Raw genomic sequence first — 115,343 nt, 5'->3', positions numbered from 1 at the left:
AACTGAACCAACAGATAAATCAAGATGACCTGCCACTAAAATCATAGTCATTCCGATTGCTAAAACGCCCACTGTAGAGCTTTGTAAAAATAAATTTGATAAATTTCTTGGTGAAAGAAAAAGAGAGCCGGTTAAAAATGTAAATACCAACCATATTACAAATAAAGCAATTAACATTGTATATTGGCGAATATTTTTCTTAAACGAAAATAATATGATTTCCCAAAATTCTGATTTTTTTAAATCTGAATTTAAATTTTCTACTGAACTTTGTTTTAGCAAATTCATAAAATCAAATTTTCTCCTTTTAAATATCCAGTTGCATATTGCATTATTTTTTCTTGCGACGCATTTTTGTAAAGTATTTCACCTGCAATACTTCCTTCATGCATTATTAATATACGATCACTCACCCCCAATACTTCTTGTAATTCAGATGAAATCATTAAAACACAGACTCCTTTTTCAACTAATTCATTCATGATTTTATATATTTCAAACTTTGCCCCCACATCAATTCCACGGGTTGGTTCATCTAAAATTAAAACTTTTGGATGAGTCATTAGCCACTTTGAAAGAACTACTTTTTGTTGATTTCCACCACTTAAATTTCCAGTTTTCTCTTCTATTGATTTGGCTTTTATCCTAAGTTCATTAACATATTTATAACTCGCAGAAATCTCTTTATTCTCATTTACAATTCCAAAATTTGAGATTTTTTCTATACTTGAAAGAGTCGTGTTTTCTTTGATATCCATTCCGAGTATAAGTCCATACCTTTTACGATCCTCAGAAACCAAGGCAATTCCTTCCTGAATTGCATCTTTTTCTGAAACAATTTGAAGTTTCTTACCGTTTAAATAAATCTCTCCATTTGTTACTTTACCCCAAGCTCCAAATAAACTCATTACAAGTTCTGTTCTTCCAGCCCCCATTAATCCTGCAATTCCTAAAATTTCTCCTTGATGCAAAACAAAATTTACATTATTTACAACTTTTTGGCCTGTATTAGGGTTTTCTACAGTCCAATTTTTAACTACGAAAATTGGACTACCTAATTTCTTTTCAATTCTAGGATATATTTGAGTCAGCTCTCTTCCAACCATTTTAGCTATTAACTTATCTTCATTAATTTCAATTGTTTTATTAGTCACTACTGTTTTGCCATCGCGCAATATTGTCACACGATCTGAAATTTTAAAAACCTCCTTTAATCTGTGGGAAATATAAATACATGTTTTTCCTTTATTTCTAAGTTCTTTAATTATTTCTAAAAGATTATCTGCTTCTTTTTCAGTTAAAGCAGCCGTTGGTTCATCTAAAATTAAAATATTCGCATTCTTTGCGATTGCTTTTGCAATTTCAACCAACTGCTGCTCACCAATTCCTAATTGTGAAACTTTATCAGTTGGATTTATTTTTAAATTAACTTCCTCTAATATTTTTTTTGCTTGGCAATATGATTTTTCCCAATCAATGAATATATTTTTTGTATATTCATGCCCTAAAAAAATATTTTCGCAAACAGTCATTTCCTTAACAAGCGCTAACTCTTGATAGATAATTGAAATACCAGCATTCTCGCTATCCCGAGTTCCTTTAAATGATTGTAACACTCCATCAACAAATAATTCTCCTTCAAAACTACCCGAAGGATATAATCCGCTCACTATTTTCATAAGTGTTGATTTACCTGCTCCATTTTCTCCACATAGAGCATGTATCTCCCCTTTTTTAACCGAAAAATTCACCGACGAAAGCGCTTGCACTACACCAAATTTTTTCCCAATATTTTTCATTTCAAGTGCAGAACAAATCAAAAAATCCTCCTTAAAATAAATTCAATAAAAAACTGAATTATTTTTACTTTGCTTTAAACTTATAAACATCTTCTTTTTTAAAAAATCCAGATTCAATAAATTCTTTATCAATATTGTACTTATCAACAATAATTGGTTCCATAAAAATTGAAGGAACATTTTTCTTACCATTTGCAGAATAAAATTTCGTTTTAATAGGTTTATTTTCGGCAATATCTTTTGCAGTTTGAATAACAAGCTCTGACAATTTATTTTGATCTTTATAAATTGTCATTGACTGCGTTCCTGCAATAATTCTTTGTGCTGCAGTTAATTCGGAATCTTGACCTGTTACATAAACTTTCCCGGCTAGTTTTTGCGAAGCCAAGGCTTGGATAATTCCCCCCGCAGTATTATCATTTGGTGCAAGAACGGCATTTATATTATTTTTATTCGCCGTCAATGAGTTTTCCATCAGACGCTGAGCAACACTGGGCTGCCAGTCTTGTATGTTTTGTTCCATAACTATTTTTACATCACCTTTTTTAACAAGAGGTTCTATATGTTTCATTGCAGCTTCATGTAATATTTTAGAATTATTATCTGTTGGAGCTCCTAAAAAGACAACATAATTTCCTTTTGGAACATTTTTTGCGAGATATTGCCCTTGCAACTCGCCAATTTTAGAATTGTCAAATGAAATATAGAGGTCAAGATCTGAATTTAAAATCAGTCTATCAAGAGATATAACTTTTATTCCCGCCTTATGCGCTTTATCAATGAGTGTTCCTGCGGCTGCAGCATCTTGAGGAGCAATGATTAGAACATTCACTTTTTGTGAAAGTAAGTTTTCAACTTGAGCCGCTTGGACAGAGGCATCTTGGTCAGAAACTTGCATTAATATTTTTACCCCAAGTTTTTTTGCTGCCGTTTCTAAACCCTGTTTATAGCGTACCCACGCAACATCTCTTTGGGTCGGTAAAGATATTCCAACACGAATTTCATTACCAAATGCATTTATTGATAATAATGAAGAAAAAGCAATTCCCATAGATGAAAAACGAACAAATAACCTACGCGTCATGCTGCTCATAAAAACTCCTTTAATTTAGATCTATTACACATTGAGACCTCATAATAATTACAGAATAAATATAAAAAGTCAAAATACTAAAAATAGATTGGAAATAAATTAAATTAAAATTTATTAATTATTGTTTTTTTTATAAAATATTCTCATTTTTTATATTTAAATTATTATAATTTATTTTTATTTATTTAAACAATATAAAAATTAATTAAATTTTATATTTATAAAAATAATATAATTTAGATAAACACAAGCGAACGTGCCGCTATCGATAACTATTCTTTATCATAGAGCAACAAAAATTATTATAACTATAAGCAGTTTATACGAAGTTAAGAAGCGTTTAAAAGAGGAGGAAATACAACTTTTTTGTTCAATTAATAAATAAAAAAGTGACGTTCAATTATGAATATTGTACGACACCTTTAACAATTATTTAATTAAAATTACCTAGTGATTGACTCACCCTTTGTTTTAAGAGCAAAGAACGCTATATAAACATAGCAGATTAAAGGAACAATATAACTTATACTTAAATTTGAAATATCTGCAATATATCCTTGAATTAAGGGAATAACGGCACCCCCAACAATTGCCATACAGATTATTCCAGAGCCTTTTTCTACATGAACACCAAGCTTTTCGGTACTTAATACAAATATTGTTGGGAACATAATTGAGTTAAAAAGCCCAACAGCTACAATACAAACCAATGCAAAATATCCTGTTCCCATAATAGTTAGAGCAACGAGAGTACAAGCAATAATTGCATGAATAAATAAAACTTTACTAGGCTGAATTTTAGTTGTTATATAAGAACCTATAAAACGTCCAACCATTGCGCCGCCCCAATATGCAGATAAAAACTTTCCTGCCTCACTAAATGGAATGTTTCCAATTGTTGGTTCTGCAATAAAGTTAATCATGAGACTCCCAATTGCCACTTCAGCACCAACATAAGCAAAAATTCCTATTGTACCCATGACCAGTGTTGGGTGATCAAATAATTTAAACTTTTTACTGATTGTATTGGTTTTTTGAACTACGATTTTGTTATTTGGAAACTTAAAGAAACACAAAGCAAGAGCAATTAAAATCACAAAACAAGTCAAACCAATATAAGGTAACTGAACGGAACTTGCTTGTGTTGCACGATAGATTGCAAGATCTGTAGTAGAAAGTGCAACAATTTCATCTGCTGTTTTAACTGCAACCGAAAGAATAAGAGCCGAACCAATTAAGGGCGCAATCGTCGTGCCCAAAGAATTTAGTCCTTGTGCAAAAATAAGACGACTTGATGCACGTGCTTTTGAACCAATAATTGTTAAATAAGGATTTGCTGCAACCTGAATTATAGTTACACCACTTGCTAAAATAAATAATCCAGAAAGGAAAACATAATATATTGCTATTTTTGCCGCAAGGACAAAAGAAAAGCAGCCAAGAGCTGTTAAAATGAGACCAATTAAAAAACTACTTTTGTAACCAAACTTAGTAATGAGTTTACTTGCTGGCCATGAAACAATAAAATAAGCGGCAAAAAATGTGGTTTGTACAAGCATTGTCTGTGCATAAGTTAAAGTAAATAGTTCTTTCAAATGAGGAATAAGAACATCGTTAAGACATGTAATAAAACCAAAAAGAAAAAATAAAGTTGAAACAACACCTATTGCTGCATTACTTTTTTCTGTTTGGTTTGTAATTATTTGGGGATCATTTTGTTGAGGATTCTGAGCAACTGTAACCATTTTAGCCTCTAATATTGGAAATGGAAAAGAGTCCTTAGATAATGAGTTGAACTCATTTCTTCTAAAAGGAAAAGCTTCATACAAGTAAGTATTGGAATTCTTAATTAATGTGAAGCAGCTCTGTGTGTTTTTTACATCTAAGGGATAAAATCACATAGGTTTGGCTATATGGACAAGCATTTATGAGGTTTTGGTACATCAAAACACGATCAAAAAAACATCAAAACAATTGTATTTATGACATTTGCTTTCCAACAGCCGCTTGCGCTGCAGCAAGCATAGCAATTGGAATTCGGAACGGAGAACAACTTACATAATTTAAACCAAGACTATTGCAAAATTGAACACTTGATGGCTCACCGCCATGTTCTCCACAAATTCCAAGTTTAATGTTTGGATTTTCTTGTCGTCCCAATTCACATGCATATTTTATCAAGCGTCCAACACCATCTTGATCAATCACCGCAAAAGGATCTTCTTCAAGAATACTCTCTTGTTTATAGACTCTTAAAAAAGGAGCAGAATCATCGCGGCTAAAACCATAAGTTGTTTGTGTTAAATCGTTTGTACCAAAACTAAAAAAATCGGCATGACGCGAAATTTTATCTGCTGTCAATGCAGCTCTAGGTACTTCTATCATAGTCCCAAATGGAAAGTGAGGTGCAATTTTCACAAGACGTTCTCTTAACCATTTTAATTCAGATTCTATGCCAACAAGTGGTATCATAATCTCTGGATAAACTTTTTTTCCTTGCGCTTTACATATTTCAGTGGCCTCAAGAATTGCTCTGACTTGCATTTCATAAATTTCAGGATGAGAGATGCCCAATCGGCATCCTCTATGTCCAAGCATTGGATTTGCTTCATGCAATGATCTAACCCGCTGCCCAAGGTCATCCAACGAAAGCCCTAGTTGTGCTGCTAAAATCATCATATCTTTATCAGTATGAGGTAAAAACTCATGCAAAGGTGGATCAAGCAGACGAATAGTCACTTCAAACCCTTCCATAGCACTTAAAATACCTACAAAATCATCACGTTGAAAAGGTAGTAATTTATCAAGTGCTAATTTTCGTTCTATATTATTCTTTGAAAGAATCATTTGGCGCACAACAGGAAGTCTATTTTCTTCAAAAAACATATGCTCTGTTCTACACAATCCAATTCCTTCAGCTCCAAAACTTCGAGCATACTGAGCATCTCTTGGAGTATCTGCATTGGCACGAACTTTCATTGTCCTTATTTCTCTTGCCCATTCCATAAAAGTAGTAAAATCACCACTGAGTTCTGCATTTTTTGTTTCTACTTTTCCAATCATAACTTCGCCCGTTGTTCCGTCTAATGTAAGCCAATCGCCTTCTAAAATTTCAATCCCTGCAACCTTCATAGATTTTAGTGTTTGAGAAATATTTAAAGAAGAACACCCAGCAATACAACATTTACCCATTTGCCGAGCAACTACAGCAGCATGCGATGTCATTCCTCCACGCGCTGTGAGAAAACCTTGCGAAGAATACATTCCACCAATATCTTCAGGTGAAGTTTCATCTCTGACGAGAATGACAAGCTCACCACGAGCAGCCCAACTTTCCGCTTCGAGGGCCGTAAATACAACTCTTCCAGACACAGCTCCCGGAGATGCAGGCAGTCCCTTTGCTATAATTTGTTTATGTGCTCTCGGATCAAGAGTAGGATGAAGCAATTTATCAAGATCTTGTGCATTTACTCTTAATATAGCTTCCTCTTTTGTAAGAAGACCTTCTTTAGTAAAATCAATTGCTATTTTTAAAGCCGCCTGCGTCGTCCTTTTTGCATTGCGAGTCTGCAAAATATACAATTTACTTTCCTGAATGGTAAACTCAATATCTTGAACATCTTGATAATGTCTTTCAAGTTTACTTCTAACACTTTCAAGCTGAACAAAAACTTCTGGCATTTCTTTTTCTAATAAATACAGTGATTTTGGAGTTCGAAGACCTGCAACAACATCTTCACCTTGAGCATTTATTAAGAACTCACCATAAAAAATATTTTCGCCAGTGGAAGGATCACGTGTAAAACACACTCCCGTCCCAGAGGTTTCTCCCATATTGCCATAAACCATTGAACAGATATTTACAGCCGTCCCCCAATCATTTGAGATTGAGTGAATTTCACGATATTTTTTTGCTCGAGGACAATTCCAACTTTTAAAAACGGCTCCAATTGCGTTCCAGAGCTGCTCATAAGGGTCTTCGGGAAAGGATTCCATAATGTGTTTTTGATATATTGATTTAAAAAGAACAATTAATTCTTTAAGATCTGAGGCTGTGAGTTCTGTATCTTCTTTGTAGCCACACTGTTTTTTGTATGATTCAAGCTCATCTTCCATATAATGAGTTTCTAAGTCTTTAACAACACTTGAGTACATTTGAATAAAACGTCTATAAGAGTCATATGCAAAACGAGGGTTCTCTGTCTTTTTTGAAAGGGCTTCCACAGTTATTTCGTTCAAACCCAAATTAAGAACAGTATCCATCATACCAGGCATTGAAACCCGGGCGCCTGAACGCACGCTTACGAGAAGAGGATTTAGAGAATCAGCAAACTTGGCTCCCATGGCTTCTTCTGTTTTTTTTAAAGCAGATTCAACTTGTAAAATAAGCTCCTTAGAAAAGGAGCTTCCTTCTTTTATATAATCCAAACAGACTCGAGTCGAAATCGTAAAGCCTGCGGGAACTGGTAAACCGAGAGCTGTCATTTCAGCTAAATTCGCACCTTTACCACCCAATTCCGATTTCATAGAAGCATTTCCATCAGCGTAACCAGAACCAAAAAAATATACAAAACTCATACACTCTCCTCGTAACTCAGAATTTGAGAAGTTATTAGCGATTCTCTCTAAGTAGCAATACCTGATATACATATAAATGTAAAATGACAATTATATGTAGCTGTCTGTAAAGTTATTCATCAAAACTCTGAATTTCACTGACCAAACTTTTGATAGTATATTTTTATCAATAATTTCAATAACTTTATTAACATAACCTAAGCGCATGACTTTTGCTATTGGTTATATCCAAAAATTTCAAAGAATTTGCCCAAAAAGAAAGCTTATACTTGTAAGTTGCTTTATTTTCAATTAGCACTTTTTATGGGCAACAGATGTTCATTCTTTTTACATGATTGTTCTTCTTTTTCCCTTATCCTTTGTTTTTATACAAAAAAACTATTAGAGTGCGAGGCACAATAATTGCTTAGCAAAATAGGAACGTTTTTTAAATGAGGTATCTCCAATGGGTGATGTAATTGACTTCTTCTCCAGAAAAATAATCAAAGATAACGGTAGTATAGCTGTAGCTAAAAGTGACAAAGAGCATGTTTCTAAATCTGACTTTGCCAAAGAAGCAATACGTAATAAGGCAAACCAAGAAAGATTGCGTAAAGAGCGCGAACAAGCAAATAAAAATGTTATAAAAAGTTATAGAATTAAATAATTAAACCGCTAGACATAAAGGTATTTTAAGTTTTCTTACAATAACTTTTATCTCTAGCTGTTCAATATTTTTGAAAGCTCAAATTCTTATCATGAAAAACAATCAAATCATTACAAATAATATATATAATCTAAATGATTTTAGAATGAAAAAGCTCGAAATTAAAAATAAAGAAATATTTGCTTTAAAAGATGAAAATATCTGTGAACAAAGCTTATTAAATATTAAAATTAAAAATATCAAACAAAGTGTTCAAAGAATAAACAATCTTATTTCTCAAATTAAAGAAATTTCAGACAAACCACAAAAATAGTCCTCTCCAACAGTTGTCATTCTAAGAATTTATTGTAAAAAAGACATCGACCGAAGTTTTTACAATTGCTTTTTTACATAATGAGGACTGTCCTATGAGCTCAATTCCATTTTATGCCAAAAAATTTGTATCTGGAATAAATATTGAAGAAGCTTTTGCTACTGTTGAGCGGCTTAATGAGAAAAATATTTGCGTAACTTTAGACCTTCTTGGCGAAAATATTACTGAGCAAAAACAAGCTATAAAATTTGTAGAAGAATATGATATTCTTTTAAAAAAAATTTCTGAAAAAAAATTAAATTGTTATGTTTCAATTAAACTCACAATGCTTGGACTCGATATTGATTTTGACTTTTGTTACAATAACCTTTCTCAAATAATGCGAGTTGCTGATCATTACGAAATTCGGGTTGCCCTTGATATGGAAGGCACACAATATACTGAACGTACAATTGCAATTTACGAAAGAGCCGCTAAAGAATTCAAATATATTGAAATTGTTTTACAAGCTTATTTATTAAGAACTGAAGCTGACATAGAGCGCGTCTTAACTGCCAATGGAAGGGTAAGGCTTTGCAAAGGAGCCTATAAAGAGCCCGCCGAACTAGCACTTAAAAAAATGCCAATTATAGTTGAAAATTATAAAAAACTTATACAGAAATTACTAACCCAAGGGCAAAGGGTCTGTATTGCATCTCATGATGATGACATTATTGAGTTTTGCATGGACTTCATTGAAAAAAATCACATTCCTAATGAAAAATACGAATTTCAAATGCTATATGGAATGCGTGAAAAAACATGGTCACGAATTAGAGAAAAAGGTCACAATATGACTGTGTATGTTCCTTATGGGGTGCAATGGCAGGCTTATTATGCACGACGACTTTCAGAACGAAAAGAAAATGTATTTTTTGTTCTGAAAAATCTATTTAAATCTTAGAAAATATAATTTAAATATTTGCACCTTTTTATCTCATTATTATATTTAATTGTTTTTGCAGAGCAAATATCTTGACCAATAAATCATACTAGTATATTAGTACATATGATTTTCTCTTTCTTCCGCTTAGAGAAAAATAATACAAATAAATTAATCTCTTAAATTGATTAGCACAAATCAAGAGATTACAATTTCATTACATATAGGAGCGAACTGTGTTACCTAAAAGAAATGTTGGATTGATTGGAGTCACCTTAGCTTCCGTGGGAAGTATGGTTGGCTCTGGATGGCTTTTTGGGCCTATGTATGCAGCACAAATGGCTGGACCTGCATCCATCACATCCTGGCTTTTAGGTGGATTTTGTTTTGTTTTTATTGTTCTTACATTTGCAGAACTATCATCTATGTTTCCTATAATGGGAGGCCTTACAAGCTATCCCTTTTTCACACATGGTAAATTTTCGGGTATTTTAACAGGATGGATTTATTTTCTTTGCTTTGTAACAATTTCACCAATAGAATCCTTAGCTGTTATTCAATATGCAAGCAATTATTTTCCTGAACTTGTAATTCGCACAAATGGAAAACCCGAATTATCGACCATAGGTTATTTTTCTTCGGTAATTGTATTATTTATTATTGTATTTATAAATCGATTTAGTGTTAAATTTTTAACTCGAACAAATTCTTTAGCAACAGTCTGGAAATTATTTGTTCCTTTAGCTATTGCAATGGCTTTTATCTTCAGCACAAGTAGCGAATTTTCAAATATTAATCATTTTCATGGTTTTGCACCTAATGGCATGCAAGGTATATTTGCAAGTTTGTCAATTGGAGGGATTATTTTTGCGTTTGGCGGCTTTCAGTCTGGTATTATTTTAGCTGGAGAAACTAAAAATCCTCAAAGAAATATTCCTTTAGCTGCTTTGCTTTCAATTTTTATTGTAACTTTATTATATGTTATTATTCAATTTGCATTTATTGTTGCCATTCCATCTGAATATTTATCCGAAGGCTGGAGTAAATTAAGCTTCACTGGTGACATGGGACCTTTTGCAGGACTTGCTCTTGCTGGTGGCTTTACACTTCTTTGTAGTTTACTTTATATCGATGCTGTTGTTTCTCCATTTGGTTCTGGACTCATGATGACTTCTACAACTTCCCGTGTTCTACACACACTAGGAAGTATTGGAGCTGCTCCAAAATCAATGACAAAGTTAAACAAGAATGGCTCGCCTGAAACTTCTTTATGGGTTTGTTTCTTTGTTGGTCTTATACTTATTTTTCCATTTCCTGGCTGGAAAGAAATGGTTACATTTTTAACATCTTCTTTCGTTTTAACGTTATCAGTGACTCCTATTGCACTTATGGTTTTAAGAGATAAATACCCTAATGCAAAAAGACCATTTAAACTTCCATTTTATCACGTTATGTCGCTTATAGCCTTTTGTATTTGCGGCCTCATGATGCACTGGATTGGCTATATTGTTCTACTTAAACTTTCAACAATTATAACTTTATTCGCCATTGTATTTTCTTTACTGAAATACAAAGAAGGTAAAAAGTCATTTAATAAATATAACTTTAAGTCTTCGTTGTGGATGATTATTTATATTATTGGCTTTACAATTATTAATTATTTTTCTGGTTTTGGCAGTGGAATTCAAAAATTTTCTACGCTCGAAGGAAACTTAGTTGCAGTTCTCTTTAGTATAATAATATTTTATTTTGCTTGTTATAATTCTTTAAGTAAAGAAAAAGTACTAGAAAATATTAAAGAATTTAATTTGAAATAAAATAAATCAGCTCAGATGCCAGCCATTTGTGTGCATTTTTTTGATATCTGAGCTGCATTTCTATTTGAGGTGCAGCAATAAAAAAATGTCCTATTTTTTCTTTTGTCAGCACCTGTAAAGCTCTTTGTACTCTTCCTTGCGATGGAAATGGTATACGAGCTTTATCAAATGCACTGCGCATATCTTTTGTTTCTTCGAGTGCTGCATGCATAAAGCAAACTTGTTTTATAAAATAAACCAATGCCATAAAAACACTCGCAGCCTCTTCACCACAAGATTCACATTGTGAGAGTCTAAGTTCAATTAAATGTCTATCACCACGTGACAATGCATCGGCCACATGAAATCCATTTACTTCAGGATTTCCAGCTAATGCAGCATTGAAATTTAAGCCTGCATTTTCCATACGTGCAAAATGCATATCACAAGAGACAAGATCTCCAGAGTAACACTCGAGTGCATAACAACAGAGCTCAGCTATTTCAGTTCTACTTTTTTTTGCAAGGGAAGAATAACGTAACAAAAGTATTTCTACACAACGAAACAAATCTGTTTCATTAGGCTCATAGCATAAATAAACTGATCCCAAACTTTTAAAATCAGTTTCTTTTAATATATTACGATAGGATGTGGGAGCAAAAAAATACGCCGAGGTTTCTAACGGTGTCGGAATTCTATTTAATAATTCTTTTTCTTCATTCCACTGCTTTGCTGTTAATTTTTCAGGCATTTCAACAATGCTTTTTTGTGGGGCAGAAAATAAACTTCCAGTGGCAATATATTCAATGAACTCAATAATTGCGTTTTTTCCAATAAAGCGCTGTGGGCTATTGCCAACTTCTAAGTGAACTTTATTTTCAATAATTCTTTTAAAAATTGGATTTTCAGCAAGTACAAATTTGATCTCAGCCGACTTTTCAGTTGCAAAAAGCAATGAAATAAGTTTTGAAGCGTCAATACGTTGCATACATACCTTTAAATTCGTGTTGATAATGCAAAATCAAATCATTTTGCTGCACACGCGACAATAATTTGTAGATGAAACAATGTGAAGTATTTTTTTAATAATTTTTACCGTATACTTGATCACGAAGTACAAATTCGTTAAACCACAATTGGTTTTTTACTTTATGACCTATTATCCATCACAGGTGAACCATGGAACATTCGGTTGAACTAAAAGGACGCGATCCCGTCGACAGTCGTCCTCTCCTTGTTACAGGAAAAGATGCATCTTTTCATACGGTAACACAATCTGTTGCCACTCTCGCAGGCCGCAAAGCGGGTCCAGGTTGGTATATAGTTTTTGGACTTTCAGGACTGGGAGTTGGACTTCTTCTTATATCCCTTGCATATCTTTTCTGGGAAGGGATTGGTGTTTGGGGGAACAATAACCGAGTCGATTGGGCATGGGATATCACAAACTTTGTGTTTTGGATTGAAATTGCACATGCTGGTACTCTTATTGCTGCAATTTTACTACTTTTTAGACAAAAATGGCGCACCTCTATCAATCGAATTGCTGAAGGTATGACAATCTTTGCTGTAATGGCGGCTGCTATTTTCCCAGCAGTTCATATTGGACGGCCTTGGTTTGCATATTGGCTCTTTCCTCTTCCTAACCAAATGGAAATGTGGACAAACTTTAAAAGCCCTCTCGAATGGGACGTTTTTGCAGTGAACACCTATCTCAGCATTGGTGTCATTTTTTGGTATGTTGGAATGATCCCTGATTTAGGCACATTGCGTGACCAAGCCAAATCAAAAATAGGACGTCTTGCATATGGTTTTTTTGCTCTTGGCTGGCGCGGTTCTGCGCGTCAATGGGTAAATTATGAAAGAGCTTGTATATTGCTTGCTGGTATTGCAACTCCAGCCGTCTTTTCAACAGCTGGAATTGTATCTTTAGACTTTGCGACTTCAATTTTACCTGGTTGGCATGCAACAATATTTCCACCCTATTTCATTGCAGGTGCAATTTTTTCTGGCTTTTGCTTATGCTTAAATTTATTAATTATGGTCCGTTCAATCTTTAATTTTAAAGATCTCGTAACAGATAGACATATCGACATATGCGCAAAATTTATATTATTCACAAGTATTATTATGGGTTATGTTTATGTCATCGAATTCTTCACCATTTTTTACAGCGGAAATCCTTACGAAAAGTTTTGGAATTGGAACCGAATCAACGGTCCATATGGCTGGGCGTACTGGGCAATGGTCATTCTCAATATTGCAATTCCACAAACCTTCTGGTTTAAAAAATGGAGAAGCAATGTTATTTGGCTATTTGTAGCAGCAATTCTTATAAATATTGGAATGTGGCTTGAGCGTTTTGTTCTTATAGTAACAACATTAAGTAGAACATTTTTGCCATCATCTTGGGGCTATTTCATTCCATCATTTTGGGATATCTCTTTATTTATTGGTTCAATAGCATTGTTCTTCCATCTATTTTGCCTTTTTGTCCGTTTCCTTCCAATGGTAAATATGGCAGAAGTTAAAGCCGTCATGCCTCAAGCAGATCCTCACCTTAAGCCAGATTTAAATTCTATTCATAAATAAAAAAAATTAGATTGGTAAGCTATTATATTTTACAAATTTATTATATTTTTATAATTTATCAATTCTGACTTCTTAAATCGGATTCTTACGAAAGGTAATTTATGATAAAATTAATAAAAATCACAATACTTATAGCTCCAATATTGTTTGTTGCGAATTCTTTTTCACAAGAAATAAGTATTAATGAAAGGAATCGAATAGAACAGGAATGCCATGCAAGTAATCAAAGAAATATGGAAATTCTACGAACTTATGAGGTTAGAACAGTGACTTCAGAAGTCCTTCTTCAAAAATGTATAAATAATAGAATTGAAATATCAATCTTTAATAGTTACAATACTATAGAAAACACTCAAGATCTTTATAACTACACAGTTTCTGCATTAGAAAATAAATTAGATGAACTAAAAAGCATAAATACTCCTGAGTCAATAAGAGAATATAATTGTTTTTATAAGCAAAAGTTTGGAATTAATTTTGCAACCATTGCAAATGAAAGTTTTTTAAGAAGAGCTTTAATTACTGCAAATAATTTTTTAAGAAATAATTGTACCAAATAATGACACGCTCTTATTGTACACCCATGTTCCGATAAGTGCGTGCCGTTATATGCTATACTGTTCTTTATCTTAGAAAAGAAATTTTAAAATCAATCTAATTCAAGTCCATCAATACTGATTGGTTTCTGCCATGGTTGTACTTCAAAATTATCAATTTCATTTATATATTTTATAACTGTATTGCTACAGCCTTGACTATCACCTGAGTCATGAATTGGAGGATATTCACCTCCTGATTTGTTTATAGAAAGAATATGTTTTTGAAAATTGGCATCTTTACTAACTTTAAAGGATCCGGTGACAGTTCCTGATGTTTGCCAATCAGATGAATTATTACATATGAAACCAAATATATTATAATAACATTTTTCTCTAACTGTGCAGTAGTATGGTATTCTAAAAGATCCTTGTCCTTCATTTCCTCCAGTAAAATTTGTAGTAATAAATTTTTTATCAATATTTATTAGATAATCATTATAAGTATAAAGATTATTTTCTACCTTAATAAAGTCTCCAGCTCCTTCAATGGAGTCTAAGCTCTCTTTTTTTGAATCTCTAACATCATACCATTTTCCTCCTTCAAAAGCTTGTCCTATTTTATCTTTAAAGGGAGATATATATTTGTTTTCATTAGCATATACCAGATTTAAGTAGGAACAAAAAAACACTGTTGATAAAATATAAGATAATTTTAATATTTTCATAATAACTCCTTATTTTACTATATTAGCAAAAAAATTTGCAGAGGATTTGTGCTGTTATACTAGAATAACAGAGTAATTTATGTATTTTTTTAAAACATATATGTCAATTCTATTGGGGTGCATTCTCAAATTTTTCCATAAATGGTGAAACATCCCATGTAAATCATTCAGGCAAAATTATTTTTACTTTTTAATTATTACTGCACGATCTAAAATTAAATTTTCTGCATTGTTTCTTTCGATAAGTTGATTTGCAACTTTACTGTCGTGAGCTTGTCCTGCGCTTAAAATAAAATCAATAGGATTTCCATGAGAATCTGTAACCATATTTATTTTAGATATGGTAATTCAAGTTTTGCGAGAAACTGACAAAAAATCAAGTCTTCTTCAGTATTTGAGAACACACCATAATATTTTAAAACTTAAAAAGCATTATTTCTTCAATGTCATGATTCAGTGAACACCCGACTCAATCCAAGTTTAACTTTGCTATAATTTAAACACACTGTGATTGGGGAGTCATCCATGGAAAATGAACAAGTCGAAAAAAAAGATGCTATTCGCATTCTATTAGTCGATGAAAAAAGAGAATCAAGATCTTTCTTTTCTGGATTTCTAAAAGCAAGTCCTCTATTTACAGCAACAACTGCCGCAAACACTTTAATTGCTTTTGAAATTTTAGAAGCCGAATCTCATGAAATTCATTTTATTCTTTTTGATTGGAAAATGAAAGAAGTTCCTGGTAATATATTTGCACAGCAAGTCAGACAAAACCCAAGTTTTGATCACATAGATTTTATAGTTTATTCACAAATATTAACTGATGATGATAATTTTCTAATTGCAGAGCTTGATATATATCATACATTTCCAAAAATAATTAATGGAAAATCTTTCATGCTAAAAATGGAAGAAATCAGAAATAGCTATATTTCATTATCTGCTGTTCATAAAAAACTAAAGAATTTAGAGCACGCAATTCATACTGAAAACTTAGCATTGTGTAATGAAATAATGCAAGATGCTCAAGTGGCTGAAGAAATTAATACAAATCCTCGCTTTTTTTATTTGGGTGGGGAAATTCATATGTTAAAAAATCAGTATGGAGAAGCCATTGATTTTTTTCAGAGTCACATAAAAGATGATTCAAAAAACAATGCAATGTTAACCTTAAAAGCTATGAGCTCACTGGGAAAAGCTCTCTGCTTTGCGGGTCGTTTTGAAGAAGCTCTTATGATTTTTGAACGCCTTGAAGCCAAAAGCTCAAAAAACCTCTCTCACAAATGCATGGCAGGAGAAGCTCTTTTGGGGCTTAATAAAAATTATATGGCTGAAGAAAAGTTTCATGAAGTAATAGAATTACACCCCAAAGACACAGATGCTTTGATGGGACTTGGTAAAGTAAATTCAGTAGCAGGAAAACACGAAGTTGCGAAATCCTTTTTTGATAAAATTCAAGGTGATTTTGAAAGCAAACATTTAGCAAGTTTTTACAATAACAAAGGTGTTTCTTTAGTAAAACAACATAAATATGATGAAGCAATTTCATTTTATAAAAATGCTATGCAATATTTTCAAAAATATAGAGGACATATTAATTTTAATCTCGGACTTGCCTATTTTAAAAAAGGTGAAATTAAAGATGCAAGTAACTACTTTCAAGAAGCACTTGCATCGGATGAATTTGACTTAATTCCTGAAAAAAAATTACTTTTAGAGTTGCAAGCGAAAGGTGTGGCAAAATTTGAAGAGGAATATAGTTCAAAGCTCGAGAAAAAAAAGAAAGAATAATTTTATTCTTATTTCATAAAATAAATTTTTCTATTTAAAATAAAATATATATTTATATATACTCAATGCAACATATGAAGATTATACATTTGAGAAATCTTTTTAATGACTGCTTGTCCACGCACAGTATTTCCAGCTTTATCCAAGCGAGGAGAAAACACAGCTATTGCATACTTGTGTGGAAAAACAGCTAATAGACCTCCAGCTACACCGCTCTTAGTGGGCAAACCCACTTCAGTCCACCATGCTCCACTGTTTTCATAGAGACCACTCACAACCATTTGAGAAAGCACATCTCTAACTTGATTAGCACTCAAAACTCTTTTTTTAGTAAGAGGATTTATTCCTCCATTTGCAAGTGTCGCGCCCATCAATGCCAATTGCTTTGAAGTTATCATTATTGAACATGCTTTTGTGTATCTATCTAATGCATCCATTGGATTGTCATCAATCATTTTATAATCAAATAATAAATTAGCAATTTTTTGATTATTTTGATTAGTTGCAGCCTCTGAACGATAAACTTTTTCACCTAGAAAGGTCTTTCCATCGGTTAAGCTATTGATGAAATTTAAGGCATGCGTCCATTTATTATTTTCAGAACCTTTTTTAACGTAACTTGTAACTTGAATCGCTCCCGCATTTACCATGGGATTTTGCCTATGATCTTCTTTTTCAGTTATTGATAAAATCGAATTAAATGCGTGCCCAGTTGCATTAAGACCCACTCTATTATTTACAGAAAATCCTTTATCATCATTATGATCTTTTAAAGCCAACCCATAAATAAACGGTTTAGAAATAGATTGAATGGAAAAAGGTATTTCTGAATCACCAACGCTAACCACACTTCCATTTGATGTAGCTATTGAAATTCCAAAATATTCTGGATTTGCTGCGGCCAATTCAGGGATATAATCAGCTACTTTTCCTCTCTCTTGTTCACTCATTTTCTTATCTTCACTTAATACTTCTTTATATACTTTACTTATAGCCTCTTTGGCAGAAAACTGTGTTTTAGCTATAGCATTTAAACTCATTACCCCAATTAAAAGACTTACTATTGAAAAAGGGATGTGAAAGCTACCTATAAATACTTTATAACCCATTGATTTCTCCCAAAATAAGCTATTAAACATTCATTTTATCAATCAGAAAATAAATGTTATGAGTGATAAAAAAAGAGCGAAGTATAGAATTAGTTTATGGGATTTAATCAAACGATGGCGTCACAAAAATGTTCATTCTGTCAATTATTCTACAAAAGAATGTATTTATAAGAAGCTATTTATTTAATTTTGACAAAAATTGAGAACAGAGAATAAATAAAAGAGTTACGGTTGAAAGTATAATTACAGCAAGAAAAACAAATTTTGAATCTTCAATAAATAGAGCATGACTCAAATTATTTTTCATTAGGATAGAGCCATAGGCAAAAAGGAATAATAAGAATGCCTGAGATGTAACTAAATATTTTTTATGAGACACTCTTGCTATTATAGAAAGAGCAACAGGGAAGGCAACAAAATTAAAAAGCATATCAAATGAATAATATAAACTCGGTATAATTGGCGAAACTATTCCAAACTTTCTAACAAATAAATTAGCAATAAAAAAGAAAATCAAAAATAAAATTATCAAATAAGAATAAACATATTTATTCTTATTTTTTCTTATTTTATAGAGAAAAAATGTGAATAAAAATATCCCTATAAAAACAATGCTCCAAAACAATGCAGAAGAAGGAGCTGGAAATATTTTCGAGGATAAAGTAACAGAAATTCCTATAAGAAAACATAATAAAAAACAAGAAAAATATAAAAATTTGCTTTTCTGAACAAGTTTTTTTTCTTCTGTTTGGAGAGAAATTTTCTTATGAAAAACTCCAATAACTATAAAATAAACTAGCAATAAGAAGGCAGAAAATAGAAAGTTATTATATAAGGAAGTTGAAAACTTCATTACAAAAAAAGAAGCTATGTATGCCGATGAGATAGATGAAATATTCACAACAACAATAAAAATAATATAAAGAATATCTAAAAGAAAGAAATTATTTGGTATAACTCGAGAGACAAGTGCACTCATAGAAGGTTTAACAAGCGATGATCCCAAGGCACACAATGCAAATGAAAAATAAATAATATTTGTATTTATATAAAATGAAAGAAAAGCAAAAATATAACCGAAGAATAAAAGTGCCCCCCCGTAAGATGTCGCCCTTTGCATTCCGATTTTTCGATCCACAATAGGTGATAAAATAAGGGGTAAAATAAGAAGAGAAATTGAGAATATTCCTGCTGTTTTATATGAAATTTCTTGTGAAATTCCAAGCCCTCCACTGGAAAGTGGAGTCATCATATAAATAATGAAAATAAAGGATACAAAAAAATAAGCAAACCTCTCCAATGCTTCTGCAAGCATCAGCAAAAAAATCGGAGAATAATTATATTTTATCATCCCATAGTTCTTTCCACGTGAATTATTCCGTCCACAGCTTCTATTTTTTGATGAATATCTTTAAGTTGATGAATATCAGCAAGCTCAAGTTTTAATAAAATTATAGCTCTTTTTTGTGGATTCGTAAAACATTCCATCCCTCCAATATTTATCTGTGATGAGGAAACAACCTTAGTGATTGCAGCTAAAATTCCTGGTTTGTCATGAGCTGTGATACGAACACGTACATTGTGTGCACCTGCAGTTACAACATTCCAAGTACAATCCACCCGACGGGCAGGATCATTTGATAAAGCCCAAGAACAATTGGCTGCATGAACTGTAACACCTCGACTTCGCGAAACAAATCCAACAATAGGTTGCCCTGGAAGCGGTTCACAGCAGCGTGCCATTCTCACTATGATACCAGTCATTCCTTGCACACGAACAGCATCTTCACTGTCAGTTTTTTTCTTACTTTGTCTTATCTTAAGAGTTTCTTGTGCCGTTTGTACTTCTAATAGCTCTTGTTGAATTGTTTTACTTGGTTCTGTCAAAGCCTCACTCTTGGTTACTGGAAGAGCATGAAATAGTTTTTGCGCAACTGTTTTTGCATCGAGTTTTCCATAACCTATTTGTAAGATGAGATCTTCAAATCCACCAACACTAAAATATTTATTAATGTCTTGAAAAACTCCCATTTTTTGTAATTTTTCAAAACTTGATCCAGCTTTTGTAAGTTCTTCTTCAAGGATTTCTTGCCCAAGTTGTTTAGCATGTGTACGTTCTTCACTGCGCAACCATGCACGTATTTTATTGCGAGCTTTTGTGGTATTTGTAAAATTTAACCAGTCTTTTGTAGCACGTATTTTATTTCCAACAAGCAGCTCAATTACGTCGCCACTGTGCAAGCGAGTTCGCAATGTTGCAATACGTCCGTTAATTTTTGCGCCCGTAGTTCTTAGACCTAAATCTGTATGAATTGCAAAAGCAAAATCAAGACAGGTTGATCCTTTCCTCAATTCAAACACATCTCCTTTCGGAGAAAAAACATAAACTTCTTCATCAAAGAGATCGACTTTTACAGCCTCAAGAAATTCATCTGGATCAGAAAGTTCTTTTTGATGACGTACAATCTGCTTTAACCATTTAAATTTTTCGAAATCTACGGGGTTTAAATTATTTTCTCCAGTGTCTTTTCTGCGTTCTTTATAAGCCCAATGTGCAGCAATTCCGTTTTCAGCAATATTGTGCATTTGAGCAGTTCGAATTTGTACTTCGAGCAATTCACCTTTGGCAGAAACTATTGTTGTATGCAAACTCTGATATAAGTTTGCTTTAGGCATTGCAATAAAATCTTTAAAACGCCCTGGAACAGGTCGATAAATATTATGAATAATCCCTAAGGTTTCGTAACATTCATTAGGGGAATCAACGATAACTCTTAAAGCAAAGAGGTCATAAATATCTTCAAACTCCATTTGCTTATCAGACATTTTTCTATAAATAGAGTAAAAATGTTTTGCTCTCCCATAAACTTTTGCATGAATTCCTGCTTCAGAAAGTTTTAAAGCCAAATGCTCACGAGCTGTGTCTATGATTTTGTCTCTTTCGGTTTTCTTTTGCGCCACTCGAGCGATTAAGCTATAATAAACTGATGGCTTGAGTTCTCTTAAACAAAGATCTTCGAGTTCTGCTTTTATTTTATACATACCGAGGCGACCCGCCAAAGGTGCATAAATTTCAAGAGTTTCTTCAGCAATTCTCTGTCTTTTTTCAAGACTCAACGCCCGAAGAGTTCTCATATTATGTGTTCTATCTGCCAATTTTACTATAATGACGCGAATGTCACGAGACATTGCAACAATCATTTTTCTAAAATTTTCAGCCATCTTTTCTTGAGAGGAGCGAAATTGAACTTTTGCTAATTTCGTCAAACCTTCAACTAAAGTTGCAACAGCTTCGCCAAATTCATGAGAAACTTCTTCTACCGAGACATGAGTGTCTTCAACAACATCATGTAAAATTGCAGCAACCAATGAGGTTTCATCAATTTTAAATTCCGCGAGTATTTCTGCTACAGCGAGAGGATGAATGATATAGGGTTCACCACTTTTTCTTCTTTGGCCAGCATGTAAATTATGAGCAAATTTAAATGCTTTAAAAAGAATTGGCTCTGAAGCAGGAGCTAAATAGGACATGCATTTTTCTTTGAGAGAAAGGTAGGCATCATGTGCTATTTTCTCTATATCTTCATTGGGAGTTCTCAATGATTCTGAATCAGGTGCTTCAGGTTGATTTGGTGGTGTCTTAGTATTTTCAGATCCCATGCAGAAAAAACTCCCTTAGTGCAATAAAATGCTTGGAATATGCAACAATTTGCATAATAGATTTTGCACAAAGACAAGCTTTTTGTAAAGAAAAGGAGAATTTTTTGATAGCAAATTTTATTTTTCATTTTATATTTGCAATATTTGCTGTTTGGGCTGGTGTCGCTTGGTTTATTCTACACAACAGATATCAATCATTAAGAGAAAATTTAATTCCCTCTTTATGCCTTCAAAATATAAATATAACTCAAAATAGAAGTTTATTTATTAGAGCAATTAGAACATTAGAACAAGAATTATTTCATTCCTTTAAAATCAAATTCTCCATCGATATCAATAGCTTTAATACAAAAAAAGAGTCACACACTTTGTTACTTTCTTTAAGTTCATTAATTAATCCAAAATCATTAGGCCAAGAAATTTTCTTTGAATATAATCATCAGATTTTAAGTGCAAATGAATTTATAAAATCAATTACTTCGCAAAATAAATTAAAAAAGATACATATATCATACAAAGAAAACACTGAAAATAGTAAATTTAATTGGCTAGTGGAGAATATAAATGTTTAATAAAATAACTTTTATCGTGTTAATTTTAGTATTTTTTCAAGCGAGAGCAAAATCAGTTGAAAAGATTAAGCAAGATATTCCTATTAAAGAGCAAATTACTCCTGAGCAAAAAGTCACAAAATTATGTAATGAATACGAAACAAATAAAAACATAAAGTACCAGAAGGAATTTATTGAGAAAATAAAAAATGAAGTTCTTCTTGATGACAAGGTAAGAGCTCAATTTGCAAAAGATTTGGTTCAAAAAAAAATTAAAGGATGCGAAAGTGCATTACGAGAATACGTAACAAATATGCTGTCTTTAAAAGACTACGAACCACAATTAGGGGAACAAGGGTTTTTATCACTTGCTTTAATGGCAAAAATTCCCGAAGCATATAAAGTGATTGAAACTGAAATTGACAAAGGATTTTTAAGTAGTTGGATAGATATTCTTAAAGAATCTGATGATAAAGCTTATATGCAATCTTTAAGTAACTGGGCTTTTAAAGTTGGCAAAGCCATTCGTGAAATAGACAAAGCTTCCTTAGTTGAAAGTTCAGAATATGGAAAAATAAAAAATGAAAATATCGAACTTAAAAATCCAGATCAGATACGGATTTGGACTCCTATTTTAATGAACAGATATTTAATTGAAAATGTCAAAAGAAAAAATAAACTAAATGAGGATGAATTAGCTAATTTAAATATAATATATGCAGCATCAACTCCATCTTATAAAGAAATTTTTGGAGATGAAATAGCCAAAATTGCTAAGAATAATATTGGAGCATGGATTAGAAGTTTTCGCAAGGAACCAGTTTGGGCGCAGTTTCGTTTATTTCAATTGATGGAAAAAATTGGAGGAGGTGATATTAAACGTGAAATTATCTGGATTTCAAATTATCATGAGAGCATAAAAATGCGAGCTATCGCAGTGGGAACATTAGATAAACTCGCATTAAAACATAGATAAAAATTATAAAGTAACACCTGCACTTACAAAGTCGAGAAACCTAACAATTCCTATTCCATTTCCATCACTGTCAATCACAGGTAACAAATTAAATGGTGGATTTTTAGAATTCATAAGTTGGAAAACTTCAAGTGCTAATAATCCAGGACGGACAGAAGTAGGGTTCTTATTCATAATATCATTTGCTGTTAATTCAAAAACTTTAGGCCCAAAGTTTTCCATAGCTTTTCGCAAATCTTTCTCAGAAATAAGTCCTAAAAACTTTCCCTTTTCTAAAACAAGCACTGCTGCTTTTGAGAACTTTGTAAAAGTTGAAATAACAGCTTGGAAGGAATCATTTTCTGTTACAATTGGCAGCTCATCACCTTGAATCATAAGAGAATCAGCCTTTAAAAAGATTCTCTTGCCAATCGCACCACCTGGGTGATTTCGGGCATAATCATCAATAGGATAATTACGCATTTCCACTGTTGCCGCCACTAACAGTTGACACAAGGCCAATGAAGTCACAGTACTTGTAATTGGTGCTTGCGATAATGGACAAAACTCTTCAACAGAAGGAATAGGAAGAAGATATTGAGTGAGCTTTGCTAAGGGTGAATCTTCTTTTGAAGTTAGAGCATATGTGCTTACATTTCTATCATCAAGCCCAGGTAAAAGCTGTAATAACTCAGCACTTCTACCATTATTAGAAATAAGAACGACTGTGTCTTTTTTTCCTACAACTCCTAAATCTCCATGCAAAGCTTCGGTCGGATGCACAAAACGAGCTAAAACTCCTACGCTCACGAGCATAGAGACAGCTAACTGAGCAACCAACGCTGATTTACCAACAGCAATGAAGAATACCTGTTTATTTGCTTTTTCAACTGTTGCACATTGAACAAGTTCATTTACAAGCTGCATAAAATTTTTATTATAAGTCTCATTTTCATTAAGCGATTGTGCATACCAATGAATAGCGCTCGAAATATGTTCCGCCCTTTTCATGGCATTTTCAATAATAACATTATGCATAAATTTAAACCTTATTTTGTCTCATAATTAAATAAGAGCGGATTCTTCTTTTGGAGGCATTTCAGGCGGATTTTTATCGAGTAAAATAAAATTATTTTGATGCATAGCCATCCAGAAATTAGGATCGGGCATGACACCCACTTCAAACTGTGTTTCTTGAAACAATTCATTATTATTGCGCATAGAATCACGAATTTTTAAACAAAAGTTTTGCACAGCTTCTTGATTTTCTTCAACTCCAGAAATTCTTAAAAATACAGTTCTTACCCAACCTGAGTCCTGAGGAGCATTTGGAGGAAGAATAGCGCCTAAGGCTGCTGCCTCTACTTTTTCAATGGAAGAAAGGATATGAAAAGTGTGTTGTTTTTGTTCATCGCTAAAGACATCTTGAGGGAACGCAAGTTGCATTCCATCTTGCTGCTGCTGTTGAGTCTCTTGTTCAGGACTCACATTAACTTGTACTGGACTTCTTTGCGATTGCGGAACAATCCCCATTGCAAGTTGTCTATAATCAACCTTATTTAAAACAGCAAAAGGTGCGCTGCCTGGATTTATGACAATCACTTCTGCCGGACTGGGTTCAAGAAGTTTAAAAACATCTTGTCCACGAATGGAAACATACTGTCCTCCATCCACACGCCAACGCCTTGCAGCAATTGCACTTGTAAATGCGGCTGCAAATTGAATACCTTGCGCATTGGAAAGAATTGCAACATTGACTTCAGGCTTCCCATCTGCAGTAGTTTGTTCAGAAGTTTCATTAGAGTTCGTATCCGCAAGCGCTAATAAAAGATCTGAAAATAGTAATTCTTGATAAACTTTTGCTCTCGTTTCAGGAGAATCATTACGTGCATTTTCAAGCATTGCTCCTTCAAGATGCACAGCAGGCTGAGGTTCAGCAGGTTGCGAAGGTTGTGGTGAAGACACTTCGTCGTTATTTTCAGTTGGATTTACATTGGATTGAGCTGATTTTTGTGTTTGATCTTTTTTTCCAAACAGATTTTTTAATACCATAATAAATTCCTTTAAGAGTGTCTTAGACAACAAAACATAAACATGCTACGAGTCCCTCAATTTAGCAAGGGTTCCCCTTAACGGTAACGCCTTTTTTTTGCCTTTTTCCAGAGATCATTCCATTGATCAAGAGTCAGTTTTTTAGCTGATTCTTCATCAAGTGGCGTCTTATTCTCTAACATAATATTTTCCATTTCATCGAATCGATTTATAAATTTTTGAAATGATGCTCTAGCAATCAAATCAAAATCAATTGACGAGGCTTCATTTCTTGTTTCTTTAATAAAGTTAACAAGATTGCAAAGAGCATAAACCACGTCTCCTATTTCATCAATTACTTTTTCTAATTGGAATTCATTATGAACTAATTCATCCTCAAGTTCTTTAACTTCTAAAATGACATCTTGAAATATCTCATTTATTGTTTGCCAACTAAAACCTAATTTCCAAGCACTTTTTGATATTTCAGTCCCAAAATTTAATGTCGGTAAAGAATTTTTCTTAATCGCTTTTTTTAAAAGTGATACTTTTTTAGGATATTTAATATCTCCATTTTTTTCTTTTTCTGATTCTTTTATTTTCTCCCAAAGTGTTACTACATCATTTGAATTTTCAACATTATAATTTCCTTTTTGAAAGACATGTGGATGTCTCGATATCATTTTATGATTGATATTTTCAAATACATCTTTAATATTAAAATAATTATTTTCATGAGCAATTTGAGAATTTAAAAAAATTTGCAAAAGAACATCACCCAATTCTGAACAAAAATGATTTAAATCTTTAGCACTATTTATTTGACTTTTTTCTAAAATATTTTGTGATGAGGCAACAGCTTCATAAGCTTCTTCTATCATATAGGTTCTTAATGAAGAAAAAGTTTGCTCTTTATCCCATGGACAACCCTCTTCTGATCTTAACTTTGCAATAGTATCTGCAAAATTTAAAGCGGAACGAGCTAAAGCGTAGCGCTCTGCTAAATTTTCTTTATTATAAAAATTTTCAGATTGAGGAGCTTTTAGTTTTTTTTTTCTGAAAATGAAATCAATGAAGGGTCGTAAAAATGGGGGGCTTCGAATCCTGCAAGTTCTAACACGGTTGCTGCAATATTTGAAAGCCCTGCATTTGCAAAATTATCTTTAAGTTTAATATTTTTTTCAAGAGCCTCTTCGTTAAATATTGCAAAAGGCACAGGCGAAAGTGTATGACTTGTTTTCACTTTTGCTACACCATTTTTATCTTTAACTACTTTTTTAGTTTTCTTATCGAGTTCAAACATCTCATCTGCATTGCCATGATCTGCTGTAACTATTAATATTGTATTTGTTTCTTTAGCTGCCTTCATAATTCGACCCAATGCTAAGTCAACTGCTGCCACTGAAAGCACTGCTGCTGCGAAATCACCAGAATGACCGACCATATCACCATTGGCAAAATTAATACGCCCAATTTCAAATGAGTTTTCATACATTTGTTTAATTGTTACATCAGCAATTTCTGCAGACTTCATCCAAGGTCTTTCTTGAAATGGAAAAAGATCCGATGTGATTTCAATATAATTCTCTAGACTTGGATCAAATTTTCCGCTGCGATTGCCATTCCAAAAATAAGTAACATGCCCATATTTTTGTGTTTCACTGCAAGCAAACTGCTTTACTCCCGCTGAACTTAATAACTCTGTCATTGTTTGATCAATTGCCGGAGGTTGGACTAAAAATATTTCAGGTAGTTTGAGATCTCCATCATATTGCATCATTCCAGCATAATGGACTTTTGGAAATCTTTTTCTTTGAAAGGGTGTAAAATTATCTTCTGTTAATGCACGGGTGATTTCTATTGCTCGATCGCCCCTAAAATTAAAAAAGATAAAACTATCATTATCTTCAACAACACCTAATGGAACTCCATCTTTTACTAAAACAAAAGGAGGCAAGTCTTGATCGTAATAATTTTTTTCTGAACGTAGAACTTCAACCGCTTCAAGTAAGGAAGTAAAATAACGTGCATCACCCAATACATGAGCATTATATCCGCGTTCTACAATGCTCCAATCGCTTTCATAACGATCCATAGTTACAAATGTACGTCCTCCCCCCGAAGCAACCAAACATTCAAATTCATTTGAATTTACTTTATTTAAAAATTGATTAAGCTTTTCGATATACTCTGTTGCAGTTAAAGGTCCGACATCACGCCCATCTAATAAAAGATGCAAACAAACTTTCTTAATACCTTCTTTCTTTGCTCCAATAATTAATGCAAAAAGATGATCAATATGACTATGAACATTTCCATCAGAAAAGAGACCACATAAATGCAGTGCTTTAGAACCATTTTTTAATTCTTCACGCGCAACTGTACATTTCCATGCATTGCCAGCAAACAAGCCGCCTGACTCAATTGCAGTGTTCACGAGTTTTGCTCCTTGAGTGAACACACGTCCTGCACCCAAAGCATTATGACCCACTTCACTATTGCCCATATCATCGTCCGTTGGTAAACCAACGGATGTTCCATGCGCTTTGATGGTACGAAACAATGAACTTGAAATAAGTTGATTTAAATGAGGAGTATAAGCAGCATTTACAGCATTTCCTAATGAAAAGGCTTCAGAAGGGAGAATGCCCTGATTTTTTGAAAGCTCAGCTGTTATATTTGAGTTTGGATTGGTAAAGCCCACTCCGTCCATAACAATTGTGAGTATTTTTAAATTATTTTGTGGTTTAGAAATACGCTTTAATTTAAAAGAATTTGAAAGACTCATAATATACTTCTCCAAAGTTTTCCTTCGTTTTAATTTGCGAAGGGCTGTGCTAATCTACTCATGCTTATGCGTTTGGTCAATTTTAGTAAAGAAATAGAGGCGAGTCATGACTAAAAAAATTTCAAAAAAAAATTTCAATCCTATTTTATATTTTATATTAACTTATCTTTTCCTCTATACTTTTCAAGTAAATGCTACCAATGAGTCATTTTATCAAGATAAAAGATCAATTGAAAACTCTGCAGTCAAAATCACGGATGTAGTAAAATTTCAAATTCACCGTGACAATAATTTAACTGAAAATAATATTAATATTCTATTAAAAACAAAAAATAACTTTAAAATATATGAAGATAAATTAAAATTTAATATTGTGCCTAAAAATAGCTTTCCATATGAAATATCATATACTCCCAATAAACCATCCATCGAATATAAAGATCCATTTTATAAAAAAAATAAAAGAATTTTTCAATCTGGCACTCTATTTACATTAAAAAATTATAGAGCATTTTCGCACAACGATAAAATTGAAATAGAAGTGCAATCTTGCTCAAGTTCAATATGCCTTGTCCCAACAAAGCTCATATTACCTCTCAGTGGAAATGGATTTGCCCAAGAGATTAAAGATGATCTTTATTTTGAGCCGCAAAATAATAAAGCAACTCATTATTCTGAAAAATCAAACAATAATCAAAATGAAAATGTCGTTCAGAATCAGGAAATTTCAAATAAAATTACAAATATGCATGATAGCCTTGCACTAAAAATTCAACAAGCTTTAGGTTTTGGCAGCTTTATACTTTTCCCTGCATTATTTTTAGCAGGCTTACTAATGAATTTAACTCCATGTGTTTACCCTATGATACCTATTACTTTAAATGTCTTAAGCCAGTTTGGAACAAAAAAATCGCAAAATAAAAAATTTCATTCCATCACTTTGCCTGCAATTTATGTCTTTGGAATGGTTATGACTTATTCATTATTAGGTGTTTTTGCAGGAATGTCAGGAAACATCTTTGGCTCCCAACTTGCAAACCCTATTGTGAATTTTATTATAGCATTTATTATGTTTGCCCTCGGTCTTTCCATGCTTGGTTTTTTTAATTTAAGTTTTCTGCAAAATATTGCTCATAAAATTCCTCTTGCCGATAAATACCCTCGTATTGCAGTAGGAACTATGGGAGCTGTTTCTGGATTTATTTCAGCGCCTTGTACAGGACCCGTGCTCAGCATGATCCTCGTTTTAGTTGCTCAAAATAAAAATCCTATCACCGGTTTTACCTACATGTTCTTTTTTGCAGTTGGATTTGGACTTCCTTATTTAATATTAGGAATTTTTGGACAGAAAATCTCTAAACTTCCCCGCTTTCCTAAGCTTATAAACTTTACAAAAATATTTTTTGCATCACTTATGTTTGCTTTATCTATTTATTATTTAAGAAATTTTCTGCAAAATATAACTATTCTGCAAAATTTATTTTATAAACCAAATTTTTTAAATATTATTATTTTAATTTTGCTCTCACTTGTTTTTTGTTTATTATTCATAAAAATAAATATTATTGGAAAACTATCTAAAATTGGCTTGATAATATGTTGCTCAATTTTAGCCTTATGGTTGACTTTAGCAACTACAAGCAGTTTTATTTTAAATAATAATTCTTCTGAAAGAGTGGACACACAAATTGATTCTTCCATCCATTGGATTAAAAATTTTGACGACGCTAAAAAACTCGCAATTAAAACTAAAAAACCTATTATTTTTGATGTTTGGGCAGAGTGGTGCACAGCTTGTCTTGAAATGAAAAAAACAACTTGGCATAATAAAGAATTAGTTGATCTAATTAATACCCATTTTATTGCTGTTCAATTAAACTATACCGACAGCCCTTCTGATCTTCAAATTCTAATCAATCGCTGGGGAATTGTTGGCTTACCGGCTTTTGGATTTTTTAATAGCACTGCATCCTTTAACGAAACTCCTGATGTTTTATATCAAGGAATTGTTTCAACCCAAAAAATTATAGAAACAGCAAACCGCATTTCTAACAATAAACATTTATAGAAAGAGATATATGTCTAATAATTTGTTTTCTTGGTTTCAATTAACTTTAAGTGGACTTGGCGTACTTGGACTATTTTTACTTTTTTTTGCAATTATAGCTCTGATTGTTTTAAAAAAGAATAAATTAAATAATAACGTTAAAATTAATATTAAAAATATAAATGAAAATTTTAAAGCAAACAAAGAAAAAATATTAAATGAAATATTAACTTCCGAAGAGTTAAAAGCAATTGAAAAAAAAGAAAAAGAAGAGAATAAGGCAAAAAAGAAAACAGATAAAAAATCTCCGATAACCGAAAAACCAAAAAGAATTTTTGTTCTCGACTTTAACGGAGATGTTGCCGCAAGCGCCGTTACAGCTTTTCGCGAACAAGTCACGGCACTATTACAAGCGGCAAGACCAATTGATGAGATCATTGTTAGACTCGAAAGCCCTGGTGGTATGGTGCATTCCTATGGCTTAGCCTCCTCTCAACTTGCCCGCATTCGCGAACATAATATTCCTTTAACAATCTGCGTTGATAAAGTTGCAGCCAGCGGTGGATATATGATGGCATGTTTAGCTGATAAAATAATAGCTGCTCCATTTGCAATTATCGGATCAATTGGAGTGGTTGCAAGCTTGCCAAATTTAAATAAATTGTTACGTAAAAATGATATTGATTATCTCGAAATGACCGCTGGAGAATACAAAAGAACCGTCACACCACTTGGAGAAATTACCGAAAAAGGTAAAGCAAAATTCCAAGAGCAACTTGAAGACACTCATGAACTCTTTAAAAATCATATTAAAAAATACAGAGCAAGCTTAGACATGAGTGTTGTTGCGACTGGAGAATATTGGTATGGCACACAGGCGTTGGAATTAAATTTAGTTGATGAAATTAAAACAAGCGATGACTATCTCCTTGAAGCAAGTCAGAAGTATGACATTTTTCATATTTTTACTCCAAAAAAAGAATCTTTCAAAGATAAACTAACAGGAACAGCAGCTGCACTGATATCATTATTGATCGATAAAAATCTTTCTAAGAGCCAACAAAAATATCCCCTTTTAATGTAACTGGAGAATGAATGACTAATTTAACCCTTATGGAGTCAGAGACACAAGAATCAGCTTCCATAATAGAAAACCAATTAAAGTCAAATTTGGATATTTTTGCAGATATCGTTAAAAGATTAAAAAAAGATCCTCCTCCCTTTATCGGTACAATTGCACGCGGAAGCTCCGATCATGCAGCTGCATTCGCAAAATATGCTTTTGAAACTCATGTGGGCATTCTCACCGCAACTATATCTCCTTCAATTCATACACTTTATAAATCAAAATTAAATTATAAAAACAGTCTTATTATAAGTATTTCTCAGTCAGGAAAAAGTGAAGATCTTATAGAAAGTCTTTCATATGCAAGAAAACACGGCGCTGTAACCTTATCTTTTGTAAATGAAGAACATTCTCCGCTTGCAAAAGAAAGTGAATACAATATTCCTCTTCTTGCAGGAAAAGAAAACTCTGTTGCAGCCACCAAAAGCTACATTGCTTCACTTTCTAGAATAATCCAATTTATTGCTGAGTGGACTTTTCATGGCGAATTAAAACAATATCTTCATGATTTACCTATAATATTAAATACAAAAAAAGATGTTTCTTTAAGTTCAGCTATTGATATTTTAAAAGGTGAACAAAATGTCTTAGTACTAGGTCGAGGTTTTGGATTTCCAATCGCTCTTGAATCTGCTTTGAAACTTAAAGAAACCTGTGGACTCCATGCCGAAGCCTTTAGCGGTGCCGAAATTTTACATGGCCCATTTGAGTTGATTCAAAAAAACTGTCCCGTAATTATATATCTGCAAAAAGATGCGACTTATAGCAGTATGTTAAAACTTATTGAAAAAATCGATGAAAAAAATGCGCAAATGATTCTTATTGGTGCTCAAAATATCTTAAATTTAGATGATTTAAAATTAAAGAAAAATCCTATTCTCATACCAACCCAAAACTCAGTTCACCCACTGTGTGATTGTATTTCACTCATTAACACCTTTTATCCCTTTGCCGCAAAATTAGCTCTCAGCAAAGGAAGAAATCCAGACAAACCAGAAAATTTAAATAAGGTTACAAGCACAGTATGATTATCTTTTTACTTAAATAAGTTTTCTAATAAAAAAAGGCAAGGAATAATCCTTGCCTTTTTTTATTAGAGTTTAAATAATGAATTAAAGCGCAATAGTTCCTACTAAATAAAACAAACTGGCCGTTTTCTGATTAAGAGCGCCATCTGTTCCAGCATAAATCTCTTTATCTGCGTTTGACATAATATAGTCAAGCTCTAAAGAATACACACCTTGCGTATATCCAGCGGCAATATTAATCATATTTACATCAACGCTCTGATTCGAAAACGCAGTGACTCCTGAACCTCCGCCATTAGAAAAATTTTGGCCTGAAACCATTAGGTAACCGAGTCCATATGTTAGGTAATCTCCACTTACTAATAAACTATTGAGTCCAAATAAATTTGAATTACCCGTCACACCCAAGCCAATTGTTGTCGCAGTGTAGGAGTCATCAGTCGCTCCATTGGCATAGGTAATATCGTTCGTCACAATTGAACCTGTACTGGATTGAGTTTTTCCAATTGAAACTTGCTGGAACCAAACACCGCCCTTGAGTTCGTTGCTTTTAAAATTATAACCAACCGAGGCTTCAATATTACTTGTGTCTGTAGAGGTATAAGTACTTGCTCCTGAAGTTAAAACTGCATTAGGTTGACTGCTATACAAAGCCCGTACTTCAACTACCCCATCTGCAGCCTTCACATTTGCTCCTACTTGAGCAGCAATAGCACGCGATCCTGACTTTGATTGGGAATTATAAGTGGCATCACCAACACCTTTAGAATTTGTTCCAAAGGGAGAAGTTTGTGAAGTTGTTCCTGTACTACCACCAGCAAGGACTGCAACTGGGAAGTTATTATAATAACCAACCTGAGCATCAACGCCTCCAAAATCAAAATTGCCTTTATACTTTAAGGCAATACCATCTTGGCTATTGGCAGCAGAAATATTATCAATATTTGTCGCAACTAAGTTAGAAAAACCATCAGGTGCATAAACAATAGAAGAAACATTGTGATCACGACCAATTATAAATGCAAGTGTTGCAGGATCCGATTTAACTAACTCAAGACCTACATTTGCTCTGCGCACAATAAATAATTCTTGTTGTCCATTTGATGTTGAAGCACTGGCAGTTGCACTCGAAGCATCTGTAGCAGAGCCCCCTTGAAATTCGATCACTCCATAAACATTTTTATATTTATAATTTAGTCCAGTACGAGCAGTCGTCGTAAAAATATCCATTTGATTTTTACGGAAGGTATCATAGAAATCGTAACGTGTTTGTAACTTTAAACGAAACGAAAAATTCGACATATCTGTAGGACTTTGCCCAAATGCAAGAACTGGAACCGAAAGAAGAGAAACAAGCGAAATCGTTTTGAGAAAGCTTTTCATGTAAATCCTCCAATAAGGTAACACTAAAAAACAAATCACCACTTCAACGAAAAAACTATGTAACTTTAATTCTTTGGGTATCATATTTGAGGCAAGATCAGAGTGCAAGAGGAAGCAGCACAAATTAATTAAATATTTGTGCTACTTGCTCCAAAATCGCGGCCGGCTTGTTGATTGAATTCATTTTCACGTGCAATATTAATCTGACGATTTACAACATTTAGAGTATAAACAAGTAAAACGGCTTTAAAACTTTGCCATGTTTGAACATCTAATTGAATAAGTAAATTATCATCAAAATACATTTCAGTATTTGTAAGAATTGTTTCAATAGCAGAAAAAACTTGTTCAAATGAACTTGCAGTTGCAAGATCGACAAGATCGTCTTTACTACGGATTGTTTGGGCGAGACGGTGCGCGTTTGCTCTAATAAGTTCTACTGATTCACTATTTAGTATCATAAAAAGAAACCTCCATGTTCAACACATGACATTGTATCTACCAGAATTCATGCGGGCAAGAAGGCTTCCGATTTTTTTTTAGTTTCTTTAAGTCTGGTAATTATTTTGACGTTTTAATTATAAAGAAGGATGTCAAACCAAATAAGAAACAAGCAAAAAACAAAGCTAGAACATAAATCGGAGTTCTTTGTGGCACAATTCCTTTTATTTCAAATGAAGGATAAGGTGATTGGTCATTACCAACACGGATCAATTGTCTTGCTTGCTGCGTATCCTGTGACTTCACATCAGCTTTATTTCCAAAAGGATCTGCCCCTACAAATGATTTATAATCTTCGGGAATTTGTAAAATACGAGGAGGCCAAACATTAAAGTTATCACTCACTATTGAAAATAAATTTCTAATAGTTCCAACATATTCAGGCATAATAAATATTGAAAAACCAGGTAAGATTTTTAAATCATTTGCTAACCACTCAACACTTCCATTAAAAGCAGATAGAGAAAACTCTGCGCTCAATTGATTTAAACCCATTGTTAATGGGAATTTTAGTATAGGAGAACTGTGTTCACTCTTCTCAAAGACAATATTTTCATTGCCATTTATTTTTAATTCTTGAAAGTTTTTAGGTAATGGAATTTGTATTTTAGCTTCTTTTTCTTGATGTATATTTGAGAACATTCCCACATAATATACATATAGTTTACCTTGTAGTGGCATTAAAATAAATTGATTCACAGAAGGAATCCAGTGACTTGACCCAGGCAAAATAGTGGGAGGAGGAATGACGACATCACTGGGAGCAGTTACCTTATCTTGATTAAAATGACTGCTATTCTCACTCTCAAATGCAAATGTAGAAGAAAAGAGAAAAAAGCTAAATAAAATAAAGAAACAACAAATTAAACAAGAAAAAGAAGTGGATCCTTTTTCTGAAATATTTCTTTTTTCAATAGGCTCTTCTAAAGATTTTGGCTGCCAAGACAAACTTGCTTTTTGTAAACGACTGCAGATTGCAACAACTCCTTTAAGAGCATCTTCATTACTATATTCATTAATAGTTTTATTTAAACTTTTCCCATATATTAATTTTTGAAAAAGAGCATCACGAAGCTGAATTATTTTAAGAAGTTCTTCAGAGTTATTAAAACCTTCAAAGGACGTATTTAAAATATCTTTACTCCGATTAGAAAGCAATGGAGACAAAACAAAAATACAAAGGAAAAGTGAAAAAACAAAGCAGATAATTAATGTTAATATCATGACTTCACCTCTGCCTTTTTTTTCTGAATAAATAAATGTATTTCTTCAAAAAGTGCAATATTTTCTTTTTCTTGATTTTTTCTGGACCTGCGAATGGCCATAAATATAAATACAGGTCCCAATATAAATCCAATTATAGGAACAGCCCATATAACAAGCCCTAAAGTTGAGTTGGCATCGGGTTCACGTAATATCCAAGTACCATAAGACTCTTTAAAGTATTTTATAATTTCTGGTTTATTTTTTCCTTCGAGCAATTGCTTTTCTATTTCTGTACGCATTGCAATACTTTGCAGTGTTCCGCTTTCTAAAATACTAACTCCTTGGCAAGTTGGGCATCGCAGTTCCTTAGCAACATCTTCCATTAAAGGATTTAACTGAGTTGGTTTAACATCCTCAGCATGGGATACACCTGAAATCCCAAATAAAGTAACAACTATAGCACATAAGATTAAAAGCGTAGAAACCAACTTAGATGCAAACTGCGTATTAAGAGGGGAGCGTTCAATGGATTCACTTAAGAGATCTTCTAATGAGTCTTGATTCCCAAGCACATTACCAAATTCATCAACTTCAAGACTTCTCTTTTTATTTCTATGCGTTAAGGACAAGATAGCGCCTAAAACCATAATAACGAGACTAGTCCAAACAAACTTAACAGTTGGATTAAAACTCATTTTCAAAGAAATAGATTGATTATTTACATCAAAAGAAGCAAGAACAATATAAAGATCATGCCAAAAAGTTGAGTGAATTCCTATTTCATTAAACCACTGCTCATTATTAGTGAATTTACTGCGCATAGGATTTATTATGGTTACTTCACCTGATTTCTCATCTTTTGATTTAACATTTGCAACTATATATTGCGCATTATAATTTCGGTTGTAATTGAGACCTTCATTCGAAATTGTATAACCATTAAAATGGGTGGATTGATTTAAATCTAAATTTGCTTCTGCAGAAATTCCCCTATAGTTCCCAGCAAAGCCAGCAATTGCAAATAAAAAACCAATATGAATAATCAATGCTCCCAAATAAGGTCGATTGTACTTTAATAAAATTCTTCCGTTCCAACGCAATATTTTTAATTTATAGATAAGATCCATGATCAAAATTCCACAAGTCCAAATCACTAACAGAAAAATAAATGAACTTTTAAAATCGAAATTTTTTTGAATAGCAAGACTTATTGTTATAGCAGTAGACCAAATAAATGGAAAAAGAAGACAAGCAATGGGATCTTCAATCTTACCATTTTTCCAACGCATAAGATTGCCAACACCTAATAACGAAACTAAACACAATCCAATCCACGGGGCAAAAGCATTAAAAAAAGGTTGTTGAATTGAAATTTTAATTCCACGAGTGGCTTCGACAATAAGAGGTAAAAGAGTGCCAATAAAAACTAAGGCCAATAAAAAAAGTAAAAAGAAATTTGTAAACAACAAAGCACTTTCTTTAGAAACTCTCCATTCATTGGACTTGGCTGCACCTTGTATACGATTGCCTCTGGTGAAAACCAACGCAATAGAAACAGAGACTAAAAAACAGACCCATAATAAATAAGCAGGTCCAATGTTACTTTCAGCAAATGAGTGAACACTACTTATAACACCAGAACGGGTGATAAATGTACCTTGAAAAGTTAAAGAATATGATAACATAAATAAAAACAACATCATACGAGGCAAGCGCCCACTTTTATCCGTTACTAATAATGTGTGAATTCCTGCTGTCAAAGCGAGCCAAGGCATAAAAGAACTATTTTCTACAGGATCCCATGCCCAATAACCTGCCCACCCCAGTTCGACATAAGCCCACTTACCACCTAAAAATATTGCGATAGACAAGACAGCCCAAGCCAATAAAGACCATTTTCTGACTGTAGATAACCACTCTGTCGTAAAGCCACCCCGCACAAGCGCAGCAAACGAATAGGCAAATGGAACAATAAGTAAACAATAACCAGTAAATAGCATAGGAGGATGAATAGCCATATACGGATTTTGTAAAAGAGCATTCATACCTTCACCAAATTTACCCACAGGAAACATTCGAGTGAGTGGAGCGGAGAAGGTAACTGTCAGAAACAGCATAAAAGAAAGTGAACAACCATATGCCACACATAATGCAGGATATAATGAAATATTACTCTTCTTAACTGTTACCAATGATAAAGTAACAATCAAACTCATTAATAAAGTCCATAACAAATGACTCCCTTCGAGGGCACTCCAAAATGAAGTAAAAAGATAGAGAGGTGGCATGTCGACTGAAGAGTGTTCATAGACATATTTTACAGAGAAATCATGAAAAAATATTGAATTCCACATGACAAATGAAGATAAAAGCACACAAATAAAAACGGCTATAAGAGCATTTCGTGCACTGGAAACAACGCCAATATTAGGTCTAAATAAAGAATAAAGCCCCATTATCATGCCATATAGAGCAAGACACAAGCCAAAGCATAAAGAATAAAAACCAACTTCAACCATGTTTCACCATTTTACTCTAGGGGGTAATGAACAAAATATTGCTTCGTGATTTCCTCCAGTCATCAAACCGAAGCGTGTGCCACGATCATAAACCAAATTAAATTCAGCATAACGCCCACGCCAATAAAGATGTTTCTCAGCTAATTCCTCATCATAAGGTAATTCTATTCTACGTGAAAGAATTTCTGCATAAGCTTTGGCTGCATATTGACCAACATCAAGTAATAAAGAGAAGTCATGTTCATTTTCGATTTTAACAAAATCAAAAAATATCCCCCCAACACCTCTCGCTTCTTTTCGATGTGGAATATAAAAGTATTCATCCGCCCATTTTTTATATTTTTCATAATTTGCAATATTTGAATTTCTTTCGCAAACTTTTTTCATTGCATCGTGGAATAATACCGTATCTTCTTCAAAATTATGCATGGGAGTGAGATCTGCGCCACCAGCTATCCAAGTTGTTACTTTGTTACCATCTTTAACTTGAATGCAACGAATATTTAAATGCATAATGGGTGCATAAGGATTGCGAGGATGTGATATCAGAGAAACGCCCGTAGCGGAAAAAGGTTTTCCTGCATTTTCTCCTTCAAGAGCCGGATAACTTGGTCCCCAAACGCAACTCATATTAACTGCGGATTTTTCGAGATGATTGGCACGAATGACTGTCATTATGCCACCTCCCTCTAAATTTCTTTCAGGATTGTGTTCCTGCGCCAGCCAGCTTTTTGCAGAACAAGCTTCAATTCCTTCAATTGTATTAAAAGATAACTTACAAATATTTCTTACATATAGCAAAGTATGTAATAAATTATTTGAAAATGCAGATTCGCCATTTTTTTGAGATGATATTTTCCACACGGGATCAAGAAACTGTTGATCACACAAATTATTATTCTTAAGGTCAGCAAAAGACACTATGGGGTTATTCTCTTGAAATCTTTTAGCTCTTTCAAAAAGTTCATTTTGCACCGAGTTCTCTCCTTGAATGAAGGAATGCTAATTTGACAGCACCAAAAAGAGAGATACACCTGAAATCGTTTCAATTGCAATTGACAATAAAAATCAAAATACAAAAACAATCTTAAATTTTATATTTTTTTCTTTTTGCATCAATTGCATTTCGACTGATCCCTAACCCAGTATGAGCTTTTGCAATACTGTCATGACGTTTTATTGCGTTGATTAAGATTTGCTTTTCAATTTCGTCGAGTAGATGGTTTAATGATTGATCCGTATGAAAAGCTTGTTGAAGCAAATTTAACAATTCTAATTCATTTTGAGAATTCTCGTTTGGGTTTATAAGTTCATTTACGCAAGCAAATATCTTTTTTCCGGATAAAGATTTAGTTGCATTCTCATTTGGCAACTGTAAATGATGAATATTAAGATCTTCTTCATGAAGTTGAGAATTGATTATCATTCTTTGTAAAACACGAAAAAGTTGTCTAATATTGCCTTTCCAAAAGCAATTTTTACATTTATAGGCAATTTGGTTGATGAGTTCTTCGTTTACAAAAAGCCCCTCTTTTTTAAAAAAAACCGAAATAAATATAGAAATATCATCCAAACGATCACGTAGAGGATCGAGAGTTAACTCTGCGCCACTAATTCTATACTTAAAATCGGCAAGCATTCGCCCTGCTTCGACTTCTTCATCAAGATCCTTAGTTGTTGCAACAATTAATTGAAAATATGTATGAATAATACGCATGTCGCCAACACGACTGTAACTCCCATCGTTTAAGACACGTAAAAGTTTACGTTGAGTAGGAATATCAAGACTTTGTACTTCATCTAAAAATAAAATCCCATTATTTGCAGCGGCAACATAACCATTTGTCGTTTCGTTTGCGCCTGTAAAAGCGCCTTTTTTATGTCCAAATAACAATGAATTTGTAAGATCATTGTCCAACAGTGGACAATTTACAATCACAAAAGGTATCATACCTTCAATTTCAACTCTTTTTTTATGAAGTATTTTTGCAAACTCTTCTTTACCTGTGCCCGTTTCTCCATACAATACAAGTGGGATTTTTTTATTTTTAGCAACACCACTTAAAAATTTATCTTGTTTTGAAGAAATTATAACGCCATTTTTATATATTTTATACAAATTATTATTTGAAAATTGATTTAAAAATACAGATAAAGAATCATCATTTTGAGATGCTATCTTCTTTTGCGATGCTAATTTTATATAAATTCCAATTTCATCAGCGCTTGTTATTGGCTTTCTTAAAAAATGAGTCGTACCAAGGGCAAATGCTCTTTCAAAAATAGCTCGATCCATGTCATGAGACATAGTCAAAACAGTGAGTTGAGGTTGAGTTTCTAAAGCATACTGAATAATTTCAAAGCCAAATTCACCAATCTCACTGTCTTTATTTGCAGATAAATGTATGTCGGTTAATAAAAAATCAAAACCTTTTATAGAGAGCAATTGCTTGGCTTCGTCTGAAGTAGAAGCCCCATAGGCAATCAGTCCGCATGTTTTGGCAAGCGAAATATATGTTTCGAGTTCATCCTGACAGTCTTCAACAATAAGTATACTAAGCTCTTCAAATTTCATACAGTTAGCACCATTAATTTTTTTTTAGTTGCAGTATTTTTTGTAAGATTTTATTCTTATTTTGATTACTGTTATGTAAAATAACTGAAACACCAAATGAGAGAGCAGTTTCTATAAGATCAGAGGCTGTATCTGTGTAAATACAAAAACATTGACTTAAATCGACCTCTTCACCAGAGTCGATTGAATATATACATTTTATATCTTTTGGCCAATCCAATTTCTTAAATTCGGCAAGTAGCAAAGAATTTTCGATTAAAAGAAATAAAATATTTCTCTCTCTCAAATTATTTGGAAGATTTTTTTTAACAAAGTGAGCCTGCTCAAGTTCAATCATTTTAATTTGACATGAGTTATTATTTATAACTCTTGGTAAAATAAGAGTAAAGTAAGTAAGATGATTCATGCGAGTGTAAGTTAAACTTCCACCAGACAGTTCGGCAACAAACTTTGCATACGTTAGGCCCAATCCTGTTCCATCGTTGAAATTAAATGAACTTCTCCATTGAAATAACTTATCTATAAAATGCTCGGGAACCCCGTCTCCATCGTCTATAATACGAATTACAAAATTATTTAAATGGTCTAGTTTCCATTCAATTTCACAATAACTATAGCAGTAATCTACGGCATTTTTAAGTAAATTTTGCAAACAACGTTCAAGCTTTTGATGATCGCAATATATTTGAGGTGTTTCGACTGCAGGTTTAATATTAATAGTTACATTTTTCTTTTTTGCATAATAAAAAATACTTCCCATGGATTCTTCAAAATTTATGGACTGTTTCGTTAAGTTCAATATTTTTTCACGATTTGGATCGCGTAAACTTTCAATGATTGAAAATATTTTTGCAAGTGAAATCTTTGATTGATATATAATATTTTCTGAATAATTATGTTTTCGATTATACAATAACTCGTCAAATACATAAAGAGAGCTTTTGATATCATGTATTATTTGGGCCACTGATTTACCAATTTTAATATCTTGATGATGCTTTTGTAATGATTCTCTCATTTGTGCACGATCTTGTTCAGTACTTTCTATTTTTTTCAATGCTTTATACAAGACAAGTCTGAAAGATTTTATATGATTAAACTCAAACCCTTCATTCTTTTTAAACATATGTGAGTTTATTTTATATACATTTATTTTTTTTATAAACTTAAATACTGAATAAATAGAAAAAACACAGAGTAACGCACTAAAACAAAAGAAAAAAACTATTGAATTCATATCGAGAGAAAGTTTTGTATGGGAAAACTCTTTTGCTGCTTTGATAAATTTATTGCTATCATAGCCAATTAACATCACTAAATCTGTATTAGGAATTGACTTTGTACCCAGCAAAAGAGTCGATACTGGAAATAAATTTGTATTTTTTAAATTTTTTATTTTTAATTTTTTAATTTTTTGATAATCAATAAGATAAGAATCATCAATTTCAAGATTATAAAAAAATGGTTCTTGATTGTATGATGTGGCGAGTAGTTTTTGTTTTTTATCATAAAAAGCAGTATAAAAGACATTTTTAGAATTATTATTTAACTCTAAGATCTCCTTTATAAATGGATCATTTATATTTTTTATGCTTTTAATATAAATACCAAAAAGTATACTACGCTGTTCAAAGGCCTTAATTATAAGAGCTTGTTCACAATATTTAAAAAAATAAGCAGTTCTATACTTTTTAGAAAAAATAAACATAGTTAACATTAATAAATATAATAATATAATCCAAAAAATAACAGATCTAAAAATTCTTTTAAAATACTTTTTCTTTAAATATGACAGATAAAATTGCCAATTAAAAGGATTTTTTTTAATATTATTGAGACTTTTATTAAAGAAATTCATTATCTACCTAATTATTAAGCATTTGCATAGTCATATGCTTGCATTTTATTGTGACAGAAAAGAATTACGCTTTGTAAAACTTTACATAGCAAGAAATATATTGACATTTAGACTCATGCAAGAGAATTTTATAGTTTTTTAATCTAAATTTTAACTTTTATTTTCAAAAACAATATCATATATTTGAACAGTTTACTTTATAATCTCAAACAGATATTTTTTTGCATTACTTACTAATCTCACTTGATAAATAGAAAAATAAAATATAACATACACAGCAATATGTATGGTAATCATAAAAAAAACGTACATATTTTTAAAATATAACTATATATCTGAATTCGCTTAGAAATTTATGGAGAACCCATTGGCTCTATTATATTCACGCCCCAAAAAATTCTTTTGTATTATTTCATCACTCCTTTATTTAAGCCTCAATTTATTTATATTTATCCCAGCCTATTCGCAAGATGAAAGCAATATTGATAAAATAAATTCATCTGCAGAAAACGCAAAGAACCTAAAAGATAATGCAGAAAAATTTACTGAGCTCGGTTCTGATCTCAAAAATAGCATTCCAAAAACAGAAATGTCCGTTCCACACGACACCAAACTTCCGCCACCTCCTGGAAGTTTTTTGGATCGCTTTTTTGGACGAACTATTAGCATTCAAGTGCAAATACAAAAAGATTCAAATGAAAACAGTGCTATTTTAACTGAGTTGGTATTTATCCAAGATCCTGATTTGTATAAAAAAGCTGCTGGCTTTTCTATGAGAGATTGGTTTAGCAATTCTCCTGATGTTTTAAATATAAAAAAATCAAATGAAGTTTTTATTTCTCGTTTTGAATTCACCCCTGAATTCAATCAAACTCAATATTTTCTAACTATAAAACGTAATACTCTCGGAGCACTTCTATTTACGAGATTACTAAATAACTTAGATACTTATCCTCCTTATATAAACCCTTATAAAAATTTAAAACTTAGTTTTTTCTACAATGGCTTTGATTTTAAGCAAAATCAGGAGGAATGAATGTATATAGATGCCCAACAAATTCCTATAGACAAAGAAATCTACATACAACAAAATTTGATTTCTACTTCAAATCAAAAACTAAATTCTGACAATATAGACATACTTGTTAACCAAGAACTTGCCCTTAAAAAAATAAATGGAAATTTTTATTTTCCCTTAACCACCGAGCTCTCTCTCGCTCTCAATCACAATATCCAGACATCAATCACCTGTAGTTATCTTATACAAAGTTTTAAACTGAATAATAGCGACGGGAGCACATCCAAAATTAATAATTTTTGGTATTGCGGAAATTCATTTGCATATGTTCCTATGGCAAGTTCTATTTTTCACCCGAAATTAAAAATCTTTGGAGGAGCTGGAAACGCTTATGGAACACAAAATAATACTGACACTTCAAACCAAACCGTTAGTCTTTTATTCTGGACCCTAAAACCTTCTATAGCTCTTGAAGTCAATCTTTTTCAAAATTTTAACTTTTCTCTCGGATCAGCCTATCAGTTTGTATTCTCAAATAGCTCCAAAGATTTACAAAAACAAGTTTCTGGAGTTGAAGCAAATATTTCTTTTTCTTTGAATTTTAAGTAAATAAGGAAGCCTCGATGCCAAGTTTAAAATATATTCCCGATCAAATTATGTGGCATGATGGTATGTTATTATCACCTCAACATTTTCAACAGGCATTTAAAAGATGCGAAAATATCATTCGCTATCACAATTATGAATCATCTCCCTATCCGTTCGGAATAAAAAACTTTGCGATCGATCAAACATCTTTTGCGTCTGGACTGTTTAAAATCGAAGAATTGGAATGTATTTTTCAAGATGGATTAGAATATTATTACAATTCAATTTATGATTCAAATCAGGTTCAATTAGACCTCAGTAAATATAAAGAGCATTTAGAAAGTAAAACATTAACTCTGTATATCAGCATTCCTAAAATACAAAATAAAAATAGCATTCTAAATAACACATATTCTCGATATAAAGTTGCAAATATTGATAATATTGCATTTGATGAAAATACCGGTGAAGATGAAATTCCTATTCCAAGGGTTAGACCAAATATTTCACTTTTATTTGAGCATGAGCTCACACAACATTATATATCTCTTCCTTTATTAAAAATTTATCACGAAAATAGTATTTATAAATTAAGAGAGTTCTCACAGCCATCAACGAAAATCACAAAAAAATCTGCTGTTTGGAAAATATGCCATTCTATCTGTATGACTCTTCGCTATAAAATTCAAGATATCATAGAAACTCTGCAAAAATTTAACAAAATGCATGTAAATACAGAATTACTCGATCGCATTGAAACCTTAAAAAGTATGAAAAGTTGCTTACCACGTCTTGAAGCATGCATACACTCAGAACAAATGCATCCATTTATATTATACCTTGAAACATATTCTGTTGTATCAAGCATATTAGCAAATGAAATTTATGAAATGCCTGCTCCATTAATTGAATACAATCACTACGATAATTTATCATGTTTTATAAAATTAAAAACAATTTTAAATGAATACTTAGAAAAAGAAATTCCAAGCGACTTTAACATAACTAAAGCTGTTAAAATTGATAATAAATTTACTTTATCAATTCATAAAGGAGCTTTAGGAGTCAATGACGAATCACATTTCTTATTGGGCTTTAAGAAAAGTTCTGATATATCCCAAATCAACTTCTTAAACTGGATTAAATCTGCAATTGTTTGCGAAGAAGAGAATTTTGAAATTCTCTTAGAAAGAAGAGTTTTAGGATTACAAAGAACTCTCATTGAAAAATACGAAAATTTAATACCTCAGAAAAATATTTATCTTGTTCGCGTAAAGCTCGACAAAACGCTTAAAGAAAAATTAAACATAATAATTTCTCCAAGTATAATTGATAATACCGAATTTTCTCCCGATGAAATTCTTATATATACAAGGAAGAAAATATGACTCTTTTACAAAATTACGAGTGCCCCATTCTATTTACACAAGAATGTATTCTAGAAATTCAAAATATTATCAATGCCATTGATTTATCAATGGAGAAATTAAATGATAGTGAAAATTCTAAAGAAATAAATTCTTACACATTTGAAGAGGCTGAAATTATCAAAATTTCAACCAGCCTCTGTGAATGCATTGGAAGGAAAATAGACACTCTGAAAAAGCATAAAAATTATGATAGCGAAGTCATTAATTTATTACATTTTGCACTTATTGCTCTCGCTGATGAAAAACTCATTACCAAAAATTGGCCTGGCAGAGTTTACTGGCAAAATGAATCACTTGAAAAAAAAGTTTTCCAAAGTCGTTCAGCAGGTGATATCTTTTTTGACAATTGCAAAAAAATACTGACAAATAGAGATTATAAATTTAGAAATCTGTCGTATTGCTATTATCTATGTTTATGTGCACGCTTCAAAGGGAAATACCACTCAAGTGACAATCAAAGTGAAATAAATCGCATTAAAAACTCACTCTATAATTTTTACGGTGAAAATAATATTGAAATTAAATATGATTTTGATGGTGTCATACCTCAATCATCCTTACTTATTAAAACAAATTCAGAAGAAAACCAAAAACAAAGAAAATTTTCACATTCCCTACTTTTAATTAATTTTATTTTAGTATCAATCTTTCTTATTAGTTCATTTTATATATGGTTTAATAATACAAGTATGATATCAAAAGGGATAAATTTTTTAACAAATTTTTAGATGGACGCATACCATGATTTTTGTAATGGTCTATATTTTATTCTGCATAACCTTACTTTTTTTTCTGTGCATTATTTTGTTTAGAATCTGGAATCCAGATATTTCAATATTTATTAAAAATGAAAAAATAAAAGAGTTTATATTTGATAGGTTTTGGTTTTTTGAAAACAAAAACCTATTACAAAAAAAGAATATATTTTTTATTGTCAGTAAAAACTCTTCTGAATTATACCATCAATTAAGTGTCGCAAAAAATATAGATAAGAAATCTGTTTTTGAAAAACCTTTTTCAGACTCAAAAAAGCCTTTTGAAAAAGTTGAATTAGATGATTCAATCTTACTCTTCTTTCATGAAAATCTTTTACAAAGCGATGATGAAAATCAAATACAACTAAGCAGAAGATTACGCTATAATTTATACAATATATTAAAAATCAGAAAAAATAAGCTTATTGATGGCATCATATTTTTTCCGCACAATGAAATATTTACTAACACTCAGACAATAAATAGCAATCTTAAACAAGAGTCTTTTTTATATTCACAAATTGTTAAAAAAGTTTGTAAATCTCTTAATGCAAAAATTCCAATATTTTTTATAGATAACTCTGAGATTAAAAATCCTCCGCCATTGCATTTACTTAAAGATGAAAATGAGGAGTGCGTTAATTACAACTTTGGATTTTTTCACAAATCTTCAAATAAAACAGAAAAACTCAGTCGAGAAATTAAAAATAATATTGAAAGTTGCGTCAATTCATTAGAGTCGCAAATGCAATATTTTTTGCAAAAATCTGAAAACGAAACCCAAACTCAAATCATTTTATTTTTCTATCAATTAAAGCTCGGAATTATCTCTTTTTCTAAAAATTATTGTGACTATTTCTATAGAAATTTTAATATTAATGAATCATCAATGATCAACTTTCATTTTATTCTTAATTCAAAATCCTTCTATAGCGAAAATAATTCATCTATTTTTAATATATTTGAATATATTTCTAAAAACTTAAAGGGAAACTCTGATTTCTCGAATAACTGTATTAGAAATAAAGTTTATAAAAATTATATTTTTAGTGCCGTTACAGCTGCAAGCGCTTCTTTTATAATTTACGCACTTTATGCATCTAATCATTATTTGTTTAATAGATCAAAATTTTATATTAATAATTTTGCTAAACTAGACAATTTTATTTCTCAATACTCGGAAAATCCAAAATCATTAACGAATTTAGACGATCTAAAAACACAATCCTGTGAACTATTTAATACGGCCAATCAACTGAATCATGTATCACTTTACTATCCATTAAATTTTCCATCGTGGAATTCAAATTTGGGTTATACTCTTGACCAAAATTTTGATTCTACTTTGACAAATTTTTTCAGTAAACTCATAATGAAAAACTTCAATTCAAAAGTTAACTCATACCTTTCACAAAATAGTGCAAATCATTTAGCTTTTATAGAAGATACATCTTCAATATTAAGCCAAATTAACACCTTTGTTGATGAAAATGAAAAACTGACTGAAATATATTTAAATATATTATCAAGTGAACAAGGCAAAACAACAGAAGGTCTTTCTTTAGCAGCAAAGTTTCTATTTGGAATTGACTGTATTAAAAATAAACAAAATTATTTTTTATTTCAAAATGTAGAGAGAAATAAAATTGCTGACCTTATAAACGTAGATTATAATTTTTTCAAGCGACAGTCACAAGCAATTCTTAATGAGCATATTCAAAAATATTTTAATACTATTATAAAAAATAATGATGTTTATCTTTCTGTAAATAAAATAAACTCAGATCTCATCCAACTCAAAAGTCTTAAAAAATCTGAGGTTATTGGCTTTTCTAAAACGTTAGTGAGTGACATAAACAGTTTGCAGCATTCTATTTTAAAAGGTCAACTCGATTTTCAGAATCTGAATTCATTTTTTGGCAATAATTTTTATAATATGTACAAAGAAGTCGAAGATAACCCTACATTTGGTAAAGAAATATTTGAAAATATAAATTCAATTGCAGAGGAGCAATTTAAGCAGATTAAAGCTAAAATCACAAGTATTACACCCCTTGGAAATAGCTTTCCAATTGTAGTGCTTAAAGAGAGTTCTTTTTCTGTCAATCCAATGCTTATTAAACTCTCTGACTCGTTAGAGAAAATGCATCAAGTTTTTGATTTAACTGATCAAAATAATATAGCAACATATTCAAAATCTTTTTCTACAGATCTAAAATCGATTGCACTTAATTTACCTACAAACGCTCTCTGGTCAATTGATAATATTCAAAGCTTGCTACAAAGAGGCCTTATTTTTAATTCAGCCACATCACAAATAAACAAACTCCAATATCCAAAAGAACTTTCCGATTTATTCGCCAATATTGAAGAAGAATTGAATGAAAGCTTTTGGAGTAAACAACTGCCAACAAGTCTTCAAATTTTTGATATGAATGAAAAAAGCAAAAGTGATTACGATCAATCACTGGATCCCTATATTCAAAATATTCAGCTCTCTACTCCTGTTCTAAAAGGAATTTCAAACCTTTTATTACAATATGAGCAAAATGACACAAATACATATTTAAGTAGTATTATTAGACAACAAATCGACCGACAATTGAGTAAATATAATGAAATATTAAATTCAAGCTCATTTTTTTCACCTATTTATCCTGACTTTAATTGGTGGGATGGAGAATCATCTCCAACATATAAGGCATTTAGTGTCACCAGTGATGAAGATTTAAAACTTTATTTGAGCATCCAACGAGACTCTCTCAAAAAGTTTTTTAATAAAAATATTACACCTATTTTACAAGCTAAGAGTTTATTTTTCGGTAATTCTGATAAATATGTAGGCGATAGTAAAATTACTGATAATTTTAATCTTATTCAAAGTTCACTTGACTCATCTACAAAAGGGACAGCCTTTAATGAATTGCAGGGATTTTTTATTAATTCACTTTTGCCATTAAGAACAAGCAATTGTGCCATATTTATTTCTAAAGGATTGGATTCTTTTTCAAAAAAAGATTTCTTTTCAATTAAACAAAATAACTTATATCATACCCTAGCTGAAAGATGCCAAAAGCTCCTCATAAAACAAGCATTGGCAAATTTTGATCGATTTGCAGATAACTATAATTCAGCAATATCCGGAGAATTTCCTTTCGGAGAAAGTACAAATTCAAGAGAATTCGCTTCGCTTTCAGATATAAATTTTGTTTTTTCCGTTTATTCTCAACTCAAAAAACAAGATCTATCAATCTTACAAAAATACAGCACTCTTTATAAAAATAGAGTCGACATTCAAAAGTTTGTTAAACATATGGATATTTTACAAAACTTTTTTGCTATACAATTAGATAAAGAAGGAAATCCTCTACCAGTTACCTGGAATGTTGAGTTTGCTTTCAGAACAAATTCAGCAAATGAAATTCTCGGCAATCAGATTATTGATTGGTCATTGCAATCTGGCAATCAAATTATTGGTTCAAGACAGGGTAATAACACAAAAGGAAGTTTTTCATGGAATTATTTACAACCTCTGCAATTCTCAGTAAGTTTAGCGCAAGGATCTAAGTATTCTTTGCAACAATATAATTCGGATAAAAATGTATTTATTTCAAATAATACAGCATTCTTTACAATTAAAAATAGATGGTCATTATTAAAATTCATTGAGGATTATGCTGATTGTCCAAAAAATCATTATTGTAACAAAAATGATTTAAAATTTGATTTGCCTGTAAATTCTAAAAAGATAATCCGTTTTTATATCTCTCTTTATTTAAAGAACAAAAATGGAACCCGCATAAATTTCCCGAAATTTCCAAAATTTGCTCCTTACTTATTAAAAAGTTCAGAACAAAAAGGAACATAAATAAAGCAAAGGCTGCTCTATGTCGAATACTAAAAATTTTATTTACTCACATTCTGAAGCTGTATTTACAAAAGGGCCTTTTTCAAGTGATATCATTATTGAATCATTTGATATATTAGATGATGAAATATCAAATTTATATACTATCAATTTGCTGATTCACTCAGCTTCAATTAATGAAAATTTAGAAGATTTTCTTAGTAAATTTGTCTCTTTTAAAGTTAATTTTGCATATGACAAGGTCCCTGTTCGTTTTTTTTCAGGAATAATCACGGAGATCAAATTAAATGCCTTTAAAAATCAAGAAACACCTTCTCAATTCATAATAGTCATTAGACCTTATTTATGGCTTTTAACACTTAGCAATGGCTTTAGAGTTTGGAATAAAATAAATTCTGAAGAAGTCATTAGCAACGTACTGAATTTATATAAGAAAAAATTTGACGACTTCAAATTTAGTTTTAAAATTTTTATGCGTGATTCCCTAATTAAAAGAATAAATACTGTTCAATATGGAGATTCTGATTTTGACTTTATTTGTAGACTTATGCATGAAGATCATTTGAACTTTTTGATTATACAAAATGAGCAAGGTAGCGAATTAATTATCACAGATAACATAGAAGATTATTTTAATAAAAATAAAGATTACGAAGAAAAAATTATTACACAGATAATAGATGGAAATCAAAATTTATTATCTGAAAATTTAAGTAACTTACATTCTACCGGATATGAACATAAAATCTCTTTAAAACATAATAAAGTAGCAGTAATGCACTGTGATTTTAAAAATATTAAATCTGATTATGGTAAGAGTATTAAGTATGGAGAAACTTCGACAAATAAAGTATTTAGTAAATGGACTTTATTAACACATCATCAAAAATCAATCGATCCTCTCGACCCTATTCAAGCTTTTGCAATAAAAGAAATGGCAAGGAAAAATTCTATTCATAATAGACTTATTCTTCAATGTTCTCAGCCAAATCTTCTTATCGGTAAAAAAATATCTCTTGAGTACAATACAGATTCTAATAATTCTAAAAAAATCTTTATTAACTATCTTAATAAAAAAGAGTTTAGAATTATGTCTATACAACATAATTATTTGAAGAAAAATTATACCGCAATTAAAAAGAAAGAGATAAATCTTAATAATCAAGAAACACCCTATAGGGCAACAATCACTGTTATTCCAATTGAAGACAAATTTATTAAAGACTTTAATCCTGATAAAAAAAATATTCCGCTTGCAACAACTGCATTCGTCTATGGCCAACAAAATGAAGATACTAAAATTGAATCCCCCATGATGATACCTGTTTCGTTCTTCTGGCAACCTAAGGAAAAAGACTCAGAAACAAATTGCTCTCCTTTTATTATGGCTCGTTTATCACAAGTTTGGGCAAGCCAAAATTCGGGAGCATTTTTCATACCCTCCCCTGGAGATGAAGTTTTGATTATTTTTGAAGATGACATTGATTCTCCAATTATTGTTGGTTCATTATATAATAGCTTAAATAAATGCCCATTTTTAATTGATGAAAATGATGCGAAAAAACGAAAAATGCGGGGCTTTGTTGCAGGAAATGAGGAAAATCTTGTACTTCATTCAAAAGATTTTACGTCATCTTTTGATTTTAGTGAGAAAGAACTTTTACTTAATATTAAAGAAAATTCAAAACTCAATATTGATGAAAAATCCTTTGCTATCAATATTAAAGAAAATTCAAAGCTTGACTTAACCGATGAAGGAAAAGTTACACTTAATTCTAAAAACACTGATTTTGATATTCAGGAAAGATTGAAAATCAATACAGATTCTACAAATGTAACAGGCCAAAAATCAATTCAATTGAATTCAATGAGAATTAAGAAATAAAAAAACTGTTGTGAGATCTCTGATCCATGAAAATAAAAAAATTATCTTAAGTAAATTAATCTTGCCATTGAGAGTTTATATATGGCTCTTCTTCTGAAATATTTGAGCTCTCAATATTATCTTGGCCAAAGCTATGCGCGTTAAAATCATTCTGCTGTTCTTCTTCATTTTTAAATTCACTTGAATCATTCTGCATATTTTCAATGTCAGGTAATTCACTTAAAGAATCTGAGTCATTCCCTGAATCCGAAAAGATTTCATGATTGGTTCCAAAAAAATCTGCTAATAGTTTCTTTTGGTTCAAATTTATTTTTCTTTTATCCGATAATATTTCTTGAATGAGCGCTTTGGGGCCTAAAATGGAAAATAACTCATCAAGATCTGTTCCCTTAATTTCAATCAGCTCCCGTAAAATCATTCCATCAGACATTATAAAACTTGCATAGTTATCTAAATTTGTTTTATCTTCATCATTCATTTTATTTATACCTTTTTGTTCTTAGCATCTGCCTTTGAAAGACCAAGTAAAGTAAAGATTTCAGATGGTTTTGAAGTAGTTGTAAACAATTCAATAAAAACTTCATACAGTGATTTTTTTTGCCATTCGAGTGCTCTTCTTATTAAATAAGGTGATGGTGAGTGCGAATTATTTTTTAATAAATATAAATTTGCTTTCTCTATCATTGAATAAGCCATTTCAATTGAATTGATAGTCTGATTTAAACTAAACTCATTTTGCTTTGAATCAAAATCTTCTGGATTATTTTCTTCATCAGCATATTCTTCATTTTCTCTCGAAATAAAATTATCTGAAGATTGAAAATTATTATCTTCCACTCCCTTTTCAAGCTCTCTATTCTCTTCAACAAAAGTCTCTATGAACTCAAAAATTTCTTGGCAAAGTTTTATAAGAGAATCTAAACTTGTTTTTTCTCCGCAACTCTCTGCAAGATCAACAACATACTCTTCAAGTTGATTTAGAGAATGTAAAATTGAACTTAAAGACTCGTGCAGCTGCATAATATAATCTTTTGATTCATTTGCTAAAGCTTTTTTTAATTCATTCTTAATACGAATATGTTCTTCATGTCCAGTAATTACAGCTCTCTCATAATCATCCCAAGTTAGTTTTACTTCCTCAGGATTTTGCCTATTCAATGAAAAACATTTAATTACCAAAGGCATATTGACTTCAAGCCAATGAAAAGGAGATAAGCGCAATTCTAAATTATCTTCTTCGAGTGGAGGAAAAATTTCTTCCCAACTATTTACACAAAAATAAAGCATTACTTTTAATGCTAAACTCAATCCTTCAAAACCGTTGACACGAAACTGAGCTTCGATATAATAGGAACAGACAAGAAGATCTTTTGAGTTCTCTCTTAATATTTCTTCGCATAAATCTATTGAGTTTTGCCAATTTGGTCCCGAATTTTCCTTTTTCGCCCATATTCCTTCATCAATAGTGCTACTTTCAATATTTGCATTTCTTAAGTCTTTTAATTTTATTATTTTAGGATGACGCTTTAAATACTCTCCAAAGGGTTTGTCCTCAAACACCGGTAACGTCAAATAGTTTATATCAGTATTCATGTTATATTTCCTACATATTTAAATTTATATTCAATAATTAGGCACTGCAAAAGCATTAACACATTTACCACCCTCAATAATAAAATTATATTTATAATCAATATTTTTCATAACACCTCTATCAAAATTAGAAAGTATTATAATAATATTTTTTAATTCCAATAATTCTAAAACATATTTTAGGTTTTTAATTTCTTTAACATTTACAACTATTTCAACCACAATTCTATTTAAAAAAGAATAAAAGTCTGCCCCAATCATACAGCCTTTATTAAAATTTTTAGAAAATATTTTACATTTTCCAAGTGCAAATTGATTGTTATTTATGTATTTTTTCGGGTAATTTTCTAAAATTACTACTTCTTTATGAAAAAATTTTGAAAAAAAGTAGTTTATATTTTTTCTATTATTTAAATTAAAACTTTTTTCTTTCTTATTTGACATTGAATAACTATAAAGAAAATTATCTTTATTCATTTTTACTATATAATCTTGTATCACAAGTTCATTTATAAATATTTTAAGAAAATCAATAATTATTTTTTTTCTCTGACGAGAGTGTTGCGTAAAATTTTCTAAAATATAGTCAGGAATAAATAGCTTAAAAGGAAATTTAGTCTTTTTATATAAACCTTTTTCATCTTTAATATAATAACAACTTGTCGAAGAAAAAAGCATTTTTGGAGAGTAATAAACTCTCTCATATGAATAATAATTTCTAATTATATTAATAATTTTTTGATAATCTTTCTGATCTATTAAAAAATCAATTTTCTGTAAATTATTCATACTTTCTCAGCTTTAAAAACAATATAAAAGTTAAAATCACGGATATAGTTAAAATATGAATTCAAAAATGACATTAAAAAATATGTTCCGAGTGGAAACCCTGTCATTTTTGAAAATTGAAATTTATATAAAATACCTGGCACATAGTAGCTTTGATTTTTCCAAACTTGTTGAGAAAGAGTTTCTTCAGCTTCAAAACCAGTAGATTGGTTTAGCATTTGCTGGAATAAAATCTTTATAGGACTTTGCCCTGAAGATAAAATTTCAATTATCTTTCTAAAATCATAATTATTTAATGCATTTCTACTTAATAAATCTTGATTTATTTTATAAAGTAGTTTCACCACTTCGGTATTTTCATTAAGATCAAGTGGCTTTCGAGAGTATTTGGGCCAAATTAAAGACATGGATTTTTCAATTGGGAGATCATATACATTGCAATTAAAAATTGAATTAGGTTTAATTCCTTCTACCAAATGACTATTTGTACATAATCCAGATGGAAATATATAGTCAGGCACTTCTGATTTTAAATGAAGATCTTTATCAGAGTTAAGCAGTTTTAAATACAAACAGCCATTTTCGCTAGTTGTATTATTAAAAGTTCGTTTAGTTGCCCAAAAATAACCTGAACTATCATTGCTATTTCTGTGAATTTTCTTATGAAAATTTGGAATTTCTAATGCTTTTCCAGACACGGAACTATAGGCTACAACCTTATTAACTCTCAAAACTTCTATATTATTTTTCTGATCATTATCAACTCGCATACGATGCTCGTTTTGAGTGTCATTATACTTAATTGGGACTAGTTTTTTTTCAAATACATTCAAAATTGGGACGCAATTTAATCTAAAAAAAACATTATCTGTTCTAAATGAACCAGAAAAATCATCATCTATGGGTATAATAAATTTAATTTTTTTTAAAATATTTATTGGAATATTAATGTCAATTTTAAAAAATAAATACTTCTGATAGAAATTAATAAAATCAAAAAGAGGATGTAATAAATTCTCTTCACACTGGTCATAGTGACCATTAAATTGATAAATTAACTTTAAAGATTCTCTTGATAATTTTATTGGAATAGCTTCTTCATCTTTAAAGATGAAGATAGGGCTTTTAGATAAAAGTAAAGTATCAAGAATAGAAATAACTGACTGGAACTCAGAGTCAATAAATATTGATAGGTTTATATTTTGAAAGTTTTCAATAGGCAATGATGATTCAATATCAAATACAAATGCTTTTTTAAACCCATATATATCTTCTTTGCTTGTGTTTACATCAATATATCTATAATTTTTAACTTCGCAGCAAGATATATTTGTATCCTGAGTTGCAGAAAATAAACATTCTTCATCATCCACATTTTTAGAAAAAAATAAAGTATCCTTATCAATCTTAAATTGATATTTATCTTTTTTAAAAAAACTTTTTGCTGGCTGAATTTTTAATATTGTCATTCCAGGAATGGGAGAAACTAATTCTGGAAAAATATGATCAATAAAATTTATAGCGTAGTCACTCTTAGCTAGAAAAGATTTATAGTCAACTTGTGCCTTCATATATGCAAATGACTCAATAAGTCGTTCCGTTTCTGGGTCGTTACTTTTTCTATATGAAAAATCAAGAAAGGGAGCTAAATCGGGATTTTGCTGTGAAAATAGTCTGCCATTTTTTCTAAGTTCATCTAAGGTATCAATATATATTTTTAAAAAATCTTGATTGCTATACTTGCCAGTCATTAATTATAAACTCCCAAAGTGCAACACGTAATAATAAATTTACCTTTACATTTCCTTTTTGATAAACGGCATTAATAGAAAGTTTTGCTTCTTTTTTAAGTCTGTCATATAGAGAAAATTCAACATCAACATAGGAGAGTCTATTTTCAAATATTCTAAGTGATTTTTGTACAATTTGACACAATAAATCCCTATCATTTTCAGAGTCCATTGCAAAGTGTGAGAAGCTCGGAACCCCAAAATGAAGGGTATTTAATATTTGATTTTCTAAAAATTCAGATACTGACAAAGAACTACGCGTATTTAAAATATTATATATATTTCGAGTAATAGAATTAAAATCAGAGCCTTTTTGATCTTCAATAGGTGAAATATAAAATAAACTATTTAAATAACTCATAATATCTACCTAAATAAAGAAAAAGACTCTTCTAAGCTTAGATTTAAGTAATGTCTTTTGCTTCATTCTCTTTCCAAGCATTGTCACACTTATTCATTATCGAAGAACTCGCAATATCAAAGTAAAATACTTTGCTTAATGAAGATTTACCATTTTCAATTGTATAAACCCTTTGCCTTCCGCCTGGAACTAAATCACTTTTTTGATTGTTATTCGGCGAAAAGATAAAGCGGTAACTAAATGCTTCATATGGGTTTGTTTCAATTGTAAAAGTATAATTGAAAAGAGCAATTTGCTGTTTTAAAAGTAAGATTGGTTCTTTGCCTTCATTCTTCTCAATTGTACACAAATGAAATTTTGCACAAGATACTGCAACTTCAGCTTGAGTTAAAATATCTGTCATATTTTTAACAAAGTCAGCTTTATTTTTTTCAACAATTGTAGCGGTAATTTGACCATTAAAATTATCAATTTTATTTGATGCAGTTGACTTTATCAATGGGAATTCGCCGTCAATTGTACATTCAAACGATGGTGGAACTTTATATTCAATAAAACTTCCTTTTAAAAGTTTTTCAGGTAATGTTAATAAAACCTTAATATCATCAGACATGTTTTTCTCCAAATATTTTATTGTATAGTTAAGCGATTATCCTTGAGGCAGTTCAGTTACAAGCCTTAAAGAAACAGTCAATTCGTTTAAATAAAAATGTGGCCTTAAAAACATTACAGCTTTATATGCCCCCACTTTTCCTGGAACAGGTAAAATATCGACCCTTGCATCACGCAAAGGATGACAGCTTTTAATATAACTACTCGCAGAATCATCCAAAATCACATAACGCGAAATCCATTTATTTAAATATGCTTCTATCTCCCCCTGTGATGTGAAAGAACCAATTTTGTCTCGCATAATTACTTTTAAATAATGTGCAAAACGAGAAACAGCCATTAAATATGGCAACTCTGTAGATAGTTGTGCATTTGCATTTGCAAGATCATTGTCATACTCAGTTAATTTATGGATCGTTTTTGAACCAAAGAAAGTGGCTGTATCAGTTCCACGTTTATAAACTAATGATAAAAATCCAAGTTCATCTAATTCTTTTTCGCGCCTATCTGTGATGATAGTTTCAACAGGCATTTTAAATGAATTGTTACCTTCGCTATCGACAAATGGGTGATATGGTAAGCTATCAACAACACCTCCATTTTCAGCTCCGCGTATGTTTGAAAACCAACCAAATGAGCGGTAAGAATCAACCATTCTCTGCGCTAATGAAAATGCAGGATTTCCCCACAAATATTTTTCATGCTCTATTCCGTTAAGATCTTCTTCAAAATAAAATTCTTTTACAGGAATTCCATTTGGTCCATAAGGATGACGCATTATAACGCGCGGCAATGTTAAAGTAACATACTTAGAATCTTCAAGTGCTCGAAAACTTTGCCAAGAACCAAATTCAGCTGAATTAAATAAACGACCTAAATGTCTTGGTTTGTCAAGATCTTCAAAAGATTTAATATTAAAAAGATCACAACTCGCTGCTGCTATAAATGGAGCATGTGCGGCAGATGCTACTTTAGAAATAGTTTTAAGACATTCAATATCTTCAAGACCTTTTCCGAAAGAATAATCACCTACAAGAATTCCATAAGGTGTTCCACCAAATGTACCATATTCATTTTCATAAACCAATTTAAATAAACCTGAATCATCAAACTCTGCTGCAGTCTCAGAATCTTTTAAAATATCTTCTTTAGTTGCATCAAGAACACGAATGTGTAATTTATCATCAGGTTCTGCAAATTTTACTAATGATTGAAGACCTCTCCAAGATGCTTCGAGTTTTTGAAACTCTTGGTTATGAATAATTTCGTTGACTTGTTCAGAAAGAATCACATCTATATCGGCAATTCTCTCGCTGATCATATGAGAAATATTCTTTTTAAATGCCATTCTTTCTGAAATAACTTCATCAGCAAAAACTGTAAGCATTTCTTTTGCATGGCTCATTTGATCTTTATTTTTATTTAAATTACTTATTGCCAACGCTTGATCGATAACAGAAACATTAACATCTTCTAAGTTAAAAAAAGAATTCGTTTTTATTGCAAGATCTGTATTGAGAGTCATTTCATATCCTTTAGCGGCTTAGGCTTTTGCTTCAGCATCATCAGAAACTTCAGATGCATTTGCTTCAGATGTCTGCGTGCTTGTAATTTGCTTTAAAGCCTCAGGCGCCTTTAAAAATTGAATAAGAGTTTCTTCAAGTTTATCGTTACAGTCCACGCTGGTTTGCAACTCAATTAATTTTCTTCTTGTTTCAAGGAGAGTGCGTAATGAGTCGACTTTTTCAGCTATTTTTCCGGGGTTAAAATCTTCAATGGATTTAAAATTTAATTCAACTTGTTTTGAGCCCCCATCATTTTTAACTTTATCCAAAACTTTTATTTTTAATTTTGGACTAATGGATTGCACAACTGAATTGAAGTTTTCTTTATTTACCGAAAGAAATTTTTCATTCTTTAATTTTTTTGTCTTCTGGTGTAGATGCCCAGAAAAATTTGCCATCACTCCAATTACGAATGGCAGGTCTTGCTCTTTTGGATTTCCATTTACTTCAAGATCATAGGTGATTTGCACGCGTGGCGGCTTATACCCAGAAATTTTATGTTGAGTGCTCCTTGACATTATTCACATTCCTTTCATATGAGTTTCAGCCTGAACTTGCACTGATAGTTAAAAAATACTGTTGTCAGTATTCTTTTTCTATTTATAGCAAATATAATACCAATGCACTTTTGTCAAAATTAATAAATTCAATAAAATATCAATGTATTTAATTAATTAAAAAAATCATTGTTTTTATTGTTTACAATCAATTAAACATAATTGGTAAGCTATTTTCTTAGACAAAAATCAAAATCCTGAACAATACAAATCTTATTTAATATTTTTATTGTTATGTTTATAAATAAAATTTTTTTTCTTTTTATCTTTAAAATAGAACCTTCCTCTTAAATAAGAAGAAGTCCCTATTTGTTTTTATGCTCTCACAAATGACTTGCCACAGATTAAAAAATAAATTAATAATTAAATTGAGTCTGTTTTATTACTTTATTAGGAAAATTTATGAGCAAAAACTCATTATTACTCTCTGGTGATCAATTTTTTTTTGATTCTATTCAAGGAGCAAATCTTTTAATCCCTAAAGCATTATTTTTTATTACAGGTAGTGGAAATTCTGATGTTCTCAAACGAAAAATATGCGTAGAAGGAGATGAGTCTTCTGTTGTTTTACCAGGAATTCCTTATAATACTTCAACCCATAGTATTCCGGGTGTACTTATATGTAAAATTAAAAGCTTAGCTGATGATAATATATCAAAAAAAACATTTGAGCTTAATAAAAAAGCTCTCATGGTTGGCGATGGCAATGTTGAAGTTGAATATATTGTTGCAGTCCCAGCTATTCAGCCCAATACGCCACCTGTTCCAGATATAAAACCATTTTATTCAGGCAAAGGAAGTTTTAAACCTTTAATTGACATGGGAATTGAATTAGATATTTAAAGTGTTTTTAATGATTTGGATTGAGCAATTGACGGATGGCTTCGGTTGTTTTTTGAGGATCATTTTTTGCTAAATACATAATCTGCTCTTTAGGCGACATTTTATCAAAAGGAACATCCTCTTTCAACTGCACCCGACGAGCTCCTGCACCCGATCTTTCTAATTCATAATCCAACATTTCCAACTGCTCTTTTGAACGCTTATCAGGATCATACGTAAGCCATTTGAAATAAGGGCGAACAAGTGCAATGTAAATAAAAAACATAGCAGCTAAAGCAACTACAGAAAGTATTGCGGTTTGAATAAGTGAAGCTTGCCGCGCTGATAGTGAAGCTTTTTCTGCAAGAGCAAATTCATCGAGTTCAAATTGAGTTGATTCTACTGTTATAGCGTCGCGCGTTTCTTGAAAACCAATTGCATTTTTTACTAATTTCGTAATCATTTCCATTTCTTCTTTGGTACGCGGCACAAACTTACCATCAACCATTTTTCCATCAACCAAAACAGATGCACTCAATTTAGTTACGTTACCAATTGGTTCTACTATTTTACTTAAAGTCTTTTTAACTTCAAAGTTTAAATTTTCAGTGCTTGATTTCGTACTATTAGTAAGCCCACCAGCTACACCTATATCCTCACGTTCGCCAGGTAAATTGCTCTTTGCCCCCGGAACACCGGTAGGATTTAGCCCGTTGCCTTGTGATGATTGTTCGTTTCGTTGCGAAGCAATAACTGCAGTTCTTTCTGGATCAACATCAGAAATTGTAGTTTCTACCTTTTTAAAATCTACAAATGCCTGAACTTTTGAAACGACTTTATCATGTCCAACGACTCTCGCTAAAATATCTCTAATCTTTTGTTCAAGCTCTCTTTCAACTCTCTTTTGATACTCTCGCTGTGCTGATGTTACTTTATCAATGCCACCATCCTGTTCATCAGGTTGCGTGAGCATATTCCCATCCTGATCTACGATACTCACTGCTTTAGGTTCAAGCCCTTCTACAGCACGTGCAGCTAAATGAATGATCCCCTGAATTTGCCTTTGAGAAAGCAGTTTACTTGGTTTTAACTTTAAAAAAATACTCGCCGTTGGAGTTTTTTTATCTTCTGCAAAAATAGCATTATCTGGTAAAACTATGTGAACTCTACTGTTTGCAACAGGCTCTAATTTATTTATTGTTCTTGCTAATTCACCTTGCAATGCACGTAATTTATTAATTCTTTGGTCAAAATCTGACATCCCAAAAGCTCTGTCATCAAATTTTTCCCAACCCACTCCTATTCCTGAACTTGGCAGGCCCTCTTGCGCAAGTAACATACGCGCTTCTAATATTTTATCTTCAGGAAAGGAAAGAGAATCACCTTCCATTTTAAAATCTTTTATTCCTGATTTTTTTAAGTGTGCTAAAATTGCTGTTTTATCATCAGCAGATAAATTCATATATGCTGTTTCATATTTAATTGTTGGCTTCCAAAAAATAAACATAGCAAGCGCAAAGACAACAGTAAAAAGACTGAGAGCAATTGCAATTTTACGTCCTTTCGTAAGTCCAGCATAAAATGCCTTACTTTGAACGATAAATTGTGACCAAAATTGCTTAAATTTTTCTATCATTCCTTTTACTTTCTTCAAAGTAATAAATATTGCAATAAAGGTTTAATCAAATTTGCATTCTCATTACTTCTTGATATGCTTCAATTACTTTATTTCTCATTTGTACCATCATATTAAAACCAAGTTCAGCTTTTGTTACCGCAAGCATAGTTTCGTGAATATTACTTGTTCTGCCAGATGCTAAATCCATACTTGCTTTTTCAGCTTCACGTGCTCCGATATTTATTTCCTTAATTCCTTTTTCCATTAGATCAAGAAATTCGGTGGCTGATGGATTTTTTGGAGGACTACCTCCACCACTTGGAATAGATGAATTCACTAAATCCTGTTGTAACTTTAAAAAATGAAGATCATTTGCTGACAGTTTTTTAATCATTGCATTCACCTATTTTATCTGCCAATACTGATTGCAGTTGTTGCCATAGATTTTGTTGCATTAATTGCCTGAGTATTACTTTCAAATGAACGATTACTTGTAATCATATTTACCATTTCTTCCATTATTGAAATATTTGGCATTGCTACATACCCGTTCTCATTTGCATCAGGATGATTGGGATTAAAAACTAGGCGAGGTGCGCGTCTGTCTTCAGTAATTCCATCCACTTTGACTTCTTTTAAATTTGGGTCAAATGCGAGTCGCATTAAGTTATCAAAACTCAGTCCTGAATTTCTTGCTGTAAATAAAACATCTTTTCTTTTATATGGGCCACCTTCTTCTGTACGTGATGTATTTGCATTCGCTAAATTTGAAGAAATAACATTCATGCGAATACGTTCCGCTGAAAGTCCAGAAGCACTTATTTTTAAACCTTCTAAAAAACTCATAATTTTTTACTCCTATAAGTTGTTTAGTTAAAACTATCGTCCACCATTTATTGCATAACGTAACATTCCAAGTTTTCTATTTAAAGTTTCAATTGTAGCTTTATATATAACTTGATTACCTGCCATTTCTGTCATTTCTTGATCTACATCCACTGTATTGCCATCGTTACCAATGCTTTCAGTTGGTTTAACATAAAGATCTGGTTTTAAAATACCGTCTGCACCCATACCTGGAGCTTTAATATGTTTAGGATTACTTACTTTCATAATAAGATCTTTGTCAGAACCAATGGCAGCTTGAAGCTGTTTTTCAAAATCAAAACCTAAAGATCTATAGCCAGGTGTTAGAGAATTTGTAATATTAGCAACATTGACATCTTGTCTTTTTAATCTTTGATTGAGACTTTCTTCAAGTACAGAATCAGGTTTGCCAAATATTTGATTCCCTATAACCGTGCTCATATATTCTTTCCTTCAACTTCATATCCACAATCGACTAGCTCATTTAATTTATAACGAAGTGCGCGCAGTGAAATTCCAAGAGCCTTTGCCGTGTGTGTTCTGTTTCCATTCATTCTTCTCAATGTCTGTAAAATTAAACGTTGCTCTAGCTCCCTTAAAGTAACTTGAGGAAGTGGTTCACCCATTGCAACTTCAGTTCTGCTATTTGCTCTCATCAAATGAAGTTCTTCAACTCCTATATAATCACGTGTGGAAAGCAATACAGATCTCTGGATAACATTTCTTAATTCACGAATATTCCCTGGCCAAGTATAAGTTCTAAGCGCTTGTTTTGCAGTTGGTGAAAGTTGGACATTTTTTGAAAACTGAATATTAAACTCACGTAAGAAAATTTCAGAATAAAAATCAATATCCACTAAACGTTGTCTTAAAGAAGGAATTTCTAGATGTATTACATGCAATTTAAAAAAGAGATCATTTCTGAATCTTTGTGCATTGACTTCATCTTGAATATTTTTATTGCTGCAAGCAATTATCCGAGCATCTGCAGCTGTTCCCCTTCTAATTGCACCTTTATTTACATCTTGTTCCTTTAAAATTCTCAAAAGTTTTAACTGCATTGATGCTTCGAGTTCAGTAACTTCATCAAGCATAAGTGAACAAGTTTCTAATGGGCGATTAGCATGCCCTTGATTATAATCATGTCCATTCCGTTGTGCCGTAAAGAGTTCCATTTCAAAAAAGTTTGCTGGTATATTGGAACTATTTGCCACAACAAAGCGACCACGTTCACGACCACCCGCAATATGAATTGCTTTTGCAAATGTTTCTTTGCCAGTTCCACTTTCACCTGTAATTAAAATTGGTACCTTAGTTGGTGCAATTGTTCTGGCTACTTCAAGTAGTTTATATATTTTTTCATCACGAGTTGGATAATGTCTTAACATTTCTTCTTCAGAAATGCGTAGGTCTGTTTCGTTTGGAACATTATTAGAATGAATGCTGCGTCCTTCCACAGCATTGTTACCTTGTTGTGTTCCATAGTTTGCAGAATCTATGTCGAACAATCCCATAGGACGCACATCACTCATAAACAAACCTCCCCTTATTATTCTTAAAACCTGTTTACTTATTGAGTCGATCGAGCCTTTCGCTCGCCAACGAAGAGTACCGCTTGTCGTTCGTGTCGTTTGCTGCTAAGAGCCAAGCTGTTTTTGCTTTATCAAAAAGCCCAACTCTCGCATATACAACTCCTGCTTTATATGCGGCTTCGGCTCGATGTGTTCCTTGTGCTAAATTTGCCATAGCAAGAAACATATCTCCCGATTTCGCAAATCTGCCCGAATCTCGTAAATCTTCTGCATATTGCATGATTGACGTTTCAACTGTTTGAATTTCATCAAGTGACTTTGCGGGGAATGCCAGAATTTTCTCATATAGAGGTTCGACATCAGGGGTACCGCGCAGAGCTCGAGCCCATTCACCCAGAGTTGGCAAATCGCGTTCGACATAACGTCCAAGTTTCATCTCATCTAAAAGTAAACGTAACGCTATTTTGTTACGGTAAGGTGCAACCGAAAGTTCTCTAAGAGCTTGCACCGTTTTATCTGTTAATCCTTCTGTTTTTCTTTTTTCATCCTGTTCAATTCGACGCAAATATATTTCTGCTTCAGAAGGTTTATTACTCTGATAATTGAGTCGTGCGACAAGAGCTGCTGCTTCATTCTTTCTTTTTTGATCAGGAGAAGCTTGCCAAAAAGCACTGTAAAGCTGAATCGACTTTTGAACTTCTCCTACAGCATCAAATGCTTCTGCTCTTGTATAGAGAGCATCCGAATCTGAGTAGGTAAATTGGAGCAACGTTTGTCTTGCGCCTTTTTCAAAGCGCGTCCATACTTCCCATTGTTTATTTTGAGCTGTATTCTTTAGAAGATCTTTTACTCTGCTGTTAACAATTTGTTCTAGAAGTACACTTCTTTTGTCACCGGCCACCAGTTTTTTAAACTGCTGAACCGCAGCATCAGCATCGTTGATATTTTCTTTTTCAACTGAAGATCTAATTTTATTATATGCACAATTTTTCAGCAGGTCAAACGGAATACTTCCAGAAGTGACACAGGCGTCTAGATTTTGCTGATACGTTTTTACCGCTTGAGGCTTTTCATCCACAAGATTATTCAAAACCCTAAGAGATGATGCAATTTTTACAATGAGTGGGTTTTTATCATAAAGAGCCATTTCAGAGTATTTTTCAGCATTTTGAAAACCTGTTTTACCCATTCCTTTTGTCTTTGAATTACTTAATTCATCAATATCTAAAATTCTTAGTTTTGCTAATGCTGCAAATTCACTTCCGGGAGAGTTTAATAATAAAGAGCGAAAATAATCATTTGCTAAATCAAAATTTCTTGTTAAATACGCTGATTCTCCAGCATTCCAAAGTATTCTTGGATCCAATTTAAAATTCTTCTCTGACAACGCAACAAGTCGTCTATAAATACTTAAAGCTTGTTCTTCATTCCCACTCTTATAAAGCTCATCTGCAAAATTTTTACCAATTTCAAACTCCTCTTTTCCTCCAAAGACAGCCCCCATTTGGGCTTGTAACATAGTCATTCTATGTTCACTTATTGGTTTAACAAGTTCAAGTCTTCCATAAATTTCAGGTAAATTATATTCTTTATTATTTTTTACTTCCGAAATATTTCGTTCAGGTAAAGTAATATTTGTTTTCTTGATATTTTCTGTTTCTTTAATATTATTTTTAGTATTTTCTTTATTAGGAAACTGTCTTATTTTGGGCTTTTCTGATTGCTGTATCACAACTTGTGAACGAATTGTAGGAACAAAATTTTTATCACTATTTTCCTTTTCTTTTATAGTATAGTTTGGCATAATTTCGGGAATATTTTCTTTACTCAAACCATCAATAAAATCAGGTTGCCAGTTCCAATCTGCTTCTAAATTCTTATTTTCAGGTTCTGTTTTCCAAAAATCAATTAAAATTCTCCAAGGTTTATTTTGAGTTGCAACAACCCAACCTATTGGTAAATTTTTCAGTTGAATGTTTATTATTACTTCAGATTTATCTTCTTTTATATTCACTCTTTTTACAAAGCGAGTATCATAAAAAGATGTGCTATTAAATTCCTCTGCCCTTGCTGGTATAACACGTAGTTGTAAAGTTCTTGTTTCGTTAATAAAGCGAGTCGCATATCTTCTTGGTTCACCTAACTCAAATATCATGCGATAACTATCTTCACCAGCAAGAAAAGTTGGAGAAATTTTCTCTTTTCTAATTTTTATATTTTGAGCACAAATGGAATTTGAGTCAAAAACCCCACCACCGACGGAAAGAAATGTAAAGAATGAATATGTGAAGAGTTTTTTCTTAAACAACTCTTCTTCCTCCAAAATTATTACGAGTAAATTAATTTCATTTCTTTTAGTTTACCTGAGAGATGTTCTCTTATGTCAGTCTGAAAATTGTCAGAATGAGAATTTTTGACGTGTCAAATTGTTTATTAATGCAAATAATAGACGAGTTTATTGAAAAAAATTTCCTCTGTCAGAATTTTTTTTATTAGTTTTGTTCCTGTGTTCTCGCAATTATTTGTGCAAGTTGATTTGTACGACGTGAGAGAATATGAGCAAATTCTTTGAATTTTTTAGGATCATTTTCTATTTCATTAGGCTCAAAAGTTATTTCTGGCCATTGAATTTGAACGGTTTTATAAGGAACAATGTCGCTTTCTTCTGCCGATAGCTCAAATTTTCCCAGTCGAATTAACATCAGGCAATTATTCCAATTCATAGTTGTAATTCGTGCAATAGGAAAAATTTGCGGGGTAATATCATACTCAGCAAGCAAATTCGTAAAGTTAAGAATATTATTTGTTTTTATTGTTTGAGTTGTAATGACAGAAAACTCCACAATATCTTTCACATTTTGATGTAAAAATGCTGCGACTAAACTTGCAATCATACCACCTACATTATCAATAAATACGAGTCGATATTTTCTTTTTCTTATTTTCCGACGTGCCATTCCATTTTCTGCGAAATCTATTTGTTCTGCCCAGTTACAACATAAATCTGCTATTTTTTCGAGTTTTGAACTCATACTAATAATTTTAAGAGCTTTTTCTATGCTTGACTTATTGCCTTTTTTTAAAATATTTTTTGCAATATGATATAATTCCCTTTGTTTAACATCCACTTTATCATCTAAAATATGAATTTCTTGTATCAATGACAAATCACCATCGAACATTGCCGTGTAGGAACGTTCAAAAAGGTTTTTAGTATCTAATAGCATTTCTAAAAAAATATCTTTTTGTTCTGGTACATCTCCATTGACAAGCTGTCTTGCTAAACTTTCAACAGCATCTCCTATTCGTTCCACGTGGTGGGCAATTTTTGCGCAAGCATAAGCTAAACGCAGCTCATACCCCAATGGCTGCTGTGTCGCAAAAACCTGTAAAATAGAAGCATCGATTGCACGTTCCAAGTTATCTATTTCAGAGTCTAAAACTACAATTTTAATCAACCGATTTGTATTGGGATGCTCAAAATGCTGTTCAAGCGTTTGCAAGCCAGCATGAACGGCATCACACATCGTTCTTAATAAAGATTTCACATGCGCTAATTGCATTTCAAGACTTGATATTCGCGACATTTGGATTGTCCTTATGTGATTTGCATAATTTTGTGCACACTGTTAGGGATAAACTGATTGTGCCACGTCGAATGTGCCATAGGTCTTTTGGAGAGTGCAAATATGCCAGAAAAGAACAACTTAAATCAAATAGACAGCCCTAAAATTATTCAAAGCAACCTTGAAAACAGAGAAGAAATTTATGCCAAACTGGCCTCGCTTGCCATTGAGCCTGAAATCAATCCAAGAACAGGCCGTCCTCTAAAACCTCATTGGCTAAAAGTAGGTCTTGCAGGCGGGGAAGTTCTTTTTAATATCAAAAAAGATTTAAGAGAAAAAAAGCTTTATACAGTTTGCGAAGAAGCAAAGTGCCCTAATATTTCTGGATGCTGGAATACTGGAACAGCTACTTTTATGATTATGGGTGATGTCTGCACCCGGGGATGTCGATTTTGCCATATTAAAACAGGTAACCCTGGAGGTTTACTCGATGCTGAAGAACCGCTTAAAGTTGCGGAAAGCATTCGCATGATGAACCTGAGTTATGCGGTTATCACCATGGTTGACCGAGATGATATCCCTGATGGAGGCGCAGTTCACATTGCAAAAACCATTGAAGCCATTCACACAGAAAATCCTAAGACAAGAGTCGAAATTCTTGCTGGTGATTTTCGTGGGCAAATTGAAAGCATTCAACAGGTTGTGCATGCTGGGCGTGGACTTGATGTTTTTGCTCACAATGTTGAAACCGTAAGAAGATTAAGTCCAAGAGTTCGTGACGCGCGCGCTAAATATGATCAAAGTTTAAAAGTTCTTCAAAATGCCCTCAAAATTGGTCCTAAAAGTATGTTTACCAAAAGCGCTATCATGCTTGGGCTGGGTGAAGAGTTTGCAGAAGTCGAAGAAACATTAAAAGACTTACGCAATGTGGGTGTGGAAATCATTACAATTGGTCAGTATTTACAACCAACAACGAAACATCTAACCGTAAAGCGGTTTGTTCACCCAGAAGAATTTGAATACTGGAAAACGCGCGCGAAAGAACTTGGTTTTAAAGCAGTAGCGGCGGGACCACTTGTACGCAGTTCTTATAAAGCTTCGGAATTATTTCCAACATAAATTAAGAATCCTCTTTTTAATAAATTAAAAAATCCATTGAAAATATGATTCATTTATAAACAAAAAAAATCCATAAAAAATAAAATAATATCGTACTATTGCATTTATTTATTTTATTAATTATAAAACAACTCTAATCATTCGCTCAAAATCTCGATTCTTGAGCTTATAAAAAATTTAATATTTTTATTCTATGGAGTTTACATTGAAAAAATATGTTTGCTGTTTAATTCCAATGATGAGTTTTTCTCTTTTACCTACACTTTCCTATGCAGATGCATATTTACTTTGTGTTAATTCTAATAATCATGATGACTGGGAATGGGCACCTCCTATAACAGAAATGGAACATGCACGCTGGGGACGAGGCAATAAATTTATTCCGATCAACGAAAAAGGAACATTAATTTCTGGTTCAATAGCCTGGAATAAATATCTTCATTTAGTTCTCGACACCAAAGTAAATAAAGAAAATTTCACTATTGATAAAGTAAGAAGTTTTTGTGATGAATTAAAAAGACAGTGCTTAAAACTAGGTCCACAATATAATCTTATTGGCGCTGCAAATAAGTTCATTCCTTCATTAGATAAAAGCTATATAAGTTTTACATATTTTGTCAGCACCACAGAAGATAATGGATATTATTCCGAAATAGTAAGAAAAGAAAAATCAACTACCTGTCCAAATTGGACTTATCCAGACTTTCCAAATGATGGTGGAACTTTATCTATATTTGATAGTTAAAATATATTGTTTTAAAACTATTTAACTTAATACTTTTATTTTTGGTACTTAAAATGGAAAAATATGTTTTCTCCTACGTTTCTCTTATTAGTATCTCACTTTTACCTTTACTCTCATATGCTGACTCATATATGTTTTGTGTGAATTCAGATAATCATTTTGATTGGAAATGGGCTCCACCCATACCTTTAGAAGAATATAATCACTGGGGGTTTGGAAACCCTTATATTCCCAGAGATGAAAAAGGCATACGAATCTCAGGATCACTTGATTTTAATAAAAATACTCATCCAGTCCTTCATGCAAATGTAAATAAAGAAAATTTTTCAAAATTTAGAGCAAAATCATTTTGTGATAAATTAAAAAAACAATGCTTAAAATTAGGATCACAATACTCACTCATTGGTGTAGCAAAGCTATCCATTCCTGCTTTTTCTTGGGGTTATATTAGTGTTCAATATGATGATGCAACTTATGAAGATAAGAATGGCTATCATATAGTAACAAGAATTAAAAAAACCGCCGCTTGTCCAAACTGGGATTTTCCGAGTTTTCCGAACGAGGGCGGGAGTCTAGGATTTTTTAATTAAATAGTTTTAATTAAACTGTCGCTTCAATAATTCTTACAGATTCAATAATAACTGGAGTGGTAGGTACATCGTCATGAAAACCATGACGACCTGTTTTTACTTTAGCAATGGCATCAACAACATCCATTCCTTCTGTTACTTTAGCAAATACGGCATAGCCCCATTGAGCTCCACGATTATTTAAAAAATCATTATTTGTTAAGTTAATAAAGAACTGAGCAGTTGCCGAATGCGGATCATTTGTACGCGCCATTGCTAATGTTCCACGCTCATTTCCAAGACCATTTTTAGCTTCGTTTTCGATTGGGTTATTTGTCTTTTTTTCTTTCATATCAACTGTGAACCCACCCCCTTGGATCATAAAACCAGGGATTACTCTGTGAAAAATAGAGTTATCAAAGTGTTCCGCTTTAATATATTTAACAAAATTTGAAGCGGTCATGGGTGCTTTCTCATCATTAAGTTCAATTGTAATTTCACCAAGATTTGTAATCATTTTAACTAAAGTCATATAAATACCTTTCCTTAATTCATCTATAATTTAGAAATAAAATAAGTGAATAAACTTAAACCACTTATTTTATTTAAATAACGTGTGAACTCCAATATGGAGTCGAATATCTGCCAAACCTACATAAACAATCTAAGTTTGGAAAACAAATTTTTATTTTTGATTGGTATCAATTCCCCAGAAAGAACCGCACTCATTTTTTACATGTGATAAAAAATCTTCTGGAGACATAGGAGCTAGATTTTTCCCATCACGATATCTTGCGGTCAGAGTATTTGTTTGTGACTCTTTATCACCTATAACAAGCATATAAGGAATTTTTAGCAACTGCGCATCGCGAATTTTCGCTCCTAATTTGTCATTGCTAAAATCAGTCTCTACACGCACTCCATTTGACTTTAAAAACTGAGAAACTTTATATGCATATTCTTCTTGAGCTTCAGTTACAGTAACAACACGACATTGAATTGGAGCAAAACCAAGAGGAAAATGTCCAGCACAATGCTCAATGAAAATCCCCATAAAACGCTCTACAGAACCTAATACAGCACGGTGGATCATAACCGGAGTTTCTTGTGTATTATTAGCCGCTTGATAGCTTATACCAAAACGCATTGGCATCATAAAGTCAAGTTGAATTGTTGCACATTGATGCATGCGACCAATAGCATCTTTCACTTTAAAATCAATTTTAGGACCATAAAATGCCCCATCCCCAGGATTGATTTGGTACCGAGCGTCAGCTTGTTTCAGAGAGTCTTCAAGAGCCTTTTCTGCAATGTCCCAAACCTCCTCTGCTCCCATTCGATTTTCAGGACGGGTAGAAAGCATATAAATCACTTCATTAAAACCAAGTTCTGCATATGCTTCTTTAACAAATTGCAAAGCTGAAACAATTTCAGCTTGAACCTGTCCAAGCATACAAAAAATATGACCATCATCTTGAGTAATACGACGCACACGTGTCAAACCATGCAAGGTTCCACTTAATTCATTGCGGTGTACAACACCAAACTCACCATAACGTAACGGTAGGTCTCGATATGATTTTTGACCGACCATAAACATTCGTACGTGAGCAGGGCAGCTCATTGGTTTGATTCCAAATTCATCACCATGATCATCATTAAAAACATACATGTCTTCACGATAATTATCGTAATGTCCACTTACTTTCCATAAGTTTACATTCATAACTTGCGGACTTTGAATTTCTTGAAAACCAAATTTAGCCCACTTAACACGAATGTAGTTTTGCAAAAGATTGAAAAGTTTAGCGCCGTTTGGAAAAAAGAAAGCTGCACCTGGAGCAATGTCGCTCATTAATGTAAATAGATTGAGTTGGCGTCCTAACAAAACGTGATCTCGTTTTTTTGCCTCTTCAAGCATATTTAAATAAGCATCAAGATCTTTTTTATTTGCCCATGCTGTTCCATAAATGCGAACAAGCTGTTCGTTGTCTTTATTTGCGCGCCAGTAAGCACCGGCAACACTCATAAGCTTAAATGCACCCAATTTACTTGTAGTTGAAACATGAGGTCCTCGGCAAAGGTCATCCCAATCACCAATTCCATATATTTTTATTTCACCTGTTTCAGGTAAAGCTTCGACAATTTCAACTTTAAATTTTTCACCAAGTTTAGTAAAATGATCGACTGCTTCAGCTTTACTGACAACACGTCTTTTTACTGGAATATTTTTTGCAACTATTTCCTGCATCTTTTTTTCAATAAGGGGAAAATCGTTTGTTCCAATTTTTGTGCCTTCTTTTGGATACACATCATAGTAAAATTGATTTTCTACCACGGGTCCAATGGTTATCTGCGTACCAGGAAAGAGCTCCTGAATTGCCATTGCCATGATGTGCGCAGTTGAATGTCTTATAATATCAATACCTTCTTTAGAACGATCGGTGATGATTTCAACCTTTGCACCTTGTGGTAAAACAGTGTCGAGATCGACAGCTTGACCATTTATTTTTCCAGCAACTGCGCTCTTTGCTAAACCAGATCCGATGCTTGCTGCTAAATCAAGAACCGTAGCAGCTGAAGACAGAGAACGAGAAGATCCATCGGGTAAAAAAACTTGAATTGAAGAACTCACAAACGACTCCTTTTATGAACGCTCCCCACATACAGTGTGGGTGTGCGGCTATGAGAAATAACCAAGTGAGACTATACAAATTTTATAGACAGGTAAATCCTGTTTTTAAGTTTTAAATGAATAAATCACTTTAAAAATTACTTCGCCTGTTATATCCCCTAAAGACAAAGACTAGTAGAAATTCATCTTGACTTCATTGGCAAAAAATTGTTTAAGATGTGTGCCTGTTTTAGAGCATTCTCTGTGTTGCCAGATGCTTGGTGGATTTATAAAATCTGTGGCAATACAAGGGGTTAAAACCATTATAACCAAGCAGGAGTTACGTATGACTGTTGAAGTACAAATGCGCGATTTATTAGATGCTGGCGTTCACTTTGGTCACCAAATTCGCCGTTGGAACCCAAAAATGCGTCCGTTTATTTATGGTGAGCGCAATGGTATTCACATTATTGACCTTCAAAAAACACAAAAACTCTTTAAAGATGCTCTTTCTTTCGTTGAGCAAACTGTTGCAGAAGGTGGACACATCCTTTTTGTTGCAACTAAAAAGCAAGCTCAAGAAATCGTTGTTGAAGAAGCTGAAAGAGCGGGAATGTTCCACATCCATCACCGCTGGCTTGGTGGTATGATGACTAACTGGCAAACAGTACGTTCTAGCATCACTAAACTAAAACGCATCGAAAAAATGGCCAATGACGGAACTTACGAAAGCATCACTAAGCGTGAAGTTTCTCTTAAAGAACGTCTTCGCATTAAGCTTGAGCGCTCTCTCGGTGGTATCAAAAATATGCCAGGACTTCCTTCTGCTCTTTTTGTTATTGATGCTAAAAAAGAATTCACAGCTATTGCAGAAGCAAATCGCCTCGGAATTCCAGTTATTGCAGTTACCGATACAAACAGCGATCCAAACGGAATTGACTATATTATCCCTGGTAACGATGACAGCCTTAAAGCTATTAAGCTTTATGCAAGCCTTATCTCCGATGCAGCTCTTGAAGGCAAACAACGCCGCAGATCTGAATTGACCAAAGAAGACTCCTCCTTCTCCTCCGAAGGTGGTCGTTCTCAGGTTAAGGTGAAACGTCTTAAATCCCGTGATGAAGACGAAGCAAACTAAATAAAAAGGGTGCCCCGAATGGAGCACCTTTCTTTCTTCTAAACTTAAAAAATAGGGAAAATAAAATGGCTGTAGTAACCGCACAAATGGTTAAAGAATTACGTGAAATGACCTTAGCAGGTATGTCTGATTGCAAAAAAGCGCTTGATGCTGCTGAAGGCGACATGGAAAAAGCTGTTGTTATTCTTCGTGAAAAAGGACTTGCAACCGCTGCTAAAAAAGCTTCTCGCGCTGCAAGCGAAGGCGTTGTCACAACAGTTGTTGACAACAATAACCTTGGCTTTGTTTTCGAAGTCAACTGCGAAACAGATTTTGTTACTAAAAATGATGGTTTCCAAGCTTTTGTAAATAATCTTCAAACTCTTATCAGCAAAACAAAACCACAAAATCTTGAATCTTTACTTGTAAGCTCATACGATTCTGCAAACTCAGTTAAAGATGCTGCGACGTCTCTTGTTGCACAAATTGGTGAAAATATTACTGTTCGTCGTTTTGAACGCGTTGGCTCTGGCAAAAACTTTGTCACATCCTATGTTCATGGCGGTGGAAAAATTGGTGTTCTCGTTGAACTTTCAGGTTCAGGAATTGAAGCACATGCTAACAATCAAGCTCTTATTGAATTAGGTAAAGACGTAGCTCTACAAGCTGCCGCAATGAAACCTCAATTCTTAAATGAGCAAGAAATTCCTGCAGAAACTATTAAAGCAGAAGAAGAAATCATTCGTAATAAGTTTATCCAACAAGGTAAACCTGAAGCAGCTCTTGCTAAAATCGTTCCAAGCAGCATTAAAACATGGTTCAAAGAAATTTGTCTTGTTGATCAGTTGTTTGTAAAAGATGATAGCAAATCTGTTGCTGCCTATGTTGCTGACACCGGTAAAAAACTTGGGATTTCTGAACTTAAAGTCACTTCTTTTGTTCGTCTTGAACTTGGCCAAGGCGTAGAAAAGAAAGCAGAAGACTTTGCTGCTGAAGTTGCGGCAACTGTTGCAGCTGCTGCAAAAGGTTAATTTTAAATTAACATAAAAAAAGAGGATAGTTACTTTAAATGTAATTATCCTCTTTTTTTATCAATTATAACTTAAGCTTTTTTTCTTAAAATTTTTCTCTTACTACCTTTATTTTCATTTTTTCGCACTCGAATTGTAAATTCGACTTTATGTTGTCTGGCAACTGAAAAAAACTTTTCAATTCCAAAAGAAATCATACTTTTTGCCATTTCTTGTGTGAGGCCTTTTATAATTTCATCTTTTCCTTTTACAATAAACTGAGTTGCATCTTTCGGAAAATTATCTTTAACTTCTTTAATAACATCAATACCTGTTGCGACAGTTTTTTTAAGAATATCGCCACCAATCTTTGCCAAATCTTGTAAATCTCCTTGAGCAAACCATTTTTGCTGTTCATCATCATTTTGATTTTTCTTTTTTTCTGATTTTTCTTTTTCAGAATTTTTATTATGATTCATTTATAACCTCACAAAATAAACGCTCTCTGAAAGGAATATAAGAGAAAAAAGAAAAGAAAGCAAAGTAAATGATAACTAACTTGCTTTTTGTGGAACTTTTGAACTCTTTTGACGCGTTACATTTCCTGGCAAAGCTGTTCCTTTAATTCGTGAAAGAGCAACTATTGTTTCACGCGCTTTTGGATCGAGTTTAAGTGATTTTTCATAGCATTGAATTGCTTTTGTTTTATCACGTAAAGCTTCGTAACAGCATCCTAAATTATAAATATATTTAGAATGATTAGGTTCCATAATTGTAGATTGCTCATACCAACCTAAAGCACTCCTATAATTCTTCATTCTAATAAATAATAAACCTACCCTTGCTAAATTATCAGCAGTCGGTTCCATATTGGCAACTTCTTCACACGCCGCAATAGCATCCGGAAGCTTATTCATTTTTGCAAAAATACGGCCTTTTGCTTTTAATACTTCAATACGCAAGGCAGGTGCAGATATTGGTATTTTATTCAAGTCAGACATAGCTTTTTCATTTTCATCCATTTTTTCATAAATCTTTGCTCTACATAAAAAAATATCAAATTGATTCGTATTTTTAATAATAAGATCGGAGAATAATGAGATTGCTTTTGCTGATTTTCCTTCAGAAATATACATATTAGCAAGTTGCATAATCGATTTTGTGCTTGTTGGATTTTGTCGGCGTGCTTTCATGCAATAATGCACAGATTTTTCAAAGTTCCCCATTATTTTCATAATATCAGCAAATTTTAGCAGTACCACTTCATCACTTGGACTGTCGTGCAGTGCTATTTTCATTTGACCTAAAGCAAGATCTTTGCAGCCTGGATTATTCAATTCTAAATAAATATCTGCAAGAATTATTCTTCTATAGGGTTGTTTCCCATTGATTTTTAATTCTTGCACAAGATAAGGAATTGCTTCTTCTTTTCTTTTTAATGAAATAAGGAGATCCGCTGCTGTAGAAAATGCAGGAAAATACATTCCGTTAATTTTAATACCTTGATTTATATAATTTAATGCTGAAGTCACATTTCCAAGTTTAATTTCAATATGCGCCATACCAATAAGAGCTTGCGCACTGGGTTTTCCAGAATTTATTAACTGTAAAAATTCTTTTTTTGCTTCTTGATATTTTTCAGTTAGATATAAATGCTCTGCATTCCTTAATTTTTTTATATTTTCAGGTGGATTCTTATATTTTTCAATCAAACTCATTACTTTTTGAACCAAATCATGAGACTCAAAAGGCTTTAAAATATAATCTGAGACACCTAAATCTACGCTTTTAACAATATCTTCTTTAGTTGCTTCTCCTGATATAAATAAAACGGGAATATCATTCTGCATGGTACGGTTTCGCACAAAAGATAAAATATCAAATCCATCCCCTTGAGGCATATAAATATCCGTAATGACAATATCTGCGCTGTGTATTTTTAACCAAGAAATGGCTTCACGTGAATTTGGAAAATCTTCAATGATAAAGCTCCCAGATTTCTCTAGGATTCGAACGACTGCTTTTCTCATATTTAATTGATCATCGATCACAACTGCTCTCAAGTGATCATGCATTCCAGCAGCCATCTAAAGCCCTCATTTTTAAAAAATAAAGATGGCAAAGAAAATAATCCTTAAACTGTATCGACCTTCTTTAAATGAATTAGAGGGGTGGAGAAGTGATATTCTTGGCAGAACAAATTTGCAGGGACTGATATTAGCGAAAAAATCGTCATTTTTTTGACAAAAAATCTGTAGCTTTTCTTCAGAAAACATCAAAAATCCATGCGCAAAATTTACCATCGAATTTCTTGTATTAATATTCAATAATTATCTAATTATATATAGATAATTTTAAAAATATTTTACAAATTTATTCGACCCATTTTCTATTCATCTTCAGAATATTATTATTTAATAAAAATTTTTGTTAGATTATTTTTAATAAATCAATTAAATGATTTTTAAAAATAAAAGAAAAAGAAAAAAAATAAACCAATTAATTGACTAGATAGCCTAAAATAAAATTGCAACTCAACAAACACATGCTTTTAAATATTAACTCACTTATTTTTAATGCAACCTTTAAAACATTCTTTCTAATTCTCAATATATAATCAATAATGACATTTAAATAGAAATTCAAAAAATTTTTTTATAAAAATTTTTTGAATTTCTATTTTTTAGTTATGGTAATCTATAAAAATTAAGAACAAAGAAATAACTCAGAACTTTACGATAGTAATGAATTAATTTAATGTCTGAATGGCTAATTTTTATATGAATATATTTAAACAATTACTGCAAATTTTTTTTACAGTAATTAATATCTCTATAATTAGTCTAAACTTTTTTTAAAGGAGTTTCGTTATGAGTAAATCTTCGAAAGTAAAAGCAGTCATATCGTCATTTACACTTTTTTCACTCGCTGCAAACGCAAGTGGTGGCGAGAACACTCCTCGTTACACGATCGAAGGTTCTCTCCCTACCACAATTCAAGTGAAAATCAATCCAAATGAAATAAACACAGACTTAGAAGCATTAACAGGAATGAAAACAATTCAGCTTCTCAAAGTTAAACCTTCCATAGAAATGATTAAAGAAAATGATGTCGCTTTAAATAATTATAAAATTAATATAAAAATGGAACCAAGCTACAGCACAATTATACCATTTAATCAATCACCTGGTGCAGTCGACCTCGGCATGGCAAACACCCCAGTTCTCGATCAAGGGAAACATGGAACATGCGTCACTTTCGCATCCACCGCAGCGCTCAATGCCAGATTAAAGGTTGGAGATTATATTGATCAACAATGTAGTCTTGCTCTTAATAAATATCTTGGAAATGACTACTGGAATGGAGCTTACACGGCGGAACAAATTCTTGATCCGCTAAAAACATATGGAATTATTCCAAAAGATCAATGTTTTGGTTCAACTTATGCAGATACTGATCAAGAAGTTTCTCCAGATCAATATTCTGACAAGAGTGATACATCATTTGCAAGTCAGATGGATTGGACTTATGTAAGTAGTAGAGATATCAATGCGGTAAAAGCAGCGCTCAAAAATGGCAACAGAGTCGCAATTGGCACTTTACTCTCAACGGCTGACAACACAGGAGTGAGAGGGTTCAGCTTTACAATTAATGGCAAAAAAACGAGCGGAGGACTTTGGGCTTGTGATCAACCTGGTAGTAAAAATTACTGTGGTAGAAGCAATGCAGGTCATGAAGTTGTCATCATAGGCTTTGATGACAGTCAAAAGCTCTTTAAAATTCGCAATTCTTGGAGTTCAAAAGTAGGTGATAGCGGTGATTATTATATGACGTATAATTTCTTTAATACGATGGAAATGGATCATACTGAAATTAAATAATATTAATTCAACAAAAGAGACGTAATAAATTTTCTTACGTCTCTTTTCATTTATTAGAGAGAAATTTTTTCAATAACCGTTTAATTAATTAATATTAATCTCAAAATTGACAGTCATTTTCTTGACATATTTTCTAAAGTTTTTTCAAAGAAAACATTAAAAATGCATGCCCAAAATTTATCCCTCATTTTACACATAAATGATAATTAATTATTTACTTGTACAAAAATATATCTTGAAATATTTTACAAATTAATTTGCAGTAATTTTTTTTTATCTTCAGAATATTATTATTTAATAAAAATTATTGTTACCTTATTTTTATTAAATCAATTATATGTAATTTTTAAAAAAATAAAAAAGAACAAAAATAAACCAATTAATTGACTAGATAGCCTAAAATAAAATTCGGACAGAGCAAAATGAGTGCAACACAAATAAACTCAAATATGTCATTCAATATTCAAAAATATATTCTCTATAATCCTTAATATATCTATTATAATAATAAAAAAAAATATTATTTTAAAAAATTTTTTCTGAAAGAATAAAAACTATTTTTTTTAGTTATGGTAATCAATCAAGAATATTTTTAGAGATTGAAACACGAATCTTTACGTTGCTATTAAATTGATTTATCGTTTAGAAGGTTAATTTATATAAGAACAAATTCTTACAATTACTGTAAAATACTACACTCACTGTGCGAAGTTGTTCGACAGTTAACCTAAAATTCTTTTTAAAGGAGACTCGTTATGCGTAATTCTTCGAAAGCAAAAGCTGTCATATCGTCTTTCGCTCTTTTATCAATTGCTGCATACGCAGCAAGCAGTGAAAACTCTCCTCGCTACACAGTTGAAGGTTCACAATCAGTAGTAATTCCTGTTGATGTCGATCCATATGAAATGAGCACAGATATAGAAGCTGTTACTGGAAGTAAAACAATCCAACTTCTTACTATCAATCCTTCGCAAGAAATGTTGGATGAAAATGATGCGGCCGTAAGAGAATATCAAACTAAAATCAAAGCTGAACCTAACTACAGCACAATTATATCTTTTGACAAATCCCCTGGTGCTGTTGACCTCGGCATGGGAATCACCCCTGTTCTTGATCAAGGCCAGTATGGAACATGCGTTACTTTTGCTGCAACGGCAGCTCTCGATGCCAGACTTAATGTGGGCGATTATATAGATCAACAATGCAGCCTTGCCCTCAACAAATATCTTGGCGATGATTTTTGGGATGGAGCCTATACAGCCGTTCAAATTCTTCAACCCTTAAAGACTTATGGTATTATTCCTAAAAACAAATGCTTTGGTTCAAAATATCCAAACCCAAATCAATCTGTCAATTCAACACAGTACAAAAGTACGAGTGACAAATCACACGCAGCCAAAATCAATTGGAATTATGTTGGTGGAAGAGATATCAATGCGGTAAAAGCAGCACTTAAAAGTGGCCACAGAGTTGCTATTGGCTCTCTTCTTTCAACTGCTGACAGCAATGGAATCAATGGCTTCAGCTTTACTATCAATGGCAAAAAAACCAATGGTGGTCTTTGGGCTTGCGATCAAGCAGGTAGTAGAAGTTACTGCGGCAGAAGCAATGCTGGGCATGAAATTGTCATCATAGGCTTTGATGATACTCAAAAACTCTTTAAAATCCGCAATTCATGGGGAACAAGAGTAGGCGAAAGCGGTAATTATTATATGAGTTATAACTTCTTTAATTCGATGGAAATGGATCACACCGAAGTAAAGTAAGAAAATATTAATAAAAAAGAGCGTAAGGCATAAGCTTTACGCTCTTTTTTATTATCTTGATATGTATTTAAATTAAAGTTCTGATAAACGCTTTAATGCAATATAACTGTCTAAAATAGGTTCCGCATTTTCTTTATCCCAAAGTGAATTTTCTTTAAAAGATAAAGAGCTTTCTGGAAGGGGAATAAAACCACTCTGCCAAAACCAATTCAAACGGCTTAATGGATTTCCTAATAGATCTGCAGAAGGTCTCCATTCAATATGCTTTTCTACAAATTGATCTGACGGATAACGAAGTTGTAGAGTTTTATACCTTTTTTTTACTACAGATGCAGGTGCCCAAACTTCTATTCCAAGACAAGCTGCAGCCTTTGAAGGTGATAAATTTTCAGCGGGTTGTGCGGAAGACCATTCACTGCCGATTTCTTCGCACGGAGTCTTTCCTTTTGGAATTAATTCCAAACGTAAAAGTTTAATCTCGCTTGCAGCTCTCCTACGTGGGACGATCATATTTTCTTCATGTTTTTCTTCATGAAATTGATCCATTTAAAGCCTCTTGTGTAGGTTGAAGATTTTTTATAATAAATTGGCATAATTCTTTTGTATTTTTTGAATCTTTCACGTTTTTATCAATAAAATTAAGCAATAATTTAAACGTATTTTGAATTTTTTCGTCTAAGATATTTACTTCATTTTCATAAATTTTACGATTTAAATTTGAATCAGCTGGGAAAGTTTCAGGCATTTGAATAGTTGTAGCGATATCTGATAAAAAATTTATATCAATCGGATTAGGTAACGATTTTTTAAAACAACAGACTCCATAAATTGCGCTAAGAACCAAATGAAGTTCTTTAGAATAACTCCATGAAAATGACTTTATGGCCGCAGAAGGATCAAAAGAAAAGACCCATTCAAATGGTTTTTTATCTACAAAATCAAATAAAGTCGCATCAAATACTTTGCCCAAAGCACTTTGACAAGCTTGTAATAGCAGTCGGGATGAAACATCATCTTTATTCATGCGCACTCTCGAAAGAGCATATCTTTCTAAAAGTTTGGGAACATTTTCACAGTAGCGATGTCGACTCACAGATGCGGGTAAGAATATTTTTTGCAATCCAGATAAAAGTACGACAGATGCAGCTTGCAATTCAGAATAAATATCATCTGAAAACTTTCTAAATTCAAAAAGTTTTTCAATCCATTCTTGAAAATCACAAAAAGATTCGAGACACCATTGCGCTAAAGTATCACGTCTTGCATTCATTTTACTCACGACCATCAAATGATCTTCTTCAGCTTTTTTTGTTCTTAAATTTTGAAAATCCTGAAAAGTTCTACCATATTCTACAGCTAAAATGGCATTTAAATGCTCCCAATCATCTATAAGTAAACAAATCTCACGCTGTACTGTTCGAATTCGAGCAAATAAAACTCTTTCACTTGCCATTTCTGTGAATAAATTCAATTCACAAACTTTTGAAACAGGCATATATTTTGGTTCATGCTCACTTGAGGCAAGCCCAAAGCGCATACCATCCTCGCTTAAAGAAACAGCAAAATCATGTTTATTTTTAGTGAGAAAAACCGAACCAACACCATCTAATTCAAAAAAATGAATTAAAGTTCTAAATTGATAATTTCTGTCATTTAAACCAAACCAATAATAAAGTGAAAGATTAACACCCATTTCAACTTCATTTAAAATGATAAGAATTTCTTCTTCAGAGTGATCAGCAAGGCCTTCTTTTGCAAAAATATTAATAAAAAAATTTACAATATTTTCTGCAGTCTGCTTTGACAGTTCATCACGATTATATGATTGAGGAGTGCCAGGAACTTTCATGCCTCTATAATTAATTAGAAATTTTTTAAAGTCTTTAATAGATGTTGGTGTGTATAAATATTTCTCAAATAGTTCAAAATTATTTGTTATTTCAGATATAATTTTTTTTGAAATTAAATTCAACATCGCTTTATTTTCCTTCCAACAAAGCAAGTAAATTATTTTCAACTAATTCTATTTCATCATCATTCTCAAAACCTTGCTGTGCTTTTAAAAGTAATGAAGAGTAGCTTTTCAAAATATTTAATAAATTATTAAATTCAGAAGATCCTTTCTGCATTTTTCCTAAACATCTTTTCGCACGTAAAATTAATGCATTAATAATTTCGGGTTCGCATTCATATTCAAGAATTTCAGATTGGACAATAATTTCTTTTTTTCTACCAAATGGAAAAGAAACAATATTTTCATGAGCCGAATTGTTATTTATTTGTTTTGACACTTCTATTTTTTCAAATATTTCATCAACTTTTCTCACATTCTCTTTTTCCGCAAACTGTAATTCTTCCTCTTGATTTAATGCAGTCCAACCAATTACCTCACCTGTACGACTATCAAACTGAGCTTTAGCTTCGTTTTTTGTACCAAGCTGCCTTGCAAAAACGTGGACCATTCCATTTACATCATATGTTAATTGAATTTCACAGCGTGTTCCTTTAGGGCAAGGTTGTTCCAATTCAAATAAAAAAGAACCAATCAATCTATTTTCACCCACGCTGTCCCCTTCGCCTTGGACAACAACAACATGCACTGCATGTTGATTATGATAAATTGTATTAAAAAACTCAGATCTCCTTGCTGGTAGTGCACTATTTCGATGTAAAATTGGAGCTACATGTAACAATTTTTGCAATTCATTATTAAATTCCTCTATTCTTGCACCTAGTTTTCTATGTAACTCCTGCTCAGATATTGGATATGGAATTCCAAATTTTTTAGCTACAACCTTAAAATTTTCATTTATGGCCTCTGTATTTTCAACAACCCCAATACCCAGTGAATGGCTACACACATCAACTAAAATAGTGTCTGGCTGAATTCCTAAAATAATGGCTGCTTGTAAAGATGCTCCCCAACTCACAGCTAAATCAGGCTCTAAACGTGCATCGACAATACAAGAAAAATAATCTGAAAGCATTTTCCGCACTAAAACAAGACGAGTACTTCCACCAACAAGTAAAATACGGGATATATATTTTGGATTTCTTTTAGCAGCATGCATTGCACTTTCAGTCAAAAATAAAGTTCTTTGTAAAATAGGTGCAACCATTTCTTCAAAACGTTCACGAGTTAATTCGAGTTCAATGGATGAACCTTTTCCGTCGAGATTATTTGCTTGCACAAGATAAATCCCTTCAGTTTGCAGTCCTTTTTTTGCTTGTTCAGCTAAAATTAATAGATTTCGGTAAAGCTCTGATGCTTTTGAAGACCGACGTGCAACCAACTGAGGATGAACTTTTTCTAAAAGAGAATTTGCGATAGCTTCATCAATATCATCTCCACCTAAATGCACATCTCCTTCACTGCTTAATACATTAAAAATAAGACCATCTCGATCGACGATGCTGACATCAAATGTGCCCCCGCCCAAGTCAAAGACAGCCAGTGTTTCTTTTTCTGTATTTTTATCTTCAGGCATCATGCTGTAAGCTAAAGCAGCCGCAGTGGGTTCGTTTACAATGCGAAGAACATGTATTCCAGCTTTCTCAGCAGCAGCAACTGTTGCAAGACGAGCGGCATCATCAAAATGTGCAGGGACTGTAATAACAGCCCAAATGCCACCAAACTTTTCTTTTTCTTCCTGCAAAACAGAGTGAGAAACTAAATAATTTAAAACAAGTGAAGCCACTTCTTCTGCAGAGAATTGCTTTTCATTAGATTGAAAAAAAGAATTATTTTTCCCCATACTTCTTTTAGTGCTTTTTATAACCTCAGAAGGCGCAAATTCATTCTGTAGTTTCGCTTTATTACCAACAAAATTATTATTATCATTTTGATCATAAAAGACCATTGAAGGCACAAGATATGAGTCTTCATATTCTAACGTAACAGGATGAGTAGCTCCAATAGAGAATACGGAAACAACTGAATTTGTTGTACCAAGATCAATACCTATCGCTGATGCCCCTTGTGGTATCTTCTGAAAAGATTCTGAACTATAACTATTATTTCTGTTATTTTCTTTATTTTTTTTCTTGAACTGAAGAACATTCATGCTACAGACTCCAAAGTGCGCTCCTAGCTCAGGTGCGGGCATGTCTATTTGATAGAGTGTGATTACTATGGCATATTGCATAATGCAAACCGGCTAAGCCGGAATAGTTATAATTCAAATTGAAAGAATGGTTTTTTATATATGCTTAAAACGCGACTGATTACTGCTGCTGTATTTTCTGCAGTCATAATTTATATTCTTAGCTTCTCTCCAGCCTCTCTTTTTTATCCTCTTTTCGTAACCGTGACAACAATCTCAATTTTCCTGTCAGGAACCGAGTTTGCAGCACTGCGTTGGAATATTTTAGACGGCACAAGCGCAATCGAGCAGCCTAGACCAAAACTTAAAGCTAAGCACTTTGCTGTTGGTTTTTCATATGCTTTTCTTATTATTTCATTTTCTGTTTCATGTATTATTTTTGCGCAGGAACCACAAAAAATCCTTATCATACCTATATCTTGGACATTTCTTTGCCTATTTATTTCTGCAGCTCTTATTTATAGAAGAGCAAATGATATGCACACAGCATCAAATAAGCTTCTTAACGTAATAGCAGGATTCATTTATCTAGCCCTTCCAGCTGCGTGCTTAACAAGCCTCAGTCTCATTCATTTTGAAGGATCTTATCGCAGTGCTCAACTTTATTTCTGCCTTGCCACTGTATTTATGGGTGATACAGGAGCTTATTTCATAGGTTCTAAATTTGGTAAACACAAACTTATTCCAAAAGTCTCTCCTAAAAAAAGTATCGAAGGTGCGCTTGGTGGGCTGTTTTTTAGTGGTCTGACAGCACTTATCCTTGCAAAACTTTTTAACCTTCCATTTCCTCCATGGTTTTCTATTGTAGTAGGAGTATGCATGGGAATTGCGGGACAAATTGGAGATCTTATGGAAAGTGCTTTCAAGCGCGCGGGTGGGTATAAAGATAGTGGCCACCTTCTTCCTGGACATGGTGGATTTCTAGATCGCATTGACTCTCTTATCCTTGGAATTCCTGTCGCATTTTTGTTTTTTTCACTTTATAAGTAAATTTTTGACACCTTTTTACTTTCCCTCCTTTTTTTAAAGTTACAAAAATCCGAATCTCTTATAAGATATTGTTTCTTAATTTTTTTATAAAAAGATTTTTAACTGGATCCAACATATGAGCGGAAAAACAAATAGACGTCGAGAGTCAAGACGAACAGTTCATTTAGGTGAAGGTATAAAAGTTTTTTTAAAAGACGATAGTGAAGTTCATTCTGTAAAAGGAGAAGCAACTGACCTTTCTCCTTGGGGAATGAATGTTTTAATTGTCGATCAAAAATTATCAACCTACCCAAAATTAGATGATATTGTACGAATTCATTATACAATTCAAGAAAAAATTAATACTTATGTCAAAGGTAAAATTGCTAATATATCAAATTTAACCATAGACGATAAAATGTATTTACGTTTTGGAATTTCATTTATAATCGATCAACCTAAAGTAACAGATCCTAATATTCAAATGAAAAGATTTGAAGTTCCAGAAATTTTTGGTCCACATGCTTGGTGCAATGATCCCTTTTTCTTTCAAGAAAAACTTCTTTTTAAAGTCATTAGTTTTTATGCAAATGGAATGTATTTAGTCACTTCTGCCCGCAACAAGACTCTTATTCCCAATCTTCCACTCACTCTTAAAATGTATCTCCCTTTTCAAGGAGAATTTGAAGTTCATATAAAAATAATAAATACGGAAAGCTCAAATACAACAAACTTAATTGATAGATATGCAGTCAATGTTGAGTTTACAAACATTAATAATGCATTTATGCAGATGATGGTAGAATATATTCTCTTTTGCGGTGTCGACGTCACGCCACAAGAGTTGAGAAATGAAAAACTTCCAGTTTCAATTATAGAAAAAAGTCTCACATTTTATTATGCATCTGAAGATGAAACAGCGAAGATTATGGAATTAAGAAAAACCAGTTTATTTGAAGAAATTGAAATATCAACTGAAGCTTTTATTAAAGTGGGAGATACTTTAGTAGAAAATCCATATGGTGGATTACAAGATAAATTTGATACATTTTCAAGACATGTCATCTGTAAAGTTGGCAAGAAAGCTGTTGCTACTTTAAGAATTATTTTTAATAATAAAGATAAAAGTCGTTGTGAAATAGCCTCCTATATCATAAATATGCCCGATTGGTTGTGGTCAAAAAAATTCGTAGAAATTTCACGTTTTGCTTGGGAAAAAGATTATAGAGAAAGTGATATTTTTATAAATATGATTCGGCATGTGGTCAGAATAGTTTTAGAGTCAGGTCACACACATATATTAACAAGCGCTCCCGTAGCATTAAAACAACTGTATATGCGTGTTGGATTTCAACCCGTACAATTGGCTTGGAAAAGTGAGACCAATGAAAAAAAATCAAAAGAAACTCCTCTAATGCTCGATGCAAAAGGAATTCTTTCCAAAGAAGTTGTAATAGATAAATTTATTTGGAATAAAATTTATTCTACGATTGCAAAACATTTAGGTTTTTCAAAATAATTATTTAAATTGATAGACAGAAGCTGCAACTGATTTTAAACCATTTTTATCGCCCATAATTGCTTCAGAGTGAGCAATAAATAAATACCCTTTTTTATCGAGACATTTAGACAATTTAATAATAACTTCTTCAACCGCTTTTGGAGTAAAATAGATCAATACATTTCTACAAAATATAATATCAAACTTATTCATAAAAAAATAACCTTCAGCATTCAAATTAAATTTTGAAAATTCTATCATACATCTGTATTTCTCTCTGATCTGAAGAAAACCTTCACCTGTATTTTCATTTCTTTCAAAATATTTTAGAATAAGACCTGCAGGGATACTCTCAAGTAACTCTTTTTTATAAACCCCAACTTTTGCTTTTTCTAAAACAAGTGTATTAATATCTGTTGCAGTTATTTTAACTTTAATATTATTTAAAGGATTTAATGCTTCGAGTGTTGCCATAAGAATTGTATAAGGTTCTTCGCCTGTGCTCGCTGCTGCACACCAAATACGTAATTCTTTTCTTCTTTCCGTATTTAAATAATTTTCAATTGTTGGCATTTGTGCTTTTAAAAAATTAAAATGCTCATTTTCTCTAAAAAATTGGGTTGTATTTGTAGTTAATGCCTGATAAAAATCTTCCTTAGCTTCATTATTCGTATTGGCATTTAAAATAATAATAAAATCTTGATAATTAACACAGTTATATTTTCTAAGAATTTTTTGCATCCTATTTGACATAAGAGAATAGTTTTTCTCACAAGGATCCATAAAAATTCCAGTGTGTTCAAATAATTTCTTAGCTAAAATTGAATATCCATTTGTATCCGTCATTAAAACATCATGAGGCAATGGAATTTTTTGTTCTGTTTCAGCCACGCTTTTATAACTTTCAGTTAAAACGTTTAAAGCTCTATATTTACTCTTAATTCTCTTCGGCCTTTCTATGCAAAAATATAAAATTTGCGTCGGATTTCTAACACAAACCAAAGCTTGTCAGTTTATCCATCTCTAGCTTACTATTTTAAGTGATGAATATGTTTTAAAAATAATTAAGTTTAACATAAATCATAAAACTTTTAATCTTTTGATTAAATAGGAGCTGTTTATGAGCATTCTAAAAGATCAGGTTGTCCTCGTAGTTGATGATGAAACTGATTTACGGGAAATGCTTGTATATGAATTACAAAATATTGGAGCAAAAACACTTGAAGCTAAAAATGGAAAAGATGCCATTGGAATTGTCAAAAATGATAAAATTGATCTTATTATAAGTGATGTTCGTATGCCAGGCGGAAATGGTATCGAATTTTTAGATGAAACAAAGAAAATAGATTTAAATAAGCCTGTATTTGTTTTTATCACTGCCTACTCAGATAACTCTCGTGAAGAATTACATGCACATGGTGTTGAAGGTCTCTTTGCGAAACCTTTTGACCTGCTCAATCTATTAAACTCAATTGAATGGTTTATTTTACCTCCAAACGAACGCTATGCAGTAAAACCTAAAGACATTGCCATTGAAGAAAATATTTTTATTCTTAATGAAGAAAGTGCTGCTCAATTCCAAATAGGAAGAGGAGGCGCTCTTATTCCTACAGGCACAACCCTATTAAACGCTGGAGCCTATATTCAATTTCAAATTATTTTTAAAAGTGGAGAAGAAATATCGGGTATTGGGGAAATTATTTGGAATGGAGCAATGAATCATAATGGAGAATATTGCGCAGGACTGGAGTTCAAATATTTTACAGATAATACAAGAGCATTTGCTATTAAAACTTTATTAAATAATAAATGCCTTGAATATATTCCGCAAAGAGCAACAAAAATTGATTAATTTAATTTATTTTTTTGCCAATGAATGAACATACTCTGCTAAATCCATTCTATCGCTTTCTTTCGGTATTTGCGCTTTAAAACTTGCCATACCAGTTCCGGGCACACCTTCTGCAATAACTTTTGCAATATAGGCAACAGGCTCCATTTTAGATTTATTATTATGAAAGACTCCAGAAACTAAATTAGTTGCTTTCATTGCTTTTGCAGTGGGGCTATCAGCTTTTCCATCTGCACCGTGACAAACACCACATGTTTTTGTGGTATAAAGATCTTTACCGTTTGCCAATTGTTTAGCAGTTGGAGCTTTCCCAACTTCTGCATTTGCCGCCTCACCTGTTACTTCGGGTAAAAGAGGTTCAGAAACTGCTCCTGTAGAACCACTTTTTGTTAATAAACCATAACGAAAAAGCGCAACCCCCATAACTAAAACAGATACAATTGTAGAAATTAAAAGAACCCGAGCTGGAGCTTTCATAATATCCTCCTTAAAAAATGAACGAAACACAAACTCAATTTAAAGCCACTCTTAAAGTTGAGGCAAGTTGTTGTGGACTTACCTGAATCATACTTCCATTTAAGTAAAATGTCGGTGTTCCAGAAAAACCAACATTTTCATTAAATTGTTTTTGTACGATTTCAATATATTTTCTCGCATTTTCTGATCCAAGACAAGCGGAAAACTTTTCAATATTAATTTTTGCTAATTTTGCAACTTCGATTGTTTCGTTATCAAAAGCTTTTTCGGCATCAACACCACTTGGTGGTTGCATTTTTGAAAAAGGAACAGAAAAAGCTTCTTTATGATAGCTCCAGAATTCTTTATCGCCCTGCTCAGTCGCACAATACGCCCCACGCGCGAGCGATCCACTCAATCCAAGTGGTGCTAAAGGATATGCTACATGCACAAATTTAACTTTATTTGAATATTCTTTGTATATTTTTTCAATCGCACCTTCAGATTCTCGACAGTGTGCACACATATAGTCTGCAACTTCAACCAATGTCGTAGAAGCATTGTGATTTCCACGCACAGGAAAACCAGATAAATTTAGTTTAACAGGTGGAGAAACAGGAGGTTTTACAAGTACTTTAATTCTTCCTGCATCTTCAAGATCTTTTATTTTTGTCTCTAAAATTTGCCCTATTTTTTGCTGACTTAACTGCTGTTGGAGTTGAGATTTTATCATCTCATAACTTTTTCCAGAAAAGAATCCTGGCCCCATTTTTGCAATTATTTGATCATAATAATTTTGCGTATCAATATCAGATACGGGCTGGATAGTTAACAAATCTTCAATTTTTGGGAGCTTATCATTTGTTATGGTCATTCCTGCATCTTTAGCAAGGGCAAGGCGCACTGCAATACGACTTGCAATACCTTGACGTGCATTATAGATGTTTCTTTCTAAATCAAAATATTCCATAAGAGAATCACCTGGTAAATCTGTCGTCGTCCATGTCTTGCCATCTACAGTTAATAAAGGCACTCCAACAGCATCGGAAATATCGACAGCTTTTTTATTATTTTTAGAAATAACAACTCCGACAGTCAGTAAACTTCCTAAGACAATTCCTCCAAAGAGAAAGCCAACACTTTTTATTGTACTCCAGTTTGAATCTTTTTTATCATTTAAACTCATTATAACTCCGATGTTAATTAGAAATAATAATTTTATAATTAAATATTTTAATACAGTTTGATATTAAAATCCATCTTCCAACTCTTCAGTATCATCAATTTCTGAATGCAACGTAATAAGTTTTTGAGGATAAATATCATTTAGCACCCGTGCAGCAGTCAAAGGTATAATTACAAATTCATCGATTTCAGAATGAGGTTTTCCTATACCCATTTTTCCACGTGCAAGCATTTCTCTTTGCCATGAATTTACCATAACTTTACGAATTTTTTTACCTTCAGCAAAAAAGTAACATTCACTTGCGCTTCTATCATTTAAACTCTTGCTATTGAGAATTTGTAAAGAGCGATAATATGATTCTCTTTGACTCATTAATAAATCACGCTGTCTATTTAACTCTCTATCAAGTTCTCTTCGCGTATTTTTTTCTTCTTCAATTTTATGTATTTCGCTTTGCTTTTCATCATTTAATTTATCTGCAAGCTCTTTATTCTTTTTAGAATCATGTGTTTGTTTTCGATTGGCGGCTTCTGTTTTTTGTGCTTGTTTTTTTGAAACAAGCCCTGCTTTAAGTAGCTGGTCTCTCAAGCTCATATTTCACTCCTCCTCACCATGCATCCTTCACTCGACTTTCATACAATGTCAATTTTGATTTCAAAATCGTTTTTTATGTTTATCGATTTTGCATAATAATTAAGCATAATCTACCCTAAGTTATCCACATTGAAAGTGGATAACTTAGCACTTGAGGAATGACTTATCCTGTCAAATTGTGCATTTCAATGGTATGCTGTTTTTTGTAGCGAACAATTTGTGAAAAAATTTTTCCTTGTATTATCAAGGACATTTTTGAAAAGGACATTTTATGGAATTACAAGTCTCGATCTTGCTTGCCGTCTGCACCATAACAAGCCTATTTATTTTAATTATTTACAATAAAATAAGATCTATAACAATCTATAACAAAGATATTTTTGAAAAATTTGATTTTTTAGAAGAAAAGTTTGAACGTGCCCTAAAAAATGAAATCCGCTTAAATAGAGAAGAATATTCAAATAACATGCAGAAAATGCGTAAAGAAATTTCTGAAAACTTAAGTATTTTACTGAACTCACTCACACAAAATAATGGGCGAGGTCTGCGTGAAATACGAGAAACTCTAGACACACAAATCTCAAACCTGAGACAGGAAAATGAAAGTCAGCTCGATAAAATGAGAAACATCGTAGATGAAAAGCTCCATGCAACTCTTGAACTACGATTAAACTCTTCTTTTAAACAGGTCGGAGATCGACTTGACCTCGTTCACACAGGTATTGGTGAAATGCAAAAAATGGCTTCAGAAGTTGGTAATTTGCAAAGAGTCTTAAGCAATATCAAAACAAGAGGTATTCTTGGTGAAGAACAGCTTGATAGAATTTTAAGCGACATTCTTGCTGTCGACCAATACGAAAAAAATGTTAAAACCAAAAAAAACAGTCCATTTTATATTGAATTTGCAGTAAAACTTCCAAATAATAGCTTTGATAAGAAACCACTTTGGTTGCCAATTGATGCTAAATTCCCCATGGAAGATTATGAACGCATACTCGATGCCAATGAAAAAGGGGATCACGAAAAAGTCTCTCATTCTATTAAACAATTGGAAACAAAAATAAAAAACTTTGCAAAAGACATCAAAGAGAAATATATCGATCCTCCGTGCACTACGGATTTCGGCATCCTATTTCTCCCTACAGAAGGTTTGTATTCTGAGGTATTAAGAATAGCTGGACTCTCTGAATATTTGCGTCGAGAGTTACAAGTCGTAGTCGCAGGACCTTCAACGCTTGTTGCTCTTTTAAACAGTTTACAGATGGGCTTTAGAACTCTTGCAGTGGAAAAACGTTCCGATGAAATACGCATGCTCCTTGGAAACGTAAAAAAAGATTTTTATAAGTTTGGAGATTTGCTAGAAAAAACACAAGAAAAGCTCAACGATGCCAGCAAACAAATTGGGGAAGCCTCTCATCGTTCAAAAATAATTTCAAACAAATTAATGAAAGTCGAAAGCCTTCCACAAAATGAAAACAGTGAATTTATAAGTGTCAATGGAGAATTGAATGAACATAAAGAAACAGGACAAGAAGCATAGTTTTAAAGATAAGAAAAAAGAATATTCAAAGGATTCTTTTAAACCAAAAGCTGAAAAAAAAGAATATTCAAAGGACTCTTTTAAACCAAGAGCTGAAAAAAAAGAATATTCCAAAGATACCTTTACTCCTAAAGAAGAAAAAAAATCTTATTCTACAAATGAAAATGATACAAAAATAGAAGGCGAATTTAGAAAAAAAGAAAGACATGGAGAAAATCGCCAAGTCCCAAAACCACGTCGCCATGTAGAAATGAAAATCTGTGGAATCCATGCTTGCCACATGGTCTTTAAAAAGAGAGCGCAAGATATCATCAGAGCTTACGTAACAGAAGGTCAATTAAAAGAATTTACCAAAGTTTTAAAATACTGTGCAGATAAAAAATTAGCTTACAGAGTTGTGACAGAAGAAGAACTTGAAAGAATATCAGAATCAAGCCATCACGAAGGAGTTTGCTTTTTAGTACGCAAAATTCCGACTGTTACTTTACAAGATTACTTAGATGAGCAGGAAAAAAACAATCAACCCACTTGTGTTGTGGCCCTTGAAAATGTGCTTAATCCACACAATTTAGGTGCTATTATGCGCGTCTGCGCAAACTTCGGGGTCAAAGCAATTTTACTTTCTCAAGCAGAAGCCAGTATGTCAGGAGCGGCTTACCGCACCTCTGAAGGTGGAGCTGAGTGGATTAAAATTATTTCAACTGATAATTTTGAAAAAGCCATTCAATCTTTTAGAAAAAGTGATTTTAAGGTCATGAGCACCACAAGTCATACTGGAAAATCTTTATATGACGTAGAAATTCCAAAAAAGCTGCTTGTCTTATTTGGTTCTGAAGGAGAGGGACTCAGTCAATCCCTTTTAAAGGGTGGAGACAATCTTGTCCGCATTCCAAGTACAGGCAATGTAGAAAGTTTAAATGTTGCATGTGCCTCTAGCATTATTCTTGCAGAGTTCTGGCGAAACAACATGAAGTGATTTATATTTTTAAAATTAAAAACAAATCATATTATTAAAAACAAATCATATTATTAAAAACAAATCATATTATTAAAAACAAATCATATTATTAAAAACTATCTTATAATAAAGATAGTTTTTATTTTATAAAAAACACGCTTAATCCTTTTTGTCATTTTCAGAACTCCTCTTCACTATAAAGCCCTATAAATACAGGCTTGTGCAGTTGACTACTGAGCAATGAAATTTTAAGAGTCATCTTCACTACCTGTCACTTTGTTCAGAAGCTGACTTCACTAAAAGACAAAAAAATGAAGTCCAATGGAATTTCTAGTTCCATAATCAATTTGCATGATGGTTTAAATGACTTTAAATTAGTAACCAATTAAGTGACCATTTTGTGTTGTACTTTGAGAAAAATTTTGGCGTCTCATAAACGTTCGGGGCTGTGACGCTTTAGGAGCCAACATGAAAAAAATTTTACTAAACGATAACGGGATTCCTTTCGATGTAATGCTGTTAGAGACAACTAAACCTTCGCTTATTGTGTTATTTTCAGTCGGCGCTGGTGGAAATCCTGAGAGTCATCTTCCGCTTCTAACATCATTGACTGAGCATGGATGCATTGTTGTTGCTCCATACTTTGATCGTCTTGTTTCACCACAGCCGACCAGCGATGCTCTGCTTCTCAGAGCACGTCAGTTGCACCTTGCATTAGAATTTATTGCATGTCCTAATCTTCCAATCATGGGAATAGGGCATTCCATCGGTGCAACAATGCTTATTGCCTTGGCTGGTGGACAAGTATGGATAGACGTAAAACAAAAGCTTGATATAAAACCACTCGAATATTTGAATCGGCTAGTGCTCCTGACTCCAGCCACTGGTTTTTTTCAGGCTCCTGGAGCATTAGATGCTGTCCACATTCCTATTCAAATTTGGTCAGGCACAAATGATGTCATTACACCCCCAGACCAATCAAACTTTCTTAAGCAACAGCTAGAAAATAGCATACCTGTTGATATGAGAACCATTGATGGAGCTGGTCATTTTTCATTTATAAATACTCTACCTCCTCAAATCAGAGATGAATTTCCTAACCGTAAAGACTTTCTCATTAATCTTGCAAATGAAATCCAAAGTTTCATTGTTTCTTAAGAAGAGGAAAAGCTGGGATTAACATGAAAGCAAATATGCGAATTCTTTTTTTAGTGAGAGTATACAAAAACGTTTTATGACGTTAAAAAATGGCAAGAGGAGAAGGCTTTAACATTTCATATAAAAAGTATCGCATAAATTCAGGTACGGTTAAGAGTCGTTGCTTTGAAATATCAGGAGCATATATTTTATTACTATCTTCAAAACCATGGGCAACAATATATAAAGGATTTTTTAGACCATGATCAATTAAAATTTTAGGAGGTATTATGAATTTTATATTTTTACCGGCATAAAATTTATCAAAGTTAATTATTTTTGAAGGTTCTTGAAAAATGCTCTCATTATTTTTGGAATACACATTTAATTTGAAGAGTATTGGCATTCACCTAATATGATCAATATGTTGCATACAGTAAAAGCATTTTTATCAATTACTTTATATGATTCCATAAATGGTTTCTTGATTCTAAATAGTGTACATAAATATTCTGTTGGATTAAATTCGGGATATAAATTTATTGAAAAATGTGGAAATGAAATTTATTGATTTTTGTTTACTTAGGAGTGAATGATGAATTTAGAAGAGAATGTTGAGAGATATGGTGATTCTTATTTTACGAAGACCCATACAAACGAAGCGCAGCGACTTAAAATGCTCGCTCAAACTTTTGATCCTATGACACGCTTACAGCTAAAAACTCGTGGTTTGCCATGGGGTGGACGTTGTCTTGATGTTGGTGCTGGAAACGGCAGTATATCTGTCTGGCTTTCAGAACAGGCGGAGTTAGCCACAGGTCAGATTTTTGCTCTTGACCGTGATGTGCGTGGGCTTAAAGAGCTTACTGAACAACATTCAAATATACAGGTTATTGAACATGATCTTACGACAACTATGCCAGATAATTTAATAGGAAAGTTTGATTTGATCCATGCCCGTTTCGTTCTTATGCATTTACCTGAGCGTATAATAGTTTTGGAACGCCTGATATCTTGCTTAAAACCAGGTGGAGTTATCATGATTTCAGACAGCATCGATTTCAATTTAGAAACTACAAGTACGAGTCCGTATCGAAAAGTCATGGATGCTTGCTATTCGATGTTAAATGTCACTTTTGGTTTAGATATTCAATGGTCACGCAGTATGCCGCATCACTTTCGTCAAGCAGGTTTGCAGGCAATTGGCGCCGAAGTTTATTTCCCATCACTCGATGCGCTTTCTCCAGCGGCACGCTTTTGGAAATTAACGTGGGATCAGATTTATGATCAAATGGTGCGTCAAAATTATATTGATGCAGTTACTTTAGCACAGGCTGAGCGCGCATTTATTGATTCAAATTATTGGGAATTATCTGCGGGTATGCTTACAGCATGGGGACGTCGTTCTCTCTAATGTCTCTAGTTGCACGTCTGTACAAACTTCGAGGTAAAAGCAATTTTACTTTCCCAAACAAAAGCATTTTGCTTCTGAAGGAAATGGGCTCAGTCAATCACTTTTAAAGGGTGGAGACAATTTTGTCCGCAATCCAATTACGAACAATGTGGAAAGTATAAATGTTGGATGTGCCTCTAGCATTACTCTTACAGAGTTCTGGCAAAACCACATGAAGTGATTTATATTTTTATAATTAAAAACAAATCATATTTTTAAAAACAATTTTTATTATAATATATTTTTTGTTTTATCAAAACTAGATTTAATTCTTCTCTAACATGATTAAATATTTTTCCATTAAATTTTTTATACAATTATTTATTAAAGTCAAATAAATAGACAATGATTTTATTAGTTTGACTCACATTCAGTCTTTAGCTAGAAGGGGGAAGATTTATTTAATAAACACTTTCCCAAAGATTTTAAAAAATTCGATAAAAATCTAAGGAAATTTATGAAAGGTGAAACAATAGTATGCATTTTAATTATTATCTGTATTTAACGAGCTTACAAAAATTTAGTTACATTAATTTCTTTCAATTAGGATGTCAATAATATGAAATTAAAATCATCTATTTCATTAATTTTCATGACTTTTATTTCTATTTCATCCTGTAATAAATATGAAAAAATTCCGGACAAAGAGATAATAAGTAAAGACGAAAAATCGATTAGTATTGAGATTTCTGACCATAAAATTGATATAATAAACTCACTTGAGAATAAAAGACAAATAGAAAACATGATAAATTCGAATAGAGTGCAAAAAATTGAAAGTTCAAATACAAACAATGTCATTGATGATAATATTACAACCAGAGAACCCATACTAGGACAAGGATATAATTCCAATTCAGAAGAGTATTTATCTCAATGCGTCTCAGATACAGAATCTGAGATTATCAATACACATCAACCTACTGTTACTGTACAACAAAGAACCAACATGTCATTCGAAGACTTAAATACTATTATAAACGGTAGTGCTTTTGGGACTTCAGCATTTAGCAATTTCTCAGCAAATGGTGAATTTGAATATTCATCTAAAGCTCAAAGAACAAAAAACAGCGTAACTTTTACAAATGTAATAAATTATGAAAACATCCACAATACGATTTCAACTCCATTTCTTAGCAAAAATGCTTATAGCTTAATAAATAAAACAACAAAAAGTATTAACCAAATTTCGGATGAAGTCTGTGGAAATCAATTTGTTTCTTCTCTTTCACTGGGTGCTAAATTACTCATAACCGTTAAAATATCACTAAATGATACGCTAGAAGCACAAAAAATCGCTGGTAACCTCGATGTTACTGTACCAGCATTTGGAAGTATAGCAGGATATCTTACTGCTCTTGATGAAAAAACAGCCAAAGACAAGTCAATTTCAATATTTATCAAACAAATAGGGGGTGATGTCAGTCAACTTGCAGCGGCAATACCAATTGATGCTCTAAAATGCAGTTTAGAAGATCGAAAAAGTCGGGATTCTTGTATTTCAACGTTAGTAGAATTAGTTAACTATGGAAAAAATATTTTTACTACAAGCTTAGCAAAACTTAAATATGATAGAAATAATTTAAGTGGTTTAGCAGTTATATATGTCAATCACTCATCTTATAATCGCACGCTATTAAATTATATAAACAATGAAAATAAATTAGACAGTATTATTCTAACAAGCAACCTTCCAAATCATATTAAACCTACAATCAATCAAGCTCGCAATGAGTTAAGTCAATTGTATAATTTTGAGCAAAATATATATTCGAGAGCAAAAGATATTCTTTCAACGCATATTAGTGAATATCAAAGAAAGCAAATATTGGAAATTCAAAACAATGCTTCTGAAAACATGAAAAATTATGCGCATGCAGGTATTTCATGTTTTAGAGAAATGGAAAACTGTCTTGTAAATAAAGAAGAAGCCAGCAAAAACTCTATAAAATATGATATAAGTATTCTAGACTTTATTTCTGTAAAACCTCTCTTTAATCTTTCAGGAGTTTGGCATGATCGCAACGCAAATATTCTATTAAACATTTCTCAAATTGGAATTGGCGTAGATGCTATTTCTTCTCAAAAAGAGAATATTTATTCACACAATAATGGAATATTTATGAACACAGACTCTGTCCATTTAGATTCAGACAATATCATTGAATATAATGATGGCAGTTATTGTATGTATAACAAAAAAATGGTTTTTATTCTTAACAATGATCTCAATAAACCCATATTAAAAAAATTTGAACGAGTTAATACAAACAATTGCAAAATTCCAATAACTGCCTGCAATCTTCCAGGAGAAAAAATATATCAAGAAAATTGCAAGCCCTCAATCTATGAAAAAATGCTTATAAGTATGGACAATAATTATTTCTCTAAATTCATTAATAAATTATGAAAGAAGATATTTAATATGAAAATAAAAATTTTTTTTATCTTATTCTGTTTCCTGCAAAGTAAATGTTTATTTGCTGACACGTATATTTCTGGTCTTAATAAATTCACTTTTTTAAGCGCAGGCTATGACACTAAAAACCAATTAACAACAGGACAATGCATTGATGGAAATATTACATTTGCAGGAAAACATACGGCTGAAGAATACTTTTACTTAAACCCAACTTATAGCGATTTAGTTGAAATAATAAATGGAGGAGTCAAAGGGAGTCTTAATTTACAATATTTCAATGTAAATTCTCAATTTGATTATGCATCTAGAAACTCTGCGAGTGATTTAAATTTATCATATACTGATATTATATCCATAATTCCTAAAAGACCTACACTCATCAATTATAAAATTGCAAAGGGTATGGAAAGTTTAATCATCAACTCAGATGGCTCAATTAAAAGTAATATCGAACTATTCTGTGGCGATGAATTTATTACACAGGCAGTTATAGGTGCAAAGCTTTTAATAAATATCAATTTTTTATTTAAAAATTCCATAGATAAAAAAGAATTTTTTAGCAAAGTAGGTGCAAATATCTTCTCTATTGCTGAAATTAAAAGACAACTAAAAGGCATTGATGAAAGTCTTTTAGCAAAAACTATCATTACTATAGATACAAAACAGATTGGCGGAGATTCAAAAAAACTCTCAGACGCAATTTCTAGTGATACCGTCTATTGTAGTATAGATAAAGCAGCAATAAAAATAGATAGCAAAGAGGTTAAACCAATTGAAGTCTGCCTCAAAACACTAGAAGAATTATCAAATTATAAAGCAAACTTCTCAGCACAACTTAAAAACAAAAGTTTTGACCCACATAATCCCAATGGTTGGGCCTATTTTGGCTGGATTTCAACTAAATATAAAAATGCACTTATTTCATATAATAATAAACCAATTCAATTAATTCCCAAAGACCCATCCCCCCCACTTGCGCAAGAAATTAAGCATTCTAGACAAAAATTAAAAGATGCATTTGATTATCAAATGAAATTATCTAAAACAGCTTTTGAATTAATGCACTTTAATATACCACTCTCTAAAATGACTAAACTACAAGAAACATCTGAGCTAATAAGCTCAAATTTATATATAATTGCTTCTGCTGTTCAACATTGCTTTGGTGAAGAAATATCAAATTGTGTAGAATCAACCTCATATGCATTAAGTCGGTTAAAAGAATTTGATGAAAATGATTTTATTAAATTTGAAAATACAGATGCAAAAATGAAAATCTCTGGTCTATGGGTTTCAAATGATATGACAACAATAAATATTGTTCAATACAATAACAAAGTAACAGCCATTGTAAATTCAATAAAACTTAATAATTTAACTTCGACGGCAAAAGGTGGATATTTAGGAGAAAATACTTTTTTTCTCGCTGGTGCGGTTGAAAAAGATTTATTTAAGGACAACTCAAATACTAAATGCAAATCATATATTAATTTGAAAGTAAAATACGTAGATAAATATAATATTAATATTCAATTTAAACCTCAGCATTCAATATTTAAATTTAATGATGAATGTGAAATAAGTCCAGATGAAGTGTGCGTTTTTGACAAAGAAGACATTAAATTATTGAAAAATACAAATTCACTGAATACAAAATTTTGCGAAAATGTTTCATTCAAAAAATTCGAATAATTTGGCAAGTAATTTCTGTTAGGATATGTCATCAAATAGTTAAGAAAATTTGATTCTTGACTATTTATTGAAAAAGCTAAACTAAAGTACAATGAGAACGCTTCTACTTCACTAAATATAAGCAGAAAATGAAAATTTTTTATTATGAACTCTTCAAAAATATATTAAGCAAGTAAATTTTTATTTACGATTCAAACTTTTATTCCTTTTTACTTTCAAAGAAGAAGTTTTTTAAGGTCGAAGACAAAATTGTCTCCAGCCAAAGCGCAGGGAACATCCAAGATATGAGTAATACAAGCGTTGCAAGTGTTATTCTGATAAGCTCTGGCTAAATAAATTCGAAAGTGTGTCGTTTTTAAAGTTAAATTCATATTCATATTTTTGAAATGATAAATTTTCAAAAATTATTTTTTATTATGTCAAATGCATTCAAAATCATTCTTTAGCATAAACTTTTAATTTTTTCCTAAATTTTTTATTCATTAATTTATAAATCTCAAATAATTTAACAATATTATTGTCACCTTGACACCTCAATTTTTGTTTTGTAATTGCAAAGAAGAATTAATTTTAAGCACTTACTTTTGCAGTCAATTTTAAAAAGGGAGGACTGAATGAAGATAAGGAATTTATTATTCTTGAAAATAGGCATATCCACTATACTTATTTTATCATGCGGGAAAAAGAATTCTGACAATCAGGACGGCAAATCAAATGATGGCTCAAATAAACCTATCCCTGAACAAAGTTATGAATCAGGGGAAACAGGAAAAGACTTAAGTTTTACAGTGGACAGCAACGTCGACAAAGAAATGGATGTTTTTATCCGTTACCCAAATGAAAAGATAAAAGATAAGTCCGCTTACTTGATAGATGAAAACCTAACTCAGTATAGAACTGCACCCCACATCACTTGGAATCTTAACGAAAAAAATAAATTCGAAGGTTTTCCCATTCGATTTTCACAAAAAAATAAATTTAACAAAATTGAATTTGAATACACACCTAAAAATCATAATTATTTTAGCCCTGAATATAAAATATGCGCTCAAGCTCTCAACTTTAATAAAGAGAATAATACTCTTAATATCAATGGAGATATTAAAATCCCATTAACCACTCACACAACCTGCGATATAGAAGTAACAGCAATTGAAACCCATAAACTGACAAATAAAGAAACTCGCACTCCACCCATAAAATTTACAGTGCGTTTAAATTATCACTTTATGGATTGGTGCCAGTATGGGGATCCAAGAATGATGAATCGATTTATATATACGAATTCTGAGGGTGAATATTATAGAAATCAGCAATGCTCCATCACGCTTTTTGGCGATAGACCAAATAGTGGATATTTTAATGATAAAAATATAGCTTTTAATAATAATGATAAAAATTTATTAATTCTTGATATTTCTCCATTTCAAACATTTATAAATGCTGAAAATATTAAAATCGTGAAAGCAGGAGATGGGTTAAGCCTTACCCCTCTGAAAAAACTCAAAAATCTGCAAGAGCTTGAACTCAGCGAATCCAATTTAACTGATATCAGTGCTATAGGTGAGCTTATAAATTTAACAAATATTAATTTTAATTATAATAAAATTGAAAATATTGCTGTAATAAGAAATCTTATTAATCTGAAAGAGATTAAATTAGAAAATAATTTGATAAAAGATATATTACCTCTTGGAGATCTATACAAAAAAAGCATTGCAGAGAAAATTGAAGTTAGTTTGAACCACAATCATATAAATGATTTTTCGAGCTTACAAGAAATATCACCATTTTTAAAAAAATGTTGGAGACATTGTATCAATGACCCATACTTAAATGGAAGCATTCTTGACTTAGAATATCAATACAACCCTAATAAAGAAAATTTAAAGGAAAAATGTGAAAAACAAGTCTCAAGTTTATTTACTGAACATTGTCCAAAATCTTTTTAAAGGAGTTCGAGTTATGCGGCGTAAAAATGTTTTTAAATTCATTATTTTTGGAGTATCTATATCATCCATTTTATTTTCATGTGGGAAAAGACTTGAGGAGCAAAACACTCCAAATTCAACTCAGCTAAAGCAAAATTCTCTTAGTTTAAATTCTGAATTGCAAAAACCAGAAAGCATTATTCCACCCGACAATACTGGGATAGCACTCGGTGTTGGTTTCGACAGCAAATCACAAGAAAGCACGACAAAGTGTATAGATGGAGATATCCGTTATGTCGGCCAGCACAGTATGGAAACAAATATTTATCACAATATGGATATGCATTCGCTCGTGAATGAACTTTCAGGTAATGTGAATGGCCAAGCTCAGTACAGTGTCTTTAAAGGAAGTGCTCTTGCCGAATATGTCTCACAGATTGCCAGTGATGAGTACAGTGAAACCTTTACGAGCATAACTACTTATAGAGCAAAGCAGCTCACTCTCACTCATTTAAAGACATCATTTTATGGCGCAGCATTTGTCAATCCAGACAATACAGTTAAAAATAATGTTACTCAAATATGTGGAGATGAGTTTGTAAATGCAGTAAACGTTGGGGCAAAATTAATCTATACTATCAAGTTTAACTTTGAAAATAAATCGCAGAAACAGACTTTTGATGGAACAATTAATGCTGGTATTACAAATCTCGGCCAATTATTTGGAAAAATTGCTACACTTGATGAAAACTTATCGTCCAAAATCAGTTTTGAACTTACTGCCCGCCAATTTGGTGGTGACAAAACCAAACTTTCTGGAGCAATCACCGATTCAATTATCAACTGCAATATAAAAACTATTCAAAAGTGTATCGACATAGTAGATGGCCTTGAAAAATATAGAATTAATGATTTTTCAGACCAAATGCATGAAATAGAGTTGAATCCTTTGAAAGAAAATGGCTTTACGGTTATCAGTTGGCAGACAGCTCGGCATGCAGATCATCTCGTCGCAAATAAAAATTCAGCTATTCGCTTAATTCCTAAAAATTACTCCCCCATCCTCGATTTTGAACTTGAACAGTTAAAGAAAGATCTATTATATAGATATGAAGAAGAACTCACTCACCATAATCGTGCTTATGCATTGCTTTATAATTTCGGCATCAACAACGAATATGTAAAGGATCAATTAAACGACATTCTTTCTAAATCCAAAAAAAATAGATATAAAATATCATTTGCCGCTGATACCTGCTTTTCAGACCCAAGCAATTGTAAAAATGCAACGCAAGATGCCTATGCAAGTCTCGAAAATTACAACTCTGGAGTTTTGCAATCATATGTTTCAAACATATTACCAAAATACAATCTCACTGGACAATGGACTTCATGGAAAACTCCGAGTATAAATATTTTCCAATTAGCCCAAACGGGAGCACAAATAGCAATGGGAGTTTATGATTACCGTGGGGATTTTACTTTTTATTCTTATAATGGAACTTTTATCGACGACGAAACTGCTTTTTTACCCATCACTGTTATTAAAAGAAAGCAAGACAACACTTATTGCCACTTAAATGCAACTGCTAAATTATCCATAATTGATGATGAAAATTTTGATTTACGGATTAAATATTCATCAAAAAATAATTATATAGAATGTTTTGAAACTGATAAATTTCCTATTTGCACCAAAGGCGATCCTTATGACTGTCTCGATAAAATTCGTTTTGAGCGTTTTCCATTTTAAAAAGGAGTGAAAAAATGAAAAGTAAAAAAAATAAAATATTTATAATCACCTCAATAAGCATAGTTATGTCATGTCTTTCCTATGCAGCATATCATAAAATATTTACTAAACCTGATTATATTTTAATCCGCCCGACAGAAAACTTGAGTGCTGCAGAATCGCTAAAAGACACTCCCATGAACGATGATCTTCGCTCCCTCAGTCTTTCGTCACTTAAGAAAAGAAGCCAAAACAGCACTATACCAGGGGAGTCACTGATTCCAGCGTTGCTAGGGAGTGGTTATGATAGCAACAGTCAAATATTAAAATCCCACTGTGTCACGGGCACAATTAGAGTTCCAACCATCAATACCAGTGATTTTAAAGTTGGCTATCTTTACAATCTATCTACAGAAAGCTTAATAAAAAACATATCAGGCACTTTAGCTGGAGATGTCAGCTATTCGATCTTTTCTGGAAATGGCGCAATTGAGTATGCAAAAAAAGCAGGTGCTTCCCAAACGAGCGTGAGTTTTACTGAAGTTGCAGAACTGGATGGCGGCGAAATAGGTTTTGACTTTAACGCAAATGATAAAGCTGTTTCTTTATTGGCTCAGTCGCAATTAAATAGCAACGGTGAGGCACTTAATACAGCCGAACAAGCTTGTGGTGACTCTTTTGTCGACAGCGTCAGCATAGGCGCAAAACTCTATACAACCGTTAAGTTTTCTTTTAAAAATGAAAGCACTCAAACTTTATTTAAAGGAAAAGTTAAAGCCAATCTCCAGAATCTTGGTGAATTAAACGGGGAAATAAAAAAATTAGATGATTATCTTAAAAAGTCTTTTCACCTTACAGTCTATGCCTTTCAATTGGGGGGAGATCCTTCTCAATTGCCCAAAGCAATCTCTACAGAAAATCGAGCATCGGTTACAAATTGCAGTGGGGAAGATGTAGATGCATGCTTTGCAATTTTAAAAAATCTTGACTTATATAGAAAAGAGCAATTTACCAAACAAATTGCTAATAGCACCTACGATGAAACTAAACCTCTCGGCCTAGTGGCTTTAAAATGGAACACTGTTTCGTATGCAAAAAATGCTTTGAAATATAAAGATTCCCTTGTTACGCTCTTCCCGGCAACAGCCTCCCTTCCTCTTGCCAATGAAGTCAAAAATACACGCCTCGATCTTAAAGATAGATATTTACGTACATTATATGATGGTATTCGCGCACAAGAATTGCTTAAATTCTTCCTCCCAGATGGGGTTAAAGAACAATTAAATGACATTGCAAGAGTGAGCCAAAAAAACAGAACATTCTTAGCCGATGCCGCTGAAAATTGTTTTATTAACCAAACAACAACGGATGTAAATATCAGCCGAGCCAATGCGAAAGCTTGTGTATTAGGAGCAGAAAATGCTTATAATAGACTCATTAAATATGATAGAAAAGCATTGAGCAATTTTATCGACAGCAACTTAACAAAAATTCCTTTTAATTACACAGGATTTTGGCAATCCGATAAATACTCTTTTTTATCTTTAGTGCAAACTGGAGAAATATTAAATGGCATTAAAAATGTGCATATAGATGAAGGATATATCACACAATATGCTTCAGGTGGCTTAAGAAGTTTAAATGAAATATATATGCGCTTTAAGATCCATGTTCCCCTTAAGGAAAAAACCTCTTTTTATTGTACATATGATAAAGATGTCCTAATCACGCCTATTGATAAAGACTCATTCCAATTAAGAGAAGTTAACGTCGACAATAAAAAAGCACAAGAATGTAGAGCAGAAGTCACTCCCTGTAGCGAAACGGACGATCGTTTTGCATGCGTTAAAGATGTAGAAACTTTTGAAAGAATATAAAGAATGAAAAAAATAAAAGTCATTTTAATTTTTATTATGCTTATTTTTTCACAAAAAACTTATGCAAATAGTTTTATTCCAAAACAAAAACTATTTCCGGGGGTTGGGATTGAAAAAAATTTATATAAAATTAAAAACAACTGCATTGAAGGGGATATCGAAAAACTTAAATATTTTGGCGGAGGCGATATTGCAATTAACTTTTACACTGGACTAAATAAATTGGCTATTCGTAATAAACTCAGTGCCTCAGGTGAAGGAAGTGTGGATATTGGGAGGGTTCTCTATGGAAAGGCACATATTTCACTCACTGAGGCTTTAAGCACTGATGATGTAACATATAATAGTGTTTATGAACTATCACTCAATTATCCAACAGCTTATTTAGCGGAGCCCATCTTAACAGAAAAAGGAAAATATGCACTCTTAAAAGATCCCGAGACAATTCGAGAAATGTGTGGAAATTATGTCATAAGCACAATTCATCTCGGCCTTAAATTCTTTGTCTCACTTAAAGTAACATTTACAAATTCAACAATAAAAAAAGAATTTATTAAGAAAGTGAATATTGGAGCTTTATGGGGCGCACTTTCAAAAACAGTTACGCATATTGATGCAAGCGAAGAAATTAAGAAAAATACAGTTGTTTCTTTAAATGCATACCAGTACGGAGGTGATCCCTCAAAATTAGACGCTCTGATTGGAAAGAACCGCGAAATTTTAAAAGGGTGCACTTTAGATAATTTTGACCCATGCGTAAAAGCTTATGGAGATATAATCGCTTATAGTAAAGTCGATGCAGAAGGAAGCGATGGCCTATATTCACAAATGAACAACGGAAAATATTCCTTAGATTCCAAGATTGGCCCAGCAATCATTGCGTATGGATTTTCAAAATATGCACATGTAGGTTATTTTGATTTAGATACAAGTGATTTGAAATCGCCAACTAGAATACATTATTTAGAAGTCCAAGATACACTCGATTCATTAATGGATGAATACGACGAACAATTTAGAAAACTGGATAGAATTTACTTTTTGCAACACAATGCAAATGCAAATCTTAGGCCAAATTTTGCTGAAAGTTTAAAATTCGATTCTTTTGCAAAGTTAATTTCTGAAAACATTAGAACTATTAATAATGTAATTGATCTCTGTAAACAGTTTGATAGTAAGTGTATTGAAAATGCCGATAAAATTTTAAAGATTTTACAAAAATGTGATGGAATTTCTTGTTCAAAGATCTCACTTGAAATAGCAACTAAATAAATATTAGGAGAAATATTATGACAAAATTATTCAAATTTGTGCCCATATTTTTAATTGCTCAATTTAACTCACAAGCTTTTGCAGACAAAGCATGTTCACCGACAAATCTATTTGAATGCTACCAAGAGAGTACTAAAAAAATAAACCAGCTTAAAACAAAAATTGAAGAATTACAGAAAGGAAACATGACGGGTCAGGTCATTGCTTTTGCAGGAACTGATATTCCAGCAGGATGGCTCCTATGTGATGGACGTGAATTTCAACAATCTCAATATCCAGAGCTTTTTAAAGTGATTAAAAACATTTATGGTGGGAACGAAGCTTATACATTTAAATTACCGGACTACAGAGGATTATTTTTAAGAGGCATGAATGGAGACCGTAGTGACAATTTAGCGGATCCCGATAAAGACAATCGCAAAGGTGGAAATAAAATTGGCTCTCTCCAGTTTGATGAATTTATGTCGCATAACCATGACTATATGGTTCGAGGAATTAATTCCATATTTTCACATGCTGGAGGTACTGGCTGGGATTGGGACGCAAAAGGCACAACAACAAACACAGGCGGAAAAGAAACACGGCCAAAAAATATTTATGTAAATTATTTAATAAAATATTAGGAGAACTCGCCTGCAAATAAATTTGATCATATGACTTTTGACATATTCCCCACAAAGGTTTGATTACGAAATTTAACAATATTTAAATATAAATAACATTTTTAGTTATAAAAGCATTACTTGTGGATTCCATTACATGAAGAATATTTTTAATTCCATTAAAAATATTCTAAGAAATTTTTTGATAACTTATATTATAAATAAAAAATAATTTTAGAGTAATTTTTAAAATTATAATAAATCCAATGGGCAATGAAAATAGTATAATAAATTAATTTATATTTTTTTTCATCAGTTTAAAACTTTCACATAATTTATCTAAATCCAATAAATTATGTTTTCCAAGGAATTCATATCCTAGATTAGGCAGTACATATTTGCATAATATACCATTGACATCTGTGTGTATATAAAAATTTTTATTTTCGGAATGTACTAAAATATTATTTAATATCTTTTTAGATAATCCTAAGTTTCTAAACTTCGGAAGTATACCTAAATTTAAAATAAAAAAATAAACAGGATCACACTTTATCATACACACCGTGCAGCAAATTTGAACATTTAAATATCCCAAAAATGATTTTTGCAAATTCTCCTTGCTTTTTTCTGATAAAATTATTTTTAGCTTATTCTGAGCGCTTTTTCCAATATCAAAAATTTCATTAACATATTCCGTATATAAATCTAAATTTTTTACTTGAATTAATTCAAAGTCAGCGCCATCTGCAGAAGAAATATTTACAATCTTTTGATTAAGATACATATAGCATCCATTAAATACAGAGCATTCATATTTATTTTTCTAACTCCTTTAATTTAAAAGATGAAAAAGGGATTAAGTTTGCGAAGTATAAAATAAATTTCACAAGAAGACATTTATTTGAATCTTCTCAGAATAATTTTATTGTCCATTATTACATTATTTTTGCATTAATATAAGTCAATGATTGAATCATAATTATTCATTAAAATATTGGTAATCTATTTTTTTTAGAAAAATAAAAAATTTATATTTATTAATATACTTCTCCAATAAATCTTGACTGTCCATTTTTCCTCCATATTGTTTACTTAATTAAGTAAACAATATGGAGGAAAAATGAATATTAATCCAGATCCAGAAATAGAAGCAATAAAAAAGACTAAATTTATTGCGAATAAAGATACGGCTCCGTGTTGCTATCAAATTCGTGAAAACATTGAATTAAGATTACTCATAGATATATATAAAAGAATATCTTATCAAATAGATATTTATGAAGGCTATAATGATTATACTTGCGCTAAAATTAAAAAACTTATTCTTCCGCATTTATTAGAAGATAAGCTGATTGCAAAAGATAAAAATGGATTCTCTGCTCAGTATGATGATCTTCTATTTGAAGGAGTTTCAAAAAAGGAAAGAGTCAGAAAAATAGCAGGAGCTCTTCAAGGTAGTCTAGATGTTATGAGTAAAGAAAATCTTGATACAACAAAGATGTTTTATTTAAATTATAAAAAAATTCCAAAAACGAGTTATGATGAAATAATACACGATGCTAAAAGTTTATTAAAGAAGATACTTGCATTACACGAAGTTGAAAATAAAGGTAATGTAGATTGTGAATTCTCTTATTTCAGTTTTTTTAATCAAAGAAAAGATTAATTATATTCAAAGGAAAATTAATATCTTCATTAAAATGAATGTGTGCATTCAATTCAAGTACAACACTCTCAACATAAAATCATAATTTTCCACTAAACACATTCAATAAAAGTTCTTGCTCAGCTCTATTATCAACTTTAACAAGAGTTAAAATAAGTTTTTCCTGAAAAATATTAATATTACTTTCAATTTTAACATATATATCTTGCACTTTCTTATTAAAATCTATATCACGCACAGCATTAAAATATGCTGATTCATTTTTTAGTTTATTATTATTACAAAATAAACAGTTTTCCTTTACAATTATATTATCATATTCATCATTAACACCAATAATAAAGTAGTTACAGTTCCTTTTATTATTTCTATAACATTTCGAAATATCAACTGCACTATTGAGCATGTGCTTATTTGAATCTAATAGTCCATCAAACTTATCGACATATTTTTCTTCTTTAACAATATAAAAATGTTTTATATCTTCTAATTTATCTATATTGGTAAAAATATGTCCGCAAGAAGTTAATGTTAAAATTGAAAAAATGCATAAGAAATAAGAAAGAATTTTTTTCATGCTCGAATGTCCTTTTAAAACTCACTAGGTGAAACTAAAAATGACGAATGTAAATAAAGTGAGAGAAACAAAAATACTTTTCATAATTGAATTCGTTTTAAGACAAATATAAAAAGAAAGCAAGATAAATATAAAATTTATAAGATGAATTAAATTTTTAGACTCCCATAGCAAAATAAAATTCGCATTTTTGAAAGCTGCTGAGTAAATAATTTGACCAATAATACAGCATGAAGCATAGTCTAAGATTTTAATAAAATTATTACTTTTTATTTGAATATTTCTACTTAAAATCATCGGAGTTATTTTAAACATGTAATTTATAAATGCAGCAGCCAAAATTGCAAGGAATATTTCTTTATGCATTGCTCTTTCCTTTTTTTCTTGCATCTAAAACACAGAAAAGAACCCCTATAATCAAAGCATATATAATTTCTATAAAGTTAATTTTTAAACTTTGTATAAAAGGCATTGCTAAAAATCCACTGAGTGTTGCTACAATTGCAAAAATATCTGGATAACGTCTTGCAGTGAGAGCTGCAAAATGAAGCGGCATAACAATCATGAAAATAAGTGGAATTCTTTCGTCGGAAAACTCTTTGACAAAGTAATATCCAAACATAGTAGAAACGAGTGCAAAAATATAACTCGGAATGGCCACACCATAAAAATATGCGATATGTCCTTGCTTAAAATCTTCCGACTTAAATTTAGTATAAGCAACCGTAAATGTACTTGCACTAAACATAAGCATTGCAATGAAAGAATGGATTGGTTTTGCATTTCTAAAATAAGGAGCCATGACAGCAGAATTCAGCAAAAAACGAAAATTAACGACGAATACAATAAATATTATATATAGAATATTAACATCTTGTTTTAAGGCATATAAAATTGCAAGTTGTGCTGGTGCAGCAAATATCAATAGAGTTAAGAGCAAAGAATTAATATCGTTTAAATGATTCGCTTGACAAATTGACCCTAAAGAAGAAAACATAAAAAAAAATGAAAGCCAAATAGGCAAAGCATCAATCAAACCTTCTCTAAACAATTGGCGATTTGTCAAAGGTAATTCCATAAAGGCTCATTCTCACTTTTTTGATTTTTGTTTTAACCACTCTCAATCAGTTTGATAAACTTCTCTTAAATTGATGTTTATATAATTTTAAAGTTTATTCAAAAGTAAATTAATAGAATTATATCCAAAATAGGAAGCAAGAACTATAAGAATAACTCCGCTTATATAATTAATTATTTTAACCGTTTTATGGGTAAGCTTTTTCTTAGAAAAATAAATTATTAAATTGATTAGAATAACCCATAGCAAAATTCCTGTAATAGTTCCCAAACCACCAATAAGAAGAGAGCCTTTATTGGTCACAAGGTTATTTATCTGCACGCTCACAGATAACCAAAAAATAACATTGTATGGATTTAAAAATGTCAAAAGAACACCATCAAATAACTGTTTGGAAAAGGACTTATTAATAGAGTCTCCACTTTTTGAGGTAGATGGTAATTTAAAACTCATAATTCCAAACCAAAAAACCAATAAAGCACCTAAAATACCAAAGACAGGCATATAAATTGAATTTGAAAATAATTCTAATAGACCTAAACCCATCAATGCTAAGTAAACTAAATCAGCAAGACAGGCACCCAATCCAAAAACTAAAGCATGAACCCAACTTATATTTAAATGCCTCCGCATTATTTCAATATTTATTGGCCCTATTGGTGCTGCCGCACCAAGTCCTAATATAATAAAAATTGCAAAGGGATTTAAAATCGATTCCATTCTCTAATTCCATAGCATTAAATGTTTGTTTGGAAGTACGCCTATAAAACTTTGTAACGTTACACGATAGCTTGCAGAGAAGCTACGGATAGCATGAGGTTTTCTGGTATTGAACATAATTAAATCACCTTGTTCAGGTCTAATAATAGTAGATATTGGCAAAATACCTCGCCAATCACATTCAGAAGAATCTTCTATTAGATTTTCAATAGGAATTGCTGGCACATCCCAAAGTTCTAACTCTCCGCCAATTTCTGGCATATATATATATATATTAACTGAATATTGACCAATTAGTTTTACTTCTTTTTGTTGAAGCCCATCAAAATGAGGTTGCTTTTCAACTGAATATGATAATTCTGGGCGTTTCATAACTCGTGCAATACCAGCATGCATTTTTCTTCCTTCAAAATTTGCAATGCTAGCTCCAGGACTCCACATTTCATCAAGTTCCAGTCGAAATTTGTCAAAAGGGGCTAGATAAGGTGCACAAGTATTTCTAACTTCTCGTATTGCAGGTAACGCACCTTCAAAATATTTTTTATAATTTTCGCTTTCTTTTGCTTGACCAAATGTGGTGTTATAAGAAACCCCGACACGATCAACACCGTAATCTACTAATACCGTTTTATCCTCTTTTTTAAGATCATGTGGATGACACTCTAATTTTGGATGCTGAATAAAATAATTTGTTAATTTATTTGAAATTTCTTTATCAGCATATTTTTTAATATGTATTGCTAAAGCTTCTCCACTAAAAAGTTTATTTAATGAATTTTCATCTAAAGAGTCTAGAACAAGAATTTTTTCGCATGACATATTATTCTCCTTTTAAATAAAGAAATCGACTCCTAACAACAAAAAATATATTTTAAATATTATATATTAAAATGAATGCTATTAATAAGGGAGCTATAACTCGACATATCCACTTCATTCCTAATGAAAGTTTAGGTGAATACACAAGCTCGTCTTCAATTAAAGGCCAAATTTTCCACCCCGTAAAAAGGGCTGTGCCAATACCACCGATTGGTAGAAGAATATTTGTCGCAGAATAATCCATTAAATCAAATATATTTCTACCAAACATTTTATATTCTGATAAAATACCAAATGAAAGTGAAGCAGGAATGCCAACTAAAAAAACAAGAGCACATGCTGTAAAGGTAACAGATTTTCGTTTTAATTTCCATTCATCTATTGGATAAATTATTATCAACTCCAATAAAGAAACAGCTGAAGTCAATGATGCAACCAATAAAAGTGAAAAAAATGAAATTGCGAAAAATTGTCCAAAAGGCAAGTGATTAAAAACTATGGGCATAGTCATATAGGTTAGGCCAGGTCCAGATGCAGGATCAAGTCCAAATGATGCAACTGCCGGAAAAATCATCAGGCCAGCTAACACGGATGTTAGCATTGTTAAACTTGTAATCCAGATTATTGCATTTGTTAATTTAGTATCTTTAGATAAATAAGAGCCATAAGCTAACATACAGCCAGCTCCTACAGATAATGAAAAAAAAGCTAAACCCAATGCATCTACAATCATTGGTGCTGTTACTTTGGAAAAATCAGGGGATAATAAAGAACGAACCCCTGCCATTGCCCCCGGTAATGTAACAGATCTAATAATTAATATGAGCATCAAAATAAAGAGAGCTGGCATAAGAATTTTACTTGCTCTTTCAATACCTTTTTGAATTCCAAAAATAACTATAAGTAAAGTTAAAGATACAAATAAACCATGAGTCAAAATGGGTTCATAAGGATGAGAGACGTACTCATTAAAAAGTGAAGCCAATTGCTTAGAATTATTTGTCATCACTCGGCCATCTATAGCTCTCATTAAATATCCAATTGTCCATCCACCAATGACACTGTAAAATGAAAGAACAATAAATCCGCAAAGGACTCCCATATATCCAATAAAGGACCACTTTTTACCGCCTAAACTCCGATAGGCTCCAACAGCTCCACAACCAGCAGCTCTTCCAATTGCAATTTCTGCGAATAAAAGTGAAATCCCAAGAGTGAAAATAATCAATAAAAAGACAATTAAGAAAGCTCCCCCACCATTCATTGCTGTTACATAAGGAAACTTCCAAATTGAGCCCAGTCCGACTGTTGCTCCTGTAGAGGCAAGAATAAATCCAATTTTTGAACTCCATTGAGAACGTAACATATTAAACTCCATGTAATAAATTTATTCTTGATGAAGTATAATATTTTTTTTAAAATACAAACATAAATTTAGGATTTATTTTTCTTTAATATAATACACTAGTACCTATAATAAGATTTATTTTTTTTACTCTTTATTTACAATTATTTTATAAAAACAGTTTGTTAAAAAATTATAGTTTTTAGTCTGTAAATTATCTTCAAGTGCCCAAGCCCAAGAAAGAACGATTTGAACAAAACACCATTCAGCAATTCGTCTTTTTTCAAATCGAGTCATTGCTGATATTTTATATATTCTATTTTCTATAATCTCACTTGCATTTTTATATTGCGATAATTCAGAAATTGGATTTCTAATAAATGCACCTATCTCATACTCTCTTTCGCCAATCACACCTTTTGGATCTATAACAAACCAATCTTTATTGTGTAAAAGTATATTTTCATGATGGAGATCACCGTGCAGTAAAATATTATCTGCTGACGATTCTAATAAATAATCACGCAACTTTTTGGCCTTTGCAATATACTTAATTGGAATTTTCCATTCCTTATCAAGTATAGATAGCCACTCAGATATATGAGGAAATTCGTTTAAGTTAAACATATTATTTTTCTGTAAATTGAGCATTACTTTACAGAAAATTTCAAGACTTTCGACTTCGGATTTTAGAAAATAATCTTTTAAAGTATTCCCTGGAATGGCTTTTTTCATTAAAATTAAATTCTTATCTACTCCGAGCACTCTGATTGCGCCTATGTTTTGAAAATAATCTAAATATCTGCTTTCAGCTTTTAAAGAATTTTCATCTAAAGACAGCTTTAAAACAATTGATTTTTGATTCTGTTTCCCAACATATATTCTTATATTATTTGTACTTTTCAAAAGAGATAAATGTTCCAACTGCCATAATTTTTTTGACTTTTCAATAATTTCTGATGCGTTATCTGATTCTATCTTCATCTTGTCCTTAATCTATTTATTAAAAATTTTCATTTAACTAATGAAATGAAAAATATAAGTAAAAAATACATATAAATAAGAGTTTCATAACCAATAGCAAACAACTTTTTCATTTTTACTAAATCTATAACTTACTATAAATAAATATATAATTTAAATAATTTAATATTTATTACAAAAAAATTTTATTTTTTATATTTTTGTAAATATAAATAAAAAGACACTTTTTTTGTACCTGTAATAAACTTATCACCAATAAAAAAGGATTTATTATGAATTTTCAATTATGTACATTAAAGTCCCTATTAACTTGTACTGCTCTATTAATAGTCAGCTGTGGGAAAAATCAAACAGGCTCACCACCGAAAACAGAACCTCCAAAGATTGAAAAATCCGAAGCAAACCCACCAACTGATAAGAGTATTACTGAAAATGAAATTGTCACCGAGAAAAAACCGACGGCTCATTTAAAAATAAAAGACACTCAGCATGCAAAAAAAGCCAAAGATCCTATTCCTACAATAATAAATAATGAACATGCTATTGCTGCTTCTCAAAGTAACAATGCTTTTGAACAAAAACCTGTTGTTAAGAATGACGCAATAAGTGTTCTTAATCCTTTACCTGTCATTGAACAAAAAATCGCTGTTACAAAAAATGAAGTCTCTAATATAGAACCTCTGCCTAATATTAAAATTGAAGCCTCTAT

At 32.1% G+C, this 115,343-nt stretch carries 99 protein-coding genes (1 of these 99 only partly in view); 42 read left to right on the top strand and 57 right to left on the bottom strand.

The genetic code is table 11. The features are described 5' to 3' along the window. From GCL57_RS04695 to ppdK, 5 genes are all read right to left on the bottom strand, one after another. On the bottom strand, window positions 1–288 hold the 5' end (the start) of the coding sequence (locus GCL57_RS04695; protein WP_152212123.1) for a sugar ABC transporter permease. Its footprint begins 1,047 nt before the window's first position; only the first 288 of its 1,335 coding nucleotides appear in the window; its start codon is at window positions 286–288; its stop codon lies beyond the left edge, outside the window. Continuing rightward, the gene (locus GCL57_RS04690; protein WP_152212523.1) at window positions 285–1,799 is read right to left on the bottom strand and encodes a xylose ABC transporter ATP-binding protein; all 1,515 of its coding nucleotides are present in this window, start codon (window positions 1,797–1,799) and stop codon (window positions 285–287) included. Before GCL57_RS04690 ends, GCL57_RS04695 begins: the two co-directional genes overlap by 4 nt. A gap of 64 nt (window positions 1,800–1,863) precedes the next feature. Beyond that, a complete protein-coding gene (locus tag GCL57_RS04685; protein ID WP_152212122.1) occupies window positions 1,864–2,892 on the bottom strand; it encodes a sugar ABC transporter substrate-binding protein in 1,029 nt (342 codons plus the stop codon). Window positions 2,893–3,335: 443 nt separating this feature from the next. Then, entirely contained in the window at window positions 3,336–4,637 is a 1,302-nt protein-coding gene (locus tag GCL57_RS04680; protein ID WP_152212121.1) for a sugar MFS transporter, read from the bottom strand. 235 nt (window positions 4,638–4,872) lie between these two features. Beyond that, window positions 4,873–7,470 (bottom strand): pyruvate, phosphate dikinase, encoded by a 2,598-nt coding sequence (ppdK, locus tag GCL57_RS04675; protein WP_152212120.1) that lies wholly within the window; start codon window positions 7,468–7,470, stop codon window positions 4,873–4,875. Between the two features lie 445 nt (window positions 7,471–7,915). On the opposite strand from ppdK, the gene GCL57_RS04670 reads away from it, so the two are divergent. From GCL57_RS04670 to GCL57_RS04660, 4 genes are all read left to right on the top strand, one after another. Continuing rightward, a complete protein-coding gene (locus GCL57_RS04670; protein ID WP_152212119.1) occupies window positions 7,916–8,116 on the top strand; it encodes a hypothetical protein in 201 nt (66 codons plus the stop codon). 145 nt (window positions 8,117–8,261) lie between these two features. Further along, window positions 8,262–8,429, top strand: a complete 168-nt coding sequence (locus GCL57_RS14755) for a hypothetical protein (RefSeq protein ID WP_161597598.1) — start codon at window positions 8,262–8,264, stop codon at window positions 8,427–8,429. A 94-nt stretch (window positions 8,430–8,523) separates the two neighbouring features. Next, entirely contained in the window at window positions 8,524–9,372 is an 849-nt protein-coding gene (locus tag GCL57_RS04665) for a proline dehydrogenase family protein (protein ID WP_152212118.1), read from the top strand. Window positions 9,373–9,587: 215 nt separating this feature from the next. Continuing rightward, the gene (locus tag GCL57_RS04660) at window positions 9,588–11,168 is read left to right on the top strand and encodes an APC family permease (RefSeq protein ID WP_152212117.1); all 1,581 of its coding nucleotides are present in this window, start codon (window positions 9,588–9,590) and stop codon (window positions 11,166–11,168) included. Here the strand turns inward: GCL57_RS04660 and GCL57_RS04655 are convergent. Further along, window positions 11,155–12,135, bottom strand: a complete 981-nt coding sequence (locus GCL57_RS04655; protein WP_152212116.1) for a hypothetical protein — start codon at window positions 12,133–12,135, stop codon at window positions 11,155–11,157. The genes GCL57_RS04660 and GCL57_RS04655 overlap by 14 nt on opposite strands. 191 nt (window positions 12,136–12,326) lie before the next feature. Between GCL57_RS04655 and nrfD the strand changes: the two genes are divergently transcribed. Next, entirely contained in the window at window positions 12,327–13,736 is a 1,410-nt protein-coding gene (gene nrfD, locus GCL57_RS04650) for an NrfD/PsrC family molybdoenzyme membrane anchor subunit (protein WP_152212115.1), read from the top strand. A 101-nt stretch (window positions 13,737–13,837) separates the two neighbouring features. Then, window positions 13,838–14,296: a hypothetical protein gene (locus GCL57_RS04645; RefSeq protein ID WP_152212114.1), complete on the top strand. Its 459-nt coding sequence runs from the start codon at window positions 13,838–13,840 to the stop codon at window positions 14,294–14,296. A gap of 89 nt (window positions 14,297–14,385) precedes the next feature. Here GCL57_RS04645 and GCL57_RS04640 read toward each other — a convergent pair whose 3' ends face one another. Continuing rightward, complete coding sequence (locus tag GCL57_RS04640; protein ID WP_152212113.1) at window positions 14,386–15,000, bottom strand: hypothetical protein; 615 nt, start codon at window positions 14,998–15,000, stop codon at window positions 14,386–14,388. A gap of 183 nt (window positions 15,001–15,183) precedes the next feature. Further along, complete coding sequence (locus tag GCL57_RS15175; RefSeq protein WP_161597597.1) at window positions 15,184–15,327, bottom strand: hypothetical protein; 144 nt, start codon at window positions 15,325–15,327, stop codon at window positions 15,184–15,186. A 198-nt stretch (window positions 15,328–15,525) separates the two neighbouring features. Here GCL57_RS15175 and GCL57_RS04635 point away from each other — a divergent pair, with 198 nt between their 5' ends. Further along, complete coding sequence (locus GCL57_RS04635) at window positions 15,526–16,791, top strand: tetratricopeptide repeat protein (RefSeq protein ID WP_152212112.1); 1,266 nt, start codon at window positions 15,526–15,528, stop codon at window positions 16,789–16,791. A 62-nt stretch (window positions 16,792–16,853) separates the two neighbouring features. Here GCL57_RS04635 and glsA read toward each other — a convergent pair whose 3' ends face one another. From glsA to GCL57_RS04620, 3 genes are all read right to left on the bottom strand, one after another. Next, a complete protein-coding gene (gene glsA / locus GCL57_RS04630; protein WP_161597596.1) occupies window positions 16,854–17,900 on the bottom strand; it encodes a glutaminase A in 1,047 nt (348 codons plus the stop codon). Window positions 17,901–18,075: 175 nt separating this feature from the next. Further along, window positions 18,076–19,251 carry an MFS transporter gene (locus tag GCL57_RS04625; protein ID WP_152212110.1) on the bottom strand — a complete coding sequence of 392 codons (1,176 nt, stop codon included), beginning with the start codon at window positions 19,249–19,251 and terminating at the stop codon, window positions 18,076–18,078. Further along, entirely contained in the window at window positions 19,248–21,560 is a 2,313-nt protein-coding gene (locus GCL57_RS04620; protein WP_152212109.1) for a RelA/SpoT family protein, read from the bottom strand. The genes GCL57_RS04625 and GCL57_RS04620 overlap by 4 nt, the downstream gene beginning before the upstream one ends. A gap of 104 nt (window positions 21,561–21,664) precedes the next feature. Between GCL57_RS04620 and GCL57_RS04615 the strand changes: the two genes are divergently transcribed. Together GCL57_RS04615 and GCL57_RS04610 are read left to right on the top strand one after the other, a co-directional pair. Beyond that, complete coding sequence (locus GCL57_RS04615; protein WP_152212108.1) at window positions 21,665–22,132, top strand: hypothetical protein; 468 nt, start codon at window positions 21,665–21,667, stop codon at window positions 22,130–22,132. Beyond that, the gene (locus GCL57_RS04610; protein ID WP_152212107.1) at window positions 22,125–23,087 is read left to right on the top strand and encodes a hypothetical protein; all 963 of its coding nucleotides are present in this window, start codon (window positions 22,125–22,127) and stop codon (window positions 23,085–23,087) included. The genes GCL57_RS04615 and GCL57_RS04610 overlap by 8 nt, the downstream gene beginning before the upstream one ends. A 3-nt stretch (window positions 23,088–23,090) precedes the next feature. On the opposite strand, the gene GCL57_RS04605 is transcribed toward GCL57_RS04610, so the two are convergent. The 4 genes from GCL57_RS04605 to gpmI all read right to left on the bottom strand — a co-directional run bounded on the left by GCL57_RS04605 (window position 23,091) and on the right by gpmI (window position 27,885). After that, the gene (locus GCL57_RS04605) at window positions 23,091–24,104 is read right to left on the bottom strand and encodes an SIS domain-containing protein (RefSeq protein WP_152212106.1); all 1,014 of its coding nucleotides are present in this window, start codon (window positions 24,102–24,104) and stop codon (window positions 23,091–23,093) included. Between the two features lie 27 nt (window positions 24,105–24,131). Further along, the gene (locus GCL57_RS04600) at window positions 24,132–25,118 is read right to left on the bottom strand and encodes an SseB family protein (protein ID WP_152212105.1); all 987 of its coding nucleotides are present in this window, start codon (window positions 25,116–25,118) and stop codon (window positions 24,132–24,134) included. A gap of 77 nt (window positions 25,119–25,195) precedes the next feature. Continuing rightward, window positions 25,196–26,050, bottom strand: a complete 855-nt coding sequence (locus tag GCL57_RS04595; RefSeq protein WP_246164806.1) for a MazG family protein — start codon at window positions 26,048–26,050, stop codon at window positions 25,196–25,198. Window positions 26,051–26,139: 89 nt separating this feature from the next. Next, entirely contained in the window at window positions 26,140–27,885 is a 1,746-nt protein-coding gene (gene gpmI / locus GCL57_RS04590; protein ID WP_152212103.1) for a 2,3-bisphosphoglycerate-independent phosphoglycerate mutase, read from the bottom strand. 106 nt (window positions 27,886–27,991) lie between these two features. Here gpmI and GCL57_RS04585 point away from each other — a divergent pair, with 106 nt between their 5' ends. Genes GCL57_RS04585 through GCL57_RS04575 form a run of 3 tightly spaced genes read left to right on the top strand, consistent with a single transcriptional unit; the run spans window position 27,992 to window position 32,086 of the window. Then, window positions 27,992–29,953, top strand: coding sequence for a protein-disulfide reductase DsbD family protein (locus tag GCL57_RS04585; protein WP_152212102.1), 1,962 nt, complete (start codon window positions 27,992–27,994; stop codon window positions 29,951–29,953). A gap of 10 nt (window positions 29,954–29,963) precedes the next feature. Beyond that, window positions 29,964–31,016: a protease SohB gene (gene sohB / locus GCL57_RS04580; protein WP_152212101.1), complete on the top strand. Its 1,053-nt coding sequence runs from the start codon at window positions 29,964–29,966 to the stop codon at window positions 31,014–31,016. A gap of 11 nt (window positions 31,017–31,027) precedes the next feature. After that, window positions 31,028–32,086: an SIS domain-containing protein gene (locus GCL57_RS04575; protein WP_152212100.1), complete on the top strand. Its 1,059-nt coding sequence runs from the start codon at window positions 31,028–31,030 to the stop codon at window positions 32,084–32,086. Between the two features lie 84 nt (window positions 32,087–32,170). On the opposite strand, the gene GCL57_RS04570 is transcribed toward GCL57_RS04575, so the two are convergent. The 7 genes from GCL57_RS04570 to GCL57_RS04540 all read right to left on the bottom strand — a co-directional run bounded on the left by GCL57_RS04570 (window position 32,171) and on the right by GCL57_RS04540 (window position 41,978). Then, window positions 32,171–33,469, bottom strand: a complete 1,299-nt coding sequence (locus GCL57_RS04570; RefSeq protein WP_152212099.1) for a hypothetical protein — start codon at window positions 33,467–33,469, stop codon at window positions 32,171–32,173. Window positions 33,470–33,597: 128 nt separating this feature from the next. Beyond that, on the bottom strand, window positions 33,598–33,930 hold the full coding sequence (locus GCL57_RS04565) for a hypothetical protein (RefSeq protein WP_152212098.1): 333 nt from the start codon (window positions 33,928–33,930) through the stop codon (window positions 33,598–33,600). A gap of 100 nt (window positions 33,931–34,030) precedes the next feature. After that, complete coding sequence (locus GCL57_RS04560; RefSeq protein ID WP_152212097.1) at window positions 34,031–35,194, bottom strand: hypothetical protein; 1,164 nt, start codon at window positions 35,192–35,194, stop codon at window positions 34,031–34,033. Beyond that, complete coding sequence (locus GCL57_RS04555) at window positions 35,191–37,695, bottom strand: cytochrome c-type biogenesis CcmF C-terminal domain-containing protein (RefSeq protein WP_152212096.1); 2,505 nt, start codon at window positions 37,693–37,695, stop codon at window positions 35,191–35,193. Before GCL57_RS04555 ends, GCL57_RS04560 begins: the two co-directional genes overlap by 4 nt. A gap of 3 nt (window positions 37,696–37,698) precedes the next feature. Next, entirely contained in the window at window positions 37,699–38,670 is a 972-nt protein-coding gene (locus GCL57_RS04550; RefSeq protein WP_161597595.1) for a coproporphyrinogen III oxidase, read from the bottom strand. Window positions 38,671–38,782: 112 nt separating this feature from the next. Beyond that, window positions 38,783–40,270, bottom strand: coding sequence for a sigma-54-dependent transcriptional regulator (locus tag GCL57_RS04545; RefSeq protein WP_152212094.1), 1,488 nt, complete (start codon window positions 40,268–40,270; stop codon window positions 38,783–38,785). 13 nt (window positions 40,271–40,283) lie between these two features. After that, window positions 40,284–41,978 carry a sensor histidine kinase gene (locus GCL57_RS04540; RefSeq protein ID WP_161597594.1) on the bottom strand — a complete coding sequence of 565 codons (1,695 nt, stop codon included), beginning with the start codon at window positions 41,976–41,978 and terminating at the stop codon, window positions 40,284–40,286. A gap of 517 nt (window positions 41,979–42,495) precedes the next feature. Between GCL57_RS04540 and GCL57_RS04535 the strand changes: the two genes are divergently transcribed. The 6 genes from GCL57_RS04535 to GCL57_RS04510 are packed head-to-tail and all read left to right on the top strand — an operon-like array spanning window position 42,496 to window position 51,672. Next, entirely contained in the window at window positions 42,496–43,164 is a 669-nt protein-coding gene (locus tag GCL57_RS04535) for a hypothetical protein (protein ID WP_152212092.1), read from the top strand. After that, the gene (locus tag GCL57_RS04530; RefSeq protein WP_152212091.1) at window positions 43,165–43,755 is read left to right on the top strand and encodes a hypothetical protein; all 591 of its coding nucleotides are present in this window, start codon (window positions 43,165–43,167) and stop codon (window positions 43,753–43,755) included. A 14-nt stretch (window positions 43,756–43,769) separates the two neighbouring features. Beyond that, the gene (gene tssK / locus GCL57_RS04525) at window positions 43,770–45,122 is read left to right on the top strand and encodes a type VI secretion system baseplate subunit TssK (protein WP_152212090.1); all 1,353 of its coding nucleotides are present in this window, start codon (window positions 43,770–43,772) and stop codon (window positions 45,120–45,122) included. Further along, on the top strand, window positions 45,119–45,892 hold the full coding sequence (locus GCL57_RS04520; RefSeq protein WP_152212089.1) for a DotU family type IV/VI secretion system protein: 774 nt from the start codon (window positions 45,119–45,121) through the stop codon (window positions 45,890–45,892). Before tssK ends, GCL57_RS04520 begins: the two co-directional genes overlap by 4 nt. 13 nt (window positions 45,893–45,905) lie before the next feature. Continuing rightward, on the top strand, window positions 45,906–49,787 hold the full coding sequence (locus tag GCL57_RS04515; RefSeq protein WP_152212088.1) for a hypothetical protein: 3,882 nt from the start codon (window positions 45,906–45,908) through the stop codon (window positions 49,785–49,787). Window positions 49,788–49,806: 19 nt separating this feature from the next. Beyond that, a complete protein-coding gene (locus GCL57_RS04510) occupies window positions 49,807–51,672 on the top strand; it encodes a contractile injection system protein, VgrG/Pvc8 family (protein WP_152212087.1) in 1,866 nt (621 codons plus the stop codon). A gap of 55 nt (window positions 51,673–51,727) precedes the next feature. On the opposite strand, the gene GCL57_RS04505 is transcribed toward GCL57_RS04510, so the two are convergent. The 8 genes from GCL57_RS04505 to tssB are packed head-to-tail and all read right to left on the bottom strand — an operon-like array spanning window position 51,728 to window position 58,900. Continuing rightward, window positions 51,728–52,150, bottom strand: coding sequence for a hypothetical protein (locus GCL57_RS04505; protein ID WP_152212086.1), 423 nt, complete (start codon window positions 52,148–52,150; stop codon window positions 51,728–51,730). Window positions 52,151–52,155: 5 nt separating this feature from the next. Next, on the bottom strand, window positions 52,156–53,265 hold the full coding sequence (locus tag GCL57_RS04500) for a type VI secretion system protein TssA (protein WP_152212085.1): 1,110 nt from the start codon (window positions 53,263–53,265) through the stop codon (window positions 52,156–52,158). Between the two features lie 30 nt (window positions 53,266–53,295). After that, a complete protein-coding gene (locus tag GCL57_RS04495) occupies window positions 53,296–54,054 on the bottom strand; it encodes a hypothetical protein (protein ID WP_152212084.1) in 759 nt (252 codons plus the stop codon). Then, a complete protein-coding gene (locus GCL57_RS04490; RefSeq protein WP_152212083.1) occupies window positions 54,051–55,805 on the bottom strand; it encodes a type VI secretion system baseplate subunit TssF in 1,755 nt (584 codons plus the stop codon). The genes GCL57_RS04495 and GCL57_RS04490 overlap by 4 nt, the downstream gene beginning before the upstream one ends. Then, window positions 55,789–56,205 (bottom strand): type VI secretion system baseplate subunit TssE, encoded by a 417-nt coding sequence (tssE, locus tag GCL57_RS04485; RefSeq protein ID WP_152212082.1) that lies wholly within the window; start codon window positions 56,203–56,205, stop codon window positions 55,789–55,791. The genes GCL57_RS04490 and tssE overlap by 17 nt, the downstream gene beginning before the upstream one ends. Before the next feature lie 43 nt (window positions 56,206–56,248). Then, window positions 56,249–56,818, bottom strand: a complete 570-nt coding sequence (locus GCL57_RS04480; protein ID WP_152212081.1) for a hypothetical protein — start codon at window positions 56,816–56,818, stop codon at window positions 56,249–56,251. Between the two features lie 36 nt (window positions 56,819–56,854). Next, the gene (gene tssC / locus GCL57_RS04475) at window positions 56,855–58,342 is read right to left on the bottom strand and encodes a type VI secretion system contractile sheath large subunit (protein ID WP_152212080.1); all 1,488 of its coding nucleotides are present in this window, start codon (window positions 58,340–58,342) and stop codon (window positions 56,855–56,857) included. 18 nt (window positions 58,343–58,360) lie between these two features. Continuing rightward, window positions 58,361–58,900, bottom strand: coding sequence for a type VI secretion system contractile sheath small subunit (gene tssB / locus GCL57_RS04470; RefSeq protein WP_152212079.1), 540 nt, complete (start codon window positions 58,898–58,900; stop codon window positions 58,361–58,363). A gap of 441 nt (window positions 58,901–59,341) precedes the next feature. Between tssB and GCL57_RS04465 the strand changes: the two genes are divergently transcribed. Beyond that, the gene (locus GCL57_RS04465) at window positions 59,342–59,782 is read left to right on the top strand and encodes a hypothetical protein (RefSeq protein ID WP_152212078.1); all 441 of its coding nucleotides are present in this window, start codon (window positions 59,342–59,344) and stop codon (window positions 59,780–59,782) included. Between the two features lie 7 nt (window positions 59,783–59,789). Here GCL57_RS04465 and fliF read toward each other — a convergent pair whose 3' ends face one another. From fliF to GCL57_RS04430, 7 genes are all read right to left on the bottom strand, one after another. Continuing rightward, window positions 59,790–61,397 carry a flagellar basal-body MS-ring/collar protein FliF gene (fliF, locus tag GCL57_RS04460; RefSeq protein ID WP_152212077.1) on the bottom strand — a complete coding sequence of 536 codons (1,608 nt, stop codon included), beginning with the start codon at window positions 61,395–61,397 and terminating at the stop codon, window positions 59,790–59,792. A 46-nt stretch (window positions 61,398–61,443) separates the two neighbouring features. Continuing rightward, window positions 61,444–61,773: a flagellar hook-basal body complex protein FliE gene (fliE, locus tag GCL57_RS04455; RefSeq protein WP_152212076.1), complete on the bottom strand. Its 330-nt coding sequence runs from the start codon at window positions 61,771–61,773 to the stop codon at window positions 61,444–61,446. A 14-nt stretch (window positions 61,774–61,787) separates the two neighbouring features. Then, complete coding sequence (flgC, locus tag GCL57_RS04450) at window positions 61,788–62,225, bottom strand: flagellar basal body rod protein FlgC (RefSeq protein WP_152212075.1); 438 nt, start codon at window positions 62,223–62,225, stop codon at window positions 61,788–61,790. A gap of 33 nt (window positions 62,226–62,258) precedes the next feature. Further along, window positions 62,259–62,687, bottom strand: a complete 429-nt coding sequence (gene flgB / locus GCL57_RS04445) for a flagellar basal body rod protein FlgB (RefSeq protein ID WP_152212074.1) — start codon at window positions 62,685–62,687, stop codon at window positions 62,259–62,261. Further along, complete coding sequence (locus GCL57_RS04440) at window positions 62,684–63,778, bottom strand: sigma 54-interacting transcriptional regulator (RefSeq protein WP_152212073.1); 1,095 nt, start codon at window positions 63,776–63,778, stop codon at window positions 62,684–62,686. Before GCL57_RS04440 ends, flgB begins: the two co-directional genes overlap by 4 nt. A 34-nt stretch (window positions 63,779–63,812) precedes the next feature. Then, window positions 63,813–66,086, bottom strand: a complete 2,274-nt coding sequence (locus tag GCL57_RS04435) for a tetratricopeptide repeat protein (protein ID WP_152212072.1) — start codon at window positions 66,084–66,086, stop codon at window positions 63,813–63,815. A 184-nt stretch (window positions 66,087–66,270) separates the two neighbouring features. Further along, on the bottom strand, window positions 66,271–67,365 hold the full coding sequence (locus tag GCL57_RS04430; protein WP_152212071.1) for a phosphate signaling complex PhoU family protein: 1,095 nt from the start codon (window positions 67,363–67,365) through the stop codon (window positions 66,271–66,273). 102 nt (window positions 67,366–67,467) lie between these two features. Between GCL57_RS04430 and lipA the strand changes: the two genes are divergently transcribed. The 3 genes from lipA to GCL57_RS04415 all read left to right on the top strand — a co-directional run bounded on the left by lipA (window position 67,468) and on the right by GCL57_RS04415 (window position 69,798). Continuing rightward, window positions 67,468–68,463, top strand: coding sequence for a lipoyl synthase (lipA, locus tag GCL57_RS04425; protein WP_152212070.1), 996 nt, complete (start codon window positions 67,468–67,470; stop codon window positions 68,461–68,463). A gap of 205 nt (window positions 68,464–68,668) precedes the next feature. Next, complete coding sequence (locus tag GCL57_RS04420; RefSeq protein WP_152212069.1) at window positions 68,669–69,208, top strand: hypothetical protein; 540 nt, start codon at window positions 68,669–68,671, stop codon at window positions 69,206–69,208. 53 nt (window positions 69,209–69,261) lie between these two features. Further along, window positions 69,262–69,798 carry a hypothetical protein gene (locus GCL57_RS04415; protein WP_152212068.1) on the top strand — a complete coding sequence of 179 codons (537 nt, stop codon included), beginning with the start codon at window positions 69,262–69,264 and terminating at the stop codon, window positions 69,796–69,798. Between the two features lie 10 nt (window positions 69,799–69,808). On the opposite strand, the gene GCL57_RS04410 is transcribed toward GCL57_RS04415, so the two are convergent. Together GCL57_RS04410 and thrS are read right to left on the bottom strand one after the other, a co-directional pair. Continuing rightward, window positions 69,809–70,309 (bottom strand): peptidylprolyl isomerase, encoded by a 501-nt coding sequence (locus tag GCL57_RS04410; RefSeq protein ID WP_211363218.1) that lies wholly within the window; start codon window positions 70,307–70,309, stop codon window positions 69,809–69,811. 153 nt (window positions 70,310–70,462) lie between these two features. Further along, window positions 70,463–72,412, bottom strand: a complete 1,950-nt coding sequence (thrS, locus tag GCL57_RS04405; protein ID WP_211363217.1) for a threonine--tRNA ligase — start codon at window positions 72,410–72,412, stop codon at window positions 70,463–70,465. Between the two features lie 325 nt (window positions 72,413–72,737). Here thrS and rpsB point away from each other — a divergent pair, with 325 nt between their 5' ends. Together rpsB and tsf are read left to right on the top strand one after the other, a co-directional pair. Beyond that, complete coding sequence (gene rpsB / locus GCL57_RS04400) at window positions 72,738–73,529, top strand: 30S ribosomal protein S2 (RefSeq protein WP_152212066.1); 792 nt, start codon at window positions 72,738–72,740, stop codon at window positions 73,527–73,529. Window positions 73,530–73,594: 65 nt separating this feature from the next. Continuing rightward, window positions 73,595–74,539 carry a translation elongation factor Ts gene (tsf, locus tag GCL57_RS04395; RefSeq protein WP_152212065.1) on the top strand — a complete coding sequence of 315 codons (945 nt, stop codon included), beginning with the start codon at window positions 73,595–73,597 and terminating at the stop codon, window positions 74,537–74,539. A 71-nt stretch (window positions 74,540–74,610) separates the two neighbouring features. Here the strand turns inward: tsf and GCL57_RS04390 are convergent, their stop codons facing one another. Next, the gene (locus tag GCL57_RS04390) at window positions 74,611–74,997 is read right to left on the bottom strand and encodes a hypothetical protein (protein WP_152212064.1); all 387 of its coding nucleotides are present in this window, start codon (window positions 74,995–74,997) and stop codon (window positions 74,611–74,613) included. Between the two features lie 75 nt (window positions 74,998–75,072). Then, a complete protein-coding gene (locus tag GCL57_RS04385; RefSeq protein ID WP_152212063.1) occupies window positions 75,073–76,605 on the bottom strand; it encodes a response regulator in 1,533 nt (510 codons plus the stop codon). 783 nt (window positions 76,606–77,388) lie between these two features. Here GCL57_RS04385 and GCL57_RS04380 point away from each other — a divergent pair. Further along, complete coding sequence (locus GCL57_RS04380; protein WP_152212062.1) at window positions 77,389–78,399, top strand: C1 family peptidase; 1,011 nt, start codon at window positions 77,389–77,391, stop codon at window positions 78,397–78,399. A gap of 755 nt (window positions 78,400–79,154) precedes the next feature. Further along, window positions 79,155–80,165: a C1 family peptidase gene (locus tag GCL57_RS04375; protein ID WP_152212061.1), complete on the top strand. Its 1,011-nt coding sequence runs from the start codon at window positions 79,155–79,157 to the stop codon at window positions 80,163–80,165. 72 nt (window positions 80,166–80,237) lie between these two features. Here GCL57_RS04375 and GCL57_RS04370 read toward each other — a convergent pair whose 3' ends face one another. The 3 genes from GCL57_RS04370 to GCL57_RS04360 are packed head-to-tail and all read right to left on the bottom strand — an operon-like array spanning window position 80,238 to window position 84,229. Beyond that, window positions 80,238–80,711, bottom strand: a complete 474-nt coding sequence (locus tag GCL57_RS04370) for a hypothetical protein (RefSeq protein WP_152212060.1) — start codon at window positions 80,709–80,711, stop codon at window positions 80,238–80,240. Further along, on the bottom strand, window positions 80,695–82,140 hold the full coding sequence (locus tag GCL57_RS04365) for a hypothetical protein (RefSeq protein WP_152212059.1): 1,446 nt from the start codon (window positions 82,138–82,140) through the stop codon (window positions 80,695–80,697). The genes GCL57_RS04370 and GCL57_RS04365 overlap by 17 nt, the downstream gene beginning before the upstream one ends. A 4-nt stretch (window positions 82,141–82,144) precedes the next feature. After that, on the bottom strand, window positions 82,145–84,229 hold the full coding sequence (locus tag GCL57_RS04360; protein ID WP_161597593.1) for an Hsp70 family protein: 2,085 nt from the start codon (window positions 84,227–84,229) through the stop codon (window positions 82,145–82,147). Window positions 84,230–84,370: 141 nt separating this feature from the next. Here GCL57_RS04360 and GCL57_RS04355 point away from each other — a divergent pair, with 141 nt between their 5' ends. Both GCL57_RS04355 and GCL57_RS04350 read left to right on the top strand, forming a co-directional pair. Then, window positions 84,371–85,258 (top strand): phosphatidate cytidylyltransferase, encoded by an 888-nt coding sequence (locus GCL57_RS04355; RefSeq protein ID WP_152212057.1) that lies wholly within the window; start codon window positions 84,371–84,373, stop codon window positions 85,256–85,258. 115 nt (window positions 85,259–85,373) lie between these two features. After that, window positions 85,374–86,756 (top strand): GNAT family N-acyltransferase, encoded by a 1,383-nt coding sequence (locus tag GCL57_RS04350; RefSeq protein ID WP_152212056.1) that lies wholly within the window; start codon window positions 85,374–85,376, stop codon window positions 86,754–86,756. On the opposite strand, the gene GCL57_RS04345 is transcribed toward GCL57_RS04350, so the two are convergent. After that, window positions 86,757–87,629, bottom strand: coding sequence for a CheR family methyltransferase (locus tag GCL57_RS04345; protein ID WP_152212055.1), 873 nt, complete (start codon window positions 87,627–87,629; stop codon window positions 86,757–86,759). It lies immediately after the preceding gene. Between the two features lie 229 nt (window positions 87,630–87,858). Here GCL57_RS04345 and GCL57_RS04340 point away from each other — a divergent pair, with 229 nt between their 5' ends. Next, the gene (locus tag GCL57_RS04340) at window positions 87,859–88,590 is read left to right on the top strand and encodes a response regulator (RefSeq protein ID WP_152212054.1); all 732 of its coding nucleotides are present in this window, start codon (window positions 87,859–87,861) and stop codon (window positions 88,588–88,590) included. A 6-nt stretch (window positions 88,591–88,596) separates the two neighbouring features. On the opposite strand, the gene GCL57_RS04335 is transcribed toward GCL57_RS04340, so the two are convergent. From GCL57_RS04335 to GCL57_RS04325, 3 genes are all read right to left on the bottom strand, one after another. Beyond that, a complete protein-coding gene (locus GCL57_RS04335) occupies window positions 88,597–89,067 on the bottom strand; it encodes a c-type cytochrome (protein ID WP_152212053.1) in 471 nt (156 codons plus the stop codon). Window positions 89,068–89,101: 34 nt separating this feature from the next. Beyond that, a complete protein-coding gene (locus GCL57_RS04330; protein WP_152212052.1) occupies window positions 89,102–90,232 on the bottom strand; it encodes a DsbA family protein in 1,131 nt (376 codons plus the stop codon). Window positions 90,233–90,295: 63 nt separating this feature from the next. After that, window positions 90,296–90,826: a DUF2058 family protein gene (locus GCL57_RS04325; RefSeq protein WP_152212051.1), complete on the bottom strand. Its 531-nt coding sequence runs from the start codon at window positions 90,824–90,826 to the stop codon at window positions 90,296–90,298. 271 nt (window positions 90,827–91,097) lie between these two features. Here GCL57_RS04325 and GCL57_RS04320 point away from each other — a divergent pair, with 271 nt between their 5' ends. The 3 genes from GCL57_RS04320 (at window position 91,098) to GCL57_RS04310 (ending at window position 94,482) form a co-directional block, all read left to right on the top strand. Continuing rightward, on the top strand, window positions 91,098–92,366 hold the full coding sequence (locus tag GCL57_RS04320; protein WP_152212050.1) for a DNA recombination protein RmuC: 1,269 nt from the start codon (window positions 91,098–91,100) through the stop codon (window positions 92,364–92,366). Next, window positions 92,335–93,342 (top strand): tRNA/rRNA methyltransferase, encoded by a 1,008-nt coding sequence (locus GCL57_RS04315; RefSeq protein ID WP_152212049.1) that lies wholly within the window; start codon window positions 92,335–92,337, stop codon window positions 93,340–93,342. The genes GCL57_RS04320 and GCL57_RS04315 overlap by 32 nt, the downstream gene beginning before the upstream one ends. A 495-nt stretch (window positions 93,343–93,837) precedes the next feature. Beyond that, window positions 93,838–94,482 (top strand): alpha/beta hydrolase family protein, encoded by a 645-nt coding sequence (locus GCL57_RS04310; protein ID WP_152212048.1) that lies wholly within the window; start codon window positions 93,838–93,840, stop codon window positions 94,480–94,482. Between the two features lie 82 nt (window positions 94,483–94,564). Here the strand turns inward: GCL57_RS04310 and GCL57_RS04305 are convergent, their stop codons facing one another. Next, window positions 94,565–94,867 (bottom strand): hypothetical protein, encoded by a 303-nt coding sequence (locus tag GCL57_RS04305; protein ID WP_152212047.1) that lies wholly within the window; start codon window positions 94,865–94,867, stop codon window positions 94,565–94,567. A 189-nt stretch (window positions 94,868–95,056) separates the two neighbouring features. On the opposite strand from GCL57_RS04305, the gene GCL57_RS04300 reads away from it, so the two are divergent. From GCL57_RS04300 to GCL57_RS04260, 8 genes are all read left to right on the top strand, one after another. Beyond that, a complete protein-coding gene (locus tag GCL57_RS04300) occupies window positions 95,057–95,875 on the top strand; it encodes a class I SAM-dependent methyltransferase (protein ID WP_161597592.1) in 819 nt (272 codons plus the stop codon). 598 nt (window positions 95,876–96,473) lie between these two features. Next, window positions 96,474–98,324: a hypothetical protein gene (locus GCL57_RS04290; protein ID WP_152212045.1), complete on the top strand. Its 1,851-nt coding sequence runs from the start codon at window positions 96,474–96,476 to the stop codon at window positions 98,322–98,324. Between the two features lie 15 nt (window positions 98,325–98,339). Beyond that, window positions 98,340–100,028 (top strand): hypothetical protein, encoded by a 1,689-nt coding sequence (locus GCL57_RS04285; protein WP_152212044.1) that lies wholly within the window; start codon window positions 98,340–98,342, stop codon window positions 100,026–100,028. Window positions 100,029–100,642: 614 nt separating this feature from the next. Further along, complete coding sequence (locus GCL57_RS04280) at window positions 100,643–101,980, top strand: leucine-rich repeat domain-containing protein (RefSeq protein WP_152212043.1); 1,338 nt, start codon at window positions 100,643–100,645, stop codon at window positions 101,978–101,980. 13 nt (window positions 101,981–101,993) lie between these two features. Next, on the top strand, window positions 101,994–103,712 hold the full coding sequence (locus GCL57_RS04275) for a hypothetical protein (protein ID WP_152212042.1): 1,719 nt from the start codon (window positions 101,994–101,996) through the stop codon (window positions 103,710–103,712). 14 nt (window positions 103,713–103,726) lie between these two features. Then, the gene (locus GCL57_RS04270; protein WP_152212041.1) at window positions 103,727–105,568 is read left to right on the top strand and encodes a hypothetical protein; all 1,842 of its coding nucleotides are present in this window, start codon (window positions 103,727–103,729) and stop codon (window positions 105,566–105,568) included. 3 nt (window positions 105,569–105,571) lie between these two features. After that, a complete protein-coding gene (locus tag GCL57_RS04265) occupies window positions 105,572–106,840 on the top strand; it encodes a hypothetical protein (RefSeq protein ID WP_152212040.1) in 1,269 nt (422 codons plus the stop codon). A 17-nt stretch (window positions 106,841–106,857) separates the two neighbouring features. Next, the gene (locus GCL57_RS04260; RefSeq protein WP_152212039.1) at window positions 106,858–107,463 is read left to right on the top strand and encodes a tail fiber protein; all 606 of its coding nucleotides are present in this window, start codon (window positions 106,858–106,860) and stop codon (window positions 107,461–107,463) included. A 271-nt stretch (window positions 107,464–107,734) separates the two neighbouring features. Here GCL57_RS04260 and GCL57_RS04255 read toward each other — a convergent pair whose 3' ends face one another. Then, window positions 107,735–108,229, bottom strand: coding sequence for a hypothetical protein (locus tag GCL57_RS04255; protein WP_152212038.1), 495 nt, complete (start codon window positions 108,227–108,229; stop codon window positions 107,735–107,737). Window positions 108,230–108,565: 336 nt separating this feature from the next. Between GCL57_RS04255 and GCL57_RS04250 the strand changes: the two genes are divergently transcribed. Further along, window positions 108,566–109,111: a hypothetical protein gene (locus GCL57_RS04250; RefSeq protein ID WP_152212037.1), complete on the top strand. Its 546-nt coding sequence runs from the start codon at window positions 108,566–108,568 to the stop codon at window positions 109,109–109,111. 79 nt (window positions 109,112–109,190) lie between these two features. Here GCL57_RS04250 and GCL57_RS04245 read toward each other — a convergent pair whose 3' ends face one another. The 7 genes from GCL57_RS04245 to GCL57_RS04215 all read right to left on the bottom strand — a co-directional run bounded on the left by GCL57_RS04245 (window position 109,191) and on the right by GCL57_RS04215 (window position 114,634). Next, window positions 109,191–109,688, bottom strand: coding sequence for a hypothetical protein (locus tag GCL57_RS04245; protein ID WP_152212036.1), 498 nt, complete (start codon window positions 109,686–109,688; stop codon window positions 109,191–109,193). Window positions 109,689–109,712: 24 nt separating this feature from the next. Next, window positions 109,713–110,054: an AzlD domain-containing protein gene (locus GCL57_RS04240; protein ID WP_161597591.1), complete on the bottom strand. Its 342-nt coding sequence runs from the start codon at window positions 110,052–110,054 to the stop codon at window positions 109,713–109,715. Next, on the bottom strand, window positions 110,047–110,754 hold the full coding sequence (locus GCL57_RS04235; RefSeq protein ID WP_161597590.1) for an AzlC family ABC transporter permease: 708 nt from the start codon (window positions 110,752–110,754) through the stop codon (window positions 110,047–110,049). The genes GCL57_RS04240 and GCL57_RS04235 overlap by 8 nt, the downstream gene beginning before the upstream one ends. Window positions 110,755–110,853: 99 nt before the next feature. Continuing rightward, complete coding sequence (locus tag GCL57_RS04230; RefSeq protein ID WP_152212033.1) at window positions 110,854–111,486, bottom strand: LysE family translocator; 633 nt, start codon at window positions 111,484–111,486, stop codon at window positions 110,854–110,856. A gap of 3 nt (window positions 111,487–111,489) precedes the next feature. Next, window positions 111,490–112,305 carry a 2OG-Fe(II) oxygenase gene (locus GCL57_RS04225; RefSeq protein WP_152212032.1) on the bottom strand — a complete coding sequence of 272 codons (816 nt, stop codon included), beginning with the start codon at window positions 112,303–112,305 and terminating at the stop codon, window positions 111,490–111,492. Between the two features lie 52 nt (window positions 112,306–112,357). Beyond that, window positions 112,358–113,671 (bottom strand): sodium-dependent transporter, encoded by a 1,314-nt coding sequence (locus GCL57_RS04220; RefSeq protein ID WP_152212031.1) that lies wholly within the window; start codon window positions 113,669–113,671, stop codon window positions 112,358–112,360. 126 nt (window positions 113,672–113,797) lie between these two features. Further along, window positions 113,798–114,634, bottom strand: a complete 837-nt coding sequence (locus tag GCL57_RS04215; protein ID WP_152212030.1) for an aminoglycoside phosphotransferase family protein — start codon at window positions 114,632–114,634, stop codon at window positions 113,798–113,800. Window positions 114,635–114,906: 272 nt separating this feature from the next. Between GCL57_RS04215 and GCL57_RS14745 the strand changes: the two genes are divergently transcribed. Next, a partial coding sequence (locus GCL57_RS14745) for a hypothetical protein (protein ID WP_161597589.1) occupies window positions 114,907–115,343 on the top strand: 437 nt, incomplete at its 3' end.

It is taken from the genome of Fluviispira multicolorata, assembly GCF_009208585.1.
GTDB lineage: Bacteria > Bdellovibrionota_B > Oligoflexia > Silvanigrellales > Silvanigrellaceae > Silvanigrella > Silvanigrella multicolorata.
This window is presented reverse-complemented; position numbering and strand designations above follow the sequence as displayed.

What these genes read in the sequence shown, in the direction of transcription:
- GCL57_RS04690 (WP_152212523.1), bottom strand. Translation starts at nt 1,799, where the DNA reads ATGAAAAATATTGGGAAAAAATTTGGTGTAGTGCAAGCGCTTTCGTCG.
- GCL57_RS04685 (WP_152212122.1), bottom strand. Translation starts at nt 2,892, where the DNA reads ATGAGCAGCATGACGCGTAGGTTATTTGTTCGTTTTTCATCTATGGGA.
- GCL57_RS04680 (WP_152212121.1), bottom strand. Translation starts at nt 4,637, where the DNA reads ATGGTTACAGTTGCTCAGAATCCTCAACAAAATGATCCCCAAATAATT.
- ppdK (WP_152212120.1), bottom strand. Translation starts at nt 7,470, where the DNA reads ATGAGTTTTGTATATTTTTTTGGTTCTGGTTACGCTGATGGAAATGCT.
- GCL57_RS04670 (WP_152212119.1), top strand. Translation starts at nt 7,916, where the DNA reads ATGGGTGATGTAATTGACTTCTTCTCCAGAAAAATAATCAAAGATAAC.
- GCL57_RS14755 (WP_161597598.1), top strand. Translation starts at nt 8,262, where the DNA reads ATGAAAAAGCTCGAAATTAAAAATAAAGAAATATTTGCTTTAAAAGAT.
- GCL57_RS04665 (WP_152212118.1), top strand. Translation starts at nt 8,524, where the DNA reads ATGAGCTCAATTCCATTTTATGCCAAAAAATTTGTATCTGGAATAAAT.
- GCL57_RS04655 (WP_152212116.1), bottom strand. Translation starts at nt 12,135, where the DNA reads ATGCAACGTATTGACGCTTCAAAACTTATTTCATTGCTTTTTGCAACT.
- nrfD (WP_152212115.1), top strand. Translation starts at nt 12,327, where the DNA reads ATGGAACATTCGGTTGAACTAAAAGGACGCGATCCCGTCGACAGTCGT.
- GCL57_RS04645 (WP_152212114.1), top strand. Translation starts at nt 13,838, where the DNA reads ATGATAAAATTAATAAAAATCACAATACTTATAGCTCCAATATTGTTT.
- GCL57_RS04640 (WP_152212113.1), bottom strand. Translation starts at nt 15,000, where the DNA reads ATGAAAATATTAAAATTATCTTATATTTTATCAACAGTGTTTTTTTGT.
- GCL57_RS15175 (WP_161597597.1), bottom strand. Translation starts at nt 15,327, where the DNA reads ATGGTTACAGATTCTCATGGAAATCCTATTGATTTTATTTTAAGCGCA.
- GCL57_RS04635 (WP_152212112.1), top strand. Translation starts at nt 15,526, where the DNA reads ATGGAAAATGAACAAGTCGAAAAAAAAGATGCTATTCGCATTCTATTA.
- glsA (WP_161597596.1), bottom strand. Translation starts at nt 17,900, where the DNA reads ATGGGTTATAAAGTATTTATAGGTAGCTTTCACATCCCTTTTTCAATA.
- GCL57_RS04625 (WP_152212110.1), bottom strand. Translation starts at nt 19,251, where the DNA reads ATGATAAAATATAATTATTCTCCGATTTTTTTGCTGATGCTTGCAGAA.
- GCL57_RS04620 (WP_152212109.1), bottom strand. Translation starts at nt 21,560, where the DNA reads ATGGGATCTGAAAATACTAAGACACCACCAAATCAACCTGAAGCACCT.
- GCL57_RS04610 (WP_152212107.1), top strand. Translation starts at nt 22,125, where the DNA reads ATGTTTAATAAAATAACTTTTATCGTGTTAATTTTAGTATTTTTTCAA.
- GCL57_RS04605 (WP_152212106.1), bottom strand. Translation starts at nt 24,104, where the DNA reads ATGCATAATGTTATTATTGAAAATGCCATGAAAAGGGCGGAACATATT.
- GCL57_RS04600 (WP_152212105.1), bottom strand. Translation starts at nt 25,118, where the DNA reads ATGGTATTAAAAAATCTGTTTGGAAAAAAAGATCAAACACAAAAATCA.
- gpmI (WP_152212103.1), bottom strand. Translation starts at nt 27,885, where the DNA reads ATGAGTCTTTCAAATTCTTTTAAATTAAAGCGTATTTCTAAACCACAA.
- GCL57_RS04585 (WP_152212102.1), top strand. Translation starts at nt 27,992, where the DNA reads ATGACTAAAAAAATTTCAAAAAAAAATTTCAATCCTATTTTATATTTT.
- sohB (WP_152212101.1), top strand. Translation starts at nt 29,964, where the DNA reads ATGTCTAATAATTTGTTTTCTTGGTTTCAATTAACTTTAAGTGGACTT.
- GCL57_RS04575 (WP_152212100.1), top strand. Translation starts at nt 31,028, where the DNA reads ATGACTAATTTAACCCTTATGGAGTCAGAGACACAAGAATCAGCTTCC.
- GCL57_RS04570 (WP_152212099.1), bottom strand. Translation starts at nt 33,469, where the DNA reads ATGAAAAGCTTTCTCAAAACGATTTCGCTTGTTTCTCTTCTTTCGGTT.
- GCL57_RS04565 (WP_152212098.1), bottom strand. Translation starts at nt 33,930, where the DNA reads ATGATACTAAATAGTGAATCAGTAGAACTTATTAGAGCAAACGCGCAC.
- GCL57_RS04560 (WP_152212097.1), bottom strand. Translation starts at nt 35,194, where the DNA reads ATGATATTAACATTAATTATCTGCTTTGTTTTTTCACTTTTCCTTTGT.
- GCL57_RS04555 (WP_152212096.1), bottom strand. Translation starts at nt 37,695, where the DNA reads ATGGTTGAAGTTGGTTTTTATTCTTTATGCTTTGGCTTGTGTCTTGCT.
- GCL57_RS04545 (WP_152212094.1), bottom strand. Translation starts at nt 40,270, where the DNA reads ATGAAATTTGAAGAGCTTAGTATACTTATTGTTGAAGACTGTCAGGAT.
- GCL57_RS04540 (WP_161597594.1), bottom strand. Translation starts at nt 41,978, where the DNA reads ATGTTTATTTTTTCTAAAAAGTATAGAACTGCTTATTTTTTTAAATAT.
- GCL57_RS04530 (WP_152212091.1), top strand. Translation starts at nt 43,165, where the DNA reads ATGTATATAGATGCCCAACAAATTCCTATAGACAAAGAAATCTACATA.
- tssK (WP_152212090.1), top strand. Translation starts at nt 43,770, where the DNA reads ATGCCAAGTTTAAAATATATTCCCGATCAAATTATGTGGCATGATGGT.
- GCL57_RS04520 (WP_152212089.1), top strand. Translation starts at nt 45,119, where the DNA reads ATGACTCTTTTACAAAATTACGAGTGCCCCATTCTATTTACACAAGAA.
- GCL57_RS04515 (WP_152212088.1), top strand. Translation starts at nt 45,906, where the DNA reads ATGATTTTTGTAATGGTCTATATTTTATTCTGCATAACCTTACTTTTT.
- GCL57_RS04510 (WP_152212087.1), top strand. Translation starts at nt 49,807, where the DNA reads ATGTCGAATACTAAAAATTTTATTTACTCACATTCTGAAGCTGTATTT.
- GCL57_RS04505 (WP_152212086.1), bottom strand. Translation starts at nt 52,150, where the DNA reads ATGAATGATGAAGATAAAACAAATTTAGATAACTATGCAAGTTTTATA.
- GCL57_RS04500 (WP_152212085.1), bottom strand. Translation starts at nt 53,265, where the DNA reads ATGAATACTGATATAAACTATTTGACGTTACCGGTGTTTGAGGACAAA.
- GCL57_RS04495 (WP_152212084.1), bottom strand. Translation starts at nt 54,054, where the DNA reads ATGAATAATTTACAGAAAATTGATTTTTTAATAGATCAGAAAGATTAT.
- GCL57_RS04490 (WP_152212083.1), bottom strand. Translation starts at nt 55,805, where the DNA reads ATGACTGGCAAGTATAGCAATCAAGATTTTTTAAAAATATATATTGAT.
- tssE (WP_152212082.1), bottom strand. Translation starts at nt 56,205, where the DNA reads ATGAGTTATTTAAATAGTTTATTTTATATTTCACCTATTGAAGATCAA.
- GCL57_RS04480 (WP_152212081.1), bottom strand. Translation starts at nt 56,818, where the DNA reads ATGTCTGATGATATTAAGGTTTTATTAACATTACCTGAAAAACTTTTA.
- tssC (WP_152212080.1), bottom strand. Translation starts at nt 58,342, where the DNA reads ATGACTCTCAATACAGATCTTGCAATAAAAACGAATTCTTTTTTTAAC.
- tssB (WP_152212079.1), bottom strand. Translation starts at nt 58,900, where the DNA reads ATGTCAAGGAGCACTCAACATAAAATTTCTGGGTATAAGCCGCCACGC.
- GCL57_RS04465 (WP_152212078.1), top strand. Translation starts at nt 59,342, where the DNA reads ATGAGCAAAAACTCATTATTACTCTCTGGTGATCAATTTTTTTTTGAT.
- fliF (WP_152212077.1), bottom strand. Translation starts at nt 61,397, where the DNA reads ATGATAGAAAAATTTAAGCAATTTTGGTCACAATTTATCGTTCAAAGT.
- fliE (WP_152212076.1), bottom strand. Translation starts at nt 61,773, where the DNA reads ATGATTAAAAAACTGTCAGCAAATGATCTTCATTTTTTAAAGTTACAA.
- flgC (WP_152212075.1), bottom strand. Translation starts at nt 62,225, where the DNA reads ATGAGTTTTTTAGAAGGTTTAAAAATAAGTGCTTCTGGACTTTCAGCG.
- flgB (WP_152212074.1), bottom strand. Translation starts at nt 62,687, where the DNA reads ATGAGCACGGTTATAGGGAATCAAATATTTGGCAAACCTGATTCTGTA.
- GCL57_RS04440 (WP_152212073.1), bottom strand. Translation starts at nt 63,778, where the DNA reads ATGAGTGATGTGCGTCCTATGGGATTGTTCGACATAGATTCTGCAAAC.
- GCL57_RS04430 (WP_152212071.1), bottom strand. Translation starts at nt 67,365, where the DNA reads ATGTCGCGAATATCAAGTCTTGAAATGCAATTAGCGCATGTGAAATCT.
- lipA (WP_152212070.1), top strand. Translation starts at nt 67,468, where the DNA reads ATGCCAGAAAAGAACAACTTAAATCAAATAGACAGCCCTAAAATTATT.
- GCL57_RS04415 (WP_152212068.1), top strand. Translation starts at nt 69,262, where the DNA reads ATGGAAAAATATGTTTTCTCCTACGTTTCTCTTATTAGTATCTCACTT.
- GCL57_RS04410 (WP_211363218.1), bottom strand. Translation starts at nt 70,309, where the DNA reads ATGACTTTAGTTAAAATGATTACAAATCTTGGTGAAATTACAATTGAA.
- rpsB (WP_152212066.1), top strand. Translation starts at nt 72,738, where the DNA reads ATGACTGTTGAAGTACAAATGCGCGATTTATTAGATGCTGGCGTTCAC.
- tsf (WP_152212065.1), top strand. Translation starts at nt 73,595, where the DNA reads ATGGCTGTAGTAACCGCACAAATGGTTAAAGAATTACGTGAAATGACC.
- GCL57_RS04390 (WP_152212064.1), bottom strand. Translation starts at nt 74,997, where the DNA reads ATGAATCATAATAAAAATTCTGAAAAAGAAAAATCAGAAAAAAAGAAA.
- GCL57_RS04385 (WP_152212063.1), bottom strand. Translation starts at nt 76,605, where the DNA reads ATGGCTGCTGGAATGCATGATCACTTGAGAGCAGTTGTGATCGATGAT.
- GCL57_RS04380 (WP_152212062.1), top strand. Translation starts at nt 77,389, where the DNA reads ATGAGTAAATCTTCGAAAGTAAAAGCAGTCATATCGTCATTTACACTT.
- GCL57_RS04375 (WP_152212061.1), top strand. Translation starts at nt 79,155, where the DNA reads ATGCGTAATTCTTCGAAAGCAAAAGCTGTCATATCGTCTTTCGCTCTT.
- GCL57_RS04370 (WP_152212060.1), bottom strand. Translation starts at nt 80,711, where the DNA reads ATGGATCAATTTCATGAAGAAAAACATGAAGAAAATATGATCGTCCCA.
- GCL57_RS04365 (WP_152212059.1), bottom strand. Translation starts at nt 82,140, where the DNA reads ATGTTGAATTTAATTTCAAAAAAAATTATATCTGAAATAACAAATAAT.
- GCL57_RS04360 (WP_161597593.1), bottom strand. Translation starts at nt 84,229, where the DNA reads ATGAATGTTCTTCAGTTCAAGAAAAAAAATAAAGAAAATAACAGAAAT.
- GCL57_RS04355 (WP_152212057.1), top strand. Translation starts at nt 84,371, where the DNA reads ATGCTTAAAACGCGACTGATTACTGCTGCTGTATTTTCTGCAGTCATA.
- GCL57_RS04350 (WP_152212056.1), top strand. Translation starts at nt 85,374, where the DNA reads ATGAGCGGAAAAACAAATAGACGTCGAGAGTCAAGACGAACAGTTCAT.
- GCL57_RS04340 (WP_152212054.1), top strand. Translation starts at nt 87,859, where the DNA reads ATGAGCATTCTAAAAGATCAGGTTGTCCTCGTAGTTGATGATGAAACT.
- GCL57_RS04335 (WP_152212053.1), bottom strand. Translation starts at nt 89,067, where the DNA reads ATGAAAGCTCCAGCTCGGGTTCTTTTAATTTCTACAATTGTATCTGTT.
- GCL57_RS04330 (WP_152212052.1), bottom strand. Translation starts at nt 90,232, where the DNA reads ATGAGTTTAAATGATAAAAAAGATTCAAACTGGAGTACAATAAAAAGT.
- GCL57_RS04325 (WP_152212051.1), bottom strand. Translation starts at nt 90,826, where the DNA reads ATGAGCTTGAGAGACCAGCTACTTAAAGCAGGGCTTGTTTCAAAAAAA.
- GCL57_RS04320 (WP_152212050.1), top strand. Translation starts at nt 91,098, where the DNA reads ATGGAATTACAAGTCTCGATCTTGCTTGCCGTCTGCACCATAACAAGC.
- GCL57_RS04315 (WP_152212049.1), top strand. Translation starts at nt 92,335, where the DNA reads ATGAACATAAAGAAACAGGACAAGAAGCATAGTTTTAAAGATAAGAAA.
- GCL57_RS04310 (WP_152212048.1), top strand. Translation starts at nt 93,838, where the DNA reads ATGCTGTTAGAGACAACTAAACCTTCGCTTATTGTGTTATTTTCAGTC.
- GCL57_RS04305 (WP_152212047.1), bottom strand. Translation starts at nt 94,867, where the DNA reads ATGCCAATACTCTTCAAATTAAATGTGTATTCCAAAAATAATGAGAGC.
- GCL57_RS04300 (WP_161597592.1), top strand. Translation starts at nt 95,057, where the DNA reads ATGAATTTAGAAGAGAATGTTGAGAGATATGGTGATTCTTATTTTACG.
- GCL57_RS04290 (WP_152212045.1), top strand. Translation starts at nt 96,474, where the DNA reads ATGAAATTAAAATCATCTATTTCATTAATTTTCATGACTTTTATTTCT.
- GCL57_RS04285 (WP_152212044.1), top strand. Translation starts at nt 98,340, where the DNA reads ATGAAAATAAAAATTTTTTTTATCTTATTCTGTTTCCTGCAAAGTAAA.
- GCL57_RS04280 (WP_152212043.1), top strand. Translation starts at nt 100,643, where the DNA reads ATGAAGATAAGGAATTTATTATTCTTGAAAATAGGCATATCCACTATA.
- GCL57_RS04275 (WP_152212042.1), top strand. Translation starts at nt 101,994, where the DNA reads ATGCGGCGTAAAAATGTTTTTAAATTCATTATTTTTGGAGTATCTATA.
- GCL57_RS04270 (WP_152212041.1), top strand. Translation starts at nt 103,727, where the DNA reads ATGAAAAGTAAAAAAAATAAAATATTTATAATCACCTCAATAAGCATA.
- GCL57_RS04265 (WP_152212040.1), top strand. Translation starts at nt 105,572, where the DNA reads ATGAAAAAAATAAAAGTCATTTTAATTTTTATTATGCTTATTTTTTCA.
- GCL57_RS04260 (WP_152212039.1), top strand. Translation starts at nt 106,858, where the DNA reads ATGACAAAATTATTCAAATTTGTGCCCATATTTTTAATTGCTCAATTT.
- GCL57_RS04255 (WP_152212038.1), bottom strand. Translation starts at nt 108,229, where the DNA reads ATGTATCTTAATCAAAAGATTGTAAATATTTCTTCTGCAGATGGCGCT.
- GCL57_RS04250 (WP_152212037.1), top strand. Translation starts at nt 108,566, where the DNA reads ATGAATATTAATCCAGATCCAGAAATAGAAGCAATAAAAAAGACTAAA.
- GCL57_RS04245 (WP_152212036.1), bottom strand. Translation starts at nt 109,688, where the DNA reads ATGAAAAAAATTCTTTCTTATTTCTTATGCATTTTTTCAATTTTAACA.
- GCL57_RS04240 (WP_161597591.1), bottom strand. Translation starts at nt 110,054, where the DNA reads ATGCATAAAGAAATATTCCTTGCAATTTTGGCTGCTGCATTTATAAAT.
- GCL57_RS04230 (WP_152212033.1), bottom strand. Translation starts at nt 111,486, where the DNA reads ATGGAATCGATTTTAAATCCCTTTGCAATTTTTATTATATTAGGACTT.
- GCL57_RS04225 (WP_152212032.1), bottom strand. Translation starts at nt 112,305, where the DNA reads ATGTCATGCGAAAAAATTCTTGTTCTAGACTCTTTAGATGAAAATTCA.
- GCL57_RS04220 (WP_152212031.1), bottom strand. Translation starts at nt 113,671, where the DNA reads ATGTTACGTTCTCAATGGAGTTCAAAAATTGGATTTATTCTTGCCTCT.
- GCL57_RS04215 (WP_152212030.1), bottom strand. Translation starts at nt 114,634, where the DNA reads ATGAAGATAGAATCAGATAACGCATCAGAAATTATTGAAAAGTCAAAA.